The following is a 115,343-nucleotide window of genomic DNA, read 5'->3' as shown; positions in this document are numbered from 1 at the left end:
CGGCGGAATCCCGGTAGGCATCGACAAGAAGGGCCCGGGATCCTTCCTGATCCCCGAACTTGAGAAGGCCGGCGTCGTGCTGAGCTTCCTCGGCTTCGACGACTACGTGCAGGCATGCGCCGATCTCGTCGACCTGATCGAGCGGCGCGGTGCAACACACGGCGACTACGCCGACCTGAACGACGCCGTCGACTCGGCGACCTGGCGCAAGGTCGGCGACCGCCGCGTATTCGCCCGCAAGAACGGCGACATCTCATCGCTGGAGTCCGTGGCCGTCGCGCTGCGCGCAAGCGCTCTCGCCGAGGCCAAGCCGAAACCATTCGCATTCTGGGGGTGACCTGTTGAAGCTCGCACCCGCCCTTCTGGTGCTCGCGTTCCTGGCCGTGGTGACCGGAGTTCTGCTCCTGAGCATCCCGGCCGGGCTGATCGTGGCCGGCGTTCTGCTGGCTGGTGCCGGCGTTGCACAGCTCGAGCGGCCCACTCTGCCCGCGGCTGAGCCGCGGCCCGGTCGACGAGGAGGTACCCAGTGAAGCTGTGGGAGCAGCTCCTGGCGCGCCCATCCGCCGCCGACCAGGCCCGCGGTCTGAGCCTCGACGAGCTGATCGGGGCGTTCACCGACCCGCAGACTGGGCTGCTGAACACCAGCTGGGGCAACCTGTCCGACGAGGAGCTCGTCACCAGCGTCGAGCAGGCGTACCGCGAGAACGGGCCGGTGTTCGCGCTGATCGTGGCGCGGATGCAGATCTTCTCGCAGGCGCGTTTCCAGTGGACCCGCTCGACTGACGGCAGTCCCTCGGATCTGTTCGGTACGCCGGACCTGCAGGTGCTGGAGTTCCCCTGGCACGGCGCCCGTACGTCGGCACTGCTCAACCGGATGGAGCTTGACGCCTCCACGGCCGGCAACTTCTTCGGCCGCCGGCTGCGCCGCGGGAATCGCCAGCGCGGCACGTTCGAGGACCGCATGGTCCGGCTCCGCCCGCAGTGGACAACGATCCTCCTCGGCTCACTGGAGGATGCGGAGAACCCGTGGGAGGCCGCCGACGTCGAGGTCGCCGGCTACCTCTACAAGCCGAACGGCGACGCCGGTCAGACCGTCGTGCTCGGCCGCGACGAGGTCGCGCACTATGCGCCGCTGCCGGACCCGGTCGCGAACTTCCGTGGGATGTCGTGGATCACGCCGTCGATGACCACGGTGAAGGCCGACAGCGCGTCGGAGGTGCACCGGTTCAAGTTCTTCGAGAACGCCGCGACGCCGAACCTGGCGATCAAGTTCGACCCGTCGGTCACCGTCGACCAGGTCAAGCAGTTCAAGCAGATGCTTGAGGACGAGCACCGCGGCCGGTTCAACGCCTACAAGACGATGTTCCTCGGCGGCGGGGCCGACCCGATCGCTATCGGCAAGGACTTCCAGCAGATGGCGTTCGTGGACGTCCAGGCCAAGGGCGAGACCCGGCTGGCTGCGGATGCCGGCGTACCACCGTCATGGGTCGGCTTCTCCGAGGGATTGCAGGGCTCGGCGCTGAACGCGGGCAACTTCGCTGCGGCCCGCCGACGCTTCGGTGACGGCACGCTGCAGCACCTGTGGGAGTGCGCCGCGACCGCGCTCGAGGTCGTGCTGGAGCGACCGGCCTCCCAGGGCAACCAGGCGCCGGCCCGGCTGACGCACGACCCGCGGTCGATCCCGTTCCTGCGCGAGGACATGAAGGATCTCGCGGCGGCACGTCAGCAGGACGCCACGACCATGCAGAGCCTCATCCACGCCGGGTTCGAGCCCGACTCCGTCGTCGCCGCGATGACGACGAGCGACTGGTCGAAGCTCAAGCACTCCGGGCTGGTCAGCGTCCAACTGCAGAAGCCCGGCGAGAACCCCACCGGCCAGACCACCAACCAGCCCACCGAGCAAGGAGGCAGTGATGCCTGAGGCACTGACACTGGATGGCGAGGCAATCCCGCAGCGCCTCGACATCGACATCGTCCGCAGTCGCGACGTCCGCACCGAGCTGCGTGCCGCCGAGCCGGCCGAGGACGGCACCGACCCGCAGGACGCCGGCCCCGGCACACTGGTCGGCGAGTTCTCGCTGTTCAACGAGTGGTACGAGATCAACTCCTACTGGGAGGGCCACTTCATCGAGCGGCTGGCGCCCGGGGCGTTCAAGCGCACGATCACCAACCGCACCGATCAGTCGCCAGTGCGGGTGATCCTCGAACACGGCTTCGACCCCACCGTCGCCGACAAGCCGCTCGGTGTGCCCAGCGTGCTCGAGGAGCGGTCGAGCGGCGTGTACGCCGAAACCCCGCTGTTCGACACCTCCTACAACCGCGACCTGGCCCCGGCACTCGCGGGCGGCGCCTACGGGCAGTCGTTCCGCTTCCAGCCGCTGCGCGACGAGTTCATCGAGCCGGACTCCGACGGCTGGGAGGACACCGGCAACCCCGCGTGGGCCGCGTTGCCGCAGCGCACCATCACCGAGGTCCGACTGATCGAGTTCGGGCCCACCATCTGGCCGGCCTCCCCCGCCACGAACGGCGTCACAGGCCTGCGGTCCACCACGGACCAGTTCTACGAGCAGCTCGCTCGCCGCGACACCGTCGCCTACGAGGCTGCCATCCGAAGCGTCCGGGGTTCGCGCGCCCCGGCCCCGAGGGCTCCCGAGCCCGAGGGCACCAGCCAGCGCACCACCGAGGACCCGCACGCCGGGCACTCCAAGGCCACCCCTGCACCCGCCGAGCAGGCGGCCCGCAGCAAGGCCGCGGACCCGCCTCCGGTCAAGCACTCCACGGCAACCACACCCAACCCGTCCAGGAAGGACACCGTCATGGCGAACATGACCATCGAAGAGCGTGCGGCTCGGATGACCGACATCGACGCTCGACTCACCGAGATCAACACCGAGCACCGCGGCGGCGCGCTGCCCGACGACGTTCAGGCCGAGTGGGACACCCTCGCCACCGAGCGCGCCGGCCACGTCGAGGCCACCGAGGCGCAGACCAAGCGCGAGGAGTACCTGCGCTCGATCGCGGACAACCCCTCCGCAGGCGAGTCGCACGACGCGCCGGCCGCTCGCAGTGCCGCGTTCGGTGCTCCCAACGTGCGCAAGGTGGTCGACCCGTACGACCTCAACGCGATGCGGACCAAGGCCCGCAGCCTCGACGAGCTGCACGGCCTGATGCACGAGAACGCGATGCGGGCCGTGGAGTCGGCACGCTTCCCGGGCGTCGAGGACCGCTCGGCCGCGCAGGCGACAGTCGTCGACCTGCTCCAGCGGGTCGACGCCCCCGACGTGCTCGCCCAGCGGATCCTTTCGACCGGCTCGCCGGCCTACGAGCGGGCCTTCGGCAAGGCGATCAGCAAGAAGCCGCTCTCGGCCGAGGAGCAGCGTGCGCTCTCCCTCGGCTCGGACGAGGACGGCGGCTACGCAGTGCCCTTCCAGCTCGACCCGACAGTGATCCTCACCAACGACGGTGTGACCAACCCGCTTCGTGGGCTGGCGCGGGTCGTGCAGATCACCGGCAAGAAGTGGGAGGGCCTCACCTCGGCCGGCATCACCGTCACCCGCAAGGGAGAGACCGACGAGGCCAACGACGACAGCCCTTCGTTCGACCAGCCGGTCGTCGACACCTCCCGTGTCGACGGGTTCGTGCCGTTCTCGGTCGCTCTGGAGCAGTCCTGGGCGGCCCTGCGCGACGAGCTCACCATGATGCTCGCCGACGCCAAGGCCACCGAGGAGGCGACGTCGTTCGTCACCGGCGCCGGCACGGCCGTCACCGGTGGCGGCACCCTGCCCCAGGGCGTCCTGACCGGCGCCACCAACCTCGTGCAGACCGGCTCGGCCACCGCCCTGGCCCGCACGGACCTGTTCGCGGTGAAGAACGCCCTGCCGCACCGCTTCCGCAACAACGCGCAGTGGCTGGCCGAGGACTCGTTCTACGACGCGGTCCGCGGCCTCGACGAAGACGGCGACATCTGGGCGGCGCTGGCCGACGACAAGGGTCAGCGGCTGCTCGGTAAGCCGGTCAACGAGGCCAGCGCCATTCCGGCGTTCGCTCTCACCGCTGGGAAGAAGGTCGCCGTCTACGGCGACTTCCAGCGAGGGTTCATCATCGTGGACCGCATCGGCATGAGCGTCGAGCTCGTCCCGCAGGTCTTCGGCGCCAACGGTCGCCCGACCGGCCAGCGCGGCATCTTCGCCTGGTGGTTCAACGGGTCCAAGGTGCTCGTGCCCCAGGCGCTGCGGACCCTGCAGATCAAGGCCAGCTGACCCCGTCAGCACGCCCCTGACCGGGCGGCCCCGGGTGGACGTTGATTCCGCCCGGGGCCGACCGCTCCACCCACCCCGTCAAGCCGAAGGAGGCAGACATGGCTGAGGTATTCGTGGCCAACAAGACGGCGATCGTCGACTACGAGGGCGCGCCGACCCGCATCAGGAAGGGCGTCACCCGCGTCGAGGAGAGCCACGCTCTGCTCAAGGACCATCCGGACCTGTTCTCGCCGGCCGAGGCGAGCTCCCAGTTCCGTGTCCGTGACGCTCGCGACGAGCCGGGCGCCGCGTACGCCTCGCTCAACGCGAAGGATCTCAAGGCCGAGATCGCAAAGCGCAACGAGGATCGCGAGGACGACCGCAAGATCGTTCCTGCCGGTCGCAAGAACCACGACCTGGTCGCGGCGCTCGTGGCCGATGACGCGCAGGCGTCGCAGACGGGCGCCGCCGCCGACGCCGCCGACGGTGAGGGCGCTGGCGACACTCCAGACGCCGGTGAGCCGGCCGGCCCCGAGCCGGGCACCGACGCCGAGCCCGAGAGCTGACGATGGCTCTCGACGCTGCCCTCCTGCGCCGCAAGGTCGGCGCGGGAGGGACCGTCACAGACCAGGATCTGACCGATCTGATCACGCAGGCCGCAACCCTGGTGACGCACGAGGTCGGAGATGTCGAGGTGCCCGAAGAGATCCTCGATCGCGCCCACCTTCTGACGGCGGTCCAGCTGTACAACCAAGACGCCGCCCCGAACGGCATCGTCAACCAGCAGTTCGCCGCCGACGATGGCACTGCCGCGACGCCGATCCGGATCGCGCGCGATCCGCTCGCCGCAGCGCGACCCGTGCTTGCGCCGTGGATCTCAGCGAAGTTCTGGGTCGGCTGATGGGCACCAGCATCGATGGCGCCTTCACAGCGCTGGTCGACCTGCTCTCGGATGCCACCATCACGATGGCCGACCACGTGCTCCCGGTCGATAACGTCTCAGCCTTCGTACTCAATCCGGTCGCACCGCCGTTCATCGAAGTGCTGCCCTCGATCGCCAACGGTTATCTCAGCTTCGACGACGAGGGTTTGAACTTCGGCAACGCGGTCCTGCACATGACTGTGCTCGTCGCCGTGCCGAGTGCGGACAACGACGTCGTGGTCGGGCAGATCAACGACCTGATCCTGCAGATCGCCGCAGCGATCGCCCCGTCGGCTCTGTTCTGGGTGGTCAACGTGGCGAGCCCTCAGGGTGTCGAGGCTGGCAACCAGATCTATCCCGGCGTGGCGATCGAGGTCGCCGCCCAGATCCCTCTCATCTGATCCGGAAAGGAGCTCCCGTGAACGAGGAGCAGAACACCCCACCCATGGCAGCCGACGACAACCCTGGGGAGAAGGCCGCGGACTACTCGGACCAGGTCGTGAAGGCGGTTAAGGCCGCCCAGCTGCGCGTGTGCACCGAGGAGGTGCCCGAGGGTCTTGAAATCCGGCTCAAGGCGGCCGCCGAGGCGAAGGCCGCCGGTGTCCGGGAGTGGCACCTGTCGGGCAATCGCGAGGCCCGCGAGGTCGAGTCCCCGTTCTTGCGGCACGGCCAGCCGGCCGCGCCGGAGAAGCCGTCCCGCCGAGGCCGGCGCAAGTAGCACCCAGCACCACCCACAGCAGCACCAGCATCCAGCCCCGAGGCGGCCGCCCCGGGGCTTTCTTCATGCCCGGAAAGGGGTAGCAACATGGCCGGCACTCTGCCTCTCGGCACGCGCCTGATGACCATCGAGATCGACGGTGACGCGTTCACCGCAGAGATCTCCTCGGCGAAGCTGTCCGCAGCGGACAGCGACTCCGATTTCGTCACCTTTGCCGCCGCGGCGGCTGGTGGCTCGAAGGACTGGACCCTCCAGTTCACCGCGGGACAGGATCTCTCGTCCGAGTCGCTGCAGATGAAGATCATCTCGGCGGCCGGGACCACGGTGCCTGTCGTCCTCGCCCCGTACGGCGGCGCCACCGCGTCGCCGACCAACCCGCAGATCGAGTTCGACGCGGTGATCGCGGCTCCTGACGGCGACTTCATCGGCGGCGACGCGAACGCCTCCGCGAAGAGCCGCCAGACGTTCAGCGCCAGCTGGGAGATCCCCGACGGCATCGGCCCGTCGAACTTCAAGACGTCCAGCGGAAGCTGACGTCCCAGCCTGGAGGTCTGATCGTCATGGCGTACGCCGTCGTCCGCGTCGAAGGTCTAAGCGCCACGGTGCGTGCCCTGGAGGGCATGGGCATCGAGGTGATGGACCTGCGCAATGCGATGGCCAAGATCGCCACCCAGAGCGCACAGATCATCCAGGCCCACGCGCCCGTTGGGGAGACGGGTCGGCTACGGGCCGACGTGCGGGGCAACCGAGCCAAGGCCAAGGCCGTGGTCTCAGCTGGTCGCACGTCGGTCCCGTACGCCGGTCCGATCAACTACGGGTGGAAGGCCCACCACATCCGGGCCGCCATGTTCATGCAGTCCGCCGACGCGCGGATGCAGTTCCTCGCGCCTCTGATCCTCGAGGCCGAGATCAACCGTCTCCTCGTCGCGCGCGGGCTCGCCTGAGCTCGTCCGCGACATCCGTTTCCCCAACACCAGAAGGACAGTGCCATGACCAAGAGCAACACCCCGACCCCGAAGCCTGCCGCCCCGACCATGACTCTCGGCGAGGTCATGGACTCCGTCAACGGGCAGGAAGAGATCGACCGCTGGGAGGCCTTCCTGGGCAGCACACCGGCGACGGTCAACTGGTTCAAGCGGAACTCGATCTTCGTGCTGAAGCGTCGTGAGGGCCTCAGCGTCGCCGACGCGAAGAAGTTCGTGCTCGAGCTGCCCGTGGGAGAGCTCGACGACTACTTCGCGCCGGACGCCGAGGACGAGGACGATCCCGACGAGCCGCAGCCGCTGGGCAAGCCGGAGACCGAAGCGGGAAAAGGCGCCGAGCAGCCCGAGCAGTAGCCGAAGAGATGGCGGCCTGGTGTCTGACCACCGGCCAGCCGTCGAGTGAATGGAAGCGCCTGTCGCAAGTCGAGCGCGACGCCTTCCACACCGTGCGCGAACGCGCCGCCAGTCAGTGACCGGCGGCGCGTTCGCGCGTCCCGTCTGAGCACCGCGTCACACCGCCCTTTGGAGAGGAGCACCGCTGATGGCCAGTCGTCCCGTGCGGATCGCGATCACGGCGAACGGCGCTGCTGCGCGCTCCGAGTTCGGGAAGACCGCATCCGCCGCCGAGACCATGGGCGCTCGGTTCACAGATGTCTCCAAGACCGCGACCGGCATGGGCAAGACTTTCGAGCGGATCGCGAAGGTCGGAGCGGCGATGTTCGTCGCCGAGCGCGTCGGTGAGTACGCCGGCGAGTTCGTGAAGACCGCCGCCAACTTCCAGTCCGCGATGAACCTGCTCGTTACAGCGGGCGGTGAGGCTCAGTCCGCCATCAAGGGTGTCTCGGACGGCATCTTGAAGATCTCCGGCCAGACCGGCACCTCGGCAGACGATCTCGCTGAGGGCATGTACACGATCGAGAAGGCCGGCTACCGCGCGGCCGACGGTCTGAACGTGCTCAAGATCGCCTCGGAGGGTGCACGGGCAGAGAACGTGGACATGGCGACGATGACGAACGCGGTCACGTCGATCATGACGTCATACCACGCGAAGGCATCGGATGCCACGAACATCACGAACGAGCTCGTTGCGGCCTCGGGTGCGGCGAAGACGACGATGCAGCTCTACGCCGGCTCGCTGGCCTCGGTGCTGCCGTCTGCTTCAGCAGCTGGGATCTCGTTCGCAGAAGTCGGCGGCGCGATCGCGACGCTGACCCAGCACGGGACTTCTGCCGATGAGGCGACCCAGGAGTTGGCGAACACGATCCGCAACCTCGCGGCGCCGAACCAGGTCGCCTCGAAGGAGATGCAGCAGCTCGGGATCAACGTCACCGACCTGTCGAAGAACCTCGGCAAGCGTGGGCTGACGGGGACGCTGGATCTGGTCGTGAACGCGATCGGCAAGAACATGGGCAAGTCCGGCCTGGTGATGCTCGACGCGTTCCGCAAGAGCAAGTCGGCCTCACAGGACCTGCAGGCCATGTTGAAGTCGATGCCGCCGAGCCTGGCGAAGGTGTCTCAGGGGTTCCTTGACGGCTCCGTCGGGATGAAGGACTACAAGGACACTGTCAACGGGCTCGGCGGGTCCCAGGCCGCGATGGGCACGCAGTTCCTGTCGCTGGTGAAGTCGACCCAAGGGTTCAACCAGCTGCTCACCTCCGGGTCGCCGGCGGCTCAGACCTTCACCGACGCCCTGAAGCGGATGCTCGGCGGCGCCACCGGCATGAACACCGCGTTGCAGCTCTCTGGTGAGAACATGGCCGGCTTCAAGACGCGCGTCGGGGAGATCTCGGAGGCCGCCAAGCGTGGCGGATCTGACATCTCGACCTGGGCCAAGACCCAGAAGACCTTCTCTGTCGAACTCGATCGGACCAAGGATTCGCTCGAGGCGCTTGGGATCAAGGCGCTGCTGCCGCTGCTGCCGAAGATGGCCGACGGGTTCGCGAAGGTCGCGGACGAGCTGAACCAGAGCCACCCCACGTTGGAGGCAGCCGGTCATCTGATCGGCGATGTAGCTCACGCCGTGGATTCGCTCCCTGGTCCGCTGAAGTCGGCGGCTCTGCAGGCGGCTCTGTTCTACCCGATCATCGGCAAGCTGCAGATCAGCATGGTCGGGTTCGGAACGTCGATGCGAAACAGCCTCGGCCGTAACGGGCTGGTCGGTTGGACCTCGGCCCTGCGTGACACGGAAACTCGGTCGACTGCCGCCGGTCTCGCCGTTCTCAAGATGGGCGAAGTGGCGCGCGCAGCCGCGGGACCGCTCGGGATGGTGGCGCTGACTCAGGGCATCGGCAAGGCGGACACCGCGGTCGGGGGTCTGGAGACGACCCTCGGTGCAGCGGCCGTCGGGTTCTCCGTGGGTGGCCCGTGGGGGGCCGCTGTCGGTGGAGCGGGCGGGTTGATCTACTCGCTGGCGAAGCGCGTCGAGGGTGCCACGTCGGACATGTCGGCGCTGCAGGTGCAGACAGCCGAGGGCATCAAGGTCAAGGTCGACAAGTCTTCGGTCGACAGCCTCATCACGTCGCTTGAGAAGGCGCATGGTGACTACAAGCTGCTCGACCAGGACGCGAAGACGCAGGCACTGGGCGGAAAGGTCACTGCCGGACAGCAGGCCGCGGTCACGACACGGACGGGACTTTCGGCGAAGACGCAGGCCGACGCGTACGCCGGGGACCCTGGGGCGATCAAGGCAGCGCAGAAGGCCCTCGACGGGCTCACCGCTTCGCTGGACTCGTTCAAGGCCGCCCAGGACCAGGCTGCCTCCATCAGCTCCTGGAGCACGTGGAGCACCGACATGTCGACGGTCGGGGCGCAGGCGACCCAGGACTTCGCAGCGTGGGGCGATGCAGTACAGGCGGCGTTCACGGCCGGATCGATCAACGCGAAGACCTACGCCGCGGACATGAAGACGGTTTCGGCTGCCCAGGCCGACGGCACGGAGACCGCACAGGAGCGGAACCAGGCCATCGCTGCGGCGAACGACCTCTACGCCGCTGGCGGGAAGGCGTCGAAGTCATACTCGGACGCGGCGAAGGCCCTCAAGACCGAACTCGGCACCGGTGCGCAGGTTCAGGACGGCTACAACGCGAGCGTTCGCGATCTCGCGTCGTCGCTGGGCATCACGGTGGCCCAACTGCACAAGCTTCCGGCGAAGGTGCAGTCGAAGGTCGAGCTCGACGGGGCACCGCAGACCGCCAACCAGGCGAGGCAGCTGCTCGGTGACCTGGGCAAGTTCCTGGAGTTCAAGCAGCTGCGTTCGGTGGTCAGCCTCGACGGCGTGGCGCTCTCAAGCCGGCAGCTGGCGAGTTACCTCGCACAGGTCCGTGCGACGCCCCAGCAGGTGGTCACGGCCTACAAGGCGAACGGTGTCGCTCTCACCAGTTCCGAGGTCGCGGCCCTGCAGAAGCAGTTCGACCTGACTCCGAAGGAAGTCAGTGTGCTGCTGAGGGCGAAGGGTTTCGACGCCGCGAAGAGCAGCGTGCAGGGGCTGGTCGCCGCAGCGAGTAGAGCTGCAGGACAGTCCGCGGGGCTCGGTTCGTCGGCTGGCTCGTCGTTCGGTTCGGGGTACACCAGCGGGATCGCGAAGTGGACTGGCCCCGCGCAGTACGCCGCGGCAGCGATGGCCAATGCGGCGCACGCCGCCGCGATGCACGCTCAGGACTCGCACTCGCCGTCTCGCAAGGCCGCAAAGCTCGGTCGCTGGTTCAGCGAGGGATACGCGATCGGCATCGCCGACCCGTCGATCGTCGCGCAGGCAACGAAGGGTGGTGGCGACCTCGCGAAGGCTGCGGCCAAGGGCGCGGACAAGGAGGGGAAGAAGCACGCCCAGAGCAAGAACGGGGCGATCATCTCCGACCTGCTCAACTCGCTGCTGACCGGAGTCAAGGGCGGCTCGATCGACGGGGCGCTGAGCAAGATCTCGGGACTCGTTGATCGGAAGATCACGGGCAAGCACCAGACCAAGCGGCAGAACAAGATCCTCGATGCACTCAAGCCGCAGGAGAACACGGTCAAGGCGCTGGCCAAGCAGTACGACGCCATCTTGTCGGGCACGAACGCGACCGGCGACGGCCCGTCGGCTCTGGCTGGGTTCAGCAAGAAGCTGAAGGCTGAGATGCTCGCCGTCTCGAAGATCACCGGTGACCAGATCAACAACCTGAAGGACGCCCAGCAGGCGTTGCAGGACTACGAGAAGGCCGCCTCTGACTACGCAGCGTCGATCAAGGATGCGGTCGTCGCAACCGGCGACATCACCACGCTAGGCATCAACCAGCAGACCGGTGGCGTGTCGCTCTCGGTGCTGCTCTCGGACATGCAGTCCAAGGTTGCGGCAGCGGAGAAATTCAAGATCGACATGGAGAAGCTGACCAAGGCCGGGCTGAACCAAACCGACCTGCAGCAGCTCTACGCGGCGGGCCCGGACTCGTTGGCGACTGCCGACGCGATTCTGTCCGGTGGGGCAGCTGCGATCAAGCAGATCAACGGCCTCTCGGCGCAGTTGACCGCGACCGGCGCGGGCCTCGGTGCCGAGGCCAGCAAGACGTTCTACAGCGCTGGGATCAACGCAGCCCAGGGGCTGGTCGACGGCCTGAAGAGCAAGGAGGACGCCGTCGCGGCGCTGGGCAAGAAGATGGCCAAGAGCTTGGTCGACGAGGTGAAGAAGGAGCTGAAGATCAAGAGCCCATCGCGAGTGTTCAAGGAGATCGGAACCTTCTCGGTCCAGGGGCTCGACTCCGGGTTCAACACGACCGCGATCAAGCACATTGGCAGCAGTTCTGCGACGACGCTCATCAAGGGCTTTGGTCGGCCGGCGCTCTCGGCATACATGAGCACCTCGGCGACTTCTGCGGCGGCTGCTTCCCGACCACAGGCGATGCACCTGACCGCTGACCAGCTCAGCGACCTGCTGATGGGTCAGAAGGTACGGGCGTGGATGGCCGCGGCCGACGGCGTGGGAGTGAGGCAGAGCGCGTGAGGAATGCAGATCAGGGCACCCTGCGGCTCGAGGTCGAGGCTGACCCCACCGGTCTGGTCAACGGCATCAAAAACCCCTCGGGCGACCTCGGGGCGTGGGGGTGGCTCACGCCGGTGACGGCGACCGCCATGCGGGGCGGGGTCGGTTCGTTGGACCCGTGCCTGACGTTCGCCTCGACGGCGACGAGCGTCAGCGCGATGTGGTTCGCGTCCGAGGAGACGCCGGTGGCACCGGGCGAGTTCCTTGCTGCCTTCTGGCACGGGCTGGGGCAGCCTGATGGTGGCAGTGCGGACATCTTCTACCAGGCTCGGATCGAGTACCTCGACACGGCGCTCGCTGTCGTCTCGACGAGCGCACCGTACCCGGCTGCAGGTAGCTACCTCGGCACTACTGGTGAGGACGAGGATCGTGTCTTCGGGCCGTTGACGATTCCGGCCGGTGCCGCGTTCGCCCGCCTGCGGTTCGACTTCTCCGACAGCACAGGCAGTGTCCCGGCTGCGGCGTTCTCCTACGCCTTCCGCAAGGCCACCCTGGTAACCGCATCGACCTCAGGGGCACTGGGGCCGTCGAGGACGAACGCGCTCGCGAATCATGACTTCTCCGCGGCAACGAAGATCTGGGTTCCGGCGTCGGGTAGCGCAGCTGGCCGAGGCGCCGGCGTGCTGCAGGTCCAGCTTCAGCACGCGCCGTCACCTACGTACTTCCTTGGGTGCATGTTCCCGGGGACGAATGCTGCAGGCGTGCCGGTCACCCCCGGTGAGACGTGGACCTTCACCTTGAAGCCTGCGGCAATCACCTCGAGTGGGCAGACTCTGCCGACCAGTGACGGCCAGATCTACATCAGCTGGTTCGACGCATCCGGCAACGTCCTCGCCCAGACGGTTGCCGTGCTCGACAAGGACACCGGCAGCCCCGGAATGGAGCACGCGTCGATCACGGCTGTCGCACCGGCCGGTGCTGCTCGGGCGATCCCGGGCTTCCGCTTCCAGTCCGGAATCTCATGGAGCGGCGTAGCGCACTCGGCCTTCTGGTTGAGTGCGGTCCAGTTCGAGCGCGGTGACACCTTCACCGGGTTCATCGAAGGCACTGTCACCGACGAGATCGGCTACGTCACGCCGGACCTGTTTGTGAACATCCTCGGCGACGTCCGCTCGATCGGCATCTCGGGCCGCGGGGAACTGCAGGTCGGGACCCTCACGGCGACGGTGATCAACGCGGCGCTCGACCCGGCGGTCGCGGCCTTCATCAAGCCCGACAAGAGGGTCAGGGTGATGGCTCGGACCGGTGACACGGGCGCCGAGGTGTCGGATTGGCAGCCGATCTTCACCGGGCGGCTGATTCAAGCGCAGGTCGCTTACAACCTGCTCAATGCCAAGGAAGCGAGACGGGCAACGATCACGCTCACGGCGGTCGACAACGTCTCCAACGCTGCCCAGGTAGCCCGTTCAGAAGGTGTCGCGACGATCGCTCAGCTCCCCGCGCTACTCGAAGGTGCAGGCGTGCCGTGGAACGTCAACGGATCCGGTGACGAGATCCTCACGGTCCCCGCGGCGGTGTCCTACAACGATCAGGCCAGCCTGGTGGATCAGATCGCGCTGACCAGGGACTCGGTTCTCGGGTACGCCTGGGCAGACCGGTTCAACGTCATCCAGGTCTGGGACCGTGATCGCCTCTCCTCGACGGTCAAGGCCGTGCTCGACGAGTCGGCGTACAACCAGAACCCGAGCATCGACTACGACTCCGACCGGGTAGTCGACAGCGTCACGGTGACCCTGCTGACCTACGATGCCGGCCACGGCGTAGCGGATCAGCAGACGTTCGGTCCCTATGTGCTCCCGGGGACCAAGGGCACGCACTCGACGACTTTCACCGTCGCAGGCCTCACCGCGGCTGAGGTAGCGGCCTACGCCCAGCAGGTCCTCGATCTCAACGGCACCGCATCGAGGCGCGTCAACTCGGTCGTGATCCCGATCCAGGTCGATGAGGCGACCGGGCTCGTCAACGAGCTCGCCCTACTCGACGTCTACGACCTTGTGACCGTCATCAACGAGCGAGCGGCCATCAACGAGGGACACCGGATCATCGGCGTCAGCCACGACATCACCGCCCAGGACCGCGGAACCGGTGGCCCGGGTGCGAAGTGGTTGATGACCCTGAGCTTCGCGGGTGATGAGTCGGTGGCGATGCCACAGCTGCTGCCCAGCGCGCAGGTCGGTCCGGTCGGTCCGTCGGCCGGCCTCCAGAAGGGCAGCATCACGGCTTCTGGGTCCCACGCTGAGTGGACCGGTGCAGTGACCTTCCCGGAGGAGTACGCGACAACCCCGAACGTGCAACTCACAGGCGTCTACTCCACCAGCGGCGGCGGGGTCGGGATCTTGTGGCACGTCGTGACCAAGTCGACAACCGGCTTCACCTGGCGCTGCACATGGCTCGACGGCGGTACGCACAGCACAGGCGGATCAGCGGACTGGGTTGCCCAGTGACACGACAAGGGGGCACCCGATGGCCATTTTGACCTGCCACACGGACGGATGCCGCTCGGCGGCCGTCGCTATCGAGCTCGACCTGACATGGGTCGACCAGAACGACGTGACCCACACCGTCGAGAACGTCACATGCGGAAGCTGCGGGCAGGCGATCACCGACATCGCCGAAGATAGAGAGGGTTCCACCTGATGGCCGATGAACCGGGTGGCTGGGAGCTCAAGCGGACGCTGGAGGCACTTGAGCGCGGCATGCGGGAGGGGTTCGCCCAGACCAACGCCCGCTTAGACAAGCTCGTGACGCAAGACGCCTTCCAGGCCGAGCAGCGCCGCGTCGAGGACCGGCTCAAGGCGATCGAGCGCGAACAGGCCGAGGAGAAGGCCGACCGGATTGAGGCCGTCGCTACGGAGAAGCGCGAGCGTGAGGCCGGCGACAAGGGGCAGCAGAACCAGCTCGACAAGTTCTCGAGCAACTTCCGCTGGTTGTTCGCTTCTATGGTGATACCGATCGCCTGCGTGCTGCTCGCCTGGTTCCTTGCTCGTGGGGGTGCGCGATGATCAGCACCCGCCGGAGCCGCCCCTGGATCCTCCCGCTCGTCTCGATGCTGCTGGTCGGCCTCCTTCTAGGGTTCGTGCTCTACCAGCTCGACCACCTCTCCAGTCGCCTGGACCAGTCGCAGACCGACCGGCAGCAACTGCACGATCAGCTCGTCACCCAGCAGCATGCTGCTGAGCAGCTGGCCAAGCAGGTTCGGAGGATGGGTGGCACGCCTGTAGTGACGCCTTCGCCAGCCGTCAGCGGAGACGCCGCCGGCGCCGTCGGGCCAATCGGACCCTCGGGGCCGCCCGGCCCTCGCGGGATCGCAGGACGTCCGGGCAAGAACGGGACAACCGGAGCGAGCGGAGCAGCCGGCGCGCCGGGGCCAGCTGGGTCTTCGGGCGTGAGCGGGGCCAAGGGCGACACCGGAGCCACCGGCGCGAAGGGCGACACAGGTGCAGTCGGAGCGACGGGTCCGCAAGGCCCTGCGGGCGCGGATGGAGCACCCGGAACCAGCATCACGTCCGTCGACTGCACCAGCGGAGTCGGCACATTCGTCTTCACCTTCAGCGACGGCACCACACGCACTGTCACCTGCGACCCAGTCGCAACTGCCCAACCGACGCCGTGAAGCCCTGACCTTCATTTCCCCGAAGTGAAGCTGAACGCTTCACGACAACAACTCAACAGAGGAGACAGCCATGCCCCGCACGCCTGCACAGGTGCTCGCCACCATCCGAGATCTCGCTCGCCGCAAGGTCGACATCGGCACGAACGACTGCCAACTCAACGCCCACGACATCTACCTCATCGGGTCCGGCGCGGCGACCGCCGCTCAGGCCTACGAGCGCGCGCGGTACAAGCACCCGCTGCCGAACCGTCCGAGCGACGAGCAACTCGCCGCGATCCCGCTCGGCGCCTGGATCTTCTGGGGCGGCGGCCAGACCATCTCCAAGGCGACCGGGAAGCCGTCGGGGCACGTCGCGATCTGGGCCGGTCGGGTCGGCGGAGTCTGGTCGGTGTGGTCCCCCGGTGCGCCTGGCGCCGGCAACGGCAACCACTGGACGCTGGTGCCGCTCACCGCGATCGAGGCGGGCTGGCCTGCGCACTTCCTGCTCGGCTGGACCGAGGACAACAACGGTGTGCGGGTGCCCGAGCTTGCGCCCGCCGAGCCGAAGCCGAAGAAGCAGCGCCCCGCGCTCGTCCGCAAGGCCCTGGCCGGCGGCCGTGCCTACGGTGCGCTGCTCGCTGCCGCCGCGAAGGTAGCCGGCCCGACGCAGAAGAAGAAGCTACAGGCCGCGATGGCGAAGAACCGCGACTCGATGGCCAAGGCCAAGGCGGTGAAGAAGCGGTGACGCGCCGACTCGCGCCGCGCGCACACCCGGCTGCTGCGCCCGAGCGGATCCCGGACTGGACCAACCGGTTCTTCCACAACGACGACCCCAGCGGCGCCGGCTTCCACGGCCTCGCGCTCGGCCGAGACCACGGCTACACCAACGCCGACATCAACGTGAACGCCTGCAAGGCCGGCAAGGTCCTCCAGCTGCTCCTCGGCCTGGTCGGCGTGCTGATCAACACGCACTGGATCGACACCGGCCACGATCACTGGCGCTCCGCCGCGGTGAAGGGCAACGTGAAGCTCCGGACCCTGACCTGGCCCCAGGTCCGCAAGCTGCGCTCGCCCGGCGGGTTCCGGATCCGGCGCATCAACCAGATCATCCGGCGCGCCGCGAAGCTCGGCTACACCCACCTCGAACTGGAGCTCAAGGACGGCGTCGACTGGCTCCCGCACAAGGTGCTGGTCGCGCTGATCCGGTCCGCCGAACGCGTCGCCGCGGCGGTCGGCATCGAGATCTACTGGAAGACGCTCTCGGACATCGGCAACCCGCTCAAGCGGGTCAAGGCCGTGCACGCCGCCGGCGGTGTCGCCGTGCTGCTCCCGCGGGATCACCCGCACCTGTCGGCCGACGAGTGGTGGCCGCACCTCGACTACTTCCGCGGCGACCCCGACGACATCACGTGGACCCACGCCAAGAAGGCCGCGTGATCCACGGCGCTCTGGCCGAGGGCAACCGGGTGCTGTTCTGGTGCCCTGGCTGCGACGAGGCCCACACGATCGCCGAAGGCACCTGGACATGGAACGGCGACCTCGAGCGGCCGACATTCACACCGTCGGTCCTGGTCGGAGGCGTGCAGTGGGACAGCGCCTCCGGCTTCCACAAGCCGAACCACACCGCCGTCGCCGGCGAGTCCATCGTCTGTCACTCCTTCGTGACCGACGGCCAGATCCACTTCCTCACCGACTCCACCCACGGACTCGCCGGCCAGACCGTCGAGCTGCCCGAGTGGCCCATCACATCCTCCAAGGAGGCCTGAACATGAGCACCACCAAGCTGAGCAAGGCACTCGCCCGCGCCGGCGCGCACATCCGGGAGAACGCGAAGGCCTACGTCGCGCTGGCCGCGACGACCGCGACCGGGCTCGCCGAGATCACCACTGGCGGCGAGACCGGCATCGTCCTCGCCGCCGTCGGCGCTGTGCTGACCGCGTACCTGACCTGGCGCGCCCCGAACGCTGACCCGGCCCAGGTCGCCGCCGACACCGAGGCAGCGATCGCGGCTGTCGAGCAGATCTCACCCAAGGTCGGCGAGGCGCTCGACGACGCGGCCACCGGCGCGGCCAAGGTCGAAGCGATCGTCAACGCGCACCCCGAGATCGCGACCTACACCAAAGCCGTTGCCATCACCGAGCTCGCCAAGCTCGGCGTGACCAAGGGTCTGTCGAAGAAGCGCGTCGGAGAGCTGCGGAAGATTCTCCGCGACGAGCTCGGGAAGCAGAACAGCGAGGTGTCGGAGTGACCTGGCCTTCAGGGCTTCCCAGCCGCCTGTGTTCGATCGGGCCGGACTTCGGCCTCGTCTCCGGAGACGACTATGGGATGGACATCACAGTCACCTCGAGCCGGCCGTTCATGACCTGGGCAGCGACCGGAGCCGGTGCGCTCGGCGACTCTGAGGTCATCTCGATCGAACCTGGGGTGGAGCAGACGTTCACCCTGCCGGTGACGGACTCTTCCGGCTGGTTGATCGGCGGTCTGCCCGTCGATGTGACGGGCGGGAAGCAGTCGCACGTCTACAACCTCACCCTCAGGCCTTGGATGTATGGGGCTCTCGGGGTGAAGAAGTACGCGTCCGCCACGATCACGTTGACTGGGGTCGCGGTTCCGAGCGGCTCGGGGACTCTCGACCTCGACAAGGCGGTCGCGACGGCGGGATCGCAGGGCGGGACGGTCACCATCCCGGATCTTGTCGCGGATCTTCAGGCATCAGTGGCAACACCGGCCGCCCAAGCGGTCGCGGCTCGCGACGCAGCACAGACCTACGCGGCACAAGCTGAGACCATCTCGGGCATCGCGACCACCGATGACGCCGTCTCGGCGCTGATGGATCCGGAGCTGGGGCCCAAGACCACGGCTGGGCTTGATGCACGATATGGAAGACGGATCTCGGTCCAGACGTTCGGCGCAAAGGGCGACTACGACCCCATCGCCCGTACCGGCACCGACGACACGGCGGCCATCGACGCCGCGGCCGCAGCCTGCGCGCCCGGTGACACGCTCTACTTCCCGGCGGGCTACTACAAGCGCACCACCGCGCTCCAGGTCCCGGCCAACGTCGCCGTCGCGGGAGACGGCGTCGCGGGACTGTGGGGCTCGATCTCGTCCTTCAACTCGATCGACGTGCCCGTGGTGCCGCCGTACCTCGCCGGCTCGGTGATCGTGCAGTGCGGCTCGGGTGAGCACGGCTTGGTGATGGCTGGGGCCGGTTCAACGAATCACGTCACCGGCCTCGGCATCCTCTTCGACAGCCCGATCCGGTTCACCGACACCGGCAACGGCATCCACGCCGTGCCGCCGACCAAGGACGGTGCCTACGACAGCGGCGTCCAGGGGTCGCACTGGCGCAACGTCATGGTCTTCGGCCACGACGGCGACCACCACGCCTACCGCGTCATCAACGGCATCTACAACCAGATGGACCTGTGCCACGGCTACGGCGGCGGGCTGCTCTACCTCGAGGGCAACGGGACCACCGGCGCCTTCTACGGCAACTTCCTCGGCAACCAGGTCTACGGCCAGCTGTTCGTCGCCGGCACCGCTCACGGCGTACACCTCAAGGCCGTGAACGGGCTTGGGATGCTCCAGTTCAACCGGCTCCAGCTGTCGACCACCCACAAGGAGGACTTCGACCAGGCGGCCAGCTCCAGCCAGCACATGCTGTTCTCCGAGTGGGCAGACGGCACGACCGTCAACAACGTCTCCTTCATCGCCGCCGACCTGGAGACCAACGTCGGCGGCACGATGGTCTGGCCCAACGGCACCCTCTTCGTCGACCCGGCATCACTCATCGACGGAGACTTCCCGCGCTTCACCCCAACGAGGCAGGGAGCCCAGGCCTACGCCAACTCCCAGACCATCCCGCGCTCAGGTGGCTGGAAGAGCCTGAACTTCTCCGGCACCGAGTACGAGTCCAACCCGAGCTGCTGGTCCAGCGCATCACCGGCCTTCGTCAACGTGCCCGTGTCCGGGATGTACCACATCATCTGCCAGGCCTCGTTCCCCGGCGCTGCCGGCGATGTGTACGTCGGCTACGACCTCGGGGCGACGAACTCGGGCGTCCAGCACGGACACGGCCAGGGCGGCGGTACGAACCCCTCGATCGAGCACACCGACATCCGCTGGCTCGACAAGGGCACCAACGTCGTGCTGAACGTCGGCGCTGATGGGTCGGGCACGCAGACCGTCAGCGAGGCGCGCCTGACGATCTTCCGCGTCGGCATCTGACCGTCCTGCCTGATCAAGAAGCGAGCCCGCCGGCAGCTGGCACTGCACTGGCGGGCTCTCGCGGAGGCGCTGGACTCGTCAGAACAACATCAGCGCCATCACGCTGCCGTGGACTCTATCCGCAGCGGGCAGCCGCCGTCCCGCTTTCGGCGCTCGACTGCTCAGGACTCGGCAGCCTCGGCCGAACTACACCTGTGTCATTGTCAATCCGGGCAAACTGGTCAGCGTCGACTCGTTGAATGGCCAGCGAGAACCTGAGCGAAGGGGATCTATCAGATGACTATCACCATCACGTCCAACAGCGACTATGTCGTGCCCGCGGACGCGCGCACGGAGGCGCTCGGCTCAGCTCAGCAGTTCTACGTTGACCCGAAGCCGCTGGTAGTCAGCGTCCAGGGAGCCGGCGTCACCGCCGTCACCACCAGCCGCTGACGTCTTGAAGGGGATCCTGATCCTGTCTGACGCCGCACAGGCTACGGACGGGAAAGTCAGTGCTCTAGGAGTCGGCTGGCGCGACACCGTGAGCCCTACCCCTCCGATGGGTCTCGTCGTCTTGATTGACTGCCCCTGGGACCAGACGAACACCAAGCACAACGCCCACATCGAGTTGGTAGACACGGACGGGAAGCTCGTGTCGTTCCAGCAAGGTCCCATGGGCCAGCCGATCCCGGCGATCGCGATGGATGTCCAGATTGAGACTGGTAGGCCCCCTGGGTTGCCGCCCGGATCTCCGCAGCGCGTGTCGCTTGGCGTGAACATCGGGCCACTTCCCCTGCCGCCAGGCCAATACGAATTCCGGCTCTCGATTGACGACGAGGCTATGGACAGCTGGTTGAGCAGCTTCATCGTCCGGGCCAACCCGGGACCGCCGGCGTTCATTCCGAAGCGATAGGCCGAAGGATTCACGACACCGCCCCGCTCTCCATCACGGAGGGCGGGGCGGTGTCGTGCGTCCAGGGGGACACAAGGGTGACGCTCCACCACGCCGAGCCGTTACACCGGCCGCCGCCGGCCGAAACCGACCAGCGACCTACGGCTGCCCGATCCCGCCGCGCCGCCCGTCCCCCAGCGCCTTCAGCGTCTCGTCCGCATGGGGCTCCATACCTCCCGGGTCGGCGCCGGCCACGATCAGCAGCGGGATCGCCAGCGGCTCCACCCACCGCACGTCCGGAGCATGCCGGTGTGCACCGAGCATGCTTCCCGCCACGATGGTCAGTAGGTCGACCCGCAACCGCGGCGGACGGCCCTGGACCCGTTCCGTCGCGATCTCCACCAGCTCAGCCACCGCCACCTCCTGCTGTGACCGCTCGAACACATGCCGCCGAGCGGTGCCGTCCAGCCGGGCGATCGTGATCCGGTCCCGGTCCGCGCCGTGCGCGCTCATGCTGTCGGCCAGCGCGAGATCCCCAGCAGCTTCGTCTCTGTCGGCACCTGAGCGTCCAGTGCAGCGCGTGCCTCGTCGTAGGTCTCCCCCGACGCCTGCACCTCGACCGTCGCGGCGTCCGGCGCCGTCCGGATCGTGCCGTACAGCGTGATCACGGCCGTGCCGCCGTCCGCTGGGCCCGGCGCGCGGCACGCCGCCGCGGACGCGCCACCGAGAGGTTCATAGCGCGTCCCAGCCCGGCTGCGACTGATCCTCCTCGCCGGCGCGAGCCTGTGCGGCCAGCGACGGGTGCTCGGGTCGGGAACGGCTTGGACCGCAACGAACAGTCATGCCGTCCTCGCTCCACGTGCACTTCCATCCATGCTCTGCATCCATGCCGAGGGACGGTAGGCGTGACCACCGACAGTCTTCGGATCGCTTGTTGCAACGGCCAGGTCGTCGTTCGGAGGGCGTACCGGTCCGCGCATTGCGGGTTGACTCGAAGTGCCACGGAGAGTATCTGTTGATGCCCAAGTAAAACGGCCCGGACGGTGCGCCAACACCGCTACCCGGGCCTGACCCACCTCACTGCTGTAGACAGGAGGTGCGCTGTGGCGCACGCTACCCGCATTCACCCCGCTCCGTCCGCAACCGGCGCCGTTCTGGCCCCGATGCTGGGCATGCTCAACGACCAGCCGGACTACGTCCGGCACGGGGTCGCCTTCCTCGCCCGCTACACCGGCCAGACGTACCAGAACTACCGCTACCACCTCGACTGCTGGATCCAGTGGTGCCTGAGGGCCGGCCTGGACCCGCTGCACGACGTACAGCGCGTCCACGTCGAGCTCTACATCCGTGAGCTCATCGAAGCCGGCTACGCGACCGGCACTGTGCATTGCCGACTCGCACCGGTTCGAGGCTTCTACGACATGGCCGTCTACGACGACCTGATCTTCAAGGACCCAACCCGCGGGTCACGGCTCCCGAAGATCACCGCGAAGCGCAAGCAGCCCTTCGACCGCGACGACCTGCGCCAGCTGATGGCCGCCGCCCGTGAGATCAGCCCTCGGCATCACGCACTAGTGGTGATGCTGTCAATGCTGGGGATGCGGATCAGCGAGGCATGCTCGATCGACGTGCCCGACATCTACAACCAGGAGGGCGGCTACCGGGTGCTGCGGTTCGTCGGGAAGGGCAACAAGCCGGCGGCGATGGCGATCCCGTATCAGGCGATCCCTGTCCTCGAGGCCCAGGCCGGTGATCGCCGCGACGGGCCCCTGCTTACGACGCTCGACGGCCGCCGGTGCCACCGCCACACCGCAGCCTCGCTGGTGAAGGTCGCCGCCAAGCGCGCTGGGTTCGCGCCCGACCGTGTGCACCCGCACCTGCTCCGCGCCGCGGCCATCACCCTGCTCATGGACTCCGGCGTCGGCCTCCGCGAAGCGCAGGACTTCGCCCGCCACGAAGATCCCCGCACCACGAGGAAGCACTACGACCTCAACCGCAACGACTACGGAACCCAAGCCACTCACCTGCTCGGCGCGCGACTCGCTGTCTGAAGCGGCGGCAGATTCTCGTGACAGCACTGGCCTCATCATGGGACGCTCACACAATGGCGAGCTGCGCGGTTCCTGGTTGCAACGAAAGCCGTGTCGACGGGGAGTCTTTCTGTCCCGGACACGGACCGAAGCCCACGGCATCGCGACCGAAGCTCAAGCCGAAGGCACCGGTGTCGGCCCCTCACGCGACCAAGCTGGTCTGCCCACATTGCCAGGTCGAGGGCAAGGTGCGGACGCGGCAGGTCAAGCAGAAGCAGGGCATCAGCGGCGGGAAGGCAACCGGTGCGGTCCTCACCGCCGGGCTGTCGGTTCTTGCTACGGGCCTCTCCCGCAAGCAGCGGGTGACCGAAGCAAGCTGCGGAAACTGCGGGATCACCTGGCACATCGGCTAGGGAACCCGTAACTGTCAGACCGCCGACGTACGGTCCTGCGCTGTGACCGCTGAAGACACGTCCCAGCTGCCCGAGCGCGACCTCGAGATGTTGGCGTTCGAGCGTCTCTGGTGGAAGTACTCCGGTGCCAAGGAGGCCGCCGTCCGGGAGAAGTTCGACATGTCCTCGACGCGGTACTACCAGATCCTGAACGAGCTCATCGACCGCCCGGAGGCGCTGGCAGTGGACCCGCTCCTCGTGCGGCGCCTCCGTCGGCTGCGTGCCGCTCGGAAGCGTCAGCGCTCGGCTCGTCGCCTGGGCTTCGCAGACGAGCTGTGAGCGGCGCTCACCGTCCGGTTACTGTCCGGACGACGTCAACCGCAGTCCACCGGAAACCACCAACAAAGCGCACGATCAACGCTTGAGCCACCAGAAAACACTAGTCACCACCAAGACGGGGCCGCATCCCGGCTTATAGGCCAGCCCGTCCGCACCATCGGTGGCGAACCCACGACGGGACACCCCTTGACACCAGATGGAAGTGACTGTTCACTTACATCCATGGACACGACCACCGGCCGCAGCCGATCCACGGCCGACGCGCGCCGCGCGACGGTGCTCACCGAGGCTCTCCGCGTCTTCGCCAAGACCGGGTACCACGCCACCCCGGTCAGCGACGTCGCGGCGGCCGCCGACATCTCGCAGGGCTACGTGATCCGGCTGTTCCGCACCAAGCTCGACCTGTTCGTGGCGGTCATCGAGACCTGCTTCGAGCAGATCGTCGCGGCACTGGACGCCGGCTCGCAGCACGTGCGCGGCGGTGAGCCGCAGCAGGTCCTCGACGCCATGAGCGACGCCTACGTCGAGCTGATCGCCGACCGTGACCTCCTCATGCTCCAGGTCCACGCCCAGAGCGCCTCCGACATCCCCGAGGTACGGCTCGCCATGCAGCGGGGTCTCGCGCGCGTCACCGAGCTCGCCTCGGACCGATCGCACGCCACCCCCGAGCAGGTGCAGCGCTTCGTGGCCTACGGCCAGCTCTGTCATCTCATCGTCACCGCCGACCTCGACCACGTCGACGGCCCCTGGGCCCGCACCCTGACCCACGGCGTCCGTCACCTCGAGACGTTCGAGGGAGGTGGGAAGCCCTAGCGCAGCGCAGCACCCCGGAGGGCCGCTCTCGCGGCCCTCTCTTCGGCCCACTCATGTAACTGACCATTCACATACAAGGAGTTCCGACATGTCACTCACCACCGCCGTACCCGGGGCGACCCCCACCGACGCACCGCGTGCCGACCGGCGCGCCTGGACCGGCCTCGGCCTCCTCGCGGCAGCCCAGTTCATGGTCGTACTCGACGCCTCCATCGTGAACATCGCCCTGCCCGACATGGGCACCGACCTGTCGCTGCGCCCCGGCACCCTGGCCTGGGTCATCACCGCCTACGTCATCGCGTTCGGCGGCCTGCTACCGCTCGGAGGTCGCCTGGCCGACCTGCTCGGTCGACGTCGCCTGTTCGTCACCGGCGTCGGCGTCTTCAGCCTCGCCTCGCTGGCGGCCGGCCTCGCGCCCACCGGAGCGGTGCTCATCGGCACCCGCGCCGTGCAGGGACTCGGCGCGGCGCTGCTCGCACCCGCCGCGCTCTCGCTGGTCACCACGCTGTTCGCCGAGGGTGCCGAACGCACCAAGGCACTGGCCATCTGGGGCGCCGTCGCCGCGGGCGGCGGGGCGGCCGGCGTGCTCCTCGGTGGCCTGCTCACCGGCGGGTTCGGCTGGCGGTCGGTGTTCCTGGTCAACATCCCGGTCGGCGCAGCCGTCCTGGCCCTCATCCGTCGCTACGTCGACGAGCCGGCGCGCCCCACCGAGCGCCTCACGTTGGCCCGCTTCGACCTACCCGGCGCTCTCACCGTCACCGGCGGCCTCGTCGCGCTCGTCACCGCCCTCTCCCAGGGCGATGCCTGGGGCTGGGGCTCGACGTCCGTCCTCGGCCTCTTCGCCGCCAGCACTGTCCTGCTCGTGACCTTCGTCGCGATCGAGCGGCGCAGCCGTCACGCCCTCGTGCCGATGCGCCTGTTCACCGTCCGTACCGTCAGCGCCGGCAACGCCGTGATGCTCCTCGTCGGTGCCGCCATGCTCGGGCTGTTCTACTTCCTCTCGCTCTACGAGCAGATCGTGCTCGGCTACGGGGCCGTCACCGCCGGCCTCTCCCAGTTGCCGCTCGCCCTGGCCCTCATCGTCGCGGCCGGCGTGGCCGCACCGCTGATGATGAAGCTCTCCACGCCCACCGTCCTCACCGGAGCCCTCCTCACGTTCGCCGTCGGGCTCGGCTGGCTCTCGCTCGCCGACCAGCACGGCACCTTCCTGGTGGACATCCTCGGCCCCTCCCTGCTCATCGGCCTGGGCCTCGGCGCGGCCTTCGTGCCCGTGACCTCGCTCGCCGTGGCCGGTGTGCCGGCCACGGACAACGGCGTCGCCGGCGGTCTGGTGAACACCAGCCAGCAGGTCGGTGGAGCCATCGGCCTCGCCGCCCTCGCCGCACTGGCCAACGGCCGGACGAGCAGCGCCGTCGCCGCGGGCCACGACACCGTGGCCGCCCTCACCAGCGGGTACGCCGCGGCGTTCCTGGGCACCGCCGGCATCGCCCTGCTCGCCGCCGCCGTCACCCTCCTCGCTGTCCGACGAAGCGACCGGGTCGACGCTGTTGCCCCGACCCACTGAGCGAACCGCCCCGGCGCCAGGGGCAGGCAACCTGCACCCGGCGCCGGGGCGAGCCGACCCACCACCCCACGGAACGAACCCCCGACCATCCAGCAAGGAAGAACCGATGGACACCATCACCACCACCCCCACCCGCCCCGCCCGCCGCGCTCGACACCCCTTCCGCCGCAGCGTCATCGCCGGCGCCGCCGTACCCCTCCTCATCGCGGCGGAGTTCGCGATGATGGCGCTCATCCCGGTCGCCATCGCTGTCGTGGCCACCTGGCGCGATCCCGGCCTGCGCAAGCTCCGCCCCTGGGCGACGGCTCTCGGCGGTCTCTACGCGCTGGCCCTCGCGAGGTGGGCGATCGGTCCCGACCGCGCGCCCAGCCTGTCCAAGGACATCGACCCGACCCTCGCCGTCGCCATCTCCCTCGCCGGCCTCGCCTTCGCCGCACGCGCCTGCGTGCTGAGGCAGGCCGCGGCACACCCGTCGCCGTACGCCGCCCGCCTTGCCCCACGCCCGGCTCCGGACCCGAAGCACTGAGGCCGTTTCCGTACGGGCGCTGGGGGTACTCGGGCCGGATGAAGCCGATTCGGGTCGGCCTGGTGGCCGACCCGGCACAGCCCACCGAGGTCGCCCATCGGTTCCGCGACGTGGAGCCGACGGACGACGACGGACGGCCCTGGCACATCGAGGTCGTGAGCGAGCCGTTCACCACCGCGTGCGAGGACGTGGACACCGCGCTGTCGCGACTCACCGACCACGCGCGTGAGCATCGATGGGACGTGGTGGTCGGTCTCACCGAGCTTCCGCTCCGCGACGGAGACGGCCGCTACCTCCTGATCGAGACCGACCGGCAGCAACGAACGGCCGTGCTGTCCCTGCCCGCACTGGGCGGGCTCCGCGTCCACCGCCGCAGCAGGCACGCCCTGGGCGAGCTCATCAGCGGCATGGCCGACACCGCCTCGACCAGTGAGCGCCGGGTCGCGATGCCCCGTCGCCGTGGACACGGGCGGCTCCTGCTCGGCATGGTGCTCGCCAATCGCCCCTGGTTGCTCGTGCCGGGGCTCAAGTCGGCCCTCGTCGCAGCGCTCACGACGGGCGCCATCGCCACGATCAACTCGACGATGTGGCTGCTGGCCGGTTCGCTGTCCTGGTGGCGCCTGGCCATCGCGACCGTCACCTCCATCGCCCTCATCACCGGATGGCTCGTCATCGACGGAGAGCTCTGGGACCGGCCGGAGGACGACACTCCGCAAGCGCGGGACAGGTCGCGCCTCTACAACACCTCGACGCTGGTGACCCTGCTCGCCGGCGTGATCATCTGCTACCTCGCCCTCTACCTCCTCAACCTCGTGTGGGCGCTGTTCGTGCTCGACCCCGCGGTGATGGGCGGGTACCTGCACATGTCCGTCGACTACGGCGACCTGTTCATGCTGACCTGGTTCGTGGCGTCGGCGGCCACCGTCGGCGGCGCGTTGGGGAGCGGCCTGGAGTCGGACGAGGCGATCCGGGCGGCGGCGTACTCCAAGCGGGAGGAGGACCGCCGCGCCCGGATCGCCCGGGACCGGCCACGTCATTGACCCAGATTGGTCACCAGGTTGATGGCCACAGCGAGCACCCCGGTGCCGAACGCGTAGGACAGCAGGGCGTGGCCGAACGCCACCCGCCTGATCCGGGTGGAGGTGGGCTCGGTCTCCGAGACGGCGAACGACATGCCGACCGTGAAGGCCATGTACGCGAAGTCGCTGTACGTCGGGGGATGCTGCTGCTTGAAGTCGATCCCGCCCGTGTCGGGCTCGTCGAGGTAGTACAGGCGCGCGTACTTGAAGGCGTAAACGGTGTTCACCAGCGCCCAGGAGAGTGTGACGCTGAGGACGCTGAGCAGCACCGAGGCGACGGCGGTGCCGCTGCGCTGGCTGCTGGACTGCACGAGCGCCACCACGACCACGGCGAGGCTCGTGACAGCCGCGGCGAGCAGCCAGACGTCAGCGGATCTCGTCGTGCTCTCCTGCTCCGCGAGACGCTTCGTCCCGTCCGAGTCCTGCGCCCAGCTCATCCGCCAGACCCACGTGAGCAGGACGGCGACCGTGACGGTCCAGGTCACCAGGGGCAGCAGCCGTGGGGAGGCGACCACGGCGACCACGACGCCCGCCGCGAGACCGATGACCAGGCTGACCAGTGAGCGACGGGGAGACAGGATGCGTCTGGCGCTCGCGTCCGTACCGAGCTCTGCGGTCACTGGACCCCTCTCCCCTCCCTGCGTCCGGCTCGTGACGCCCGGATCATGCGAGCACGCCGTCCGATCGCGTCGCTACGAACGCCGACGCATACGTCGCACCAGGAGGTACGCCGCCGCGCCGCCGCCGATCCACGGGGCGCCGACGATGAGCGGGTCCATCCACTGGTGTTTGACGTCGGCGCGGCCATGCCCCAGGCGCGACCGCAGGCCGTGGCGGGTCACCTCGGCCACGATCCCGGTCTCGGTGATCGGGTTGTCCGGGCGCAGCGTCAGCAGGGAGACCAGGCCGCTCTCGAGCGCATCCACCCGGTCGCCGGCGATGAGCAGCAGCCAGTGCGCGGCCTGCCCCTCGCTGTACTTCGCGTAGGCGAACCTCCGGATGGCTCCCGACAGGCCCTTGGGCGGGCAGGACGTCCCGAACACCGGAGGGAGCTGGGTGTGTTCGACGGACCTCTCCCGCGGCCACTTCTCCGGCTGCTGCTCGGGGTACTCCCAGTGAGCACCGGAGAAGGTCGGGTCGAATCGCTCGCGCGGGACCGACGGGCGGTCGGCCGGGTCGAGGTCGGCACCCCAGCCGGGGATGCGTGCCCTCAACGCGTCACTGTTCTCCGCGATCGGCGGCTTCTGAGGCGTGTAGGTCATCGGGCTCTCCCCTGGGTCATGCCGCGGACGGGACGACGATGGGCTTGATGCAGTGGTCGAGCTTCGCCGAGAACATGTGGTAGCCCTCGGCGATGTGCTCGAGCGGGACGTGGTGGGTGACCACGTCGCTCGGCTTGAAGTAGCCGTTGCGCAGGTGCTCGAAGAGGCGTGGCCACTGCCGCTTGACCGGGCACTGGTTCATCCGGAGCGTGAGGCCCTTGTTCATCGCGTCGCCGAACTTCACGGCGCTGAACAGCGGACCGTACGCGCCGATGACCGAGACGGTGCCGCCCTTGCGGACGGTGTCGATCGCCCAGTTCAGCGCCACCGGCGAGCCGCCCTGGAGCTTCAGCTTCGCCGCGGTGACGTGCTGGAGGAGGTTCCCGTCGGCCTCGGCACCGACCGCGTCGATGACGACATCGGCCCCGAGGCCCTCGGTGAGGTACTTGAGGTGCCGGACCACGTCGCCGTGCTCGGTGAAGCTGATCGGCTCGGCGTGGGCGAAGTCGCGTGCCTTCTCGAGCCGGTAGTCGAGGTGGTCGACGACGATCACCCTTCCGGCGCCCATCAGCCAGGCCGACCGCGCGGCGAAGAGGCCCACCGGTCCGGCGCCGTACACCACGACGACGTCGCCCTCGACGATGCCGCCGAGCTGGGCGCCGAAGTACCCGGTGGGCAGCGCGTCGGTGCACAGCACCGCGTCGTCGTCGTCCAGCCAGTCCGGGATCAGCCCCGGCCCCACGTCGGCGAACGGCACCCGGACGTACTCCGCCTGACCCCCGTCGTAGCCGCCGCAGGTGTGGGAGTAGCCGTAGATGCCACCCACCGCCGTTGCGTTCGGGTTCACGTTGTGGCAGTTCGAGTACAGCCCCCGGGCGCAGAAGTAGCAGGTGCCGCAGAAGACGTTGAACGGCACCATGACCCGATCACCGCGCTGCAGGTTCTGCACCGACGAGCCGACCTCCTGGACCTCGCCGATGAACTCGTGACCGAACGTGTGTCCGACCCGCGTGTCCGGCATCATGCCGTGGTACAGGTGCAGGTCGGACCCGCAGATCGCCGCCCGGGTCACCCGCACGATGGCATCGTTGGGATGCTCGATCGTCGGGATGTCCTTCTCCTCGACGCGGACCCGGTAGGGACCGCGGTAGACCATCGCGCGCATGTTCACCTCTCGCAACCGATTCGTGTGCCGACCAAGACCCTTCCAGCGCTTTCGTGCTCACCCACCCGGGCGGAACACGGCGCGCACGCACCCGTCCTCCTCCGCCTTGAACATCCGGTAGCCCCGCGGGCCGTCGTCGAGAGGCATCACATGGGTGGCCAGATGCTCCGTCCTCACCTCGTCCCGGCTCATCCGGTCGAGGATCTCGGGGATGTAGCGGTGCCCGTGCTGCTGGGTGCGCTCACGCCGGCAGGGTGGGCGACAGCGGGATTGAGGGCCGACCGCACCTGCCGGGCAAGGGTTCCGGCGCCGCGGGCCGCCTGGGTGGCGACGCTCTGAACCGACGACGTCACGCCCGGCCTCCCGCTCCAGCGCCCTGCGGGGCCTTGGCGAACTCCTGCACGATCCGCTCGCAGAACGCGGGCAGGTCGTCGGGTGAGCGACTGGTGGTGATGTTGCCGTCGGTGACCACCTCCTCGTCGACCACCTCGGCACCGGCGTTGCGCAGGTCGGTGCGCACGCTGGGCCACGAGGTCAGCCGACGGCCCCGCGCGACGTCGGCCTCGACGAAGTTCCAGGGGCCGTGGCAGATCGACGCGACCGGCTTGCCCGACTGCACGAAGCGTCTGACGAACTCGACCGCGGCCGGCTCCATCCGCAGCTTGTCGGGGTTCACCGTCCCACCCGGCAGGAGCAGCGCGTGGTAGTCCTCGACCGAGGCCTCCCCGACGAGCCGGTCGACGGCGAAGGTGCCGGCGTCCTTCAGGTCGTGGTCACGGGCCTGGATCTTGCCGCTGCTGATCGAGAGCACCTCGGTGCTCGCTCCGGCGTCGTCCAGCGCCTGCCGGGGTTGCTCCAGCTCGACCCGCTCCACCCCGTCGGCCGCGAGGATGGCCACCCGCCGTCCATCCAGCGTCGTCGCCATGTCACGCGCCTGCCATCGCCGGGTGCAGCACGACCTTGGTCCAGCCGTCGTCGCGGCTGTCGAAGTGCTGGTAGGCCTCGGGCGCCCGGTCGAGCGGCAACTCGTGGCTCACGATGAACGACGGCTCGGCCTTGCCGGCAGCGATCAGGTCCCTCAGCTGCCGGTTGTACTTCTTGACCGGGGCCTGGCCACTGCCGATGTGCTGCCCCTTGAACCAGAACATGCCGTAGTCGAAGGCGAGCTTGCCCTGCTTGGCCAGCTCGTCCTTCGCCCCGGGGTCCTGCGGGACGAAGACACCGACGTTGCCGATCCTCCCGGTGAAGCGCACGGAGGCGACCAGCCGGTTCATCGTGAGGTTCGCGTGCTCCTCCCCGCTGGGCTCGTGCGCCTGGTAGCCGACGCACTCACAGCCGTTGTCAGCGCCCAGACCCATGGTCTGCTCCAGGACCGCCTCGACCGGATCCACCTGGGAGTCGTCGATGGCGATCGCCCCGATCGACTCGGCGAGGCGGAGCCTGTCGGGGTGCCTGTCGACGACCATCACCTTGCTGGCGCCGCGGATCGTCGCGGAGAGCGCCGCCATCAGCCCGACCGGGCCGGCGCCGTAGATGACCGTCTGGTCGCCGGGCTGCACCCCTGCCAGCTCGGTGGCGTGGTAGCCGGTCGGGAAGATGTCGGCCAGCATCACGTAGTCGGTCTGGCGCTGCTCGGCGTCCTCCCCGAGCCGCAGGCAGTTGAAGTCGCCCCACGGCACGCGCAGCAGCTCCGCCTGCCCTCCGCCGTACGGACCCATGTCGGCGAAGCCGTACGCCGCGCCGGCCATGCTCGGCTCCGGCTGGGCCGTCAGGCAGTAGTTGGTGAGCTGGCGTTCGCAGTTCTTGCAGTGACCACACGCGATGTTGAACGGCAGGACCACGTACTCGCCCACCTTGACCTTGTCGACCCCGTCCCCGACCTCGACCACCTGGCCGAGGTTCTCGTGCCCGAACCAGCGGCCGGGCTCGAAGTCGGTCCGCCCCTCGTACATGTGCAGGTCCGAGCCGCAGATGTTCGCCGATGTGATCCGAACCAGCACGTCGGTCGGACGCTCGATGCGCGCGTCCGGCACATCCTTCACGCTGACCTTCCTCGGCCCCTCGTACACCACTGCCTTCATCTCGGTCGTCTCCTTCCGCGTCTGTCTCCCACCGTGGGCTCACCTCGATTACACGGATCCGCGCGGCCGGTCCGATATCGGCAGAAATGCCCACGGTGCGGGCACTGAGACCGCTCGGCGTGTCGTGAGTGTCGGCCCGAACGAGCGGGTACCACGCCGCTGGTTGGCGTCGCTTGCCAGCCAGCAGTGGTCGAAGGCATAGGTGAGGGGACCGGCCGCTGCGCCCGTGGATCCCTGCTACTGGGAGGGAGCCGACGTGCCCCGTCCGCCCCTGGCATCGCTCACCGACGTCGCTTCGACCGGCGCGCCCCTGGCCGAGCGCGCGCAGCGGCTCGTGGACGGGCTGACCCGCTGGCTGCCGCCCGGGGCGACCTGGTTGGCCCTGGCCGATCCGGACGCCAAGGTGTACGCCACCGTGGCCAGCACCGGTCTCGAGCAGCCCGTCCTCGACTACCTCGCCCGGCCGGCGGTCGCCGAGAGCATCCGGGACGCCGGCCTCACCAGGAACCGGCCGCCGCTCAGCCTGGCGGATCTGGCCGTCCCCGTGGACGAGCTGCCCACCTGGACCGACTGCCTGATCCCGACCGGCTTCCGGGAGGGGCTGGGGGTGCCGCTGTTCGAACCGGGCGGCCCCTATCTCGGCATCCTCACGCTGCTGTTCTTCAGCGGCGATCCGCCCTCGCCGGCGGTACGGGCCACCATGGCGCGGCTCGCCCCACTGGTCGCCGGCGGGGTCTCCCCCATGCGTTCCGTCCTCGCCACCGCACGGCTCGTGCAGGGCGCCACCTCCGGCGCCGTGCTGTTCCGCGACGGGACGCTCCAGCCGCTTCCGGGCCTTGAGCGCCACGAGCTCCTGGACGCGCGGTGCCCGGTCGTCGAGGTCGCCCGGGACGCGCTCCTGGCCGGGCAGGTGTACCGATCGTTCATGTGGCCGGTGGACGACGGTGGTGCCGGCGGCCATGTCCGCATGACGGTCCTCGCCGCCGCCGACGTACCCGCCTTCGTGCTCGGAACGCTGCTCGTCAGTCCCGACGGCGACTGCCGGGGCTTGACCTCCCGCGAGCTCGAGGTGCTCGGGCACATCGTCGACGGACTGTCCAACCAGCAGGTGGCGCGCCGACTCGCCCTCGCCCCGCGGACCGTGGCCGCCCACGTCGAGCACATCCTGCACAAGCTCGACGCGCCGTCGCGGACGCTGGCGGCCGTCCAGGCCGAGCGGGACGGCTGCTACGTGCCCGCGCCCCGCTCCCCGATCCGGCACTGACGCTAGGGACGCCAGTCCTCGAGATAGTCCTCGTGGTCGCAGTAGGTCAGCCCGAGCAGTCGCAGGGTCGGGCACGGCTCGAGGTGTTCGGCGATGAGGCGCCGCTTGACCTCGCACTCGACCAGCACGCGCGCGGGGTGCCAGCGGGCGATATGGGTGGCCTGCGGCTCCCACGCGATCCCCTCGCTGTAGACGACCGCATCACCGGCCGCATCCGCGATGACCGCCGACCGGGTCGGATGATCGCCATCGAGCCAGGCCAGGCCGCCGGCAGCGCGCGCCGACGCCTCGTCCTCGGCGATGCGGGCGAGCAGGAACTCGGTCAACGTCGACCTCGCAGTGGGTAGAGACACCGTTCGCTCCCCTTCGGATGACCCCCGGCGCGACCTCCCGTCCGCGCCGTCTCGGCGGGTCGTGCGACCCCTCCTGCGTTATCCGGAGCCACCCCGGCGGTCGGATGGGTGCTCGGCACCGGTACCGGGGTGGCGACACGCCCAGCAGAGAGGGTCAGGTGCGGCGCCGGCCCACCGCGAGGCGCCCGCATTTCGGCGTCGTTACATCTGGGGAGACTTTGCAAAGTAGTCGGTGCACGGGTGCGCCGTACGTGCCATGGTGGAGCGAGAACCAGCTCAGGAAACCACGGCGCCGTAGTCACGACGCCGACCGTCGGAAGGCTGCAGCATGTCGATTGTCAGGGTTGCCATCTCGCAGACGACGTGGACCGGCGACAAGGAGTCGATGCTCGACAGGCACGAGCAGTTCGCCCGCGACGCCGCCGCGCAGGGAGCCCAGGCGATGTGCTTCCAGGAGCTCTTCTACGGGCCCTACTTCGGCATCACGCAGGACAAGAAGTACTACCGGTACGCCGAGGCGGCCGACGGGCCGATCGTGCAGCGCTTCGCCGCACTGGCCAAGGAGCTCGGCCAGGTGATGATCCTGCCGATCTACGAGGAGGCCGAGACCGGGGTCTACTACAACACCTCGGTGCTGGTCGACGCCGACGGCACCATCCTCGGCACCTACCGCAAGAACCATCTCCCGCACCTGGAGAAGTTCTGGGAGAAGTTCTACTTCCGCCCCGGCAACCTGGGCTATCCGGTCTTCGAGACGGCGATCGGCAAGGTCGGGATGTACATCTGCTACGACCGGCACTTCCCCGAGGGCTGGCGTGAGCTCGGGCTGAACGGCGCCCACCTGGTCTTCAACCCGAACGCCACCAAGCCGGGCCTGTCCAACCGGTTGTGGGAGGTCGAGGGTCCCTGCGCTGCCGTCGCCAACGGCTACTTCGTGCTCCAGCCCAACCGGGTCGGTCGGGAGGACAACGAGTACGGCGAGGAGGCCGTGGACTTCTACGGCACCAGCCAGGTGATCGACCCGCGGGGGAACTTCGTCGGCGAGCGCGGCTCGAGCGAGAAGGAGGAGCTGCTCGTGCGCGACCTCGACCTGGACATGGTGCAGCAGATGCGCGACGACTGGCAGTTCTACCGCGATCGCCGGCCCGACACCTACACCCGGATCCCGCAGGCATGAGCACCACCCTGATCACCGGCGGGACGGTCGTCAGCGCCACCGGGCGTACGCAGGCCGACGTCCTCGTCGACGGTGAGACGATCGTCGCGCTGATCCAGCCGGGCGCCATCCCCTTCGGCCCCATCGCGCCGGACCGCACCATCGACGCGACCGGGAAGTACGTCGTCCCGGGCGGGGTCGATGCCCACACCCACATGGAGATGCCGTTCGGCGGCACCTTCGCCAGCGACACCTTCGAGACCGGCACCCGCGCCGCGGCGTGGGGCGGCACGACGACGATCGTCGACTTCGTGGTGCAGTACCCGGAGCAGAACGTGCTCGACCAGTACCACCTGTGGCACGAGAAGGCCGCCGGCAACTGCGCCATCGACTACGGCTTCCACCAGATCCTCTCCGACGTCCAGGACAGCAGCCTGACCGCGATGGACGAGCTGATCTCCGAGGGGGTCACCAGCTTCAAGCTCTTCATGGCCTACAAGGGCGTCTTCCTCTCCGACGACGGCCAGATCCTGCGGGCCTTCCAGAAGGGCTCCGAGAACGGAGCGATGATGATGATGCACGCCGAGAACGGCGCCGTCATCGACGTCCTCGTCCAGCAGGCGATCGCCGCTGGCAAGACCACGCCGTACTGGCACGGCATCACCCGTCCGTGGCAGGCCGAGGAGGAGGCCACCCACCGCGCGATCATGCTCGCCGACCTCACCGGCGCACCGCTGTACGTCGTGCACGTCTCTGCCAAGCAGGCCGTCGAGCAGATCGCGACAGCGCGCGATCGCGGCCTCAACGTCTTCGGCGAGACCTGCCCCCAGTACCTCTACCTCTCATTGGAGGAGCAGCTCGCCGCTGTCAGCGAGCGGTGGGGCACCCTCGAGGGCGCCAAGTGGGTCTGCTCCACGCCGCTGCGCTCGCGCGCCGAGGGGCACCAGAACGCGATGTGGCAGAGCCTGCGCACCAACGACATCCAGATGGTCTCCACCGACCACTGCCCGTTCTGCATGAAGGACCAGAAGGAGCTCGGCCGCAACGACTTCTCCAAGATCCCCAACGGCATCGGCTCGGTCGAGAACCGGCTGGACCTGATGTACCAGGGCGTCGTCACCGGCGAGATCACCCTAGAGCGATGGGTCGAGATCACCTCGACCACGCCGGCCCGGATGTTCGGAATGTACGGCAAGAAGGGGGTCATCGCGCCCGGAGCCGACGCCGACATCGTGGTCTACGACCCGAGCGGGCACACCTCGATCGGGATGGGACCCGGCCGGACCGCCCACCACATGAACATGGACTACTCCGCGTGGGAGGGCTTCGAGATCGACGGCCACGTCGACCTGGTGATGTCGCGCGGTGCGGTGGTCGTCGACGACTCCGGCTACGTCGGGCGCAAAGGCCATGGGCAGTACGTCGCCCGCGGGCTGTCGCAGTATCTGAGCTGACCCCTCGACGCGGTCGGGGCACGCCCCCGACGCGCTCGAGCATCGAAAGGAGATCCATGGACTTCGGAGTCGTCCTGCAGACCGACCCACCGGCGTGGCGCACGGTGGCGTTGGCCAAGCGCGCCGAGGAGTACGGCTTCAGTCACGTATGGACCTTCGACTCGCATCTGCTGTGGATGGAGCCCTACGTCATCCACAGTCAGATCCTCGCCGAGACCCGGCGCATCACGGTCGGGCCGTTCGTCACCAACCCGGCCACCCGGGACTGGACGGTCACCGCGAGCGTGTTCGCCACCCTGAACGAGATGTACGGCAATCGCACCGTCTGCGGCATCGGCCGCGGCGACTCCGCCGTCCGGGTGCTCAACGGCAGGCCGACGACCGTCAAGGCGATGCGCGAGGCCACCCACGTGATCCGCGAGCTGGCGAGCTGCCGACCGGTCGAGGTCAACGGCTCGACCCTGCAGTTCCCGTGGGCGACCAGCTCGCGGCTCGAGGTGTGGATCGCCGCCTACGGACCGCTCGCGCTCAAGGCGGCGGGCGAGGTCGGCGACGGCTTCATCCTGCAGCTCGCCGACCTCGACATCGCCGCCTGGATGATCGCCACGGTGCGCAAGGCAGCGGCCGACGCCGGCCGCGATCCGGAGTCGCTCACGTTCTGCGTCGCCGCGCCGGCGTACGTGACCGACGGCTCCACCCAGGCGCGCGCACATGCGATCGACCAGTGCCGCTGGTTCGGCGGGATGGTCGGCAACCACGTCGCCGACATCGTGGCGAAGTACGGCACCGGGGGCGCCGTGCCGCAGGCGTTGACCGACTACATCGCCGGCCGCGCGGGCTACGACTACAACGAGCACGGTCGGGCCGGCAACACCCATGCCAGCTTCGTGCCCGACGAGATCGTCGAGCGGTTCTGCCTCATCGGCACCGTCGAGGAGCAGGTCGCCAAGCTGGAGGCGCTGCGCGGGCTGGGCGTGGACCAGTTCGCCGTCTATCTCCAGCACGACGCCAAGGAGGAGACGCTCGCGGCGTACGGCGAGCACGTCATCGGCCGGGTCAACCGACCTGCCGCGGCGAAGGTCGAGTCCTAGGGGCCCGTCCCCGACCCGCGTGCCGGCGGGTCGGGGCTTGCCCGGTGTCTGTCCGACTCAGCTGTCGGCGAGGGCGAAGTCGCTGAAGTCCCAGTGCCGGGCGACTCCGCCGGTGGAGACCGTCTCGACGCCGTAGGAGACCTGCCCGACCCGCGGATCGGCTGTCGTCAGCTTGCGTGCGGCGGCATCGGCGATGAACGACTTGAGGTCGAAGGTGCCCTGCCCGATGTCGTCGACGTCCGTCGGCACGTAGGCGACGTACGACGGCGCCGCGTCGTAGACGTCCCAGGTGTGACCGGCGAGCGCCACCCCGGAGGCGACCCTCGATCCGGCCGGCGCCTGCTTGACGTTGTGCGTCCAGATCATCAGCTCGGTATCGCCACTGCTGGAGATCCCGTTGAGCCAGATGTCGAAGGCGTCGTCGTAGATGCAGGCCGAACAGTCGGCCGGATCGGTCTGCGCGAAGCTCGCCTCGAGCCTCGGGAACGAGGACAGCTTCGGGTCCTGGGAGAAGTCGGTGCCCCGACCCCAGTCGTGATAGATCCGGCGCATCGAGGGGTAGGCCTGGACGGCTCCGCCGTGATCGGTCACGGCGGCGTCGACGGTCCAGTGGCTGGTCGAGTACACGCACATCGTCTGCCGGTACTCCGGGTAGACGCCCCACTCCTCGGCCGAGGCGTTGTAGCCGCCGCCGAGGTCGGCGGAGCCCTGCCCGGTCGGGTTGCCGGCGGTGGGGTAGAACGCCGCGACGGTGTCGGCCGGCGTGCAGGGCCCCCCGGGCGTCGTCGTTCCCGTCGGGGTGGACGACGACGATGCCGGTGGCGAGGAGGAGGCGGTGGACGGGGTGCTGGACGGGGTGGTAGAGGCGGTGTCGGACGGCTGCGAGGTGTCGCTCGGGGTGCCGGTCGGGTTCGCCGTGCCGGTGGCCGACGGCGTCACGGTGACCGTCTCGGTCGGGACCGAGGTCACCGTCACCGTCTGGTTCGGGACGCTGCACCGGATGGAGAACGTCGTGGTCGTCGCACCGACGTCCAAGGACGGCGAGGCGCTGCAGGTGGCGGTCGGCGTCGTGTCGTCGGCCTGGGCGATACCGTAGGCGGCGCTGCCGCCGGCGACGACCAGCGCGCTGGCGATCACCACTGCTTTCGAGATGCTGAGGTTCACCGTCAACTCACTCCTCGAGTCTCGTGGGTTCGTTCGGACGTCGGACCCCGCCCACGACGACGCCGTGCGCCGGTCCGTAGGACTGGTGCCCCCTCGTCGAGGGGGCATCCGGGCACTTCCCCCAGATCGGGTAGCCGGATCCTCGCCGCGCCCTCAGCCGACCGCGTCGCGCTCGATCGGGCAGCTCAGGCATCGCGCGCCACCGCGTCCGCGGCCGAGCTCGGCACCCTCGATCGGAACGACCTCGATGCCCTGGTCGGCGAGGTAGCGGTTGGTGGTGGTGTTGCGGTCGTACCCGACCACGACGCCCGGCGCGAGGGCCAGGAAGTTGTTGGCGTCGTTCCACTGCTCCCGCTCGGCGCCGGCCCGGTCGATCGGTGTGCGCAGGACCCGCAACCGGTCCAGGCCGAGCGCGTCGGCGACCACGCCGAACAGGTCGCTGTTCTCCTCGAGCTTGAAGCAGCCGTCCTCGCCGACCCGGTGCAGCGCGAAGGAGCGCAGGTCATCGGGCAGATAGGGGAAGACCGAGAACGCGTCGCGGTCCACCATCGTCATCGCCGTGTCGAGGTGCATGAAGGCACGCTGCCGCGGCAGTTCGACGGCGATGACGGTGTCGACCACACCGGCCCGGAACAGCGAGCGGGCGAGCACCTCGATCCCGGGTGCGGTGGTGCGCTCCCCCAGCCCGACCATCACCGCGCGCCTGCCGAGCACCAGGACGTCGCCACCCTCCAGGGTCGCCAGCGGTGAGGACCCGTCCTCGTCCCAGCGGCGAGCGACGCGGCCCCGGAACAGCGGATGGAAGTCGAAGACCAGCCGGGAGTTCAACGACTCCCGTCGCCGGGCCTGCTTGGCCATCGTGTTGACCGCCAGGCCGTCGTGGACGAACACGGCGTTGTCGCGCTGGAAGAGGTGGTTGGGCAGGGGCGGCAGGACGAAGTCGTCGTCGCCCAGGTGCTCCAGCAGGAGGCTCGGGCCCTGGAGCGCGGCGCCGACCTCGCGTTTCGTCACGCCGCCGATGAGGTAGCGCGCGAGCACCTCGGCACCGGTCGAGGCGACCAGCTCCTCGACCGGCGCCGCGAGGGTCGGCGCGAGCGCCAGCTCGTGGGTCAGCTGCGACGCGACGAGGTCACGGGCACCGGGCTCCTCCAGCGCGCCGGCGAGCAGGTCGGCGAAGTGGTGCACCACCACGCCCCGCTCATGCAGCGTCTGCGCGAAGGCGTCGTGCTCGTGCCGGGCCCGCTCTCCCCACAGCACGTCGTCGAAGAGCAGCTCGTCGTGGTTGCTCGGCGTCAATCGGTCGAGCTCCAGGCCGGGGCGGTGCACGATCACCTGGCGCAGCTGGCCGACCTCCGAGTCGACGTGGAAGGCGCCCTCGCTCGAACGCTCGCCGTCGACCACCACGCCGACAGGTCCCCCGCCGCGGCCCCGGGCATGCTCGGCCGGTCGGTGCTGGCCGCCGCTGGTCGCCGCTGGTCGCCGCTACCCTGTCCGCACCGGGCAGAGCACCACCGACGCCGAGGGGGCGATGTGACGACCGACGCCGACGGGTTCGAGCTGCGGACCCACCAGCGCCGGGCCCTGACCGGCCTCGACGCCGCCTGGCGCGCGGGTCGGCGGCGGTGCTGGGTCGTGCTGCCGCCGGGTGCGGGCAAGACCCTCGTCGGTCTGGAGAGCGCCCGCCTGCTGCTCGCGGGACGCCAGGTCGAACGGGTCGCCGTACTCAGCCCGAACACAGCCATCCAGGGGCAGTGGGTCCGGCAGGCCGAGACCATCGGCCTCGAGGCCGGTGACGACCGCTCGCTGTCGGCGGCGCTGACCTCGCTGACCTACCAGTCGCTGGCCGTCTTCGACCCCGATGCGGAGACGGACGAGGACGGGCATGGCACGCCGCTGATCTCGCGGCTGCACGAGAACGGCCGGCTCCTGATCAAGCAGCTGCAGGAGGCGGGCCCGGTCCTGCTGATCCTCGACGAGTGCCACCACCTGCTCGAGGTGTGGGGACGGCTGCTGGCCGAGCTGCTCGACCTGCTCCCGCAGGCCCGTGTCCTCGGGCTGACGGCCACGCCGCCTGCAGCGCTCACCCGCGGCGAGGCGGCGCTCGTCGCCGAGCTGTTCGGGCCGATCGTCTTCGAGACCTCGATCCCGGCGGTGGTCCGCGAGGGCGACCTGGCGCCTTTCGCCGAGCTGGTCTGGCTCACCGAGCCCACCCCGACCGAGCAGGACTGGCTGGCCGAGAGCGCGGAACGGTTCGCCGAGCTCGTTACCGGCCTCAGCGATCCGGCGTACGGGAGCGTGCCCTTCCTCACCTGGTTGGAGCGGCGCTTCGTGCAGCGTGCCGGCGATGCGCCCGGGTGGGAGGCGCTCGCGCGGAGCGAGCCCGCGCTGGCGCTGGCCGCGCTGCGCGTCCACCATGCTGGGCTGCTGGCGCTCCCGGACGGCGCGGTGATCGCGGAGGAGCACCGCCGCGATCCCACCGCCGACGACTGGGTGGTGCTGATCGACGACTGGGTCAAGGGCGCGCTCCTGGCGTCGCACGATCCGGCCGACGCACCGGTCCTCGCCGGGATCCGGCGGGCGCTCCCGTCCGTCGGGTACGTCCTGACGAAGCGAGGCGTACGCCGCGGGCGCTCCCCGGTGGACCGCGTCCTCGCGCGTTCGGAGTCGAAGGTGGTCGCGGCGGCACAGATCGTCTACCACGAGCGTCTCGCGCTCGGCGACGGCCTGCGGCTGCTCGTGCTGTGCGACCACGAGCGCGCCTCGGCGACCCTGCCCGCCGACCTGGACGGCGTCCTGTCCGAGCAGGCGGGCTCCGCGCACGCGGCGCTCTCGGCCCTGCTGGCCGACGTCGGCGGCAGCCCGGACGCGGTGCTCGTCACCGGCACCACCGTCGCCGGCGCACCCGCGACGCTGGCGGCACTGCGCGATCACATCGCCGCCACCGACGCCGCTCTGGCCGCCCGGCTCGCCGTCGAGGACGGTGCGGACTACGGGCGCCTGGTCGGCCCGTGGACCAGCCGCACCTGGGTCGGTCACGTGACCCGGTTCTTCGAGGCGGGCGGCTGCCACGTGCTGGTCGGCACCCGCGGCCTGCTCGGCGAGGGCTGGGACGCCCGCCGCATCACCGGGATCGTCGACCTGACGGCCGTCACGACCGCGACGGCTGTCGTGCAGACCCGCGGCCGGGCGCTGCGGATCGATCCGGCCAACCCGGCCAAGGTGGCGATCAACTGGTCGCTCGCCTGCGTCGCGGCCGGCCACCCGCGCGGCGACAACGACTGGCAGCGACTGGTCCGCAAGCACGACGGCTACTTCGGCGTCGACGACGACGGCACGGTCGTGGACGGCGTCGGGCATATCGACGCCGCGTTCTCGCCGTACCTGCCGCCGCCGGCTACCGAGTTCGAGGCGCTCAATGCGCGCATGCTGGTGCGCGCCGAGGACCGGGACGCGATCCGGGCTCGCTGGCGCATCGGCGAGCCGTACGACGACGCGCCGACCCGGACGGTGCGCATCCGCCCCGACCGCCCCGGGCGCCTCGGCACCGCGGGCGACCCGCGCCCCGTCGTGGTCAGGGAGGGTGCGCTCGAGGTCCGCAGCGGTGCGCCGCACCTGCGGCCCAGCCGGATCGCCGCCACCGCCGGGTGGACGCTGACCGGCACCGCCGCTGCCGGATGGGGGGTGGCGGCCGCTGCCGCCTCGCCCGGGCTGGCCGTGGCCAGCACCGCCCTCACCGGCCTGGCGCTCGTGACGGCCGTCCCGGCGACGGTCTGGCGCGGCCGGGCGCTGCGGGCGGAGGGCCGGCGTCGGGTCGCTGCCGCTGCCGAGCCGCCGTCGGTGACCCAGCTCGCCGGTGCCGTCGCGGACGGCCTGCACGCTGCCGGGCGCCTCCCGGTCGGTGCGGACCGGCTGCGGGTGGAGGTCGACCGGAGCGGTACGTACCGGGTCCGTCTCGCCGAGGTCGCGGAGCCCCACGCCGCGCTCTTCGCGTCCGCACTCGACGAGGTGCTCGCACCGCTGGCCTCACCCCGCTACATCATCTCGCGCTGGGTGGTGACCGACCGCGAGCGGACCGGCCACGAGCTGGCCCGGATCGGCGCCACCGGGCGGATCGCACCGGACGGCGAGGTGTGGCACGCCGTGCCGTCCGTGCTGGCCGGGAACGCCCAGGAGGCCGAGCAGTTCGGACGCGCCTGGGACCACTGGATCGGCGGCGGCGCCCCGCTCTACACCGGCTCGCCGCGAGGCTCCGGCGTGCTCGCCGCCCAGCGAGGCGCCGACCCGTTGGCGGTGACGACGATGATCAGGCGGCAGTGGTCGTGAGGCGACGGCCGGGGCCCGTCGGCCGTGGCTGGTCCGACCACGCCGGCGCCGGCCTCACCGCGACGCCAGCCAGCCCCGCCATCCGCCGTGCGCGGTGATCTCGCGCTCGGGATCGACACCGTCGGGACCGCAGATGAAGCCCGTCACCACCCGGCCGTCCGCGAGCTCGACCTGGCCGAGGCCGAGTGGCGCCGCGATGGTGGCCAGGAAGCCGCCGATGCGGGCGGTCGGCAGGGACCACAGCTCGACCTCGAGGCCGGTCCCGGCAGGAGTCCGGCCCGCCGAGCCGGGCGCGCGGATGAGGCCGGGGCGCGGCAGCGGCCCGTCGACCAGGTACATCCGGTAGTCCGGCGCCGTCTGCGTCCGCTCGACGAAGGTGCCGCCCCGGGCGACCAGATCGGCGTTGAGTGGCTGCCCCGCCAGGTGCGCGCCGGCGACGGCGACCACCATCCGCTCCTCGCCGACGGCTGCCTCGACGGCTGCCTCGACGGCTGCCTCGACGGCTGCGTCCTCGGGGACGGGTGACGGCTCCCCCAGCCACCCCGCCACCAGCGCGAGCAGCATCCGATCGCCGCCGGCCGGCGCGAGCAGCTGGACGCCGAAGGGCAGACCGTCACCCCGGGCCCGCCCGGGGAAGGCGATGGCGCACAGGTCCAGCAGATTGGTCATGTTCGTGAACCGGCCGAGCGCGCTGTTGGCCCCGACCGGGTCCGCGGCGACCTCGGCCAGCGTGGGATGCGTCGGCGTGACCGGCAGCAGCAACGCGTCGGCGAGGTCCCACACCGGCACCGTCGCGCGGTCGAGCTCGGCGAGCCGGTGCAGCCCACGGAACGCGTCGACGGCCGTCGCCGGCGGCGCGCCCGCCACGATCGCCCGCACCGTCGGATCGACTGCCGGGTCGTCGTCGAGCACGTCGCCGAAGGCCAGCTGCCGCTCGGCGACCCACGGGCCCTCGTAGAGCAGCCGTGCGGCCTCGAGGAAGGGCGCCACGTCGACCTCGACGAGCTCGAACCGGTCGGCGGCCTCCGCCACCGTGGCCTCCCACGCCGCTCGGTGCTCGACCGAGAGACCCAGGTCTCCGCGAGGCACGGCCACGACCGGCGTCGCCGGCACGCCACGCTGGACCACCACCCTGCTGAAGGGGTCCGCCGCGTCGTAGGCCGCCATCACGTCCAGCACCTGCGCGGCCAGCCGCACGGTACGGCTGAAGACCGTCACGCAGTCCAGCGAGCGGCACGCCGGCACCACGCCGGTGGTCGGGACCAGCCCGCGGGAGGGCTTGAGGCCCACGATGCCGTTGAACGCCGCCGGCACCCGCCCGCTGCCGGCCGTGTCGGTGCCGAGCGCGAAGTCGACCTCGCCCGAGGCCACCGCGACGGCGCTTCCCGAGCTCGACCCCCCGCTGACGTGCTCGGGTGAGTAGACCGAGTGGCACGCGCCGTACGGCGAGCGCGTGCCGACCAGGCCGGTCGCGTACTGGTCGAGGTTGGTCTTGCCCACCGGAGCAGCACCTGCCGCCAGCAACCGCTGGACCGCTGTCGCCGACGAGGCGGCCGGCGTCGTCCGGCGAGGGTCACCCGCCGTCGTCGGCACGCCGAGGAGGTCGATGTTGTCCTTGATCGCGAAGCTCAGCCCGTCGAGCGGCCCGCTGCCGGTCACGAAGCCGGATGCCTCCTCGAGGCTCCACCGCCTGATGTAGGTCGGCTGGTCGCTCACGAGACCCACCTCTCCCGCTCGGCGTCGAACGCCGCGCGTCGTCTGGTCCGGATCGCCCGGATCTGCTCGGCCGCCTCCTCCTCGATCGCGCGCACCTCGGCGATCGAGAAGGTCGCGGGGCGGGTGTGCAGGTCGGCACGGCCCGCCGTGATGTCGGCTCGTTGCCGGGCCAGCTCCTGCGCCGTGACCGGGCGGAACCGGATCCGGTCGAACTGGCGCAGCAGCCACGGCTGCGGGTCGCGGTCGGGCTGCTCCGCGATCAGCCGCCACACCGGGACGGTGCGCCCCACCAGCTGGTAGCCGCCGGGGCCCTCCATGCCGTAGACACACAGGTAGATCCCCCCGATGCCGACGGCGTTCTGCGGCGTCCAGGTGCGTGCCGGGTTGTACTTCGTGGTCACCAACCGGTCCCGCGGATCGATCGGAACCGCCACCGGAGCGCCGAGGTAGACGTCCCCCAGCCCGACGACCAGGTAGGTCGCCCGCTGCACCACGTCGAAGACCTCGTCGCGCTCGTCGAGGTCGTTGACCCTCCGGATGAACTCCACGTTGTCGGGGCACCACGGCGCGTCCGGCCGCACCGAGGTGGCGTAGCGCCGCATCGCCTCGTGCGCCTCCGGGTGGTCGAAGGCGATCGGGAGCGTGACCTCGCGCACCGGAAGCTCTACCGTCTCCGGGTCCGCGAGGCCGGCGGCCAAGCCGACCAGGCGCGCGGCGAGGTCCGGCAGCGCCAGCCGGTCGTCGTCCACCGCCACGAGCACCGAGCGGACCCCTTCGACGACCTCGGTCACGCCGGACGGCGCCTGGGTCCGCAGCGCCTCGGCGAGCAGGTGGATCCAGACCCTGACCGTCAGGTTGAGCTCGGCCGAGCCGGCCTCGACGAGCAGGTGCCGGTCGCCCGAGCGCCGGATCGTGTACGCCGGCGCGCTGCCCGCGGCGGGCTCGTCGGCGAGCGGTGCCGGGCGGTCCGGGGACGCCTCGCCGGTCTCGGCCGCCTCGGCGGTCCCGGTCGTCCCGGTCGTCCCGGCCGTCTCGTGGGACGCGGCCAGTGCGCGCGCCCTCGGCAGCGATGCCCCGGCGCACGGCCGCAGCGCCTCCAGCGCATCGCGGCGTACGGCGATCGCCTCCTCCGCGACCGCCGGGGTGACAGGGACCAGCCGGACGGTGTCGCCGGGCCGCAGCTGGCCGAGCATCCACAGGTCGGCGCCGATCACCACCGCCGGCACCACGAACCCACCCAGCGACGGCCCGTCCTTGCCGACGATGACGGGCGTGTCGCCCGACAGCATGATGCCGCCGACCGGGTAGGCGGAGTCGTGCAGGTTCGACGGGTGCAGTCCCGCCTCGCCGCCGTCGGTGCGCGACCATCGCGGCATCGGCCCGACGAGCCGGATGCCGGTCCGGTCCGCCCGGTGGTCGACCTGCCAGGACGTCGCGAAGAGCTCCTCCACACCGTCGGCGGTGAGGTACTCGGGCGCACCGTGCGGTCCGGCGATCACCCGCAGCGTCCACGCGTGCCCGAGCGGTGGGAGCAGCTCGGTGACGTCCACCGGTGCGAGCAGGTTGCCCTCGCCGCCGAGCGGCAGGACGTCGCCGACCACCAACGGGCGGCCCTCGAGCCCGCCGAAGCCACCGAGGATGAAGGTCGCCCGGCTGCCGAGCACCCGCGGCACCTCGACGCCGCCGCGGACGGCGAGGTAGCCGCGCATCCCGGCGCCGGCGATCGGGCCGACGTCGAGGACCTGGCCGGCGCGGACCCGGCGTACCTCGCCTGGCGGCAGGGGGCGGCCGTCGACGGTGGCCTCGTGGGCGCCCCCGCCCACGCACACCAGCCGGTCGTCGTCGAACTCCAGGACCGGCCCGCGGACGACGCACTCGAACCCGGCGGCCAGGTGGCCGTTGCCGACCGCTGTGTTGACCAGCGCGAACGAGAGCTGGTCGAAGGCGCCCGAGGGCGGTACACCGACCGACCAGTAGCCCGGCCGGCCCTCGGCGTCCTGCAGGGTGGTCTGCACGCCCGCGTCCAGCACGGTGAGCTTCGCCATCACGACCACCACCCGAGCAGCCGCACCGGCGTCGGGTCCCAGCCGTTGCAGGGGTTGTTGAGCTGCGGGCAGTTGGACACCAGCACGAGGATCTCCCGCGCGGCGGTGAGCTCGACGTGCTTGCCGGGCGCGGACAGGCCGTCGTCGAAGTGCAGGTCACCGTCGGGCGAGACCGGCACGTTCATGAAGAAGTTGATGTTGTGGCCCAGCTCCCGCGGACCGATGCCCGCAGCGGCCCCGTAGGCGAGGAAGGTCTGCCGACAGGCGTGCTGGTGCCGGGTGTGCTCGCCGTACCGGATGACGTTGGACTCCTGGGCGCAGGCCCCGCCGATGGTGTCGTGCCGCCCGACGGTGTCGTCGGTGATCACCGCCAGCTCGTCGAGCCGGGTGGAGAGCAGCCGCGAGCCGGTGGTCAGGAAGACCGCGCCCTGCTCGCGGATGGTGTCGAAGGCGGAGTACTTGTTGCGCACGTCCGCGGCGTCGAAGAGCAGCGTGTCGGCGGCCTGGTTCCCGTGCAGGTCGACGATCCGCAGCCGACCACCCGCCGGCACGCGGACCAGCGCGCCGTCCCCCGCCTGGACCGTCCGGTCGTACGTCGCTGTCTCGACGGCCGCGATCTCGGTGAGCGTCATGCGAGCACCCTCCTGCTCATCTCGAGCGCACGTGCGCTCTCCTCGCGCCAGCCCCACGACGCGTCCGCGGCTGGGACCACCGGCTCGGCCCGATCGACGCTCACCTCGACCGACGCCGGTGCGTACACCCCCGGATCCAGCGGGTGCGGCGCCGTGCAGAGCACCATCAGCACGTCGTGCTCGGTGCGCAGCGTGACGGTGTCCCCGGCGGCGGCGTGCCCGGCGACGAAGGCCATCGAGGCGCGGGCGTCGTCGGCGATGGCGACCTTGCTGAAGAAGTTGACCGGCGCGTGCAGGTCTCGCTCGTCGAGGCCGTGCTTGGTGAGCTCGCTGACCAGTCCGGTCCGCGCGCTGCGGCGCCAGTCGTTGCGATCGGCGCCGTACGACGAGGCGCCGAACCGGGCCAGGTGTCCTTCCGAGCCGAACCCGCCCAGGCAGTCGTGCCAGTCCAGGCTCGAGGCGACGACCGAGGCCAGCGCCAGCCCGCGGTCGGACATCAGCACCATCGGCGGCGTGATCCGCGCCGACATCTGGGCCTTGAGGGTGTCGGGGATGTTCAACCGGTCGACGCGGTCGGCGTTGAACAGCAGCATGCTGGCGTTGGCGCCGGCGGCGAGAGCGGTCAGCGTGACCAGGCGCCCTGCGCGCAGCGGGGCGGACCAGGCCGCACCACCCGGGATGACGTGGGAGTAGAGACTCATGCCGGCTCTCCCTCGGCCAGGGTCTTCTCGGTCAGGGTGATCCCGCACGCCCGGTGGTAGGACTCGCGCTTGCTGCGATAGGCGAGATAGCCGATGCCGTAGGTCAGCACCAGCACCACGATCGGCAGGTAGTGCACCACCCACCCCGAACCGGTCGGGTCGTAGACCTCGGCCCGCGGCAGTCCCAGGTTGATCGCCATCAGGAGCTGGAAGACGACCGCTACCGCGTTGATCGCCATCCCTGCCCGGCCGAGGCTGAAGAGCGGCCGGCCGTCCTCGTCGAGGCCGGGCGCCGGGAAGCGTCCACGCAGCCGTGCGTTGAGCAGCGGCACCGTCACCATCAGGTAGGCGATGTAGAGCAGCATGATGCAGACGCTGGTCAGGGCCAGGAAGAGGCTGGCGTTGCCGATGTTGACCACCAGGAACAGCGCCGCGCCGACGCCGGGGACCACCGTGGCCAGCAGCGGCGTACCGAAGCGTGGCGAGACCCGCCCGAGCCGCGTCGAGCCGGGCAGCACTTGGTCGCGCGCCATCGAGAAGATCATCCGCGCGGCGGCCGTCTGGATCGCCAGGGTGCACACGCTCACCGCGAAGGCGACGTCGATCAGCAGCAGCTTCCCCCAGAAGGTGCCCAGCTGGGTGGTGAGGACGTAGGGCAGGCCGAGCAGACCGAGGTTGCCGTCGGTGAGACTGGGCGCGGCCATCAGCGCCGCGACGATCACGAACGCCCCGGCGATCCCCGAGATCACCACGGCGCGCACGATCGTCCGTGGGGTGGTGGCCCGCGGCCGGTGGGTCTCCTCGGCGAGCTCGCCGGCGCTGTCGAAGCCGACCAGCACGTAGGCGGCCATCAGCGAGGAGACCAGGAGCGGGATCGCGTACCCGGTCGAGTGGTCCAGGCCGGTGTGGTGCAGCACCACCGACGGCCCGCGCTCGTGGTGCACGAGCAGCAGGACCACCAGGAGGACGATGCCGACGAGCTCGCAGGTCACGCCGACGCTGTTGACCACGGCGGTGATGCGGACCGAGAGCGCGTTGAGCAGGGTGGTGACGGTCAGCAGGACGACGCCGAGTACGACGGCGTTCGCGGCGCCGTCCTTGCTCGCCACCGCGGTGTCGCTGCCGACCAGCTGGAAGCCGCTCCACACGGTGGGCAGCACCACCTGGAGGGCGATCGCCGCGGCTGCGAGCGTGATGATCTGGGCGATCACCATCGTCCACCCGGCGAACCAGCCGAGCGTCGCGCCACCGAGGCGCCGCGACCACTGGAAGACCGCCCCGGAGAGCGGGTAGCGCGCCGCCAGCTCGGCGAAGCAGAGGGCCACCATGAGCTGCCCGGCGAAGACCACCGGCCAGGTCCAGAAGAACGCGGTGCCCCCGAAGGAGAAGCCCAGCCCGAAGAGCTGGAAGACGGTCGTCATGATCGAGACGAACGAGAAGCCGGCAGCGAACGACGCGTACGGACCGACGCGGCGGGTCAGCTGGGGGGTGTAGCCGAAGGTGGACAGGTCAGTGGCACTGGCGCTGTCGTGGTGTCCGGACATGGTGCCTCCGTCAGGAGTAGCCCGAACACACGGCGCGCCCGGGCCTGTCGGCCTCCCGGGCTTTTCTCCCGCCGTGGAGCGCTGCGTCGTCGTCGTCGCCGCGCCTGCCCCTCTCGGACCAGACCTGCCGGAGCAGCGGAACCCTAGGGGCGCCCCGCCACCTGGACGGGTCATCTCTATGACACCCAGGGCCGGTTTCGGATGGCGGCGCGGTACGTAACGAGTGTGTGAACGGTCTCGGCGGGTCAGACCGGTCATCGCCTGCTCGGGTGGCTACCGGGGTACCGATCGCCCACGAGCAGCACCGATCAGCAGGGAGCAATCATGAAGGTCACCGTCCTGGGAGCCGGGAACATGGGATCGGCGATGGCCTTGCGGCTGGCCGAGATGGAGCACGAGGTGACAGCGTGGAACCGCAGCCCCGAGCCGCTCGAGCCGCTCGCCGGCGAGGGCATCGCGGTGACCGAGGATCTCACCGACGCGGTGAGCGATGCGGCGGTCGTGATCACGATGCTGACCGACGGCGACGCGGTCCGCTCGGTGGCCGAGCAGATGCTCCCGGCACTCTCCGGCGACGCGGTGTGGGTGCAGGCCTCCACTGTCGGCGCAGCATGGGCCGACCGGCTGCGGGTGCTGGCCGATGAGCACGACCGGCTGATGCTGGACGCACCGGTCTCGGGCAGCACAGGACCGGCACGCAGCGGCTCGCTGACCTGGCTCGTCGCCGGCTCCGGCACCGCACTCGACCTGGCGCACCCGGTCCTCGACAGCCTGGGCGAGCGGGTCCTCCTGGTCGGCGAGAGCCAGGAGGCCAGCAGACTCAAGCTGGTCGTGAACGCCTGGATGAGCGCGGCCACTGTCGCGATGGCGGACGCGTTGCGCGCCACCGACGCGCTGGGGGTCGCCCGCCAGTCGCTGATCGAGGTGCTCACCGACGGTCCCCTGGGCATGCCCTACGCGCTGCAGAAGGCACAGCTGATGAACAAGCAGGAGTACCCCGCCGGCTTCCCGGTGGCGCTGGCGCTCAAGGACATCCGGCTCCTGCAGCAGGCCGATCGGACGACACCGCTGCTCGACGTGGTCGAGGATCGGTTGCGCGCTGCGAGCGAGGCCGGCCGCGACCGCGACGACCTGGCTGCCGTGGCGAGCGTCGACTGAGGCTTCGCCGGGCGCGTGACCCGGCGGGTGGGCCCTACCTCAGGCCTGCTCGCCCTCGGTGCCCTCGGCGGCCTCGGCGGCCGCGATCGCTGCGTCGACGTCGAACTCGACGACCGCGTCGATCACCTGCTTGAGGGCCTCGGCGGGCAGCGCGCCGGGCTGGGAGAAGACCAGCTTCCCCTTCTTGAACGCCATCAGCGTCGGGATCGAGGTGATCTGCGCCGCGGCGGCCAGGTCCTGCTCGGCCTCGGTGTCCACCTTGCCGAAGACGATCTCCGGGTGCTCCGTGGAGGCCTGCTCGAAGATGGGCGCGAACATCCGGCACGGGCCGCACCAGGACGCCCAGAAGTCGACCAGCACGATCTCGTTGTCCACGACCGTCTGCTCGAAGTTCTCCGACCCCAGGGTCGCTGTCGCCATCACCGTCTCCTCGCCCGTTCGACGCCGGCCGGTCGCCCGCGCTCATGGACACAACCGTGCGCGGGTGGACGTTGTTCCACCCCTCTCCTCGGCGGGTCGGCCCGAAGACAGAACTTTCACGTCATCGGGTCGTTACCTTGTGTACGGCGCCGGGTCTCACCGGCGCGAGGGGAGGGCACCGCGATGATGCCGGGAAGCGGGCCGACCCTGTGAGCAGTGATCCTGAGCCTGAAGCGTTCCCCTCCACCGGGAAGGCCGGTGCCTACCTGGCCTGCTGGCCGCCCGAGGACGACCTGATGGCGCTGTGCGAGCTGGCCGCGCACGGGTGCGAGGCCCCGATCGCCGCCATCGACCTCCTGCACGGGGGCCGGATCCACACGATCGTGCTCTACGGTGCCGTGCCGCTGGAGTCCGAGGCCGACCCGCCGCTGACGATGGCGGCCCTCGCCGCGGACCAGGACGTCTACCTCGAGAACGTCCGGGAGGACCCGCGCTACGCCGCGGCCTGTCACGACGTACGTCTCGGCGAGGGGCACATGTACGCCGCCTCCCTGCTGCGCGATCCGCAGGGCGTCACGATCGGCGTCCTCAGCGTCGTCGATCCCCGCGCCGACCGCCGTCCGGAGCGCCGGCGCAACACCGTCTTCCAGCGCCGGCGCATGCTGGCCACGCTCGGACGCCAGGTCGTCGACCTGTTCGAGCTGAGCGTCCGCACCGAGGACCTTGCCCGCACCAACGCCGAGCTCGAGCGCTCCCAGCGGCACCTCGCGGCCTTCACCGCGCAGATCAGCCACGATCTGAAGAGCCCCCTGACCGCCACCCTGGCATGGGCCGAGCTGATGGCGGGGTTGCCGGCGGTGGCCCAGGATCCCGACGCCTCGCACTACCTCCAGCGCTGCACCGCGTCGGGTCGACGGATGCTCGCCATGATCGACCAGATCCTGGAGTACGCCGGCATCGGCGGCGCGCTCGCCCGACGGCCGGTGCCGATCGAGGAGGTCATGTCCGCCGTCGTCGAGGATCTCGGCGAACTCGCGGACCGGGGCACCATCCGCTGGTCGGGCGTCGACGTCAACGCCGATCCGGTCCAGCTGCGGGCCGTCGTGCAGAACCTCGTCGTGAACGCGCTGACCTACACCCACGACGGCGTCCCGGCCGAGGTGGAGGTGACCACCCGCGACACTCCGGTGGGCACCCAGCTGGTGGTGGCCGACAACGGCACCGGCATCCCGCCGCGCTTCCGCGATCACGTGCTGCTGCCCATGACCCGGCACCGCACGGACGTCCCGGGCATCGGCATCGGGTTGTCGACCTGTCACCGCATCCTCGCCGATCACGGCGGCACCCTGGAGATCCGCGACCGGCGTGGCGGCGGGACGGCCGTGGTGGCCACCTTCCCGCACCCGCGAGGCGTCACTCCCTGACAGCCGAGGCGTCACCGTGTGACTGTTGAGGCGTCAGCGCGTGGCCGTCGGGACGGTCGAGGCGACTCGTCCTCGCGGGGCTCGGTGAGCTGGCCCACGGATCCCTCCCCCTGCGGACGCCGCCACCGTCGCAGCCCTCCGGACCCTCCGGGGCCACGACGGCAGCTACCGGTTCCGCGTCGGGAGGCCTTCCGGACGCACCCTAGGATCCCTCCATGCTCTCCCGCGCCTCGCTGGCCCTGACCGCGCTCGTACCCGTGCTGCTGCTCTCCGGATGCGGCAGTGCCGGCTCGAAGGCAGCCGATTCCTCGACCAGCTCGACCGCGACGACGACCACCGCCCCAGCCGGCACCGCCTCAGCCGGCACCGCCACCGGCGGGGCTCCCGCCGGCACGGCGTCGTGCTCCTACCCGACCTCGAGCGAGGGCTCGGCCGGGATCAAGGTCACCGCTCCCCCGACGACGCCGAGCACCTCCGGGACGGTCGCGGTGACGATGAAGACGTCGATCGGCGACATCGGGCTCTCGCTGGACGCTGACGGCGCGCCCTGCACCGTCAACTCGTTCGTCTCGCTGGCGAAGCAGGGCTACTTCGACAAGACCAGCTGCCACCGCCTCACCACCCAGGGCATCGCCGTGCTGCAGTGCGGCGACCCCAGCGGGACGGGCTCCGGCGGCCCGGGCTACTCCTTCGCCGACGAGCTGACCACCGCCAAGGCACTGAAGACCGACGCCGAGGCCACCAAGCAGTACCAGGCGGCCGGGCAGTCCGGTGACGTCAAGACCTATCCGGCCGGGACGATCGCGATGGCGAACGCCGGCCCGAACACCAACGGCTCGCAGTTCTTCCTCGTGTACGCCGACAGCCCGCTGCCGCCGGCGTACACGGTCTTCGGCACCATCGACGCGGCCGGGGTGAAGGCGATCAAGACCGACGCGGCGGCCGGCAGCGACGACGCCTATGGCACCGGCGACGGCCACCCGAAGAAGCCTGTCGACATCACGGCCGTGACGGTCGGGTGAGCCGGGCAACATCGTCGATCTCGCCGGTGTGAGACCCAGGGATCGGGGTACGGGCGAACACGTCATGCACCCAACCGGGAGGAGCCATCATGCTCACCCTGACCGAGAACGCCAGCACGATCGTCAAGAACATCACCCACCAGCCGGAGGCGCCTGACACCGCCGGTCTCCGGATCACCTCCGACGACGCCAGCCAGACCTTCGAGGTCACCGCGGCGCCCACGGCGCACCCGGGTGACCGGGTCGTCGAGCAGGACGGAGCGACGGTCTACCTCGACGAGCGAGCCGCCGAGCTCCTGGACGACAAGATCCTGGACGCGGCTGTGGACCCCGAGGGCCGGGTGGAGTTCGCGCTGGGCCCGCAGGCCTGATCCGCCGGCGTCGCGACGCGACGTCTCCACGTCACATCCCGAGGGCGCGCTCAGTCGAGCGCGCCCTCGACGTATGCCACCGGGGCGCCGAGCTGCACGGTCCGGCCCACCGTGCACAGCCGATCGCGGATCCGGTCCAACGTGGCGGGCACGACCGCGCGGGCCGCATCGCCGCCCTCGCCCGCGGGGAAGGTGACGTCGAAGGTCACCTGCAGGTTGACCACGTGGTTGCCGTTCTCGTCGCGCACCACGTCACCCGACGAGCGCGCGGCGAACGTCTCGAACGGCGCCCGCTTGCCGGTGATGAAGTCGAGATCGAGCGCGCCACAGGCCGCCAGACCGGCGAGCAGCAGCTCGACCGGCGAGAAGTCGACCCCGTCCGCCATGCCCACGCTGACCACACCGCCGCGTCCGTTGGTGGCCTGGAACAGGTGCTCGCCGACCTTCTGCAGATCGATGGATCGCCGGTCACCGCTCGTCGCATCACTCACGCGCACAGCGTGCCAGACCAGTTGCGAGGCCGCGTGCCCGACCGGCTGCCAGACCGGTTGCCAGACCGGCTGCCAGACCGGCTGACGGGCGCCTCACCGCAGCACCTAGGCTGCCCCGTGTGGCGAGTGTCCAGAATCCCTTCCGCAGTCTCCAACACACCGAGGCGCAGGCCCGCAAGGCGCAGCTCCAGGTCCTCGGGTACGACGTCAGCCTCGATCTGGCCGGCAGCGAGACGGAGTTCTCCTCGCGGACGGTGATCCGCTTCGACTCCACCGGCGGGGCCACCTTCGTCGACCTCAAGCCGGTGCGGCTGCACGCGATCCGGCTCAACGGCCAGCCGCTGGACACCGCCCTGCTCGACCGCGGTCGCTTCCCGCTGCGCACCCAGAGCGGCACCAACGAGCTCGTCGTCGAGGCCACGATGCGCTTCCGCAACGACGGCGAGGGCCTGCACCGCTCCGTCGACCCGGCCGACGGCAAGCACTACGTCTACGGGATGTCGTTCATGGATGCGGCGCCGAGCGTGTTCGCCTGCTTCGACCAGCCCGACCTGAAGGCGCCGTACACGCTGCACGTCCGCGCGCCGCACGACTGGGTCGTGCTCGGCAACGCGCCCGGGGAGCAGGTCGGCCCCGGCGAGTGGGAGTTCGAGCAGAGCCAGCCCCTGTCCACCTACTTCGTGACCGTCGTCGCCGGGCCCTATCACGTGATCAGGGACGAGCACCGGGACGACGACGGCGTCATCCCGCTCGGGCTCTCCGCCCGGGCCAGCCTCGCTCCGCATCTGGAGCGCGACGCCGACGAGCTCTTCACCCTGACCCGGCAGTGCTTCGAGGAGTTCCACCGCCTGTTCGGCATTCGCTACCCGTTCGCCAAGTACGACCAGGCGTTCGTCCCCGAGTTCAACGCCGGCGCGATGGAGAATCCCGGCTGCGTCACCTTCCGCGACCCGCTGATCTTCACCTCCCGCGTGACGCGCGGCGTCCGTATCCAGCGCGCCACCACCGTCGCGCACGAGATGGCGCACCAGTGGTTCGGCAACCTCGTCACGCCGGCCTGGTGGGACGACCTGTGGCTCAACGAGTCCTTCGCCGAGTACATGGGCAACCGGGTCACCGCCGACGTCACCGAGTACGCCGATGCCTGGGCCGACCTGTCCTACGCCCGCCGACAGTGGGGCCTGGTGGCAGACCAGCGGCCTTCGACCCACCCTGTCGCCGGCAACGGCGCCGTCGACGCGGTGGCAGCGCTGCAGGACTTCGACGGCATCTCCTATGCCAAGGGCTCCGCGATCCTGCGCCAGCTCGCGGCCCGGCTCGGCGACGACGTCTTCTTCGGCGGTGTCGTCGACCACTTCACGCGGCACCGTTTCGGGAACGCGACCATGCACGACCTGCTGGCTTCCTGGCAGCGTGCCGGCGCTCCCGACCTCGGCGACTTCGCCACGCAGTGGCTGCGCACGGCCGGCCCCGACACCATCACCTACGACCGCGCCTCCGCGACGCTGACCCGCACTCCCCCGGCAGCCCACCCGGCGGAGCGCTCGCACGCCTTCCAGGTCGCGGTCGGCAGCGACGCGGGCTGGCGCACCGAGCCCGTCGCCGTCACCGCCGCATCCACGCCGCAGTCACTCACCACCGAGAGCAACAGCGACGCGATCGTCCTCGACCCCTACGACGACACCTGGGCCGTGCTCATCCCCGACCAGATCACGGTGGACGCGCTCAAGCGCCTGCTGCCCACCATCACCGACGAACGGCTCCGGGCAGGCGTCTGGAACAACCTGCGCAACGGCTTCCACAACGCCGCCATCGCACCCGCCGACCTGATCGACATCGCCGTGGCGAGCTTTCCGGTCCAGGACACCGAGGACACCGCTCGGCGCACGATCGCCTGGTTGTTCCGCGACGTCGTCCCGGTGGCGCCGCAGGGTTCGCTGTCCCGGCTGCACGATGCGGCGGTCGCCACCATCTCCTCGACCCGCGAGGGTTCCGAACAGCAGCTCGCCGGCTTCCGAGCCGCGATCCGCTCCGCCGAGGACGCCGAGGTCCTGCGGGGCTGGCTGACAGCCACACCGGCGGGGATCGACCTCGACCTGGACCTGCGCTGGCGCCTGCTGGGCCGGCTCGCCGCCCTCGGCGCGATCAGTCGCGAGGAGCTGCAGGCGGCGTACGACGCCGAGCCCGCCCATGACGCGCGGGTCGCCCTCACGGGTGCACTGTGCTCACTGCCCGACGCGCAGGCCAAGGCCTACGCGTGGTCGGTGTTCACCGGCGAGACCGACCTGCCCAACTACGACGTCGCGGCTGCCGGCCAGGGGCTGTGGCGGGGCCCCGAGGAGCTGACGTCGCCCTACGTCGAGCGGTACTTCGACGAGCTCCCCGCGACGGTCAAGGTGCGCTCGGGCTGGGTGCTGGCGACAGCGGCCGAGGCGTTCTTCCCCTCCGGATCCCTCCATGCCTCCACGCTGGCGCGCGCGCAGGCCGCCATCGAGCGACCCGACCTCGACCCGCCGCTGCGCCGCGTCCTCGTCGACTGCGCCGACCAGCTGGCGCGCCAGCTCGCGGTGCACGAAGCGTACGAATCCTGAAACTCATCCACCCGTAACTCACATGACTGCGTTCCGTTCTGCTCACTGGGAGGTCATGGCGGTCCGATCGCCCGGTCCGCTCATGACACGAAGTGAAGGAACACAGTCACATGGGGACCACCCTTGCGGGAGCAGCTCACGCTCCACAGGGCCTGGTCGCACCCGATGCCGATGGGCGGGTGCACCGGGCCGTTACCAGCCTCGCCCTCACGGATCGACGCACGCGACCGGGACTGGACCGGGTCACCCGGCTGGCCCGGATGATGTTCGACGTCCAGGTCTCGAGCGTGACGATCCTGGACGGGAAGAGCGCCTTCTTTCCCAGCGCGCAGGGGATGGAGGTCGTCCAGCTCCCTCGCGAGCAGACGCTGTGCGACACGGTCACCCGGATGCAGGAGACGCTGGTGGTGCACGACGCCTCCGCCGATCAGCGCTTCGCCGGGATCGACGCGGTCCGGACCGGGCAGATCCGCTTCTACGCCGGGCGGCCGCTTCGCGACCCTGACGGCAACGTCCTCGGGTCGTTCTGCATCATCGACGACCAGCCCCGCGCCCTCGCGCCGTCCGAGGCCGAGCTGCTCGAGGAGCTCGCCCAGCTGGCCGAGCAGGAGCTGCTCGCGAGCAACGAGTCGGACGCTGTGAGCGCGATCCACACCGTCATGCAGCCCACGCGGATCGTCCGCGAAGGGGCGTGGAGCATCGCCGCCACCTGCATTCCCGCCTTGACGGTGGGCGGGGACTTCTACGACTTCCTCTTCGGACCTCAGGGGCTGATGCTCGGCCTCGGCGACGTCATGGGCAAGGGGACCACGGCGGCACTGCTCGGCGCGAGCGTGCGCGGGACCCTGCGCGGCAGCCTCACCGGCTTCATCGCCTCAGGCGGTGCCCTCGCCCCCTCGTTCACCTCGGCGGCGCGGGCGCTGTGGGGCGATCTACAGCGGGCGGAGGCGTTCGTGACGGTGTTCGGTGGCGTGATCGACCTCGGCACCGGCGACCTGCGCTATCTCGACGCCGGCTCGGGCCTGTGCCTGGTGCACCGCGCCGACGGCCGCATCGAGCAGCTCACCGGCCCCGGGCACCCGATCGGCGTGCTGCTCGACGACGCGTGGAGCGAGCAGACCAGCACGCTCGGCCCCGGCGATCGGATGCTGCTGTTCAGCGACGGTCTGCTCGACCTGGTCGAGGATCAGACGGCCTGGCACGGGCCGGTGGGCGAGCTGCTGGCGAGCCACGCCGATCCCGCGGGCCTCGTGGAGGACGTACGGCGGCTGACCGCGGAGCGGACCGGCATCGACGACGTGACAGTGATCGCCGTCTACCGCGACCCCGCATGAGCCGCCGACTCCTCCTCATCCGCGTGATCGTGGTGCTGACCGCGGTCCTCGGCGTGAACTATGTGGTCTGGCGCTGGCTGTTCTCGGTGCACTGGGCGGCGTGGTGGATCGCCGTGCCGCTGGTGCTGGCCGAGACCTACAGCCTGATCGACTCGCTGCTCTTCGGGTTGACGATGTGGCGGCTCAAGGAGCGGCCCGAGCCGCCGCCGGCTCCGGCCGGCCTGACCGTCGACATCTTCATCACCACCTACAACGAGCCGATCGACCTCGTCATGCGCACCGCCCGGGCGGCGCAGCAGGTGCGCTATCCGCACCAGACCTGGATCCTCGACGACGGCAACCGGCCCGAGCTACAGGCGGTCGCCGAGGCCGAAGGGCTGGGTTGGATCACCCGCTCGGCGGACTGGGCGGGCATGCCGCGGCACGCCAAGGCCGGCAACCTCAACAACGCGCTGCTGGCGACCGAGGGCGAGTTCCTGCTGATCCTCGACGCGGACCAGGTGCCGACCCCTGACATCCTGGACCGGACGCTGGGCTACTTCACCGACGACCGGATGGCGCTGGTGCAGACGCCCCAGTGGTTCGTCAACGTCCCGGACAGCGACCCGCTCGGCAGCCAGGCGCCGCTGTTCTACGGTCCGATCCAGCAGGGTAAGGACGGCTGGAACGCCGCCTTCTTCTGCGGCTCCAACGCCGTCATCCGCCGCGAGGCCCTGATGCAGCTCGGCGTCTCGCGCTACGCCGACGAGGTCACGGTCGGGGTCCACCGCGCCCTGCGGACGGCGCGGGCCGTCATCGACCAGGCCCGCAAGGATCTGGCCCCCGAGGAGCGCGGCGTGCGGCGCGCCCTGGACCAGGTGCTCTACGACATCGGCCGCGCTCGCCGCGAGCTGGCCCGCGGTCACGCGATCTTCGACGTCACCTTCCGCTTCCAGCGGCGCATCGACAGCATCCACCGCGAGCTGGTCGAGGCGGACCTGCGCACCGTGCACGAGGACCTCGCCGTCATCGCGCAGCTCGACACCATCGCCGGCGAGCAGTCGACCAACCTGGCGACGGTCGACGAGACGACGCTCTCCCGGCTCTCCCACCGCGAGTGGTCGCCGCTCGGCGCCGTCGACACGGTCCGCTCGCTCATCGCGGCGGTCGACGTGGACAGGGCCGGCGAGGCGCAGCCCGTGATGCCGATGGCCACGATCTCGGTCACCGAGGACATGGCCACCTGCATGCGGCTGCACGGCCTGGGCTGGCGGACGGCGTACCACGACGAGGTCCTCGCCCACGGCCTGGCGCCCGAGGACCTCGAGTCCATGCTCACCCAACGGCTGCGGTGGGCGCAGGGCACGATGCAGGTGATGTTCCGGGAGAACCCGCTGGCCCAGCGGCGGCTCGCCTGGACCCAGCGCCTCATGTACTTCGCCACGATGTGGAGCTATCTCTCGGGCTTCGCCGCCCTCGTGTACGTCGCTGCGCCCGTCATCTACCTCGTGCTGGGCATCTTGCCGGTCCAGGCCCTCAGCGTCTCCTTCTTCGTGCGGTTGGTGCCGTTCCTCATCGTGAACCAGCTGCTGTTCTTCGTGGTGGCGGCCGGTCGTCCCACCTGGCGCGGGCAGCAGTACTCGCTGGCGCTGTTCCCGGTGTGGATCAAGTCCGTGACCTCCGCCTTCGGCAACGTCTACCTGCATCGCGACCTGGACTTCGCTGTGACGCCCAAGGAGCGGCGCGCCTCGACCGGTCCGCGCTGGGATCTGATCCGGCCCCAGCTCACCGTGATCGGCCTCCTGCTGCTGGCGATCGCGATCGGCTTCGTCCGGATCGCCGTTGGCCAGGCCCACCCGCTGGGCACTTTGTTCAACATGGCCTGGGTCTGCTTCGACCTGGCCGTCTTCTCCATCATCGTCCGCGCGGCCCGGTACCGCGGCTACGAACCAGAAGGAGTCCGATGATCGAGTTCGAGGTCACCCACCCTGAGGACGGCGTCGGCGTGGTGGTGCCGCGCGGCCGGCTCAACATGGTCTCCGCCCGACGGCTCAAGGAGCTGCTCAGCGAGCTCGTGGCGGCCGGCTCCACCCGGATCGTCGTCGACATGGGCGAGACCACCTTCTTGGACTCCTCGGGGCTCGGCGCGCTGATCGCAGGCCTGAAGACCGCCCGGCAGGCCGGTGGCGACCTGCGGGTGGCGCGTCCCACCGAGGCCGTCCGGCTCGTCTTCCAGCTGACCAACATGGACAAGGTCCTGCGCCCGCGGGACAGCGTGGAAGGCGCGTTCGATGTCTGAGGCCACCCCGGACCACTTCCGGCTCTCGGTGCCGGCCCGGCCGCAGTCGCTCGACCTGGTCCACCCGGCGATCGAGCAGCTGTGGAGTGCCCACCCCGAGGTCGGCGAGCTGGAGCGGCTCCGCTTCGAGACGGCAGTGATCGAGATCTTCGCCAACGTCGTCGAGCACGCCTTCCGCAACGACCCCGAGGACCCCGACGGTGACGGGCGGCGGCTCGACCTGGTGCTCGCTGTGACAGGAGCGCAGGTCGAGGCCACCTTCACCGACAACGGCCAGCCGGCCGAGCTCGACCTGAGTGTGGTGACCCTCCCCGACGCCGACTCCGAGTCCGGGCGCGGCCTGGCGATGGCGATCGCCGCGCTCGACGACCTCTCCTACGAGCACGAGGGCGGGCGCAACCGCTGGCGGCTCCTGGTCCGGCTCGCCGCGGCATGAGCCGTCGGCAAGGCCGCGCTCCGATCGGACGCCGCGGGTCCCACCTGCTGGCGACCGTGCTGGCCGCGATGGTGCTTCTTCCGCTGTTGATCCTCGCCGGGCCGGCCGCACCGGCGCTCGCGCGCACCGATGTCGTCCCGGTGCCGACCCCCGGTCACCCCTGGTTCGGGCCGAGCCTGGACTGGACCAAGGAGACAGCGCGGAAGTACGCCGACGACCTCGGCACCTCCCCGTCGCTCTACACCCAGCGGGTGCACTACCCGCTCACCGACGACGACGCGACGTACCTGCGCGAGTTCGCCCAGCAGGCCGCCCAGCAGGGCTCGGTCGCAGTGGTCTCCGTCGAGCCCCAGGTTGCGCTGGACAAGCTCACCGTGGCCGACGCCCGCCGGTTCGCCGGCGAGCTGGCGACGCTGCACGAGCAGCTCGACACCTTCTTCCTGGTGCGCTTCGCACCCGAGATGAACGGCTCGTGGGTGATCTGGGGTCAGCAGCCCAACGCCTACAAGGCGGCGTTCCGCCGGGTCGCTGCGGCGGTGCACAGCGCCACCGACCAGGCGGCGATGGTCTGGGCTCCGGCGTACGGCGCCGGCTATCCGTTCGGCAAGTCCTTCGGGTCGCTCGACCTCACCCACGGCGATCTCAAGGGCCTCGACACCGACGGCGACGGCAAGGTGACCGAGGCCGACGATCCCTACGGGCCCTACTACCCCGGCAACGGGGCGGTGGACTGGGTCGGGCTCTCGCTCTACCACTTCGGGGAGAGCCGCAACGCCGATCCGACCGAGCAGTACTTCGCCCCCAACCGGGTCCCGCCGACAGGGTCGTTCCAGGCCCGTCTGGACGAGACCTGGGGCTATGGCACCGCCGGTGGGCGCACGCCGTTCTACCAGCGCTTCGCCGTCGGCCGGGACAAGCCGATGCTGGTCGAGACCGGCGCCGGCTACGAGCCTGGCGCCGGTGGTGCGGCCGAGCAGCAGATCAAGCAGAGCTGGTGGAGGCAGGTACTCGCCAGTGAGTCCTCGCACCCGATGATCGGCGCGATCAGCTGGCTCGAGCTGACCCGCAAGGAGGCCGAGGCCGAGGATCACCTGGTCGAGTGGGGCGCCACCCGGACGCCCGCCCTCGCCGGCGCCCTGCACACCGACCTCGCCGCATCGCCCACGCGCCTGGGTCCGGTGACCCGCAAGCTCGACCTGCAGACGTCGAACGCCGCGACCGTGCAGGGCAACCTGCCGGCCAAGGATCACGTCAGCGCCGAGATGGGCTGGATCTGCCTGTGCGCGGTGATCCTGGGTGTGGCGTTCCTGGTCGCGGGCCTGGTCGGGCGCTTCGTGCCCTCCTGGCGCTACCCGAACGAGCACGACCCGCGCGACCGCCGCCTGGACCTGTTCCGTGGCTGGATCATCCTCGCCGTGGTGATCACCCACATCGAGGTCAACGGGCTCTACTCCTACATCACGCTCAACGCCATCGGCGCGATCACCGGCGCGGAGATGTTCGTGCTGCTCTCCGGCGTCGTGCTCGGCATGGTCTACCCCGTCGGCGTGCGACGCTTCGGGGAGTGGGCCGCAGCCGTCGGGGCGCTGCGACGGGCGCGCAAGCTCTACCTGGTCGCACTCGTCGTGGTCCTGCTGGTCTACGTGCTGGGCAAGATCCCGGGCATCGACGCAAGCGTGATCACCACCTTCACCGACCGCGGCACCGGCCAGAACGGGCAGAACGCGCAGGGCCTGGTCTACGACCTGTATCCCAACGCCGCACGGCTGTTCGACTACCCGCCGCCGTGGTACGCGGTCAAGGAGCTCCTGCTCCTGGAGATCGGGCCGTGGGTGTTCAACATCATGGGCCTGTTCGTCGTCCTGAGCCTGGCGCTGCCGGCCGTGATGTGGCTGATCCTGCGGCGCCTGTGGTGGGTGGTGCTGGCGATCTCGTGGGCGCTTTTCATCTGGGCGGCGAACGCCGACGTGCACTGGTTGCCCTCGCAGTTCGAGGACGTCTTCCCGCTGTTCACCTGGCAGATCGCCTTCACCCACGGCCTCGTCCTGGGCTACTACCGCAACGGGATCACCCGGGCGCTGACCACCACCGTCGGCAAGCTGTGCTGCGGCGTGTTCGTCGTCGGGTACGCCGCGGCGCTCGGCTGGCTCTGGCTGGGGCACCGGGCGATCGTGTGGTCGCCGTACCCGGACGCCTTCTACGGCTGGGCCTACAACCACCTCTACACCCGGGTCTTCCTGCAGCCGGGGCGGCTGGTGGACCTGGTCTTGATGACGGTGGTGGCGTTCGCCTTCCTCACCACGGTGTGGAAGCCGGTCAACGCCGTCATCGGGTGGTTGTGGATCCCGCTCGGCCAGGCCAGCCTCTACGTCTTCACGGTGCACGTCTTCCTCGTGCTCGCCGTCGCCAACATCCCGCATCTGGACCGGATGAGCTGGTGGCAGGGCACGCTGGTGCACACCGTCGCGATCCTCATCGTGTGGGCGATGGTGCGCAAGAGGTTCCTGTTCAAGCTCATCCCGAGCTGAGTGATCCGGCTCCCATGGCGGCTGCGTCCGGCGTGGGTCACCAAGACTGTCGGTGGCACCTTCTAGGTTCTTTGCCATGCGGATGCTGCACACCTCCGACTGGCACCTGGGGAGGTCCTTCCACCGGGAGGGCATGCTCACCCACCAGGGCGTCTTCGTCGACCACCTCCTGGAGGTGGTGGAGCGTGAGCGGGTGGATCTGGTCGTCGTCGCCGGCGACATCTACGACCGGGCGCTACCGCAGGTCGATGCGGTCCGGCTGGCCTCGGAGGCGCTGGCGCGGCTCGCCGCGTCGCGCGCCAGGGTGGTCCTGACCAGCGGCAACCACGACTCGGCCCACCGGCTGGGCTTCGGCTCGGAGCTGATCGACGCCGCCGGCGTCTTCATCCGCACCGACGCCTCCCGGGCGGCCACGCCGATCCTGCTCGAGGACGAGCACGGGCCGGTGGCCGTCTACGGCATCCCCTACCTCGATCCCGACACCGTCCGCGAGCCCTGGCAGCTCCCGGCGCGCTCGCATGCCGCTGCGCTCGGCGAGGCGATGAGGCGGGTCCGCGACGACCTGGCCCGACGCCGCGGCGCGCGCTCGGTGGTGCTGGCGCACGCCTTCGTGGCCGGTCGTGCCGAGGACGAGGTCCGGTCGAGCGACTCCGAGCGCGACATCTCGGTCGGCGGGGTCTCGATCGTCCCGACGTCGGTCTTCGACGGGGTCTCCTATGCGGCCCTCGGACACCTGCACGGCCGACACACGCTCGCCGAGACGATCCGCTACAGCGGCTCGCCGCTCGCCTACTCCTTCTCCGAGGCGAGCCAGCGCAAGGGCTCCTGGCTGGTCGACCTCGGTCCCGAGGGCGTGACGCGCGCAGAGTTCCTCGACGCTCCGGTCCCCCGGCCGCTGGCGACGCTGCGCGGTGACCTGGAGACGCTGCTCGGCGACCCGGCACTGTCCTGCCACGAGGGCTCGTGGGTGCAGGTCACGCTGACCGACGCGGTGCGACCGCACCAGGCCATGGACCGGTTGCGCCGGCGCTTCCCGCACACCCTGCTGCTCGGCTTCGAGTCGACCGTGCCGGTCCTCGGGGCGCTGCCTCAGGCCCACGGTCCGTCCCGGCGCGACCGCGACCTCGTCGCCGACTTCGTCGCCGAGCTACGCGGTGCCCCGGCATCTCCCGACGAGCTCGCCCTGCTCGGGCGGGCCGTCGACGCCTGCTGCGAGGACACCGATGTCGACATGCTCGTCGGTGCCGGCGCCCCCGTCGACGAGGAGTGGTCGGAGGTGCTGTTCTGATGCGGCTGCACCAGCTGGAGATCACCGCCTTCGGGCCCTTCGCCGACACCGTCACCATCGACCTCGACCGGTTGTCGGCGGCCGGGCTCTTCCTGCTCTCGGGGCCGACAGGTGCGGGCAAGACCAGCGTGCTCGATGCGATCTGCTTCGCGCTGTACGGCGATGTTCCCGGTGACCGTGCGACGGCGAAGCGGCTGCGCTGCGACCAGGCCGCGCCCGGCGTGGCACCGCGCGTGGTGCTGGAGGCGACCCTGGCGGGGCGGCGCTTCCGGATCGGCCGCTCCCCCGCCTGGGACCGGCCCAAGAAGCGCGGCACCGGCTCGACCACCGAGCAGGCGTCGGTCGTGGTGCAGGAGCAGCGCGCCGGTGCATGGACCACCCAGACCACCCGGCTCGACGAGGCCGGCCACCTGATCACCGACCTGCTGGGCATGACGCTCACCCAGTTCACCCAGGTCGCCCTGCTCCCGCAGGGCCGGTTCCAGTCCTTCCTGCGTGCCCGTTCCGAGGAGCGCAAGGAGCTGCTCCAGCGGCTCTTCCGCACCGAGCGGTTCCACGACGTCGAGCGCTGGCTGCGCGAGCACCGGCTCGACCTGCGACGACGCAGCGAGGGGCTCAACCAGCGGGTGGCCGACGCCGTGAGCCGGATCAGCGAGGCGACCGAATCGGCGCTGCCCGACGACTGGGAGCTCGCCGACCTCACGCTGCCGGCCGGCGACGGCGCCCTGGTCGGCTGGGTCGACAACCTGGAGATGCGACTGCACCAGGATCACCTCGAAGCGTGCACCGCCGCAGCCGATGCTGTCGGCGCCGAGGCGATCGCGCGCGAGCAGGTGGAGGAGGCACGCTCCTTCGTCGAGCGCCGCCGACGACACGACGCCGCTGCCCGCGAGCACGCCGAGCTCGTCGCCGAGGCGGACGAGATCGAGACGGCGGCCCGGCGGCTCGAGGTCGCCCGGCGCGCTGCGACCGTGACGCCGGTGCGCCGGCTCGCCGAGCGAGCGCGTGCCCAGCACGAGACGGCCCTGGCCGCTGCGCGCTCCGATGCTGTGCTCGCGGAGGTGCAGGCCGCCCAGCGGGAGCGGATCCGCCAGGTCGACGCGGCCCACGCACTGCTGCCCCAGGAGGCGCGACGCGATGCGGTCGCCGGCGAGCTGGCCGCGCTCACCTCCGACCGCACCCGGTGGGATGCGGAGCTGGCCACCCTCACCGCCCGGACGCAGGCGGCGCCGGCCCGCCTCGACGCCCTGCGCACCGCCCTGGAGGCAGCCCGCGCTGCAGCGATGGTCGTCGAGGCGCTCTCCGGGCGGGCCCGGGCCTATGCCGAGGTGGACCGGCTCGCTGTCGCGCTCGCGCAGGCGAAGGAGGCGCATGCCGTCGCACGCGAGCAGGCGCAGGTGCTGCGCGGGCGCGCCCTCGACGTACGCGCCGCCCGGTTGGACAGCATGGCCGCCGAGCTCGCCGGGGCACTCGCGGTCGGTGCCTGCTGCCCAGTGTGCGGTTCGGCGGAGCATCCCGAGAAGGCAGCACCGTCCGCCGACGCCCCCGATGCCGAGGCCGAGAAGGCGGCCCATCGGGCCGCTGACGACGCGAGCGCCGTCGAGCACCTGCGCGATGTGGAGGCACGCGACCTCGAGACCCGGCTCAGCCTCGCCCGGGACCAGGCAGGCCCAGCGGCGGAGCGCGACGGCGTCGCCGCCGAGCTCGCAGAGGCGCAGGCGCTGGCCGCGACAGCGACGGCGCTGGAGCGCGAGCTCGCCGACGCCGATCGTGCCGCGACGGCCGACGCGGCCAGGCTGACCGAGGCCGGCGCGCAGGCGGCCGCCGCCGAGGCCGCGCAGGCAGCGCTCGCCCGCGAGCACGCCCTCCTGCAGGAGACCCTGGCAGCGGCCCTCGCCGAGACAGCTGTCGCCGACCACCACGAGCACAGCCAGCCGGTCGCATCGGTCGCCGAGCTCGTCGCCCGCCGGGAGCAGGCCGCCCGTGCCGGTGCGGAGCTGGTCCGGGCGCTGGAGGCACGCGACCGCGCCGCCGACGCGCGCCGCGAGGCCGAGGAGGCACTCGCGCACGCGGTGGACGAGGCGGGCTTCGACGACGTGGCAGCGGTGCTCGCCGCCGAGCTGGCGGTCCAGGAGGTCGAGCATCTGACCGCCCGGCTCAAGCACCACGAGCGGCGCCTGGCCGTCGTGACGGCGGTCCTGGCCGAGCCGGGTGCCGACGACCTCGCCCAGCGCCCGACGCCCGACCTGACAGCGCTGGCCAGCGCGCACGAGACAGCTCTGGCCACGCTGGGCAGCGCCCAGGCCGCGGTGGCCCACGGCACCGCCACCCTGGGCCGGCTCGCAGAGCTGCGCGACGAGCTCGACGCCGGCCTCGCGGCCTGGGCGCCGCTGCGCGGCGCGCTCGAGACCGCCACCCGGTTGGCGTCCTTCGCCGAGGGCAAGAGTGCCGACAACCGTCTCCAGATGTCGCTGTCCGCCTACGTCGTCGCCTACCGGCTCACCCAGGTCGTGGCCGCCGCCAACGAGCGGCTCTCCTCGATGAGCGACCAGCGCTACCAGCTGGAGCACACCGCCGCCCGGGGCGCCGGCGATCGCCGCGGCGGCCTGGCCCTCCTGGTGCGCGACGACTGGTCGGGCGAGACCCGCGACCCGGCGACGCTGTCGGGCGGGGAGACGTTCGTCGTCTCGCTGGCCCTCGCGCTGGGTCTGGCCGACGTGATCGCGCAGGAGGCGGGTGGCGCCATGCTCGACACGCTGTTCGTCGACGAGGGCTTCGGCTCCCTGGACGCCGACACCCTCGACGACGTCATGGCCGTCCTCGACGGCCTGCGCGACGGCGGCCGCGTGGTCGGGGTGGTCAGCCATGTCGCCGAGCTGCGCGACCGGATCCCGACCCAGCTCCGGGTGACCAAGTCCCGCACCGGCTCCACGCTCACCCACTGAGCCGACCCGTCACTTTCGGCGGGTCGAGAGGTCACCTTCGGCGGGCCGAGTGTCCACCGCGCGCCGCCGTCACGGCCCCGGTGCCGAGATCGGGCCCGGTGGCGTCAATGACAGCCACCGGGCCCGCTCGGCACGGGCACCTCGCCCGAGGCCAGTACGCACAGCGCGAGCTCCCGGACGCTGCAGCCCGCTGCGCCGCCCAGGACCGTGTGCCTGGGTCGGCGTGCCCGGGTCGGCGAGGACGCACAGCGCCAGACCCACGTCACCCGGCGACCTCTCGAGTGTCATCAAGTGACGGGTCGACTACTCGGCGAACGCCTCCAGCGGCGGGCAGGCGCACACCAGGTTGCGGTCGCCGTACGCGTTGTCGATCCGCGCCACCGGCGGCCAGTACTTATCGGCCGCGCCGTTGGGGCCGGCGATGCCCTGCGGGAAGACAGCCTCCTCACGGGTGTAGGCCCGGTCCCAGTCCCCGACCAGCGCCCGCGAGGTGTGCGGAGCACCGCGCAGCACGCTGTTCTCGGCCGTCCACTCCCCCGAGGCCACCCGGTCGATCTCGCCGCGGATCGCGATCATCGCCTCGACGAACCGGTCGAGCTCGGCCAGGTCCTCGGACTCGGTCGGCTCGACCATCAGGGTGCCGGCCACCGGGAACGACATCGTCGGGGCGTGGAAGCCGTAGTCGATGAGCCGCTTGGCGACGTCCTCGACACTCACGCCGGTGGACTTGGTGAGCTCGCGCAGGTCGAGGATGCACTCGTGCGCGACCAGACCGGACTCGCCCCGGTAGAGCACCGGGTAGTGCTCCCCGAGCCGCGCCGCGACGTAGTTGGCCGAGAGCACCGCCATGGCGGTCGCCCGGGTCAGCCCGGCACCGCCCATCAGCCGGATGTAGGCCCACGAGATCGGCAGGATCCCCGCCGAACCGTACGGCGCCGCGGAGATCGGGCCGATGCCGGAGCGCTTGGCCTCCTCGGGGTGCAGGCCGTGCGAGGGCAGGTACGGCGCCAGGTGGGCACGGACCGCCACCGGCCCCACCCCCGGGCCGCCGCCGCCGTGCGGGATGCAGAAGGTCTTGTGCAGGTTGAGGTGCGATACGTCGCCGCCGAACTCGCCGGGCTTGGCATAGCCCAGCAGCGCGTTGAAGTTAGCGCCGTCGATGTAGACCTGCCCGCCGTGGCTGTGCACGATGTCGCACAGCTCGGTGATGCCCTCCTCGTAGACGCCGTGCGTCGAGGGGTAGGTGACCATGATCGCGGCGAGATCCTCGGAGTGCGCCTCGCACTGAGCACGCAGGTCATCGAGGTCCACCGTGCCGTCCTCGGCCGACTTGACCACCACCACGCGCATGCCCGCCATCACCGCGGAGGCGGCGTTGGTGCCGTGTGCGGAGCCGGGCAGCAGGCAGACGTCGCGCTGCTCCTGGCCGTGGGCGCGGTGGTAGCCGCGGATCGCCAGGAGGCCGGCGAGCTCGCCCTGGGAGCCGGCGTTGGGCTGGATCGAGACCCGGTCGTAGCCGGTCACCTCCTCGAGCCATCCCTCCAGCTCGGCGACCAGGCGCGCGTACCCGGCGGCGTCCTCGGCCGGCACGAACGGGTGCAGATCGGCGAAGCCGGGCAGCGAGATCGGCTCCATCTCGGTGGTGGCGTTCAGCTTCATCGTGCACGAGCCGAGCGGGATCATCCCGCGGTCGAGCGCGTAGTCACGAGCCGACAGCTTGGCGAGGTAGCGCAGCATCTGGGTCTCGCTGTGGTGCGCCGAGAACACCTCATGGGTCAGGTACGGCGTGGTCCGCTCCAGACCGGCGGGCAGAGCGTCGGCCGTGGTGCGGTCCAGCTCGTCGATGTCGGCGCTGACGCCGAAGGCGCTGAACACGCTGCTCAGCGTCGAGCGGGTAGTGGTCTCCGAGGTGGAGAGCCCGACGGTGTCGGCATCGACGTGGCGCAGGTGGATGCCCAGGTCCCGCGCCTTGGCGACGATCGCCGCCGCGGCGCCCGGCGCCTTCACCGTCAGGGTGTCGAAGAACGACTCGCTGCTCAGCTCGTAGCCGGCGGTCCGAAGCCCTGCGGCCAGGACCGCGGCGTAGCGGTGGGTGCGGGTGGCGATCTGGGCCAGCCCCTGCGGCCCGTGGTAGACCGCGTACATCGAGGCGGTGACCGCGAGCAGGACCTGCGCCGTGCAGATGTTGGAGGTGGCCTTGTCACGCCGGATGTGCTGCTCGCGGGTCTGCAGCGCCAGCCGGTAGGCGGGCCGCCCCTCCGCGTCGATCGAGACACCGACGAGCCGGCCCGGCATGTGCCGCTCGAGGCCGGCCGAGACGGCCATGTAGCCCGCATGCGGCCCGCCGTAGAACAGCGGTACGCCGAAGCGCTGGGAGGAGCCGATCACCACGTCCGCGCCGAGCACGCCGGGCGCCTCTAGCAGCGTGAGCGCCAGCAGGTCCGCCGCCACCACTGCCAGGGCGTTGCGCTCGTGTGCCGTCGCGATGAGGGCGCGGGGGTCGATCACGGCCCCGGACGCGCCGGGGTACTGGATCAGCACGCCCGAGAGCTCGCCGTCGGGCAGGCCGGCGCTCAGGTCGGCCACGACCACCTCGATGCCCATCGCCTCGGCGCGGGTGCGGACCACCTCGATGGTCTGCGGCAGCGCGTCGGCGTCGACGACGAACGGCCCGGACGCCTTGCGCTGGGCGCGACGTACCAGCGTCATCGCCTCCGCGGCCGCGGTGCCCTCGTCGAGCAGCGAGGCGTTCGCGGTGGGCAGCCCGGTCAGATCGCCGACCAGGGTCTGGAAGTTGATGAGCGCCTCGAGCCTGCCCTGGGAGATCTCCGGCTGGTAGGGCGTGTACGCGGTGTACCAGCTCGGGTCCTCGAGCACGTTGCGGCGGATCACCGCGGGCGTGATCGTGCCGTGGTAGCCGAGACCGATCATCGTCTCGCCGGGCCGGTTGCTCGCCGCGAGCTCACGCGCGAGCGCCGCCACCTGGGGCTCGCTCAGGGCCGTCGGCAGGTCGAGGGTGTCGGTGTTGCGGATGCCGCCGGGAACCGCTGCGTCCATGAGTGCGTCGAGCGAGCCGAAGCCGAGCCGGTCGAGCATCGCCGCCGCATCGTCGTCGGAGAGCCCGATGTGGCGCTGCACGAAGGGGGCGCTGGAGTCGAGCTCGGAAAGGGTGGGGCGGTCGGACACGAGGGCTCCTCGGGGACGCACGGGTCAGGTCGTCCTCCCCCTCTGTCACAGCACGTCGCCCGCGTCGCTGCGGTCGGGTGACACTTCAGAGTCGCCAGCCCCCGTGGTCCTGGTGCCTGAGAGGTTCCGGGGAGGAATTGCCCCTTCGGCGCTCGCGATCGAGCTCTCCCACGCGGGTGTCGGCCCTCCCAGGATAGACGTACTCCGGCCCCGGTCCGTCAATCGACGTCCCGGGGCCGGAGTACGAGATCAGACAGCCGAACGGGCGGCGCGGCGCGCGGCGAGCTCGTCGCCCGCGACCGGCGCGGCCTCCTCGGCGCCGGCACGCTCGCTCGGCAGCTCGGAGAGACTGCCCTCGATCTCGCGCCACACGCCGCCGATCGCGATGCCGAAGACGCCCTGACCGCCCTGGAGCAGGTCGATGACCTCGTCGTTGCTGGTGCACTCGTAGACCGAGGCGCCGTCGCTCATCAGCGTCACGCGGGTGAGGTCGTCGGTGCCGCGCTCGCGCAGGTGCGTCACGGCGGTGCGGATCTGCTGCAGCGAGATGCCCGCGTCGAGCAGTCGCTTGATGACCTTGAGGATCAAGATGTCGCGGAAGGAGTAGAGCCGCTGCGAGCCGGACCCGCTGGCGCCGCGGATGCTCGGCTCGATGAGGCCGGTGCGGGCCCAGTAGTCGAGCTGTCGGTAGGTGATGCCGGCGGCATTGCACGCGGTCGGACCGCGGTAGCCCTGATCGCTCGGCAGTGGCGAGACGTCGTCGCTGAAGAGCAGCCCCTGCTCCTCGGCCTGCTCGGCCGCGAGGGATACCTCGGCGCCGAGGCCGGGCTCCCGTTCGTGCTCGTTCACGCGATCCTCCGTGGTCTACTCCGGTTCAGCGTAACCCGATCGGGGAAGCCGCGGCGATCTGTGGACCACAGCGGTGGAGTTACACCGGAGACAGTTCAAGGTAGGACCGCGACGGGCCGGGGTCAAAGATGCTTTCGGCGTGTCGCAACCCTCAACCTCAAGTTGAGGTTCAGAGTTACCGCCCACCCCGCGCCGAGGCTCACAGCGATTCGAAGTCCTCCGGCGTGACCTGGTCGAGGAACTCACGGAACCGCTCGACCTCGTCCTCCTGCTCAGCAGGTACGGCGACACCGGCCTCGGCGAGCACCTCGTCCGCGCAGACGACCCGAGCACCGGTCCGCAGCGCGATCGCGATCGAGTCCGACGGCCGGGCCGACACCTCCACCCCGGAGGCGAAGACCAGGTTGGCGAAGAACACGCCGTCCTTCACATCGACGATCTGCACCTCCGCGAGCTCGTTCCCGGTCGCCTCGAGGATGTCCTTGAGCAGATCGTGGGTCAGCGGCCGTGGCGGCACCACGCCCTGTTGCGCGAAGGCGATCGCCGTCGCCTCCACCGCACCGATCCAGATCGGCAGGTAGCGCTCGCCGGTCACTTCCCGCAGGAGGACCAGCGGCTGGTTGGAGGGCATCTCGACTCGGACACCCAGGACGTCTACCTCGCGCACGCCCTCCACCCTACTCCGAGCGCCACGGCGGGCCAGGGCACCGCTAGGGCTGCTTGAGACCGGCCTTGACCAGCGTGGCGTGCAACCGCACCGACAGCGCCGCGACCTCCGCCGCCGTCTCCGCGGCGCGGGCTCGAGCGGCAGGGTCGTTGGTCCGCAGCTGGGGTGCGACGATCTGCTGGACCAGGCCGACCTCGCGGTCCGCCGCGGCCTTCATCCCGCGCAGGTGGCGCGGCTCGATGCCGAACGCGGCCAGCTCCTTGGCGGTCTGCGCGATCACCAGCGCGTCCGTGTCGTAGTAGCCCCGTACGGCGGCGATCAGCCGGGCGTCCTCGAGCTCACGCAGCAGCTCATCGCTGACCTCGGCGATCTTGACCAGCTCCTTGCGCGAGAGTCGGAGGTTGTCCGTACGGCGGAACGAGTCCGGGCTGGGGATGCCGTCCGAGGAGAGGGCGACGGTGGGCACCGTCGGCACGACCGGACCCGGCTCCGGCGGCTCGAGACCGCGATCGATCGCATCCAGATGCTCCGCGATGACCTTCTTGGGCAGGTAGTGGTCGCGCTGCATCCGCAGCACGTAGCGGATCCGCTCCACGTCGCGGTGGGAGAACTTCCGGTAGCCGCTGGCGGTGCGGTGCGGCGCGATCAGCCCGTCCTGCTCCAGGAGCCGGATCTTGGGGATGCTGATCAGCCCCGGGAAGTCCTCCCGGAGCAGGTCGAGCACCTGCCCGATGTTGAGCAGCTCGCCCCTCTCACCGGACTCCGGGGCGACCTGGTGTTCTGCTGCCACGGACCTCAGGCCTCGGCGTGCCCGGCGTAGTAGACCAGCCGGTACTTGCCGATCTGGACCTCGTCGCCGTCGTTGAGCACGACCTTGTCGATCCGGTCGCGGTTCACGTAGGTGCCGTTGAGACTGCCCACGTCCGCGACGGTGAAGCTCTCACCCGAGCGGTCGAACTCGGCGTGCCGGCGCGAGACGGTGACGTCGTCGAGGAAGATGTCGCTGTCCGGGTGCCGGCCGGCGTAGACGGTGTCCTTGTCCAGCAGGAACCGGCTGCCCGACCCGGGGCCCCGCTGGACGACCAGCAGGGCGCTGCCCGGAGGCAGGCCGTCCACGGCGGCGGCGTCGACCGGGTTGAGGACCCGCTCCGAGGTGTCGGAGCGGGCATCGCCGATCTGGATGGTCGCGGTGCTGTCCGACGGGGCCGCGGGCGCGGCCAGCGCCGTACCGCACTGGGAGCAGAACCGCGCGTCGGCGGGGTTCTGGTTCCCGCAGGCGGGGCAGGTCATCGGGCATTCCTCCTCGTCTGACCCTCAACCGGACGGTGAGGGTGGGACGTACTCGAACCTATCAGGTAGGCCGGTGCCCGTCAGGCCTGCAGCGTCGCCTCGTAGCCGGCGGCATCCAGCAGGCCCTCGACCTCGTCGGGGGTCGCGGGCACGACCTCGAAGAGCCAGCCGCCGCCGTAGGGATCGTCGTTGACGAGCTCGGGGGTGGCGTCCAGGCCCGCGTTGACCGCGACGACCTCGCCGGAGATGGGCGCGTAGACGTCGCTGACCGACTTGGTGGACTCCAGCTCGCCGCAGGTGGCGCCGGCGCTGACGGTGGCGCCGACCTCCGGAAGGGAGACGTAGACGATGTCGCCGAGGGCGTCCTGGGCGAAGTCGGTGATGCCGATGCGCACCGATCCGTCGTGCTCGCCCGGCGTGCGGACCCACTCGTGCTCACTGGTGTACTTCAGGTCCTGCGGGTACAGCGCCACGGCGTGCTCTCCTGAGGTCGGTGTCGGGCATCGGTGCTGTCCGGAACCCTACTGCGTCTTGCGGACCGCCGTGATGTCCAGGGTGGTCTGCTGGCTCACCTTCACGGTGGCCCCGTCCTCGGCGAACTCGTCCTCCGGCCCCCGGGCGAAGGTCACCGCCCCGGCGAGCGTCGCGGGCTCGCCGATGGCGTCGATCGTGTACGGCGGGGTCAGCAGCTGGTGGTCGACGTACAGGCCGTCCGCACCCTGCTCGAAGGAGGAGGACGCGATCAGCCGGACCTTGCCGTTGACCTGCAGCGCCTCGGCCCCCGCCGATCGGAGCTCCTCGACGAGGTCGAGGAAGTCGTCCACGTTGACGTGGTCGGTGGTCTCCTCGATGGTGACCTGGATGCCCGGACCGGTCACCGGCACCTGGCCGGCCAGGATCTTGAGCGTGTCGACCTGGCTCTGCGCCTGGTCGAGCGCGGCCTGGCGCTTCTCCGTGGCGGAGCTGAGCTTGGCGCGGGTCTGCTGCAGCCGGCTCAGCTCGGACTGGGCTCGCTGGCTCGTGCCGGCCAGGCCGTTGAGCACGTCGATCAGGTCCTGCTCGCGGTAGCCCGCGTAGGTCGAGTCGTGGTCGTTGCTGTTCACCTGGGTCACCGCACCGAAGCCGACCACGGCGAGCAGCACCGCCACCACGACCTGGCCTCGACGGGCGTGGGTGAGCGCGTCGAGCAGTCGCTGCCGGCCGCTCGTCCCGGTGTCGTGCCCGGTGTCGTGCCCGGTGTCGTGCCCGGTGCTGTCCTGCGGCGCTGTCGGCTCAGGCATGGAACAGGTGCCTGCGGATGGCTGCCACGTTGGAGAAGATCCGGATGCCGAGCACGACGATCACACCGGTGGAGAGCTGGCCGCCGACGCCCAGCTTGTCGCCCATCCACACGATCCCGGCAGCGATCACGACGTTGCTCACGAACGAGACCACGAACACCTTGTCGTCGAAGATGCCGTCCAGGTAGGCGCGCAGCGCACCGAAGACGGCGTCCAGCGCCGCGACCACGGCGATCGGCAGGTACGGCTCGAGCCCGACCGGTACGTCGGGCCGGAAGATCAGTCCGAGCACGACCCCGACGACCAGTCCAAGCGCTGCGATCACGGCTTCTCCTTGTCTTCCACCGGACCATGATCGGTGCGCGCGTGCCGCAGGACCAACATGGAGAGCGGCGCGGCGGGCAGGACCAGGTTCGACTCGTTGTGCATGCTGAACGGCATGCCGTACTGGCGGGTGAGGTTGCGCAGCCGGATCCCCGAGGTGGTCTCGGCGAACCTCGCCGCCAGCTTCTTGGTGTCTCCCAGCGCCAGGACCGTGTACGGCGGGGACAGCGAGGTGTCGTTGATGCGCACGACCGTCGCGGTGTTGCGCAGGGCGCTCAGCGCCGTCACGCGCTGGCCGTTGACCGAGACGGCTGTCGCGCCGGCCTGCCACAGGCCGTTGACCAGGCCGGCCAGGTCGGAGTCGCGCACCTGCCCCGCCGTACCCCCCGAGGGTGCGTCGTCGACCGTCACCCGCACCCCCTCGCCGCGGACGCTCCCCCAGCCGGTCGCGGCCAGCAGCGCCTGCTGGGTGCTGGTCGTCGCATCGAGGTCGCGGCCGAGATCACCGTAGCTGCCCTCCTGGCGGGTGTTGGTCGCGCGGAGGGCGGCGATCTGCTTCTGTTGCGAGGACACCGCCGCGCGCCGGGTGTTGATCCGCGCTATCAGCTGGTCCTTGCTGGCGTTGTCCACCGACGCGTTGCGCGAGGTCTGCACCGCCGCCACCGCCACCAGCAGCCCGAAGACCAGCACCGCGGCGATGGTCAGGCCGCTGCGACTGCGAGCCGCGCTCGCGGTGCCGGACGTGGTGCCGGACGTGGTGCCGGACGTGGTGCCGGTCTCGCGCCGATGCCGTTCGGCGACGTGCTGGTAGTCCTCGTCCAACGACTGGCGGGTGATCAGGTCCAGCAGCGGCACGGCGACCCTCGCGGCACCGGGCGAGGGCGAGTAGGAGGCGTGCACCGGCCCGTGCGCCGGCGTCCGCATCGGGCCGTGGGCGGTGCTGTCCCAGGTCCGGCGCTCCTCGGGGCGTCCCTGTTCCGGCTGGCTCATCGTCCGACGGCTCCGACCGGCGGCATGCTGCGCAGCAGCTGCCGGGTCTGCAGGGCGTAGAGGATGCCCGCCCACCAGTACAGCGCGATCCCCCACAGGGTGAACGCCCAGCCGAGGACGCGGCACAGCATCGCCAGCGTGCTGTCGCCGTCGGTGAGGACCAGCAGCGGGAAGGCGTAGAGCAGGTTGAACGTCGCGGCCTTGCCGAGGAAGTGCACCGGCAACGCCCGGACACCACGGGTGCGCAGCAGCGGCACCAGCCCCCAGATCAACAGGTCCCGCAGCGGGAGGAGCACCGCCACCCACCACGGCATCAGGTCGCGCAACGCGAGCCCCACCACGACCACGAGGATGTAGAGCCGGTCGGCGAGGGGATCGAGCAGCTCCCCGATCCGGGAGTACTGACCCAGCCGTCGCGCGAGGTAGCCGTCGAGGTAGTCGGTGACGCCGGCGGCGACCAGGACGGCGAACGCCGCCCCGTCCTGGTGCGGGCCCAGCAACAGCCAGGCGAAGACGCCGATCCCGATCAGTCGCAGGACGCTGAGCGCGTTGGGAATCGTCCAGACGCGATCGGTCCTGGTCTCGCGGGTCGCGCTGTCGTGCACGCGGCCCACCCTAGTTGCGCCGGAGCCGTCCGGCTCACTCTTGGAGACTCGGCACCTCGTCGGCGTGTGCGGCGTCGCGGATCTCTCCGACCAGCTCCTCGATCACGTCCTCGAGTGTCGCCAGTCCGATCGTGACGCCGTCGAGGTCGACCACTCGGGCCAGGTGCGAGCCGCGCCGCTGCAGGGTCTCCAGGGCCTCGTGCAGCGGATCGGTCGGCGTGACGGTGGCGAACGGTCGGATCCACTTGTCCTCGACCGGACGCTGGCGTCGCACCTCGTCGGGCTCCAGCACGTCCTTGATGTGCAGGTAGCCGAGCAGCTCCGGGCCGGCACCGTTCGCGACGCGGTCGTCCTCCACCGGGAAGCGGCTGAAGCCGGTCGCGGCGCACAGCGCCTCGATGTCGGCGCCGGAGGCGCCGCGCCGTACGGTCGTGAGGCTCCCGACCGGCAGCAGGACGTCGGCGACCGTCTTCTCGGTGAACCCGAGAGCACCGGCGAGCCGGTCGTACTCGTTCTGCTGCAGCAGCCCCTCCCCGCGCGACTCCTCGACCATGGCCGCCACCTCCTCGCGGGTGAAGGCGGAGACCACCTCGTGCTTGGGTTCGACCCGCACGAGGCGCAGGGCCGCCCGGGCGGTCGCGTCGAGGACGACGATGAGCGGGCGCAGGAGGCGCACCAGGGCGTACATGATCGGCGCGAGCACGAGCACCGCCCGCTCCGGGAGCGCGAGCGTGATGTTCTTGGGAACCATCTCCCCGAGCACGACGTGCAGGAACGCCACCAGTGCCAGCGCCACGACGAAGGCGATCGGGTGCACGGCGCCCTCCGGCACGTGCACCGCGTGCAGGAGCGGCGCGATCACGTGGCTCACGGCCGGCTCGGCGACGGCTCCCAGGATCACCGAGCACACGGTCACGCCGAGCTGGATGCCGGCGATCATCGAGGCCACGTCCTCCATCGCCTCCAGCGTGCGGCGGGCGAGCCGGGAGCCTTCGATGGCCTGCGGCTCGATCTGGCTGCGGCGGGCGGAGACCAGCGCGAACTCGGTCGCGACGAAGAAGGCGTTCAGCAGCAGCAGGACCAGCGCCAGCAGCAGCGCGAGGGGGGTGCTCACGGGACCACCCGCAGCGAGAGCCGGTCGATCCGCAGCCCGTCCATGTGCTCCACCGTCAGCACGGCTGTCCGCTGCCCGGGTCGGTCCGGGTCGCTCGGGTCGGGCACCGGCACCTCGGCGCTGTCACCGCGCAGCGGGATCCGGCCGAGCAGCCGCAGCACCAGACCGGCCACGGTGTCGTACTCCTCGCCCTCCGGCAGCGCCACCCCGGTCAGGTCCTCCACCTCATCGGGCCGCAGCAGACCGGAGAGCGACCACGTCCCGTCACGCCGCAGGCGGGCGCGGGCACCGAGCGTGTCGTGCTCGTCGGCGATGTCGCCGACGATCTCCTCGATCACGTCCTCCAGGGTCACGATGCCGGCCTGGTCGCCGTACTCGTCGAGCACGATCGCCAGCTGGAAGCTCTCCTTGCGCAGCAGCGCCAGGAGCGGGTCGAGGCGCAGCGAGTCCGGCACCACGATCGGCTTGGCCATCAGGTGCTTGACCCTGGTCGTCGCACGCTCGTGCACGGGCAGCGCGACAGCGTTCTTGACGTGGATGGTGCCGACCACCGACTCGTGCTCGTCGAGCACCGGGAAGCGGGAGTGGCCGGTGCGCCTGGCCAGCTCGATCACTGCCTGCGCACGGTCACCGTCCTCGAGGCTGTGCTGGCGTACCCGGGGCGTCATGATCTCGCCGGCGGTGCGGGTGCCGAACTCGACCGAGCGCTCCATCAGCTCGGCGGTGTCGGCGTCCAGCGTGCCCTCGTCGGCCGAACGCTGGATCAGCGAGGTCAGCTCGCTGGAGCTGCGCGCCGAGCGCAGCTCCTCCTGGGGCTCGACACCGAAGCGGCGCACCAGGGTGTTGGCGGTGCCGTTGAGCAGCCGGATCGGACCGGCGTTGAGCTTCGCGAACGCCCGCAGCGGCGCCTGCGTCGCCTTCGCGGTGCGCATCGGAAGGGCCAGCGCGATGTTCTTGGGCACCAGCTCGCCGAACACCATCGTGACGATGCTCGAGAGCACCAGCCCGACCACGACCGAGATCGGCGCGATCGCCGACTCGCCCACCCCGATCGAGCGCAGCGGCGGGCCGATCAGGCCCGAGACCGCCGGCTCGGCGATCCAGCCGATGGCCAGGTTCGTCAGGGTGATGCCGAGCTGGGCTCCCGAGAGGTTGCTGGAGAGCGTGCGCAGGGCCTGCTGGACCCCGGAGGCGGTGCCGTCACCGGCCGCCACCTCCTGGTCCACGGTCGTACGATCGACCGTCACGAGGGCGAACTCGGCGGCCACGAAGAAGCCGCAGGCGGCAACCAGCAGCAGCACGAGGACGAGCAGCAGCGCGGAGGTCAGCACGGGTGCGACCTCCGCCGGAGATGGTGGCTGTCCATGGTGGCGCTCAGTCTATCGGCCGCTGACCGGAGCCGGGCCGGACTCGGCGTCCGCGTCGACGAAGGGCACCCCGCCACCGAGGGTGTCGCTGACCGCACGCCCGTCCAGCACCCGGTACGGCGCGCCCGCGCGCGCCGCCGCGGCCTCGAGGGCGACGGCGATCTCGGCGCCGCCCAGGTGCCCGGCGACGACGACCAGGTTGCCCTGCCGTCGACCGCGCAGCGTCGCCGCCTCGGCGGTGACGACCAGCTCGGGCAACGACTGTCGGATGCCGGCGATCACGCGGCGAGCGTGCGGGAACGGTGCCGCGTCGCCGAGGTTGGCCACCAGTCGGCCGTCCTGCGCGAGCACCCGTCGGACCTCGGCGAAGAAGGTGGCGGTGGTCAGGTCCGCCGGCATCCTGCCCTCGGCGAAGGCGTCCACCACCACCAGGTCCTGCGATCCGTCGCGAACAGCTGCCAGACCGCTGCGGCCGTCGACGATCCGCACCTTGATCCCGCTGCGCACAGGCAGCGGCAGCTCCGCACGGACCCGATCGACCAGGTCGGCGTCCGGCTCCAGCACCACCTGCGCCGACCGGGGGCGGGTGGCGGCGACGTAGCGCGGCAGGGTGAGTCCCGCGCCGCCGACGTGCAGGACGCGCAGGGGGTCGCCGCTCAGGCTGTGGGCGTCGATGACGTCACCGATGCGGCGGACGTAGTCGAAGACGAGCCGACTCGGATCCGCGAGGTCCACGTAGGACTGGTCCATGCCGTCCATCCGCAGCAGGAAGGCGTCGGAGCGGTCCGCCGGCACGATCTCCATCGACGCGTTCACGAGGCGATCCTGTCAGATCGCCCGCAGCCGTCCGTCCCCGAGACACGGACGGCCACGGGGCCCGTCGGGTCAGCGTGCGTCGGCACACTGCCCCCTTGATACCCCGCGGCCGAGCCGCCAAACCTCGGCCGGGCTCGCCGCTCACTCGCCGCTCACTCGCCACCTCACTCCTCGGCTCACTCGTCGGGGAGCAGCGCCTCGGCCAGGTCGACGAGTCCGTTGTAGTCGGCCACGTGCTCGGGCTTCGGCAGCGGCGTGTCCACTCCGTGCACCGGGTCCGGAACGGCGCTCTTCTCCTGCTCCTCGAGCATCACCTCGAGCGCCTCCACCTCGGCCCGCATCCGGACGATCCGCTCGTAGGCCGGGTGCGCCCGGACGCGGGTGCCACCGTCCGCGCTGTAGGCCGCCAGCGCGTCCACCAGCTGCTCGGCGGCAGGCAGGAGCCCCGCGATCCGGCGCAGCACCTCGATCGGCGCGTCGTTGTTCACCAGCCGGCGCGGCGCGTCGCGAACCATCTCGTAGGCGTCGGCGATGTCGTGGCGCACGACCCGACCGCGGGGGCGCAGCCGCTCGTAGTGCACCTCGGCGCGCAACAGGGTGGCGAAGGCAGCGGCCAGCAGACAGACGGTGACGGTGACGACGACCAGCTGGTTGCCGGTCGGATCGGTGGGATCGCTGCGCAGCCTGGTCGCCAGCACCACGGCGGCGATCGCGCTGACGACGGTGGCGACGAAGGTCATGGTGGGCACCCAGACCGCCGCGCGACGCTCCACCAGGCTCGCCATCGCCGACTCGGCGGGGGTGAAGACCGGGCGGGTCAGGTGGTGGGCGTAGCGAGCACGACGTTCGCGCTCCTCGACCAGCTCCTCGAAACGGCGCCGGAGCGCACCGGCGCCGCCGTCCTCCGCTGACTCGTCAGCGTCGTCGGGGTCGTCGGGGTCGTCGGCTCTCTCGGGGTCATCCTCACCGTCCTCACCATCCTCGGTGCTCTCCGGCTTCTCGGCCTCCTGCGTCGCCCCGTCGTCCGCAGACCCGACCTCCGTGAACTCCGCATCGCGCTGGTCGGCCAGCGGGTCGAGCGTCTGCTCCAGTACGGCGTCGGAGACGGGGTCGGGCCCGTCCAGCACCGGCGGGCTGGGCCTCGGCACCGCGAACGTCGGCAGACCGGTGGGAGCGCCCCCGTACGGCGCGGCGCCCTCCTCATCCTCGGACCCGGCAGCTCCCGGCACGACCGGATCGGCCCAGAAAGGTCTGGGCACGAACCCGGGCGCCGGGAGCTGATGCTCCGGCGTCGAAGACTCGGTCACGGTACCTCCGGCTCGTGGATGTTCCCCCGTTCATCGGCAGGGATATGACTCATATCAGGCGAAGGGCGACATTTCCCGGGAACGGCCCGATTGCTCGCTCCGAAGGTCAACTCCCGCGACCGGGGGCCGATGAGGGGAAGGTCACCCCAACCGTCCCCTCCCCCGAGACGAACCACTTCCATCATGAAGAGATGCTCCCTGCCCGTCCTGGCGCTCCTCTCCGTGCTCCTCGTCGCCGGCGTCCTCGTCGCGGTCCCCCCGGCCGCCGACGCCGCTACCTGGAGCCCGCCGGCCGAGCCGACCCTCGTGCCGGTGGCCGCCACCGGATGCCGCCCCACCCCCCAGACCGGCCAGGCGACCTGCCTGTCGGAGACCCTGCACGTCAGCGATGCCGCCGCCGAGACCGCCGGCGCCGAGGCCCACGGCTTCACCCAGGTCCGACCTCAGGCGACCGTCCCGACCGGCGGCTACTCCCCGGCCGACCTCGCCAGCATCTACAAGATCCCCGCCGGGCTCGCGCCCACGGCGACCGTCGGGATCGTCGATGTCGGCAGCGACCCGAACACCCAGGCCCAGATGTCGTACTTCCGCAGCACCTTCCGGCTGCCGGCGTGCACCAAGGCAGGCGGCTGCTTCCGCGAGGTCGCCCAGGACGGGAGCGCCAAGCTCCCCGCCACCGACAGCGACTGGGTCGTCGAGACGGCGCTGGACGTGCAGGCCGTCTCGGCGATCTGCCCCACCTGCCACATCCTGCTGGTGGACGCCGCCTCCGCGAGCATCACCGACCTGGCCAAGGCCGCGTTGACGGCCACCCGGCTGGGAGCGGCGTACGTCTCGCTCTCCTTCGGCTCCGCGGAGTCCACCGCCACCACCTCGCTGCGCAACACCTACTACAACGAACCGGACGTCACCTACGTCGCGGCGGCCGGCGACGGCGGGTACGACGGTGGCGCGCTCTTCCCGGCCAGCGCGCCGAACATCGTCGCCGCCGGCGGCACCAGCATCAAGCTCGTCAACGGCGCCTGGCAGCAGAGCGCCTGGTCCGGCTCGGGGTCGGGATGCTCGACCCAGCACGCGATGACGGCGGCGCAGGCCCTGGCCTCGCTGAGCTCGGTGTGCCGCGGCAAGCGGGTGGTCTCGGACGTCTCCGCCCTGGCCGATCCCGCCACCGGGATGCTCTTCTACCGCGGAGGTGGGTGGTACGACGCCGGCGGGACCTCCCTGGCCGCACCGATCCTGACCGCCCTCTACGCGCTGGCCGGCAACCACACCTCGCCCTTCTCCTTCTACGCCGACGCCTCGACACTGGTCGACGTGACCAGCGGTTCCACCGGCACGTGCAGCCCCGCCAAGCTGTGCAGCGCGGGGCCCGGTTGGGACGGCCCCACCGGCCTGGGCACCCCGGCCAGCCTGGACGCGCTGGCCGCGGGGGCGAAGCTGCCCGTCTACGTCACCTCGACCTCGGGAGGCCTCAGCTACACCGGCGGCTACCCCGCCCGGCTGGGCTTCCACCTTGCCGACGGTGACACCGGCGCGGCGGTGCGGACCGCGAGCGTCCAGCTCCAGCGCAGCGTGGCCGGCGGACCGTTCCGGACGGTGCACAGCGGCGCCACGAACAGCGCCGGCAACGTCTCGTTCCTGGACACCCCGACCAAGCCCGCGGCGTACCGGGTGGTCTTCGCCGGCGACGCCGGTCACGACGGGTCGACGTCCAACACGGTGTCGCTGCGCAGGTTCCTGCCCGTCGTGCGGCTGCATCAGCGGGCGGGACACCTGCGCGCCAAGATCCGCGCGCCCTGGGGCCCCGCGCTCAAGTCCGCCACGGTGCGGCTGCAACGCCGCAACGGGCGCTACTGGATCTCGATCCGCCGGCTCCGCACCGACACCCACGGCGTGGTCGTCGCCGACCTCCAGCGCGGCAAGACCTACCGGCTGCGGTACGGCGGCGCCGGCTGGCAGGTCGGTCACACCGCCCCGGTCACGGCGCGCTGAGGACCCCGGGCAAGCAGCGAGGCTGCCCACCGGTGGTGGGCAGCCTCGCTGTCGGTCATGTCGTGCCGAGCAGGCACCTCGGAGCCCCTCGTCCGGTCAGGTGAGGACCGCGACGCTCAGAACGTGTCGATCTCGACGGACTTCTTCATGCCGCCGCTCTTGACGTAGACGGTCTTGAAGGCCTTGACCTTGGGGCCCTTGTACTTCGTCTTGGTCTTCACCTTGGTGTGCTTGATCTTGTAGCAGTACTGGCTCTTCTTGTTGGTGCGGATCGCGCCGTCGTAGTGCCACTTCTTCGACTTGCCGAGCCGGACGTAGTACTTGATCGGCTTGTTCTTGTAGGCCGCCGGGCCCACCTGGTAGCAGACCTGCTTCTTGGTCTCCTTGACCAGGGCGGTGCCCCGGTCGAGCGAGGAGATCGCGACAGTGCTGGAGGTGGTGGTCGGGTAGGTGACCGGGGTCGGGTCGCCGCTCGGCGGGTAGTAGGTGCCCGAGCCGTTGCTGAACACGGCGCGGAACTGCGTCGCTGCCTTGATGCTCTCGCTGTAGTAGGCGTAGCTCGAGTTGGAGGCGACGGTCTTCCAGGCGCTCGAGCCGGCCGGAGCCGCCTGGATCTGCACCGTCCCGGCCTCGACGTAGTAGTCAGCGCTGGGACCGTCGACCTCGGCGGTGACGCTGACGTAGTCGCCGTAGCGCGGGTGGGTCGGGTTGCTGTAGTCCTGCACCTTGAAGGTGATCTTCGCCTGGGCGGTGGTAGCGGCGTGGGCCGGACCGGTCGCCACGGCGAGACCGGCGCCGAGCGCCAGCACCCCTACTCCGGCGGCGAGGCGTCGTACGAGCTTCATCCCACTCTCCTGTCACGTTGGAAGTCTTGAGCGGGTTCTTGCCCGGGACCGTCCCCTGCCAAACCCTCAGCGGCGACTCAGCATCCGCTCAGCTGCGAGTCCGCCCACCTTTCCGGGGCCCTGCCTGGTCAGTCGTGATGCGGCAGGAACTCCTGGGCCTTGGTCTTGATCCCCTCCTTGATCACGCCCCAGCGCGAGGGATCGCCCTTGATCAGTGCCGCGGCCATGCTCTTCATCTGGGCCAGGTCCGCGTGCGGCGGGATCGGCGGCACATCGGGATCGCAGTGCACGTCGAGCACGTAGGGCCGCTCGGCAGCGAGCGCCTCGGCCCATGCGGCCGGCAGGTCGGCGGGGTCGGTGACGGTGATGGCGCCCAGTCCGATCGAGGCGGCGAAGTCGGCGTACGACACCTCCGGCAGCGCCTGGGACTGGATGAAGTCGGGCGTGCCGCCCATGGCCCGCAGCTCCCAGGTCACCTGGTTGAGGTCGTTGTTGTGCAGCACCGCCACCACCAGCCGGGGATCGCTCCACTCGCGCCAGTAGCGGGCGATGGTGAGCAGTTCGGCGAGGCCGTTCATCTGCATCGCGCCGTCGCCCTCGAAGGCGATCGCCGGCCGGTGTGGGTGAGCGAACTTCGCGCCGATCGCGTACGGCACCGCAGGACCCATGCTGGCCAACGTCCCCGAGAGGGTGCCGCGCATGTCGGCCCGCATCCGGATCTGGCGCGCGTACCAGTCGGCCGCCGAACCGCTGTCGGCGGCGATCATCGCATCCGCCGGCGCGACCTGGGAGAACGCGTGGAAGATCCGCATCGGGTTGATCGGGTCGGCCTCGACCTCGGCCTCGGCGTCCATCACCTCCCACCACCGGGTCACGTTCTTCTCGATCGTCTCCCGCCAGCCCCGCTCCTCCTTGCGCCGCAGCAGCGGGATGAGCGCCTGCAGCGTCCGGGCGGCGTCGCCGACCAGGTTCAGCTCGTAGGGGTAGCGCATGCCGATCATGGCGCCGTCGATGTCGATCTGCACGGCCCTGGCCTGGCCCGACTCCGGAAGGAACTGGGTGTAGGGGAAGCTCGAGCCGACCGTGAGGAGGGTGTCGCAGTCGCGCATCATCTCGTAGCTGGGCCGGGTGCCCAGCAGGCCGATCGAACCGGTGACGAACGCCAGCTCGTCGGAGAGCACGTCCTTGCCCAGCAGCGCCTTGGCCACCCCGGCACCGAGCAGGTCGGCAACCTGGGTGATCTCCTCCGCCGCCCCCCGGGCGCCCTGGCCGACGAGGATCGCCACCTTGGCACCCTCGTTGAGCAGGTCGGCCGCGGCACGGAGGGCATCGTCGTCCGGGTCGACCGTCGGCCAGGTGATGCCCAGGCTCGAGGGCACCATCTTGAAGTCGTGCGTGGGCGCCGTGTACTCAAGCTCCTGCACGTCGTTGGGGATGATGATCGCCGTGGGTGCTCGCCGCGTCATCGCGATCCGCAGGGCGCGGTCGAGCACGTTCGGCAGCTGCTCGGGGACCGTCACCATCTGCACGTAGTCGCTCGCGACGTCCTTGAACAGGCTCAGCAGGTCGACCTCCTGCTGGTAGCTCCCGCCGAGCGCCGAGCGGTTCGTCTGGCCCACGATCGCCACCACCGGGACGTGGTCGAGCTTGGCGTCGTAGAGGCCGTTGAGCAGGTGGATCGCGCCCGGGCCCGAGGTGGCCATGCAGACCGCCGGCCGACCGCTGAACTTGGCGTAGCCCACCGCCTCGAACGCCGACATCTCCTCGTGCCGTGCCTGGATGAAGCGCGGCTGGTCGCCGGCGCGGGAGAAGGCACCCACGATGCCGTTGATGCCGTCCCCGGGGTAGCCGAAGACCTGTTCGATGCCCCAGGCACGCAGCCGGGCGAGCAGCTGGTCGGCGACGGTGGTGCTCATCGGGTGACTCCTTCAGGTTGTCCTGTGCGTGGAGTACCCAGAAGGGGCAGCTCGGCACCCGCGGCGGAGTGGGGGATGCCGTCGGGCGCCGAGCCGGTCAGGTGTCGGTCAGCCCGGTGGGCCCAGGAGGGCTGCCTCCTCGTCGGTCAGCAGGCGCGATCGCAGCAGGAACCTGTAGCCGGTCGGCGCTTCCAGCGAGAAGCCGGCGCCCCGGCCCGGGACCAGGTCGATCGTCAGGTGGGTGTGCGACCAGTAGGCGAACTGCTCGCGCGACATCCACACCTGCACCGGCGCCGGCGAGTCCCCCTCCGCATCCGGAGCGGCGACGTCGAGGTCTCCCACGTGTACGTCGGCATCACCCACCAGGAACTCCCCCTCCGGGAAGCACATCGGTGCCGAGCCGTCGCAGCAGCCACCGGACTGGTGGAACATCACGGGTCCATGCTGCTGCTCCAGCGCGCGGATCATTCCCGCGGCCGCCGCCGTGACCGCCACCCGGCTCACCGGGGTGGCGGTCACGGCGCGCTGCTCGTGGTCGGCCATCGGCTCAGAAGAACCCGAGCGCGTCCGGCGAGTAGGAGACCAGCAGGTTCTTGGTCTGCTGGTAGTGGTCCAGCATCATCCGGTGGTTCTCCCGGCCGATGCCGGACGACTTGTAGCCGCCGAACGCCGCGTGCGCCGGATACTGGTGGTAGCAGTTGGTCCAGACCCGTCCCGCCTGGATCTCCCGCCCAGCCCGGTAGGCGGTGTTCGTGTCGCGGGACCAGACCCCTGCACCGAGCCCGTAGAGCGTGTCGTTGGCGATCTCCATCGCGTCGTCGTACCCGTCGAAACCGGTCACCGACACCACCGGCCCGAAGATCTCCTCCTGGAAGATCCGCATCTTGTTGGTGCCCTCGAAGATCGTCGGCGCGACGTAGTAGCCCCCGGAGAGGTCGCCGCCGAGGTCGACCCGCTCGCCGCCGGTGATGATGCGGGCGCCCTCCTCGGTGCCGATCTTGATGTAGGACAGGATCTTCTCGAGCTGGTCGTTGCTCGCCTGCGCGCCGACCATCGTGGCGTCGTCGAGCGGGTTGCCCTGCACGATCTTCTTCACCCGGTCCGTCGCGGCGGAGAGGAACGGGTCGTAGATCGAGTTCTGGATGAGCGCGCGGCTGGGACAGGTGCAGACCTCGCCCTGGTTGAGCGCGAACATCGCGAAGCCCTCCAGTGCCTTGTCCTGGAACGCGTCGTCGGCGGCGAGGACGTCCTCGAAGAAGATGTTCGGGCTCTTGCCGCCCAGCTCGAGGGTGACCGGGATCAGGTTCTGGCTGGCGTACTGCATGATCAGCCGCCCGGTCGTCGTCTCGCCGGTGAAGGCGATCTTCCGGATCCGGCTGGAGGAGGCCAGGGGCTTGCCGGTCTCGACGCCGAAGCCGTTGACCACGTTCAGCACGCCCGGCGGCAGCAGGTCGGCGATCAGCTCGACGAGCAGCATGATCGAAGCGGGGGTCTGCTCGGCGGGCTTGAGGACGACAGCGTTGCCGGCGGCGAGCGCCGGAGCCAGCTTCCAGGTCGCCATCAGCAGCGGGAAGTTCCACGGAATGATCTGGCCGACCACGCCGAGCGGCTCGTGGAAGTGGTAGGCGACGGTGTCGTCGTCGATCTGGCTCAGCGCACCCTCCTGCGCGCGGATGGCACCGGCGAAGTAGCGGAAATGGTCGACGGCGAGCGGCAGGTCGGCCGCCTTGGTCTCGCGCACCGGCTTGCCGTTGTCCCACGTCTCCCCCACGGCGAGCATCTCCAGGTTCTGCTCGATCCGGTCGGCGATCCGATGCAGGGTCACGGCACGCTCCGCCACCGACGTCTTGCCCCACGCCGGAGCGGCCCGGTGTGCGGCGTCCAGCGCGAGCTCGACGTCCTCGGCGGTCGAGCGGGCGACCTCGCAGAACGTCCGGCCGGTCACCGGCGACGGATTCTCGAAGTACTGACCCTTCACCGGCGGCACCCACTCGCCGCCGATCCAGTTGTCGTAACGGGTCTTGTAGCTGACGAGACTGCCCTCGGTTCCGGGCTGCGCGTAAACGGTCACGGTGACCTCCGTTGCTCAGGTGACGACCGCCGGGCTCCGTGTCCGGCAAGGTGACGCTAGTCACACGCACGTTGCAGGAACGTTGCATCGGCCGGGCCCGCCGCTCAGGGTGCGCCCAGCTCCCGATCGAGGAAGGCGAGGTGCTGGGCGACCTGGGCCCGGCGTGGCGACGCCGGGCCGAGAAGGCGCTCGAGGTGCTGCCAGATCGGCAGGTCGAGCAGGCCGTGCTCGCTGCTGGCGAACCGCAGTGTCGCCTCCGCGTCGACGCCGGCCAGGAGCGCGGAGCGGACGTCGTCGTGGAGGTCCTGGCGCAGCCGCGCGATGCCGGGTGCGGCCGACTGGGGCAGCAGCGGCCCCGGGTAGGACCGGACGGCCTCGGAGAGCCGCCCTGCGGCGAGGTGGCGTCGGACCAGCGCAGCATCGGTGTCGACCGGGTCAGAGAGCCGGTAGGGCCGCGATTCCAGTCCCAGAGGCGCCAGCACCGGCCGGAGCCGGGACAGCTCGGCGCGCAGGGAGACCATCGCGTTGTCGTGCTCGTAAAGCGCCAGTGCCAGCCGCTCGCCGGAGATGCCCTCGGCGTGCAGGGCCAGCAGCAGGACGAGCTCGCTGTGGCGAAGGCTGAGCCGGGCCGAGCGACCGGACCGCCGCAGTGTCGCGCCGGTGCGACCAAGTGCTCGCAGCGACCAGCCCTCCGCCCGCGCAGCGATGGACCGATCCGGGCCGTCGACGCCGGTGAGGCGGCGGCGCTGCAGCTCGCCCTCCACCGCAGCGACGGCGGACCGGACGAGTGCCAGGGCGTGCGGCGCGGCCACCTCGTCGCCGCCGGTCACGTCCAGGCAGCCCAGGATCGCGCCGGTGTCCGGGTCGTGGATGGGCGCCGCCGTGCAGCTCCACGGGGTGACCGCCCGAGCGAGATGCTCCCAGGCGAAGATCTGCACCGGCTGGTCCAGGGCGAGGGCGGTACCGGGCGCGTTGGTCCCGGCGCGGCTCTCCGACCACCAGGCGCCGGCGGTGAAGTGGATCGACTCGGCCCGGGACCGGAGCGGCGACGCCCCCTCCACCCACAGCAATCGTCCCACCTCGTCCGAGACGGCGACCAACATCCCCGCCTCGGCCGCGTCCTCGACCAGCAGCCGCCTGATCATGGACATCACCGGCGCGAGCGGGTGGCCCGCGCGCCACGCCTCCAGATCGCTGTCGAGGAGGTCGAGGGGTGGCAGGCCGGTCTCGGGGTCCATTCCCCCTGTCACCGACCTGAGCCAGGACTTCGCCACCAGGGGACGCACCCGGCCGGGGACGGCACCCGTGAGGAGGAAATCGTCATGGGCGGCGTGCAGCGTGCGGGCCAGGGCGCGGGGGTCGTCGCCGAGCGTCCACGCCCGTCCGCTGTCGCCCATGGATGACCCCTCCGGCATCGTGATCCACGCCACACCCTGCTTCAGGATAGTCCCGCCCCCGCGCCCCGGCTCCGGCCGAGCGCCGGGACGCGATGCGGGGCGGTGGCCGGTCTCGGCGGCGACCGCCCCGCATGACGCCGGCTCAGCCGATCGGCGCCGTGCCGAGCGTGACGGTGGCACTGTGCGCGGCGCCGGCCGAGTCGGTCCAGCCGACCTTCACCCGGTCGCCGGGCTGGTGGCCTGACAGCGCCTGCGTCAGCGCGTCGTAGCTGGAGACCGACGTGCCACCGACCGAGGTGATGGTGTCGCCCGAGGCGATGCCCGCCCGGGCGGCCGCGCCGCCGGAGACGACGCCCGCGACGTACGGCGCGGTGCTCGTGCTGTCCAGTTGCACGCCGAGCGCTGCCTTGTTGCCGATCGTGATCGTCGAGCTCGCCGTGCCCGCCTCGATCTTCCCGGCGATCCGCAGCACCCGGACGATCGGAATGGCGTACCCCGTCACCTGGGCGGTGCCGCTCGAGGCCGCCACGTTCATGCCGACCACCTCGTCATCGGCATCGAGCAAGGCACCGCCGGAGTCCCCGGAGACGACGTCGGAGGAGTTCTCGATCAGACCCGTGAGGTGCTCGGTGGTGCCGTCGTCGCCACTCACGTCGATCGTCGTACGCCGGGTCAGCACCGTGCCGGGGGCGGCGGTCAGCGTGCCCGCCCCCTCCGCGTTGCCGACGGCGGTGACGGCCTCGCCGGCGCTCAGGCTCGTGTCGGTGCTGATCGTGCTCAGCCCGCTGGCGCCCTGCAGCTTGAGGACGGCCACGTCCCGCGAGGTGTCGTAGCCGACGACGGTGGCGGCGTACTTCTTGCCGGTGCTCGGCACGGTGACGGTGATGGAGGTGGCGCCCGCGACCACGTGGTGGTTGGTCACGACCGTGCCGTCGGAGGTGAGCACCATCCCGGTGCCTGCCGCCTCGCCCTCGTCGTAGTCGAGGACCGTGTCGATCAGCACCACGCCGGTGGACTGCGTGCTGGTCGCGGCGGTGGCGTCCTGGGCGGTGGTCTGGGTGCCCTGCGTGGGGCTCGTGGAGCCGCCCTGGTCGCCGTACGTGCCGCCGTACGTGCTGCCGTAGGAGCCACCGAACGCCCCGCCGTAGCTCTCGCCGTACCCGCCGTCACCGCCGAAGTCCAGACCGCCGTAGCCGCCCCACCCACGGGTGTCCACGGTGCTGGCGACCGCGACGGCGGGCGCCGCGACGGGCACGGCGAGCAGCGGCAGCGTGACGACGGCCGCCGCGAGGGTGCGGCGGGAGCGGGTACGGCGGGCGGTGCGGTGCTGAGGCGACATCGGGATCTCCTGGTGGTGAGGTGACACCACTACCGTGCGCGCCGGTGCTGAGGCGCAGCGAAGAGATCCCCCGGGGATCCGCTGAGAAGCGTGGGGCGGCTCTCTCAGGCTTCCCGCTCCAGCACCCGAACGGCGTGCTCGGCGGCCACGAGCTCCTCGCGTGCGGCCACCACCAGCACCGGTACGCCGCCGGGTGCGGCGATGTCGCGATCCTCGCCCGGCTGCGCGGCGTTGCGCTCCGGATCGACCGCGATGCCGAGCCAGCCCAGCCGCTCCCCCACACCTGCGCGCACCTCGGCCTGGTGCTCGCCCACCCCACCGGTGAGGACCAGGGCGTCCAGCCCGCCCGCACTGGCGACCATGCCCCCGATCTCGCGAGCGAGACGGTGCACGTAGACGTCGAAGGCGAGCCGGGAGTCGGCCTCGCCGCGGGCGGCGCCGGCGACGACCTCGCGCAGGTCGCCGGAGGTCCCGCTCAGGCCCGCCATCCCCGAGTGCCGCTCGAGGGTCTCGCCCAGCTCCTCGACGCCGATCCCGCCGACCTGCTGCAGCCACAGCAGGAGGCCCGGGTCGACCGAGCCGCTGCGCACCTGCATCGCCAGCCCCTCCAGCGGCGTGTAGCCCATCGTGGTGTCCACCGACCGACCGCCCGCGACAGCGCACAGCGAAGCGCCGCCACCGAGGTGGCAGATCACCAGCCGCAGGTCGGCCGCCGGCCGCCCCAACAGCTCGGCCGCGCGTCCGGCGGCGTACTCATGGGAGAGCCCGTGGAACCCGTAGCGCCGCAACCGCCAACGCCTGTTCCACTCCCGCGGGAGGGCGTAGGTCGCTGCCGCCGCGGGCAGGTCGGCATGGAAGGTCGTGTCGAAGCAGGCCACCAGCGGAAGGTCGGGATGGGCGTCGAGCAGGGCCCGCGCGGCTGCCAGCGCGGTCGGGTTGTGCAGCGGTGCCAGCGGTGTCACCTCCACCAGCTCGGCCAGCACCCGCTCGTCGAGCGGGACCGGCTGCAGGTGGTCCGGTCCGCCGTGGACGAAGCGCACGGCGGCGGCGTCCAGCGGCATCCAGCCGGCCGCGACCCGCGCCACCTCCTCGAGCGCCTCGCCCGCCCCGACCGACGCCGTACGGACCGTCTCACCGTCCTCGACCAGCGCCGCCTTGAGGCTCGTCGAGCCGGGGTTGAGGACCAACACCCTCACCGGGCGCTCCTCACCCGGCCGTCCACTGCCACTCCCGCACCTCGGGCAGGTCCTGGCCGTGCTGACGGATGTAGCGGGTGTGCTCCACCAGCTTGGCCTTGAGCGCGTCGTGCAGCTCACCGGCCCGGTCCAGCAGCCCCGGGACCCGCTCGAGCACGTCGATCGCCAGGTTGAACCGGTCGATCTGGTTGAGCACCGTCATGTCGAAGGGCGTCGTGGTGGTGCCCTCCTCCTTGTAGCCGCGCACGTGGATGTTGGCGTGGTTGCGGCGCCGGTAGGTCAGCCGGTGGATCAGCGAGGCGTAGCCGTGGTAGGCGAAGATCACCGGCCGGCTGGTGGTGAAGAGCGCGTCGAAGTCCGCGTCGGAGAGTCCGTGCGGGTGCTCCACGTCGGGCTCGAGCCGCATCAGGTCGACGACGTTGACGACCCGCACCCGCAGTTCGGGCAGGTGCTCGCGCAGGAGCGCCACCGCCGCGAGCGTCTCCTGGGTCGGCACGTCGCCGGCGCAGGCCATCACCACGTCGGGTTCGACCAGGCCGTCGGTGCCACTGTCGTTGGATGCCCAGGGCCAGATCCCGATGCCACGGGTGCAGTGCACGATCGCCTCCTCCATGGTGAGGTACTGCAGCGCCGGCTGCTTGCCCGCCACGATCACGTTGACGTAGTCGCGCGAACGCAGGCAGTGGTCGGCGACCGAGAGCAGGCAGTTGGCATCCGGCGGCAGGTAGACCCTCACCACCTCGGCCTTCTTGTTGACCACATGGTCGACGAAGCCGGGGTCCTGGTGGGAGAAGCCGTTGTGGTCCTGGCGCCAGACGTGGCTGGTCAACAGGTAGTTCAGCGACGCGATCGGGCGCCGCCACGGGATGGCACGGTTGGACTTGAGCCACTTGGCGTGCTGGTTGAACATCGAGTCGACGATGTGCACGAACGCCTCGTAGCAGGAGAACAGTCCGTGCCGGCCCGTCAGCAGATAGCCCTCGAGCCAGCCCTGGCAGGTGTGCTCGGAGAGGATCTCCATGATCCGGCCATCGGGGGCGAGGTGGTCGTCGGCCCACAGGCCCTCGGTGACGATCTCCGCGTTCCACGTCCGGTTCGTCACCTCCATCACCGCCTGCAGCCGGTTGGAGGAGTTCTCGTCGGGCGAGAACATCCGGAAGCTGTCCAGATTGGCCTCCATCACCTCGCGCAGCCACCGCCCGAGGACGGCGGTGCCCTCCACCGCACCGGTGCCCGGGGCCGGTACGTCGACGGCGTGGCCGGTGAAGTCCGGCAGCTCCAGCGGCTTGAGCAGCAGGCCGCCGTTCGCATGCGGGGTCGCGCTCATCCGCAGGTCGCCCTCCGGATGGAGCCGGGCGATGTCGGGCATCGGTGCTCCGGCCTCGTCGAAGAGCTCCTCGGGCCTGTAGGAGCGCAGCCACTGCTCGAGCACTCTGAGGTGAGCCTCGTCGGTGTGGGCGTCGGCGAAGGGCACCTGGTGCGAGCGCCAGTACCCCTCGATCGGCTTGCCGTCGATCTCCCGAGGCCCCGTCCACCCCTTCGGCGAGCGCAGGATGATCATCGGCCACGCAGCCCGTTGCGGGGTCGTCCCGCCCGAGCGGGCGGCGTCCTGGATCTCCCGGATCCGGTCCAGGCACGCATCGAGCGTCGCGGCGAAGGCCTGGTGCATCTCGGCCGGGTCGGAGCCCGCCACCACGTGCGGCTCGTAGCCGTAGCCGCGGAACAGCGAGAGCAGCTCGTCCTGCGGGATCCGCGCCAGCACGGTCGGGTTGGCGATCTTGTACCCGTTGAGGTGCAGGATCGGCAGCACCGCCCCGTCCCTGGCCGGGTCCAGCCACTTGTTGGAGTGCCAGCTCGTCGCCAGCGGGCCGGTCTCCGCCTCGCCGTCGCCGACGACGCAGGCGACGACGAGGTCGGGGTTGTCGAAGGCAGCGCCGTACGCGTGCGAGATCGAGTAGCCCAGCTCGCCGCCCTCGTGGATCGAGCCCGGCGTCTCCGGCGCGACGTGGCTGGGGATGCCACCCGGGAAGGAGAACTGGGTGAAGAGCCGCTTCAGCCCGGCCTCGTCCCGCCCGATGTGCGGGTAGATCTCCGAGTAGGTGCCCTCGAGGTAGGTGGCCGCCACCACGCCGGGGCCGCCGTGACCAGGCCCGGCGACGAACAGCGCGCGTAGGTCACGCGTCATGATCGCCCGGTTGAGGTGCGCGTAGAGGAACGTCAGCCCCGGGGTGGTCCCCCAGTGCCCGAGCAGGCGTGGCTTGACGTGCTCGAACCGCAAGGGCTCCCGCAGCAGCGGGTTGTCCATCAAGAAGATCTGGCCGACCGAGAGGTAGTTGGCGGCCCGCCACCACCTGTCCAGCGCATCCAGCTCGTCGACGGAGAGGGGATCTGAGGTGCGCCTGCGGATCGCCATGTCTCCATGGGACAGGGCGCGGCGCCGTCGCCGCAAGGGTCTGGTGGCTGGTCGTCGGGCGAACAGAGCGTGACCGGTGGCGGTCGCACGGTCCTCGCCCGGGCGGTCTCAGCCCGTCCTGGCGATCGCGAGCAGGTCGCGCACCGGGCCGGCCGGAGGCCGCGCCCGCCCCACCCAGCCCGCGCGGAACTCGCGGGTCAGGTCCAGCCCCACGGTCGGTACGGCGACGAGCACGCCACGGGACAGCTCCGCCGCGGCAGCGCGCCGTGAGACGAAGGCCGGTGACCCGCCGGCCCGCACCGCCGCCAGGATGGCGGCGTTGGTGGCCAGCTCGATCTCCGGCTGGGCCAGGAGCTGCCCGGCCGACCGCAGCGCGCTGGAGACGACAGCACGCGTCCCCGAGCCGCGTTCCCGGCAGGTCAGCGCGCGGCCGGCGAGCTCGGCGGCATCCAGCGGCGCGCGACGGCGGGCCCAGACGTCGGCGGGCGAGGCCACCAGGACGAGCTCGTCGGTGCCGACCACCGCGGTGGAGAGTCCGTCGAGGTCGACGGGACCCTCGACGAACCCGAGGTCGGCGTCGCCCCGACGTACCGCTGCGACCACCTCCTCGGAGTTGGCGGCACGCAGGCTGACCGAGACCTGCCGGACCTGGCGCAGGCGGATCAGCCAACCGGGCAGCAGGTACTCCGCGGTGGTCATCGAGGCGTGCACGCGCAACTCGTGGGACCGGGTGTGCCGCAGCGTCTCGAGGGCGTTCTCGATCTCGTCGGCGCGGATGAGCAGGTCGCTGCTCCACTCCACCAGCAACCTGCCGGCATCGGTCAGCTCCGAGCCTCGCTGGGCCCGCTGCACCAGGACCAGCCCGGTCTCGGTCTCCATCGCACGCAACCGCTCGGAGGCCGACTGCTGGGAGATGCCCGAGGCACGCCCTGCCGCACCGATGCTGCCCAGCCGGGCGATGTCGGCGAGCAGGCGCAGGGCGGCGAGATCGGGCAGCACGCCCACAGGCTAACCCTGTGGCGCCACAGGCACGCGACCGCTACCGGCCCTCTCCGCGGTCCGTCAGGCTCGCGTCCATGAGGATGACGCTGCCCTTCGGACCGCACTGGTACGCCGCCGTGATGGGCACCGGCATCGTCGCCCTCGCGCTCGAGGGCCTGCCGTTCTCCGCACCGGGAGCACACGCACTCGCCGTGGCGTTCTGGCTGGCCGCCGCCGTGCTGTTGGTGGCGGTGTCGGCAGTGCTGGTGGCCGAGCTGCGGCACGACCTCTCGCTGCTGGGCCGGTACTACGACGATCCGGCGGCGGCGCCGTCCTTCGGCGCCGTCGCGATGGCACTGCTCACCGTCGGGGCCGGCGCGCTCGGCACCGGCAGCGGAGTGCTCGGGGACTCCGTCGCCCTGTGGACCGACGGTGTCCTGTGGCTGACGGGCACGCTGCTCGGTCTGCTCACTGCTGTGGCCGTGCCGTACGCGGCGATCACCCGGCACCGCGTCGACGACGACAGCGCCACCGGCAGCTGGCTGATGCCCGTCGTGCCGCCCCTGGTCTCCGCCAGCGCGGGGGCCGCCCTCGTCCCCCACCTGCCGCGGGGGCAGGCGCAGGAGACGCTGCTGCTCGCCTGCTACGCCTTCTTCGGACTCAGCGTGGTGGCCGGGTTCCTCGTCCTCAACCAGCTCTGGCAGCGCCTGATCCGGCACGGCTCCCCGCCGGCCGCCACGCTCCCGTCGGTCTGGATCGCGCTGGGCTTCCTCGGGCAGTCGACCGTCGCCGTCCACCACCTCGGCGCGCTCGCGCCCGCGCTCGTCCCCGGGTACGGCGACGCGCTCGGAGAGCTCGCGCTCGTCTACGGCGTTCCGGTGTGGGGCTTCACCCTGCTCTGGGTCGCCCTGGCGGCGGCGCTGACCATCCGCCAGGTCCGGGCGGGCCTGCCCTTCGCGCCATCATGGTGGTCCTTCACCTTCCCGGTCGGGAACGTCGCGCTGGCGACCAGCGCCTTGGCCGGCGCGACCGGCCTGGCGGTCTTCGAGGTCGTCGCGGGGCTCTTCCTCCTCGGCCTGCTCGGCGGGTGGACGGTGGCCTCGATCGGCACCGCTCGCGCCCTCATCGGCCGGCGGGAGGCCGCAGGGGTCACAGGCGCGACGCAGCCGGTGCCGGTCTCGCTCAGCCTGCCAGCAGGAGCCTCGAGGCGGGGCTGACCCGGCGCAGCAGCGCCGAGGCGGCGGCCACGACCAGCTCCCGGTCGTAGGTGACGACGTAGTCGAATCGACGCTCCGCGTCCTCCCCGGGATCGCCGAGATCACGGGCGAGCAGGGCGCCGGCGAAGTGCGGCCCCACGACGACCAGGCTCCACTCGTCCACGATCGGGTCCGCGGGGTCGAACGCCGCACCGCACACGCCGGGCGCCGGCGCGTCGGGCATGCCGAGCCCCAGCGCAACCACCAGCTCGGCCGACTCGGCCAGCCGGGCGTAGCGCCGCGCCGTCGCGGGCGTGAACTGATGGGCGTGCTGGAACGTCGCCGCCACCACTGCCGGACCGCCCAGCACCATCGCCTGGCGCTCCAGATGCTTGCTCATCGCCACCAGCAGCGGCTTGGTCGACTGCTGCACCGCCCGCGACCGGGCGACCAGCTCGTACGGCGTGAGCACGTCGTGCCGGACCGCTGAGGGCAGTGCCGACACGGTGGCGATCGCCGGCTCCGCCGAGGTGAGGTCGATCCGCTCCCGCTCGGGACGCGCGGGCTCCTCGCGACCCGCGTGCTGGTCGGGCCGCGCGGGCAGCGCGGGCAAAGGTCCCGGGCGGCCGAACAACCAGCCCTGCCCCAGCCGTGCTCCCATCTCGGTGGCGAGCCGGGCGTGTGCCGGCGTCTCGATGCCCTCGGCGAGCACCACCGCACCTGTCCGCTCGGCCTGCGCGTTGACGGCGCTGACCACCTCCGCCACCTCGATGGTGGTGTGCTGCTGCACCAACCGCAGGTCCAGCTTGAGCACGTCGGGCGCGATGAACGGCATCAGCGCCAGCGAACCGCGCTCCGCGCCGATGTCGTCGATGGCCACCCGCCACCCCGCTGCGCGGACCGTGTCCGCCGCCGCGAGCAGCCGGGCGGGGTCAGCCGTCAAGGCGCGCTCGGTGAACTCGACGACCACCGGCAGGCGACCGGCGAGGCGCTCGGCGAGCGCGACGAAGGCCGTCGGCGGCGTACTTCCGAGCGCGGCGGGCTCGACGTTGACGAACAGCGCGTAGGGACTGGCCAGGCCGGCGGTGTCGGCGCCGGAGAGCGCCGCTGTGCGACAGGCCCAGTCCAGGTCGGCCAGCCGATCGGCGGTGGCCGCCGCGGCGAACATCCGGTCCGGCCGCTCGAGTCGGCCACCCACCGGACCGCGGGCCAGGGCCTCGTAGCCCACGACGGCACCGGTGGCGAGCTCGACGATCGGCTGATACGCCGAACGCAGGGAGTCGGGGCGGCCGAGCAGCAGCCGGAGCTCCTGGACGTCAGCAGCGATCGCCGCGGCCTCCTCGCTGGTCGCGCCGGCGGTCTGGTCCTGCCTCATCTGTGCGTCCTCCATATGCGACCCCGAAGGAAAATCGGCTGGAGGCCGATCCGGTTGAGGACAACACCGGAGTCTGGCACGAGCGCGGCGGTCCGATCATCGAAACACCGCCGAAACCAGCGCCTTCTAGCGTCTCCCGTCACCGGGGTCCACACGACGGCGTGGCTCCGCGAGCAGGAGCACAGCCACCTCCGCCGTCGAGCCCGACCGCGTCCGAGGAGGACCACCGTGAGCGCGTTCCACGTTCCCGTCGTCGACGTCTCGCCCTATGTCAGCGGCGGTGGCGAGCAGGAGCGGGCCGCCGTCGCCGCCGCTGTCGACGCGGCCTGCCGCGACGTCGGGTTCATCCAGATCCTCGGCCACGGCGTCCCGGACGAGGCGGTCGAGGCCCTCGCGGACGCCGTCGACGCCCTGTTCGGGCTGCCGCTGTCGACCAAGAGCCAATGGATCCGCCCGGCGCACGAGAACCGCGGCTACACCCCGCCGAAGTCGGAGAGCCTGGCCCTGAGCGCCGGCGTCCAGTCCGAGGCCCGGATGAAGGACTTCTTCGAGGCGTTCAACGTCGGCACGAGCACTGCCGACCACCCCGATGCCGACCTGCTCGCCGAGCACTACGCAGCCAACACCTGGCCCAGCGTCCCGGGCTTCCAGGAGGCCGTCGATGCGTGGCGTGCGCACGCCGGGCGGGTGGCCCGGACGATGATCGAGATCTTCGAGGACGCCCTCGGTCTGGGGCGCGGCAGCATCGGTCGGCTCGCGACCCATCCCATCGAGGTGCTGCGGCTGAACAACTACGCGTTGCCCGCCGGGACCGACCTGCTGGTGGAGGACGACCTGATCGGGATGGGCGCACACACCGACTACGGGATCGTCACGATCCTGTGGGCCGACCAGGTCAAGGGACTCCAGGTGCTGGCCGACGGCCGGTGGCACGACGTCAGCCCCGCCGACGGTGCCCTGCTGATCAACCTGGGCGACCTGACCACACGGCTCACCAACGAGCAGTGGCTCTCCACGCTGCATCGCGTGAAGCCGCCGATCGTGGACGGCACCATCCTGCGGCGGCGCTCGGCGGCGTACTTCTTCGACGGCGATGCCGAGGCGGTGGTCGGGCCGCTGCCTGGATTCCTCGGCGAGGCGTCGCCGGCTCGCTACAGCGCCGTCACCGTCGACGAGCACATCCGCGCCAAGCTCTCCGGCTCACGGGCCGGCGTCCTCAACAGCTCCGCGGCCCGCGAGGCCGAGCGGGTCCACGCGGCACGCGGCTGATCCTCCGGCCGAGCGGCGCCTGCAGGCCCCGGCTGAGCCTCACCCTGCTTGAATACCGACGTGCCCGACTCGTCGCAGACGCCGTTCCTCACCCGTCGGGCCCTGGCGACCGGCACGTTCGCCGCAGCGCTCGGCGCTCTCGCCGGCTGCACCACCGACCACGGTGCACGTTCCGGCGCCAGCGCGAGCGCCGGCTCGTCGGTGCCCACCGGCCCACAGTCGGGCGCATCACCCACCGGTGCCGGCTGGGAGCAGCTCCGCCGCAACGTCTCGGGCAGCCTGGCCCTGTCCGGAACCTCGGCGTACGGGCAGGCCAGGCTGGTGGAGAACCCCGCGTACGACGCGGCCCGACCGCTGGCAGTCCTGCGGGTGGCGGGGGCCGACGACGTGGCCACGGCGCTGCGCTTCGCCGCCGACCACGCAGTTCCGCTGGCGATCCGATCGGGCGGCCACAGCTATCCGGGCTGGTCGGCGGGCGGCGGGGCCGTGACCGGAACGCCTCGTGCCCTGGTGCTCGACTGCCGGTCGCTCGACCAGGTGGCCGTCGACGGCGCCACCGCGACGGTGGGAGCGGGCGCGGCCCTCGCCGTCGTCTACGACACTCTCGGCGCGCGCGGACGCGCCGTCCCGGCTGGGTCCTGCGCCACCGTCGGCGTCGCCGGACTGACCCAGGGCGGTGGCGTCGGTGTCCTGACCCGGGCCCTCGGCCTGACCTGCGACGCCGTGCGGGCCATGGAGGTCGTGACCCCGGAGGGCCGGGTCCGCACCGTGGACGCCGATCACGATCCCGACCTGTTCTGGGCGCTTCGCGGTGGTGGCGGTGGCCAGGTCGGCGTGGTCACGCGCTTCACGTTCGCCACCCAGCCCGCCCCACGGCTGGCCACCTTCTACCTGACCTGGTCGCTGCACGACGCAGCCGCTGTGGTGGACGCGTGGCAGCGCTGGGCTCCCGGCGCCGACAGCCGCCTCTGGTCGACGCTGAAGTCGCTCGCTGGGAGCGCTCACCCCGACGGCCCGGTGCTCTCGCTCTCCGGGACGTGGACGGGGCCGCCCGCCTCGCTCCCCGCTCAGCTCGCCGGCCTCCTGCGCGACACCCCGCCGCCGTCGAGCAGGTCGACGGCGCTGCGCGAGTACCGCGCCGCCATGGCGGGCTACGCCGGCTGCGCCCAGATCCCCGTCGCACGGTGCCACACCGGCCCGGGCGGAGCGCTGACCCGCGAGGCGTTCGCCGCCACGTCGCACGTGGCCTACCGGACGCTGCCCAGCGCCGGCATCACCGCCCTCCTCGACCGGGTTCAGGACGCCCAGGACAGCGGGTTGCACGAAGCGGGAGCATCCCTGGACGCACTCGGCGGGAGAGTGCGCGACCTCGACCCGGCCGACACCGCCTTCGTCCACCGGCAAGCCCTGATGACCGTCCAGTACACCGCCACCTACCACGACCCCGATCGCGCCGACGCTGCCCGCGCCTACGTACGGGGCCTGCGCACCGCCCTCACCCCGTGGTGGGGCCAGGGCGCCTACGTGAACTATGCCGACACCGCCGTCCAGGACTACCGGCGCGCCTACTTCGGCGCGAACGCCGAGCGACTGGCCACCGTGAAGTCCACCTACGACCCGCACCGTATGTTCACCCAGCCACAGAGCTGGTGAGGATCACCGCCGCCGAGCGGCGCGCGCCTCCCTCAGCGCGTCCTCGACCGTGACGAAGACGCGCAGCACATGTCGCATCCCGGTCAGCGTGAGCAGGCGATCGACGGGCCCCTCTTCCACGACCAGCGCTATCCCGCCGCGCAGCACCTTGGCCTTCTTGTGCACGGCGACCAGCGCGCCGAGGCCCGAGGAGTCGATGAACGCGAGACCGCGCAGGTCGATGACGAGCTGAGCGGAGCCCTCGACGAGGAGGGCCTCCAGGCGGTGGCGCAGGGTGGCCACGTGCAGCAGGTCGAGCTCACCGCTGAGCGTGACGAGGTGGTCGCCGGCGTCCTCCGCCACGGCGATGGTGAGCGCGCCCCGCTCCGACTCCGATGCCACCATGACTCGATGGTCTCATCCCGGGCAGCACATTCGCTGGACCGCGGACCGGTGCATCGACGCTGTGCCAGAATTCGACGAGGAATCGCTCATGGACCACGGCCGCTGGTGCACCCGGGCGAGCGGTGGCACGAGAAGGGTTCCGGTCATGCCAGAGGATCGCGCCGCGGGTCACGGGACCGGCGACGGCAGGGCCGAGGCCGAACGGCAGTGGCACTCCTACCAGGCGGGCGAACCCCGCACGGGTAGGCGGGACCGGACGGCCGCACTGGATCGGTTGACCAAGCTCGCGACCCATGCCCTCCATGTCGCAGCGGCACAGGTCTCGCTGATCGGCGAGCAGCAGCGGGTGGTCGGCGCTGCCGGCACCGCTGCCACCCGGCGCTCCCCCACCCCGGCGACGGAGGCGTTGTGCGCCCTGGTCGCCCACGACGCAGCACCGCTGCGGGTCGACGATGCGCTGACCGATGCGCGCGTGACCCACCTACCCTCCGTCGCCGACGGCACCGTCGGCGCCTACCTGGGCGTCCCGCTGCGGGTCGCCGGGTTCGTCGTAGGAGCTGTGTGCGTCTTCGAACCCCATCCTCGGCAGTGGTCCGAGACGGATGTCGACTTCCTGAGCTCGCTCGCACAGACCGTTGCAGCGGAGCTCGAGCTGGCGGACCTGGAGGCGAGCGTCGAGGACGAGCGGGTGCTGTGGCAGCTGGCCATCGATGCCAGCGAGGTCGGTGCCTTCGACTGGGACCTGGTCACCGGCGAGCTGAACTGGGATGGGCGATCGCTCGAGCTCTTCGGGCTCGACCGTGACACGTTCGGGGGAACGATCGAGGCCTTCAACGCCGTCGTCCACCCCGACGATCGGGACCGGGTGACCCAGGCGCTCGCCGACGCCGTCGAGACCGTCGGCACCTACACGGCCGAGTACCGCGTGCTGCTGCCTTCGGGGGATCTGCGCTGGATCTCCGCGCGTGGCCGAGCGATGCCGGGTCCGGACGGACGCGCGATCCGGCTCCTGGGCGCAGCTTCGGACACCACCGCCGAGCAGGCGGACGAGGCGCGGGTCGCACGGGTGCTGGAATCCATGCCTACCGCCTTCTTCAGCCTCGACCGGTCCTGGCGGGTCACCTATGCCAACAGTGAGGCGAAGCGACTGTTGGGCGGGATCGGCGTCGAGTGGGTCGGCGGGGTGCTCTGGGAGCTGTTCCCCGCCGCTGTCGGTAGCGAGTTCGAGCGGCAGTACCGCCACGCCATGGCCTCCGGCGAGCCGGTGACGTTCGAGGCGTACTACCCCCCTCCGCTCGATGCCCACTACGAGGTGCGTGGCTGGCCAACGCCCGAGGGACTGTCGGTGTACTTCATCGACATCACCGCACGCCATCACGCGCAGGAGGAGCTCGACCGGGCCAGTCGCCGTTCCACGCTCCTGGCAGAGGCAGGTGCCGAGATGGCCGACACCTGGGACGGGGACACGGCCGTGGGCCGGTTGGCACGGCTGGTGGTTCCCGAGCTCGGGGAGTGGTGCCTGGTCACCCTCACCGACCACGGCAGGATCTCCTCCTCCGACTGGCGACGTGGCCTGCGCGACGTGGGCGGCTGGCACGTCGACGAGGCCCGACGATCGCTGGTGAGCCGGTACGCCGCGACGCGGGTGCCCGCCCTGACCGACGCTTCCTTCTTCGCCCGAGCGCTGCGCTCGGCCGCACCGATCGTGGTGCCGACCGACGCGACCGACGCTGTCGCCTCGGTCCTGTCCGCCGGTGAGGCCCGCGACGCGCTCATCCAGCTCGCCCCCACCGCCGCGGCGGTCGTGCCCATGCGCGCTCGGGGCCGCACGCTGGGCCTGCTGTCGATCTTCCGCGGTGCGGGACATCCCGGCTTCGACGCGGCGGACCTCGTCCTGCTCAAGGAGCTCGGCGACCGCGCCGGCCTGGCCCTCGACAACGCCCGGCTCTACGCCGAGCAGCGGGACCTGGCCGGTGAGCTGCAGCGCAGCATGATGACGCCGCCGCCCGAGCCGGACCATCTCCACGTCGCGGTGCGCTACCAGCCGGCGGCCGAGGTCGCCCAGGTCGGCGGCGACTGGTACGACTCGTTCCTGCAGCCCCAGGGTGCCACCGTCGTCGTCATCGGCGACGTGCTCGGCCACGACTCCGCCGCCGCTGCGGCGATGGGCCAGCTCCGCAACATCCTGCGCGGCGTCGCAGCCGTCACCGAGGCCTCGCCCGCGCAGCTGCTCAGCCAGGTCGACCAGGCGATGTCACGGCTGCTGATCAGGATCACCGCCACGGTCGTGGTCGCTCGTCTCGAGCAGACGCCCGAGGAGCGTCGGCAGGGCGTCACCCGGCTGCGCTGGTCCAACGCCGGCCACCCACCGCCGGTCGTCGTGACCCACCCCCGGGGCGTGCCGCAGGGCACGGAGGTGCTGTGGGGCGAGAGGTCCGACGTCCTGCTCGGCCTGGAGCCGACGTCGGTGCGCGCGGAGAACGTGGTGACGCTGCCGCGCGGCAGCACGCTGCTGTTCTACACCGACGGACTGGTCGAACGACGCGGCGAGGTCATCGACGAGGGCATCGACCGCCTCGCCGCCACCTTCACCGAGCTGATCCACGACGGGTACGGGCTCGAGGAGCTGTGCGACGAGCTGCTGCGCAGGCTCCTGCCGGATGACCCCGAGGACGACGTCGCCCTGGTCGCCGTGCGGCTGCTGCCGGAGGATTGACCCACCCGGCGACGACCCGGGTCGGGCTCAGCCCTTCGTCGCGCCGGCGGTCAGCCCGCTGACGACGTACCGCTGCGCGAGCAGGAAGATGACGAGCACGGGCGCCGCCGAGACCAGGGTCGCCAGCACGAGCTCCGGCGGTGACACCTCGGCACTGGCGCCCACCACCGGGTTGAAGTTGGGCGTGGAGGTGAGCATCTGCGTCAACCCGACCTGCATGGGGTAGGCGTCGCTGCGCGGCAGCATCACGTAGGGCAGGAAGAAGTTGTTCCAGTTCTGCACGAAGCTGAAGAAGCCCACCAGCGCCACCACCGGCATCCCGAGCGGCAGCGCGATGGCGGTGAAGGTGCGCACCTCGCTGCAGCCGTCGATCTTCGCCGCCTCGAGGAGCTCGCTGGGAACCGCGTCGGCGAAGTAGATGTAGGCGAGGTAGACGCCGAAGGGGAAGAACGAGAAGGGCAGGATCACCGACAGCGGGGTGTTGACGAGGTGCACGTAGTTGACCTCGAGGAAGATCGGCAGGACCAGCGCCGAGGTCGGCATCAGCATCACCACGAGCGTCACGATCAGCAGCGGGCGACGGCCCTTGAAGTCCAGCTTCGCCAACGCGTATCCGGCCGGGATGCTGACGACCAGCGTGATCACCAGCGCCAGCCCGGCATAGAGCACCGAGTTCTTCATCCACGTCTTGAACGACCCGCTCTGGAAGGACATCAGGGCGTCCCAGTTGTGCCGTAGAGCGGACAGACTGCCGAAGGAGAACGGGTTGCCGTCGACCAGCTGGTGGTTCGTCTTGGTCCCGGCCAGCAGGAGCCAGATCACCGGGACCAGGAAGAAGAGCCCGAACACGATCAGCACCACGGCGACCAGCGAGCGGCCCGCCCAGCGCTGGGCGGTGTAGGAGGCAGGGGAGGACATCGGTTCTCCTAGTCGGTCTCGAAGAGTCGCCCGCGCGCCACGAACAGGCCGGTGCTGATCAGCGCGATGACCAGCAGGTCCAGCGCGATGGCGGCCGAGCCGTTGAAGTCGTTCTGGGTGAATGCGTACTGGTAGGCGAGCTGGTTGACGCTGTAGTCGTTGGGCACGATCCCGAAGCTGGCCTGGGAGATCAGCTGCGGTTCCACGAAGAGCTGGGTGCCCGCGGCGAAGGCGAGGATCAGCATGTAGGTGATCGACTTGCGGATCATCGGCAGCTGGATCCGCAGGGCCGTCCGGACCCGTCCGGCCCCGTCGACCTTGGCGGCTTCGAGGACGTCGGACGGGATCGTGTTCAGGGCGCCGTAGAGCACCAGGACCCAGCCACCCGCACCGGTCCAGAAGGCGATCACGGCGAAGATGACCGGTAGATGGCCCGGCGCCACGACATCGGTGAAGTGATCGCTGCCCAGCGCCTTGAGGATCGGCGCGACCGGGCTGACCGTCGGGTCGAGCACGAAGAGCCACAGCAGCACGCTGGAAGCTCCTGCCAGGGCACCCGGGATGTAGTAGGCGAGCCTGATCACCGTCTTGGTGCGGCGTGACACCAGCTGGTGGACGAGCAGCGTGAGCAGCACCACGAGGACGCTCAGCATCACCAGCCAGATCAGGAGGTAGACGGCGACGTGACCGAGCGCCGGCAGGAAGCGGTAGTCCTGAGCGGTGCGGCTGAAGTTGGAGAAGCCGACGAAGCCACCGCCCACGTCGGTGAACGCGAGGTAGATGGAGTAGCAGACCGGGATGATGCCGAACAGCGCCAGGAGCGCCACGTACGGCGCGACGAACGCGTGACCGGCCCGAGGCCGCCAGGAACCGGTACGGATCCGGTTGCTGGCGGCCTCGGGTGCGACGGTCGCGACCCTCTCGGAGGAGGTTGCGGTCACTTCGTGACCTCGTACCCGAAGGTCTTGGCCTGGTTCTCGATCTCGGTCTGCCATGCCGGCAGCAGCGACTCGACGGTCTTGCCCTGGCTCATGCCCGCCTGGACCACCTTGGCCCAGATCGCCTCCTGGCTGAACTGCGCCGAGCCCCAGCCCGACCAGACCTGCCCGGCCGCCTGGCTCATCGGCGTGACGATGTCGTCGGCGTAGTAGCCGCTCTTCTGGGTCTCGGCCGCCCAGGTCTGCGCCGCCGGCGTGTAGGCCGGGTACGTCGGCGCGAGCGCGTCGCCGTACTTGGCCTGGCTGGTCACCCAGGTGGCGAAGTCGGCGGCCGCCGCGAGGTTCTTGCTGTGCGAGGAGATCCACCACGCGCCGCCGCCCACGTCACCGGTCACGGTGTCGGAGGCGTCCGCCCACTTCAGGGCCGGTGCGGCGGCGACCTGGCCCGCAGGCGTCTTCAAGGTGCCCTGGAAGACCGAGCCGCCGTACCACGACGGGCCGGGCAGCATGAGGACCTTGTCGGCGTCGTTCTTGGCGAAGTCGGGACCGAACAGGGACAGCGTGGACATCGTCTTGTTGGCGACCAGGTCGTCGATCAGTTTGGCGCCCTTGACGCAGTTGGGGTCGGAGGTGTCGACCTTGACCGTCTTGGGGCCGGTGACGTCGTTGGCGGGGCACTGGGCGGCCCACATGTAGATCTCCGGCGTCCAGGCGTCGCCGGCCGTGCCCACGATGTAACCCGGGTGCTCGGTGGCGACCTTGTCGGCGAGCTTCTCGTAGTCCTCCCACGTGGTGGGGACCTGGTAGCCGAACTTGTCCATGAGCGTCTTGTTGTACCAGAGCACGTTCTGCGCGAGGTCGTTGCGCAGGCAGTAGGAGGTGCCGTCGACGGTGCAGACGTCGAGCGAGCCCTTCGCGAAGTTGTTCAGGGTGGTGTCCGGCACCAGGCCCTTGTTCACCGCGGCGAGGTCGCCGGTGCCGCTGAAGGAGCCCCAGGCGGCGGAGTTGTTGTCCGTGGTGAAGGTGACGTCCGGCCAGCCGGAGCCGGCGCGATCGAACAGCTGCGTCTTGGTCTTGAAGGAGTTGGACCCGTTCGCGTTGCCGTCGTAGGTGACGATCTTGACCTGGGCGTCGGGGTGGGCGGCGTTGTAGGCCTTCGCGATCGGCTCGCGGGTCGAGTCGACCCACACCGTGATCTGCGCCTTCGAGTCCTGCGAGGCCGTCTTGAAGCCGTACTTGCTGTTGCTGTCGGCGATCTTGCTGGTGCTGCCGCCGACGCTCTGCCCACCGCAGGCGGCCAGGCTCAGCGCACCGACGACAGCACCGGCGACGAGTGCCGCGGCCCGAACCCGGCTGACTCGACGCGAACGCCGTACGCGGGCGGCGTTCCGGGGAACCATCTCCATTGCTGCTTCCTTCTCTCGTGGTCCGGCGTGTGCGGGCCGTAGACCTGTGACAGGGATAACATCATACATGTGACGTATGCGCAAGGGATGCGCGCGGGACCGTGCCGACGCCGGCGGCTAGACGGGCCTAGTCGGTCTGCTGGACCGGCCGCGGCCGCAGATGGGTGATGCCGCCGTCGACGTCCAGAGCGGTCCCGGTGGTCGATCCGGAACGCGGACTGGCCAGGTAGGCGACGGCATCGGCCACCTCCTCGGGGGTCACCATCCGGCCCGTCGCCTGACGGGCGTCGAGGGCCGCCTTCTCCCTCTCCGGGTCGGGGAACCTGGCGAGCATCCGGTCGACGAAGCCGGTGTGCACCGTGCCCGGCGAGACGCAGTTGACCCGGATGCCCTCCCCGACGTAATCGGTCGCCATCGCGTAGGTCAGCGCCAGGACGGCGCCCTTGGAGGCGTTGTAGGCCACCCGCTGCGGCAGGCCGTTGAGCGCGCCGATCGAGCACATGTTGACGATCGCCGGATGGCGCGAGGCACGCAGGTGCGGCAGGGCGGCCGCTGAGGAACGCGCCATCCCGACGACGTTGACGTCGAGGACCCGGTGCCAGTCCTCGTCGCCGAGCTCCTCGACCGTGCCGACAGCACTGACACCGGCGTTGTTGACCAGGACGTCGATGCCGCCGAGCCGGTCCACGACCTGCGCGACGGCTGCCTGCACCGAGGCCCGGTCGGTCACGTCACAGCGGAAGCCCGTGATCTCCTCCGGCAGATCGTCGACGGCCAGGTCGAGGGAGGCGACCCTGGCGCCACGGGCCGCGAGCTCGAGGCCGACCGCCAGGCCGATGCCGTCGCTGCCGCCGGTCACGACGGCGACCAGGCCGTCGTACTCCTGACCACGGATCGTGCTCATCACGCCTGTCCCACCGTCTGCCGCGCCGACCCCAGACCGGAGATCTCCAGCTCGACCACGTCACCGGCGCGCAGATAGGGCTGGTCGGCCATCCCCATCGCGACGCCGGCGGGCGTCCCGGTGTTGATCAGGTCGCCGGGCTCGAGCACCATGAACTGGCTGAGGTACCAGACCACGTGCGCGACCGAGAACACCATGTCGGCGGTGGTGCCGTCCTGCCGCCGGACGCCGTTGACCGAGAGGGCCAGACGGAGATCCTGCGGATCGGCGATCTCCTCGGCGGTGACGAACCGGCCTCCGAGCGGGTTGAAGGTCTCGCAGCTCTTGCCCTTGTCCCACTGGCCGCCGCGCTCGAGCTGGAACTCCCGTTCCGAGACGTCGTGGGAGAGCACATAGCCCGCCACGTGGTCGAGGGCACTCGCGGGCGAATCCAGGTAGCGGGCGGTGGTGCCGACGACCACGCCGAGCTCGACCTCCCAGTCCGTCTTGGTGGAGCCGCGCGGGATCAGCACCTCGTCGAACGGTCCGACCACCGTCGCAGGATCCTTCATGAAGACGACCGGCTCGGGCGGGATGGCGGCCCCGGTCTCGGCGGCATGGTCGCGGTAGTTCAGACCGATGCACACGATCTTGCCGGGCCGGGCGAGCGCCGCACCGACGCGCAGCTCGGAGGCGTTCGCGAGCGGCTCGAGGCTGCCGGCGGCGACGGCTTCGCGCACCGTCTGCAGGCCGCCCCCGGCCAGGAACGTCGGGCCGATGTCGGCGGTGATCGGGCGCAGGTCGAGGTGGGTCCCGTCGACGACGACGGTCGGGATCTCCGATCCCCTCGGTCCCAGTCGAGCCAGATGCATTGCTACTCCTTGTGTCGGTTCTTCTGCGTACGGGTCAGCGGTCCTGACGACGAGGACCGCGGCAGGGCCGAGGCGTTCCTCACCGGCCGAGCCAGCCACCGTCGACGGGCAGGACAACGCCGTCGACATAGTCCGAGGCCGCGCTCGCCAGGAACACCGTCGCGCCGGCCAGGTCCGAGGCTCTCCCCCAGCGACCGGCCGGGATGCGTTCCAGGATCGAGCGGGATCGGTCCGGGTCGTCCTGGAGGGCCTGGGTGTTGTCGGTGGCGATGTAGCCGGGCGCTATCGCGTTGACGTTGACGCCGTGCGGCGCCCACTCGTTTGCCAGCGCCTTGGTCAGGCCGGCGATGCCCGACTTGGAGGCGGCGTAGCCGGGCACGTTGATGCCGCCCTGGAAGCTGAGCAGCGAGGCGGTGAAGACGACTTTGCCCGACCCACGCTCGAGCATGGGGCGCGCCAGCGCCTGGGTCAGCGCGAACGGCGCCGAGAGGTTGACGCCGATGACCTCGTCCCACAGCTCGAGGGCGTGGTCGGCGGCCGGCTGGCGGCGGATGGTGCCGGCGTTGTTGATCACGATGTCGGGCTCCCGCTCGGCGAGGTCGGCGCCGAGGGCGAGGACGGCATCACGGTCCGTGAAGTCGCACCGGCGCCCTTCGAAGGAGCGGCCCGTGGCCGTGACCAGGCGGCCGACCTGCGGATCGTCCTCGAGCTGGGCGCTCACCCCGATCACGTCGGCGCCGGCCTCGGCGAGGGCGACGGCCATGGCCAGGCCGATGCCGCGACGAGCGCCGGTGACGACGGCCAGGCGGCCGGTGAGGTCGAAGAGGCTCATCGGCCGTCCCCGCCCTGCCCGGCCTGGCAGTCGACCAGGATCTTCATCGCACGGCCTGACTCCAGCGCCCCGAAGGCGTCGGCGACCTGGGCCAGCGGCACCACCTGGGTGATGAGCGCGTCGGCGGGGACGACACCCCCGGCCAGCAGCTCGACGGCACGCTCGAAGTCAGTGCGCTGGTAGACCCGCGCGCCCAGGAGCGTCAGCTCGCGCCAGAACACCCGCTGCAGGTCGACCGGCTTCGGCTGGGGATGGATCGCGACCACCACCACGGTGCCGCGGACCTTCGCCACCGCCGTGGCCGTCAGCACGGCCGGTGCCGCCCCCGAGACCTCGAACACCACGTCGGCACCGGTGCCGTCGGTCCACTCCTCGACGAGCGTCACCGGGTCGGCGGTCGCGGGGTCGACGACCCTGAACCCCAGCTCTTCGACGGCGGTACGACGACCCGCGTCCGGCTCGACCAGCAGCACCTCGGCCCCCGCATCACGGGCCACCACGGCGATGAGCACGCCGATGGGCCCACCGCCGAGAACGACAGCGCGATCTCCGGCGGCCAGCCGGGAGCGGCGTACGTCGTGAACCGCGACAGCGACCGGCTCGACCAGGGCGGCATGCTGCAAGGACAGTCCGTCGGGGAGGCCGACGAGTAGGTCGGCCGGGACGTTCCAGCGGCCCTGGAGGGCGCCGGGGCTGTCGATGCCGACGAAGACGAGGTGCTGGCAGATGTGTTCGTTCCCGGCCCGGCAGGCCGGGCAGGTGCCGTCCCACCGCAGCGGCATCACCGTGACGGGATCCCCCACCGCCCAGCCGGTCACGCCCTCGCCGAGGGCGGCGACGGTGCCGGACATCTCGTGCCCGATCACCGCCGGCGTGCTGACGCGGGCGTCCATGTCGCCGTGGAAGATGTGCAGGTCGGTGCCGCAGATCCCCGCGTAGGCGACAGCGATCTGCACCTCGCCGCGACCGGGCGGCACCGATCGCGTCTGGGTGACGTCGAACGTTCGGGCGCCGGTGTAGGCAGCGCTGAGCATGTCGGTCCTCTCGATGGGTCGGGTCAGCGGCCGAGCTCGGCCCAGGCCTGGTCGGGAACGTGCGCGTGGCGGCGCTCGACGAGCTCGGCGACCTGCCGGGCATCGCGCAGGCCGGCGACGACGCAGACCACCGCCGGATGCTGCAGCGGGAACTGCACCGCCGCGTCGGGAAGGGTCACGCCCCAGCGCTCGCACACGTCGGCGAGGGCGTTCACCCGGGCCAGCAGGTCGGCCGGGGCGGGCTGGTAGTCGTAGGTCGCGTCGGCCGCCGGCCGCGGGCGGGCGAGCAGGCCCGAGTTGAACGGCGCGGCCGCGACCACCGAGACATCGCGTTCGGCACAGGCGTCGGCCAGCTCCAGCCCGCTGCGGTCGAGCAGGGTGAGGCGGTTGGCGAGCATCACGACGTCCAGGTCGGTCTCGCGCACCGCCCGCAGCGGCACCCCGATCTGGTTCATCCCGAGCCCGACGGCACCGATGACACCCTGGTCGCGCAGCTCGATCAGCGCGGGGATCGCCTCGGCGACGGCCTGGTCGGCATGGTCGTCGGGGTCGTGCACATAGACGATGTCGATCCGGTCCAGCCCGAGCCGGTCCAGGCTCTGCTCGATGCTGCGACGCACCCCGTCGCCGGAGAAGTCCCAGCGCCGCACCAGGTCGTCGGGGACGTCGAACCCGCCCGAGGCGAGGTCCGAGCCGGTCGGCGCGGGATTCGGGTCGAGCGCACGGCCGACCTTGGTGGAGAGGGTGAACGAGTCGCGCGGATACGCGGCCAGCGCGCTCCCCAGGCGGCGCTCGGACAGGCCGAGGCCGTAGTGCGGCGCGGTGTCGAAGTAGGTGATGCCCGCCTCGTACGCCGCCGCGACGGCCGCCGCACCCTCGGCGTCCTCGGTGACCCGGTAGAGGTTGCCGAGCGAGGCACCACCGAACCCCAGGTCGCTGACCTGGACGCGGGTGCCGCCGATGGTGCGTCGGCTCGTGGTCGGCTGCTGCATCATTCCTCCAGTCCGTAGACGCGGACAGCTGTGTCGCCCCAGACCTGCGCGCGCTCGGCGGCGGTCAACGAGGCGACGAGGTCGTCGAACGTGGCCACGACGCTGTCGTAGTCCGCCCCCGCGAGCAGGCAGACCGGCCAGTCGGACCCGAACATCGTCCGGTCGGGGCCGAACAGCTCCAGCACGTGATCGGCGGCCGGGCGCAGATCCTCGACCTGCCATCGGTCCCACGACGCCTCCGTGACCAGGCCGGAGAGCTTGACCGCGAGGTTGGGCAGCGTCGCGAGCGCGGCCAGGTCCGCGCGCCACGCGGCCAGGTCACCGCCCGCGAGGGGCGGCTTCCCGGCGTGGTCGAGCACGAAGGAGACCTGCGGCAGCGCGGCCACCGCCCGGCGGACGTCACCGAGCTGCTCGGGTGAGACCACCAGGTCCCAGACCAGGCCGTGCTCACCGAGAGTCTCCAGACCGCGGCGCACCGCGGGCCGGTCCAACCACTGCCGGTCCGGCTCCACCTGGAGCTGGTGGCGGGCGCCGACGAGGTGCCGGCCGCCCGGGAGCAGCCGGGTGGAGGCCAGGGTCTCGTCGAGATCGGGCGCCTCGACGTCGAGCCAGCCGACGACGCCCGCCACCAGCGGATCGGCCGCGGCCAGGGCCAGCAGCTCACCGGTCTCCTCGGGGCTGGCCACGGTGTGGACGACGACGGTCCCCTCGACCCGGTGCGCCAGCAGTTGCGGGGTCAGCTCGTCGAACCCGAACGACCGGCGCAGGACCGGCAGGTCCTCGGTCCACGGTTGGGGGCGCCGGTCCAGGTCCCAGACGTGGTGGTGGGCGTCGATCCGCATGTCAGGCGGACGGCGGGGCGAGCGAGGTCAGCGCGGGCGCGAACTCGTGCGTCACCGGTGCGAGCAGACGACGCCCCGCGCTGATCGGGCGCACGTGCGGTCCCTTGTCCTCACCCCAGTCGGCCGACTCGGCGAGCGCGGCGATCGCCGCCTCGTCGACACCCAGGCCGAGGCCGGGTTGGTCGCCGAGGATGATCGCCCCGTCGGCGTACTCCTGATCCACCGCTATCCCCACCGGGAAGCCGAGGTCCTGCACCTCGGTCGCCACGTGGTTCGGTACGGCGGCAGCCGCGTGCGCGAGCGGATTGGCGTTGTAGCCGACCGGGCTGACGAGCAGGTCGAAGGTCTGGGCCAGCGCGGCGACGCGGAGGAAGTGGGTGACGCCCCAGACGCTGCCGGTCTGCACGACGTCCACTGCGTTCGCCTGGATGAGCGGCCGGAACTGCTCGAGGCCGGTGAGGTTCTCCCCCGTGGCGACGGCGGCCCGCACGGCACGGCTGATCATCGCGTGTCCGTCGGCGTCCCAGCGGCGTACAGGCTCCTCGATCCAGGCGAGGTCGACCTGCTCCTCGAGGCGCTGCAGGTAGGAGATGGCCTCCTTGCGCGACCAGGACTCGTTGGCGTCGAGCATCACGCGGGGGGTCGCGCCGGCGTCGGCGTAGAGGTCGCGGACCAGTCGGATGCGGCGCAGGTCCCCCTCCAGGTCCAGGCCACCCTTGAGCTTGACCGCCCCGAAGCCGCGCTCGGCGAAGGATGCCTGCAGCCGGAGCAGCTCGTCGTCGTCGAGCGGGCCGTCGAGACCCGAGGCGTACGCCGGGACGACGCGGTCACGGGCGCCGAGCATCCGCCACAGCGGCTGCTCGGCGGCCTTCGCCTTCAGGTCCCACAGCGCCATGTCGAACGCACCGATCGCGCCGAAGACCGAGCCCGCGTGGCCGGCCTTGAAGACAGCGGCGAGCATCCGGTCGTAGAGCGCTGTCACAGCGCGGGGATCCTCGCCGAGCAGTGCCGGGAAGACCGTGTCCAGGCCGTCCCGGGCGCCGAGTCCGACCCCGGTGAGGCCGGCGTCGGTCTCGACGAGCACGATCGGCACGGCCGTGACACCGGCGGCGACGTGTCCGTTGACGTCCCCGATCGGACGGCCCCATCGATGCAGGGTGGTCAGCGTGCGGTAGCCCGTGATGCGCATCCCTGCACCTCCTTTCGACTGCTGCGAGGCAGGTCCTTGAGCATCGTTCCTCCTGGTGGAGGACCTTATCATGAAACATATGATGTCTGACGTCAATGGCATGGCGCCGCGCTCCCCGGCCGCGCGCCGGGTCCCGTTGCGACGTCGCCACACGTCTGACGTCCTACACTTCGGTTCCATGCCAGCAGAATCCGATCGCCGCCTCGTGGTCACCGAGCGACGCAGTCCCACCCCGATGCTGGGTGTCGCGGTGGTGGAGGACCTCGTCGACGCCATCGTGTCGGGTCGTCTGGAGCCGGGCACCCTGCTGCCCCCCGAGGGCCCGCTCAGCGAGCAGTTCGGCGTGAGCCGCACCGTGATCCGCGAGTCCGTCAAGCGGGTCGAGGAGAAGGGGCTGGTCACCATCGCCCGCGGTCGCGGCACCCAGGTCCGCCCGACCTCGTCGTGGAACATGCTGGACCGAACCGTCCTGACCTCGCTGATCAAGCACGACGACTCCCTCGGCGTCCTCGACGAGCTGAGCGTGATCCGCGCCCAGCTGGAGTCCGTGATGGCCGCCGAGGCGGCCCGCGTCCGCGACGCCGATCAGCTCGCCCGGCTGGACGCGGCGCTGCGGCGGATGCGCGAGACCGTCGACGACCAGACCGCCTTCCGGCACGCCGACATCGAGTTCCACGAGGTCGTGATGGCTACCTCGGGCAACCGCCTGGCCGAGAGCATCGCGCGGATCCTGATGGAGCGTGCGCTGGAGAGCTGGCGCTACCACGGTGTCGACACCGCCGACGCGTTCGCCCTGACCCTCAGCGAGCACGCGGCCATCCACGCCGCCATCACCGAGCAGGACGCCGTGCGTGCCCAAGACGCGATGAACGGGCACATCGTCGAGTCGTGGCGGCGTCGCCGACTTCCCGACCACGCCGGGAAGCCGACGGCCTAGTGCCGCGGCTCGGACGCGCTCACCGGGTCCGGCCGAACCGGAAGACGGTCTCGTAGCGGCGCTGCTCGCCGTGCTCGAGCCAGATCATCGAGCCGTCCTCGCGCGCCGCCGCATCGCCGGCGACGTGATGCGTCGACGGCTCGAGCCCGACGGCCCAGCCACCCTCGCGCAGGTTGAGCCACTCGAAGAAACACGGGAACGCCTCGGCGTCCACGTCCACCTCGAAGGACCTGCCGAGGGCGTCGTTGACCAGCCCGACCCGATGGCGGCCGGCCTCATCCGCGGTGAGCCGGTGCTCGTAGACCTGCTCGACGAAGCCCGGCAGCGGCTGGTCGAAGACGAGGTGGTCGACACCCTGCTCGGCCACGCTGTCGCTGCGCCACAGCGTCTCCTCGATGTCGGCGACGAACCGGGTCC

The 115,343-nt window shown here is 70.7% G+C and carries 106 protein-coding genes and 2 riboswitches (2 of these 108 cut by a window edge); of the genes, 52 read left to right on the top strand and 54 right to left on the bottom strand.

Annotation, left to right across the window (positions count from 1 at the left end; genetic code table 11):
* From P5P86_RS11805 to P5P86_RS20100, 22 genes are all read left to right on the top strand, one after another.
* Window positions 1-337, top strand: partial view of a terminase large subunit domain-containing protein gene (locus tag P5P86_RS11805; protein ID WP_280607632.1) — the 3' end only. The gene continues 1,166 nt to the left of window position 1, outside the view; the window shows 337 of its 1,503 coding nt (coding positions 1,167-1,503); its start codon lies off the left edge, out of view; it ends in the stop codon at window positions 335-337.
* A 4-nt stretch (window positions 338-341) separates the two neighbouring features.
* Window positions 342-530, top strand: a complete 189-nt coding sequence (locus P5P86_RS11800; RefSeq protein WP_280607631.1) for a hypothetical protein — start codon at window positions 342-344, stop codon at window positions 528-530.
* The gene (locus P5P86_RS11795; RefSeq protein WP_280607630.1) at window positions 527-1,921 is read left to right on the top strand and encodes a phage portal protein; all 1,395 of its coding nucleotides are present in this window, start codon (window positions 527-529) and stop codon (window positions 1,919-1,921) included. The genes P5P86_RS11800 and P5P86_RS11795 overlap by 4 nt, the downstream gene beginning before the upstream one ends.
* On the top strand, window positions 1,914-4,259 hold the full coding sequence (locus P5P86_RS11790) for a phage major capsid protein (RefSeq protein ID WP_280607629.1): 2,346 nt from the start codon (window positions 1,914-1,916) through the stop codon (window positions 4,257-4,259). Before P5P86_RS11795 ends, P5P86_RS11790 begins: the two co-directional genes overlap by 8 nt.
* Before the next feature lie 98 nt (window positions 4,260-4,357).
* Entirely contained in the window at window positions 4,358-4,804 is a 447-nt protein-coding gene (locus P5P86_RS11785) for a hypothetical protein (protein ID WP_280607628.1), read from the top strand.
* Between the two features lie 2 nt (window positions 4,805-4,806).
* The gene (locus tag P5P86_RS11780) at window positions 4,807-5,139 is read left to right on the top strand and encodes a hypothetical protein (RefSeq protein WP_280607627.1); all 333 of its coding nucleotides are present in this window, start codon (window positions 4,807-4,809) and stop codon (window positions 5,137-5,139) included.
* On the top strand, window positions 5,139-5,561 hold the full coding sequence (locus P5P86_RS11775; RefSeq protein WP_280607626.1) for a hypothetical protein: 423 nt from the start codon (window positions 5,139-5,141) through the stop codon (window positions 5,559-5,561). The genes P5P86_RS11780 and P5P86_RS11775 overlap by 1 nt, the downstream gene beginning before the upstream one ends.
* 17 nt (window positions 5,562-5,578) lie before the next feature.
* Window positions 5,579-5,878 (top strand): hypothetical protein, encoded by a 300-nt coding sequence (locus tag P5P86_RS11770; RefSeq protein ID WP_280607625.1) that lies wholly within the window; start codon window positions 5,579-5,581, stop codon window positions 5,876-5,878.
* Between the two features lie 87 nt (window positions 5,879-5,965).
* Window positions 5,966-6,412, top strand: a complete 447-nt coding sequence (locus tag P5P86_RS11765) for a hypothetical protein (protein WP_280607624.1) — start codon at window positions 5,966-5,968, stop codon at window positions 6,410-6,412.
* A 26-nt stretch (window positions 6,413-6,438) separates the two neighbouring features.
* The gene (locus tag P5P86_RS11760) at window positions 6,439-6,822 is read left to right on the top strand and encodes a hypothetical protein (protein WP_280607623.1); all 384 of its coding nucleotides are present in this window, start codon (window positions 6,439-6,441) and stop codon (window positions 6,820-6,822) included.
* A gap of 45 nt (window positions 6,823-6,867) precedes the next feature.
* Window positions 6,868-7,215, top strand: a complete 348-nt coding sequence (locus tag P5P86_RS11755) for a hypothetical protein (RefSeq protein WP_280607622.1) — start codon at window positions 6,868-6,870, stop codon at window positions 7,213-7,215.
* 202 nt (window positions 7,216-7,417) lie between these two features.
* The gene (locus P5P86_RS11750; protein WP_280607621.1) at window positions 7,418-11,833 is read left to right on the top strand and encodes a phage tail tape measure protein; all 4,416 of its coding nucleotides are present in this window, start codon (window positions 7,418-7,420) and stop codon (window positions 11,831-11,833) included.
* Complete coding sequence (locus P5P86_RS11745) at window positions 11,830-14,316, top strand: H-type lectin domain-containing protein (RefSeq protein WP_280607620.1); 2,487 nt, start codon at window positions 11,830-11,832, stop codon at window positions 14,314-14,316. The genes P5P86_RS11750 and P5P86_RS11745 overlap by 4 nt, the downstream gene beginning before the upstream one ends.
* A gap of 19 nt (window positions 14,317-14,335) precedes the next feature.
* On the top strand, window positions 14,336-14,509 hold the full coding sequence (locus P5P86_RS11740) for a hypothetical protein (RefSeq protein WP_280607619.1): 174 nt from the start codon (window positions 14,336-14,338) through the stop codon (window positions 14,507-14,509).
* Window positions 14,509-14,874 carry a hypothetical protein gene (locus P5P86_RS11735; protein ID WP_280607618.1) on the top strand — a complete coding sequence of 122 codons (366 nt, stop codon included), beginning with the start codon at window positions 14,509-14,511 and terminating at the stop codon, window positions 14,872-14,874. Before P5P86_RS11740 ends, P5P86_RS11735 begins: the two co-directional genes overlap by 1 nt.
* Before the next feature lie 681 nt (window positions 14,875-15,555).
* Window positions 15,556-16,209 carry a hypothetical protein gene (locus tag P5P86_RS11730; protein ID WP_280607617.1) on the top strand — a complete coding sequence of 218 codons (654 nt, stop codon included), beginning with the start codon at window positions 15,556-15,558 and terminating at the stop codon, window positions 16,207-16,209.
* A complete protein-coding gene (locus P5P86_RS11725) occupies window positions 16,206-16,901 on the top strand; it encodes a hypothetical protein (RefSeq protein WP_280607616.1) in 696 nt (231 codons plus the stop codon). Before P5P86_RS11730 ends, P5P86_RS11725 begins: the two co-directional genes overlap by 4 nt.
* Window positions 16,898-17,230 carry a ubiquitination-like system serine protease family protein gene (locus P5P86_RS11720; protein ID WP_280607615.1) on the top strand — a complete coding sequence of 111 codons (333 nt, stop codon included), beginning with the start codon at window positions 16,898-16,900 and terminating at the stop codon, window positions 17,228-17,230. The genes P5P86_RS11725 and P5P86_RS11720 overlap by 4 nt, the downstream gene beginning before the upstream one ends.
* A gap of 2 nt (window positions 17,231-17,232) precedes the next feature.
* A complete protein-coding gene (locus P5P86_RS11715) occupies window positions 17,233-17,712 on the top strand; it encodes a hypothetical protein (protein ID WP_280607614.1) in 480 nt (159 codons plus the stop codon).
* A gap of 77 nt (window positions 17,713-17,789) precedes the next feature.
* Window positions 17,790-19,694 (top strand): glycosyl hydrolase family 28-related protein, encoded by a 1,905-nt coding sequence (locus P5P86_RS11710; protein ID WP_280607613.1) that lies wholly within the window; start codon window positions 17,790-17,792, stop codon window positions 19,692-19,694.
* Between the two features lie 276 nt (window positions 19,695-19,970).
* Window positions 19,971-20,126 carry a hypothetical protein gene (locus P5P86_RS11705; protein ID WP_280607612.1) on the top strand — a complete coding sequence of 52 codons (156 nt, stop codon included), beginning with the start codon at window positions 19,971-19,973 and terminating at the stop codon, window positions 20,124-20,126.
* 4 nt (window positions 20,127-20,130) lie between these two features.
* On the top strand, window positions 20,131-20,586 hold the full coding sequence (locus tag P5P86_RS20100) for a DUF6941 family protein (protein ID WP_446724906.1): 456 nt from the start codon (window positions 20,131-20,133) through the stop codon (window positions 20,584-20,586).
* Window positions 20,587-20,724: 138 nt separating this feature from the next.
* On the opposite strand, the gene P5P86_RS11700 is transcribed toward P5P86_RS20100, so the two are convergent.
* Together P5P86_RS11700 and P5P86_RS11695 are read right to left on the bottom strand one after the other, a co-directional pair.
* Complete coding sequence (locus P5P86_RS11700) at window positions 20,725-21,078, bottom strand: hypothetical protein (RefSeq protein ID WP_280607611.1); 354 nt, start codon at window positions 21,076-21,078, stop codon at window positions 20,725-20,727.
* Complete coding sequence (locus P5P86_RS11695) at window positions 21,075-21,233, bottom strand: hypothetical protein (RefSeq protein ID WP_280607610.1); 159 nt, start codon at window positions 21,231-21,233, stop codon at window positions 21,075-21,077. The genes P5P86_RS11700 and P5P86_RS11695 overlap by 4 nt, the downstream gene beginning before the upstream one ends.
* Before the next feature lie 504 nt (window positions 21,234-21,737).
* Between P5P86_RS11695 and P5P86_RS11690 the strand changes: the two genes are divergently transcribed.
* The 7 genes from P5P86_RS11690 (at window position 21,738) to P5P86_RS11660 (ending at window position 27,269) form a co-directional block, all read left to right on the top strand.
* Window positions 21,738-22,616, top strand: coding sequence for a tyrosine-type recombinase/integrase (locus tag P5P86_RS11690; protein WP_280607609.1), 879 nt, complete (start codon window positions 21,738-21,740; stop codon window positions 22,614-22,616).
* A 170-nt stretch (window positions 22,617-22,786) separates the two neighbouring features.
* Window positions 22,787-23,008 carry a hypothetical protein gene (locus tag P5P86_RS11685; RefSeq protein ID WP_280607608.1) on the top strand — a complete coding sequence of 74 codons (222 nt, stop codon included), beginning with the start codon at window positions 22,787-22,789 and terminating at the stop codon, window positions 23,006-23,008.
* A gap of 42 nt (window positions 23,009-23,050) precedes the next feature.
* Entirely contained in the window at window positions 23,051-23,326 is a 276-nt protein-coding gene (locus P5P86_RS11680; RefSeq protein WP_280607607.1) for a DUF3263 domain-containing protein, read from the top strand.
* Window positions 23,327-23,548: 222 nt separating this feature from the next.
* A complete protein-coding gene (locus P5P86_RS11675; protein ID WP_280607606.1) occupies window positions 23,549-24,139 on the top strand; it encodes a TetR/AcrR family transcriptional regulator in 591 nt (196 codons plus the stop codon).
* A gap of 88 nt (window positions 24,140-24,227) precedes the next feature.
* Window positions 24,228-25,703 (top strand): DHA2 family efflux MFS transporter permease subunit, encoded by a 1,476-nt coding sequence (locus tag P5P86_RS11670; RefSeq protein ID WP_280607605.1) that lies wholly within the window; start codon window positions 24,228-24,230, stop codon window positions 25,701-25,703.
* Window positions 25,704-25,809: 106 nt separating this feature from the next.
* A complete protein-coding gene (locus tag P5P86_RS11665; RefSeq protein ID WP_280607604.1) occupies window positions 25,810-26,229 on the top strand; it encodes a hypothetical protein in 420 nt (139 codons plus the stop codon).
* A 38-nt stretch (window positions 26,230-26,267) separates the two neighbouring features.
* Window positions 26,268-27,269: a hypothetical protein gene (locus P5P86_RS11660; protein WP_280607603.1), complete on the top strand. Its 1,002-nt coding sequence runs from the start codon at window positions 26,268-26,270 to the stop codon at window positions 27,267-27,269.
* Here the strand turns inward: P5P86_RS11660 and P5P86_RS11655 are convergent.
* The 6 genes from P5P86_RS11655 to P5P86_RS11630 all read right to left on the bottom strand — a co-directional run bounded on the left by P5P86_RS11655 (window position 27,263) and on the right by P5P86_RS11630 (window position 31,777).
* Window positions 27,263-27,928 (bottom strand): DUF1345 domain-containing protein, encoded by a 666-nt coding sequence (locus P5P86_RS11655; protein WP_280607602.1) that lies wholly within the window; start codon window positions 27,926-27,928, stop codon window positions 27,263-27,265. The genes P5P86_RS11660 and P5P86_RS11655 overlap by 7 nt on opposite strands.
* Before the next feature lie 72 nt (window positions 27,929-28,000).
* Window positions 28,001-28,570, bottom strand: coding sequence for a hypothetical protein (locus P5P86_RS11650; RefSeq protein ID WP_280607601.1), 570 nt, complete (start codon window positions 28,568-28,570; stop codon window positions 28,001-28,003).
* 16 nt (window positions 28,571-28,586) lie between these two features.
* A complete protein-coding gene (locus P5P86_RS11645; RefSeq protein ID WP_280607600.1) occupies window positions 28,587-29,735 on the bottom strand; it encodes a zinc-dependent alcohol dehydrogenase in 1,149 nt (382 codons plus the stop codon).
* Window positions 29,736-29,792: 57 nt separating this feature from the next.
* Entirely contained in the window at window positions 29,793-29,927 is a 135-nt protein-coding gene (locus P5P86_RS11640; RefSeq protein WP_280607599.1) for a hypothetical protein, read from the bottom strand.
* Between the two features lie 157 nt (window positions 29,928-30,084).
* On the bottom strand, window positions 30,085-30,660 hold the full coding sequence (locus tag P5P86_RS11635; protein WP_280607598.1) for a type 1 glutamine amidotransferase domain-containing protein: 576 nt from the start codon (window positions 30,658-30,660) through the stop codon (window positions 30,085-30,087).
* Between the two features lies 1 nt (window position 30,661).
* Complete coding sequence (locus P5P86_RS11630) at window positions 30,662-31,777, bottom strand: glutathione-independent formaldehyde dehydrogenase (protein WP_348537899.1); 1,116 nt, start codon at window positions 31,775-31,777, stop codon at window positions 30,662-30,664.
* A 295-nt stretch (window positions 31,778-32,072) separates the two neighbouring features.
* Here P5P86_RS11630 and P5P86_RS11625 point away from each other — a divergent pair, with 295 nt between their 5' ends.
* Window positions 32,073-33,080: a helix-turn-helix transcriptional regulator gene (locus P5P86_RS11625; protein ID WP_280607596.1), complete on the top strand. Its 1,008-nt coding sequence runs from the start codon at window positions 32,073-32,075 to the stop codon at window positions 33,078-33,080.
* Between the two features lie 2 nt (window positions 33,081-33,082).
* Here P5P86_RS11625 and P5P86_RS11620 read toward each other — a convergent pair whose 3' ends face one another.
* On the bottom strand, window positions 33,083-33,433 hold the full coding sequence (locus P5P86_RS11620; protein ID WP_280607595.1) for a DUF6221 family protein: 351 nt from the start codon (window positions 33,431-33,433) through the stop codon (window positions 33,083-33,085).
* Window positions 33,434-33,761: 328 nt separating this feature from the next.
* On the opposite strand from P5P86_RS11620, the gene P5P86_RS11615 reads away from it, so the two are divergent.
* Genes P5P86_RS11615 through P5P86_RS11605 form a run of 3 tightly spaced genes read left to right on the top strand, consistent with a single transcriptional unit; the run spans window position 33,762 to window position 37,134 of the window.
* Window positions 33,762-34,610 carry a nitrilase-related carbon-nitrogen hydrolase gene (locus P5P86_RS11615; protein ID WP_280607594.1) on the top strand — a complete coding sequence of 283 codons (849 nt, stop codon included), beginning with the start codon at window positions 33,762-33,764 and terminating at the stop codon, window positions 34,608-34,610.
* Window positions 34,607-36,043, top strand: coding sequence for a dihydropyrimidinase (gene hydA / locus P5P86_RS11610; protein WP_280607593.1), 1,437 nt, complete (start codon window positions 34,607-34,609; stop codon window positions 36,041-36,043). Before P5P86_RS11615 ends, hydA begins: the two co-directional genes overlap by 4 nt.
* Window positions 36,044-36,099: 56 nt before the next feature.
* The gene (locus P5P86_RS11605) at window positions 36,100-37,134 is read left to right on the top strand and encodes a TIGR03842 family LLM class F420-dependent oxidoreductase (protein ID WP_280607592.1); all 1,035 of its coding nucleotides are present in this window, start codon (window positions 36,100-36,102) and stop codon (window positions 37,132-37,134) included.
* A 57-nt stretch (window positions 37,135-37,191) separates the two neighbouring features.
* Here the strand turns inward: P5P86_RS11605 and P5P86_RS11600 are convergent, their stop codons facing one another.
* Together P5P86_RS11600 and P5P86_RS11595 are read right to left on the bottom strand one after the other, a co-directional pair.
* Window positions 37,192-38,298, bottom strand: coding sequence for a GH12 family glycosyl hydrolase domain-containing protein (locus P5P86_RS11600; RefSeq protein WP_280607591.1), 1,107 nt, complete (start codon window positions 38,296-38,298; stop codon window positions 37,192-37,194).
* 153 nt (window positions 38,299-38,451) lie between these two features.
* Entirely contained in the window at window positions 38,452-39,702 is a 1,251-nt protein-coding gene (locus tag P5P86_RS11595) for an arginine deiminase (RefSeq protein ID WP_280607590.1), read from the bottom strand.
* Between the two features lie 126 nt (window positions 39,703-39,828).
* On the opposite strand from P5P86_RS11595, the gene P5P86_RS11590 reads away from it, so the two are divergent.
* Window positions 39,829-42,621 (top strand): DEAD/DEAH box helicase family protein, encoded by a 2,793-nt coding sequence (locus P5P86_RS11590; RefSeq protein WP_280607589.1) that lies wholly within the window; start codon window positions 39,829-39,831, stop codon window positions 42,619-42,621.
* A 54-nt stretch (window positions 42,622-42,675) separates the two neighbouring features.
* Here P5P86_RS11590 and atzF read toward each other — a convergent pair whose 3' ends face one another.
* From atzF to P5P86_RS11565, 5 genes are read right to left on the bottom strand one after another with little or no spacing between them, the layout of a single operon-like run.
* A complete protein-coding gene (gene atzF / locus P5P86_RS11585; protein ID WP_280607588.1) occupies window positions 42,676-44,337 on the bottom strand; it encodes an allophanate hydrolase in 1,662 nt (553 codons plus the stop codon).
* Entirely contained in the window at window positions 44,334-46,382 is a 2,049-nt protein-coding gene (locus P5P86_RS11580) for a 5-oxoprolinase/urea amidolyase family protein (RefSeq protein ID WP_280607587.1), read from the bottom strand. The genes atzF and P5P86_RS11580 overlap by 4 nt, the downstream gene beginning before the upstream one ends.
* Complete coding sequence (locus P5P86_RS11575; RefSeq protein WP_280607586.1) at window positions 46,382-47,014, bottom strand: DUF1989 domain-containing protein; 633 nt, start codon at window positions 47,012-47,014, stop codon at window positions 46,382-46,384. The genes P5P86_RS11580 and P5P86_RS11575 overlap by 1 nt, the downstream gene beginning before the upstream one ends.
* Entirely contained in the window at window positions 47,011-47,715 is a 705-nt protein-coding gene (locus P5P86_RS11570) for an urea amidolyase associated protein UAAP1 (protein ID WP_280607585.1), read from the bottom strand. Before P5P86_RS11570 ends, P5P86_RS11575 begins: the two co-directional genes overlap by 4 nt.
* Window positions 47,712-49,259, bottom strand: a complete 1,548-nt coding sequence (locus tag P5P86_RS11565) for an APC family permease (RefSeq protein WP_280607584.1) — start codon at window positions 49,257-49,259, stop codon at window positions 47,712-47,714. Before P5P86_RS11565 ends, P5P86_RS11570 begins: the two co-directional genes overlap by 4 nt.
* A 50-nt stretch (window positions 49,260-49,309) precedes the next feature.
* A riboswitch (guanidine-I (ykkC/yxkD leader) is annotated at window positions 49,310-49,417 on the bottom strand.
* A 166-nt stretch (window positions 49,418-49,583) separates the two neighbouring features.
* Between P5P86_RS11565 and P5P86_RS11560 the strand changes: the two genes are divergently transcribed.
* Entirely contained in the window at window positions 49,584-50,417 is an 834-nt protein-coding gene (locus tag P5P86_RS11560; protein ID WP_280607583.1) for an NAD(P)-dependent oxidoreductase, read from the top strand.
* A gap of 39 nt (window positions 50,418-50,456) precedes the next feature.
* Here the strand turns inward: P5P86_RS11560 and trxA are convergent, their stop codons facing one another.
* Window positions 50,457-50,837 carry a thioredoxin gene (trxA, locus tag P5P86_RS11555; protein WP_280607582.1) on the bottom strand — a complete coding sequence of 127 codons (381 nt, stop codon included), beginning with the start codon at window positions 50,835-50,837 and terminating at the stop codon, window positions 50,457-50,459.
* A 209-nt stretch (window positions 50,838-51,046) separates the two neighbouring features.
* Here trxA and P5P86_RS11550 point away from each other — a divergent pair, with 209 nt between their 5' ends.
* From P5P86_RS11550 to P5P86_RS11540, 3 genes are all read left to right on the top strand, one after another.
* Entirely contained in the window at window positions 51,047-52,261 is a 1,215-nt protein-coding gene (locus tag P5P86_RS11550) for a sensor histidine kinase (RefSeq protein ID WP_280607581.1), read from the top strand.
* A gap of 215 nt (window positions 52,262-52,476) precedes the next feature.
* The gene (locus P5P86_RS11545) at window positions 52,477-53,283 is read left to right on the top strand and encodes a peptidylprolyl isomerase (RefSeq protein WP_280607580.1); all 807 of its coding nucleotides are present in this window, start codon (window positions 52,477-52,479) and stop codon (window positions 53,281-53,283) included.
* 89 nt (window positions 53,284-53,372) lie between these two features.
* Window positions 53,373-53,654, top strand: a complete 282-nt coding sequence (locus P5P86_RS11540; RefSeq protein WP_280607579.1) for a Fe-S cluster assembly protein HesB — start codon at window positions 53,373-53,375, stop codon at window positions 53,652-53,654.
* 50 nt (window positions 53,655-53,704) lie between these two features.
* Here the strand turns inward: P5P86_RS11540 and P5P86_RS11535 are convergent, their stop codons facing one another.
* Window positions 53,705-54,145 (bottom strand): OsmC family protein, encoded by a 441-nt coding sequence (locus tag P5P86_RS11535; protein ID WP_280607578.1) that lies wholly within the window; start codon window positions 54,143-54,145, stop codon window positions 53,705-53,707.
* 119 nt (window positions 54,146-54,264) lie between these two features.
* Between P5P86_RS11535 and pepN the strand changes: the two genes are divergently transcribed.
* From pepN to P5P86_RS11495, 8 genes are all read left to right on the top strand, one after another.
* Window positions 54,265-56,736 carry an aminopeptidase N gene (gene pepN / locus P5P86_RS11530; protein WP_280607577.1) on the top strand — a complete coding sequence of 824 codons (2,472 nt, stop codon included), beginning with the start codon at window positions 54,265-54,267 and terminating at the stop codon, window positions 56,734-56,736.
* A gap of 179 nt (window positions 56,737-56,915) precedes the next feature.
* Window positions 56,916-58,070, top strand: a complete 1,155-nt coding sequence (locus tag P5P86_RS11525; RefSeq protein ID WP_280607576.1) for a PP2C family protein-serine/threonine phosphatase — start codon at window positions 56,916-56,918, stop codon at window positions 58,068-58,070.
* Window positions 58,067-60,016 carry a glycosyltransferase family 2 protein gene (locus P5P86_RS11520; protein WP_280607575.1) on the top strand — a complete coding sequence of 650 codons (1,950 nt, stop codon included), beginning with the start codon at window positions 58,067-58,069 and terminating at the stop codon, window positions 60,014-60,016. Before P5P86_RS11525 ends, P5P86_RS11520 begins: the two co-directional genes overlap by 4 nt.
* Window positions 60,013-60,348 carry an STAS domain-containing protein gene (locus P5P86_RS11515; RefSeq protein ID WP_280607574.1) on the top strand — a complete coding sequence of 112 codons (336 nt, stop codon included), beginning with the start codon at window positions 60,013-60,015 and terminating at the stop codon, window positions 60,346-60,348. Before P5P86_RS11520 ends, P5P86_RS11515 begins: the two co-directional genes overlap by 4 nt.
* Window positions 60,341-60,784, top strand: coding sequence for an ATP-binding protein (locus P5P86_RS11510; protein ID WP_280607573.1), 444 nt, complete (start codon window positions 60,341-60,343; stop codon window positions 60,782-60,784). Before P5P86_RS11515 ends, P5P86_RS11510 begins: the two co-directional genes overlap by 8 nt.
* Window positions 60,781-63,312, top strand: coding sequence for an OpgC domain-containing protein (opgC, locus tag P5P86_RS11505; protein ID WP_280607572.1), 2,532 nt, complete (start codon window positions 60,781-60,783; stop codon window positions 63,310-63,312). The genes P5P86_RS11510 and opgC overlap by 4 nt, the downstream gene beginning before the upstream one ends.
* A 76-nt stretch (window positions 63,313-63,388) precedes the next feature.
* Entirely contained in the window at window positions 63,389-64,600 is a 1,212-nt protein-coding gene (locus P5P86_RS11500) for an exonuclease SbcCD subunit D (protein WP_280607571.1), read from the top strand.
* Window positions 64,600-67,545, top strand: coding sequence for an AAA family ATPase (locus P5P86_RS11495; protein WP_280607570.1), 2,946 nt, complete (start codon window positions 64,600-64,602; stop codon window positions 67,543-67,545). The genes P5P86_RS11500 and P5P86_RS11495 overlap by 1 nt, the downstream gene beginning before the upstream one ends.
* 303 nt (window positions 67,546-67,848) lie before the next feature.
* Here P5P86_RS11495 and gcvP read toward each other — a convergent pair whose 3' ends face one another.
* From gcvP to P5P86_RS11425, 14 genes are all read right to left on the bottom strand, one after another.
* Window positions 67,849-70,731 carry an aminomethyl-transferring glycine dehydrogenase gene (gene gcvP, locus P5P86_RS11490; RefSeq protein WP_280607569.1) on the bottom strand — a complete coding sequence of 961 codons (2,883 nt, stop codon included), beginning with the start codon at window positions 70,729-70,731 and terminating at the stop codon, window positions 67,849-67,851.
* A 94-nt stretch (window positions 70,732-70,825) separates the two neighbouring features.
* A riboswitch (glycine riboswitch) is annotated at window positions 70,826-70,912 on the bottom strand.
* Between the two features lie 68 nt (window positions 70,913-70,980).
* On the bottom strand, window positions 70,981-71,580 hold the full coding sequence (locus P5P86_RS11485; RefSeq protein WP_280607568.1) for a MerR family transcriptional regulator: 600 nt from the start codon (window positions 71,578-71,580) through the stop codon (window positions 70,981-70,983).
* A gap of 199 nt (window positions 71,581-71,779) precedes the next feature.
* The gene (locus P5P86_RS11480; protein ID WP_280607567.1) at window positions 71,780-72,247 is read right to left on the bottom strand and encodes a bifunctional nuclease family protein; all 468 of its coding nucleotides are present in this window, start codon (window positions 72,245-72,247) and stop codon (window positions 71,780-71,782) included.
* Between the two features lie 43 nt (window positions 72,248-72,290).
* Window positions 72,291-73,037, bottom strand: coding sequence for a transcriptional regulator FtsR (ftsR, locus tag P5P86_RS11475; RefSeq protein WP_280607566.1), 747 nt, complete (start codon window positions 73,035-73,037; stop codon window positions 72,291-72,293).
* A 5-nt stretch (window positions 73,038-73,042) separates the two neighbouring features.
* Window positions 73,043-73,537: a double zinc ribbon and FHA domain-containing protein gene (locus tag P5P86_RS11470; protein WP_280607565.1), complete on the bottom strand. Its 495-nt coding sequence runs from the start codon at window positions 73,535-73,537 to the stop codon at window positions 73,043-73,045.
* Window positions 73,538-73,617: 80 nt separating this feature from the next.
* On the bottom strand, window positions 73,618-74,004 hold the full coding sequence (gene gcvH / locus P5P86_RS11465) for a glycine cleavage system protein GcvH (protein WP_348537919.1): 387 nt from the start codon (window positions 74,002-74,004) through the stop codon (window positions 73,618-73,620).
* 54 nt (window positions 74,005-74,058) lie between these two features.
* Entirely contained in the window at window positions 74,059-74,817 is a 759-nt protein-coding gene (locus tag P5P86_RS11460; protein ID WP_280607563.1) for a DUF881 domain-containing protein, read from the bottom strand.
* Window positions 74,810-75,142 (bottom strand): small basic family protein, encoded by a 333-nt coding sequence (locus P5P86_RS11455; RefSeq protein ID WP_280607562.1) that lies wholly within the window; start codon window positions 75,140-75,142, stop codon window positions 74,810-74,812. Before P5P86_RS11455 ends, P5P86_RS11460 begins: the two co-directional genes overlap by 8 nt.
* The gene (locus P5P86_RS11450) at window positions 75,139-76,131 is read right to left on the bottom strand and encodes a DUF881 domain-containing protein (protein WP_280607561.1); all 993 of its coding nucleotides are present in this window, start codon (window positions 76,129-76,131) and stop codon (window positions 75,139-75,141) included. The genes P5P86_RS11455 and P5P86_RS11450 overlap by 4 nt, the downstream gene beginning before the upstream one ends.
* Complete coding sequence (clsA, locus tag P5P86_RS11445; protein ID WP_280607560.1) at window positions 76,128-76,736, bottom strand: cardiolipin synthase ClsA; 609 nt, start codon at window positions 76,734-76,736, stop codon at window positions 76,128-76,130. Before clsA ends, P5P86_RS11450 begins: the two co-directional genes overlap by 4 nt.
* A gap of 34 nt (window positions 76,737-76,770) precedes the next feature.
* Window positions 76,771-77,850, bottom strand: coding sequence for a hemolysin family protein (locus P5P86_RS11440; protein ID WP_280607559.1), 1,080 nt, complete (start codon window positions 77,848-77,850; stop codon window positions 76,771-76,773).
* Window positions 77,847-79,181 (bottom strand): hemolysin family protein, encoded by a 1,335-nt coding sequence (locus tag P5P86_RS11435; protein WP_280607558.1) that lies wholly within the window; start codon window positions 79,179-79,181, stop codon window positions 77,847-77,849. The genes P5P86_RS11440 and P5P86_RS11435 overlap by 4 nt, the downstream gene beginning before the upstream one ends.
* A 48-nt stretch (window positions 79,182-79,229) precedes the next feature.
* On the bottom strand, window positions 79,230-80,033 hold the full coding sequence (locus P5P86_RS11430; RefSeq protein WP_280607557.1) for a spermidine synthase: 804 nt from the start codon (window positions 80,031-80,033) through the stop codon (window positions 79,230-79,232).
* A gap of 176 nt (window positions 80,034-80,209) precedes the next feature.
* Window positions 80,210-81,340, bottom strand: a complete 1,131-nt coding sequence (locus tag P5P86_RS11425; protein WP_280607556.1) for a hypothetical protein — start codon at window positions 81,338-81,340, stop codon at window positions 80,210-80,212.
* A 183-nt stretch (window positions 81,341-81,523) separates the two neighbouring features.
* Between P5P86_RS11425 and P5P86_RS11420 the strand changes: the two genes are divergently transcribed.
* On the top strand, window positions 81,524-83,332 hold the full coding sequence (locus P5P86_RS11420) for a S53 family peptidase (RefSeq protein ID WP_280607555.1): 1,809 nt from the start codon (window positions 81,524-81,526) through the stop codon (window positions 83,330-83,332).
* A 116-nt stretch (window positions 83,333-83,448) separates the two neighbouring features.
* On the opposite strand, the gene P5P86_RS11415 is transcribed toward P5P86_RS11420, so the two are convergent.
* From P5P86_RS11415 to P5P86_RS11375, 9 genes are all read right to left on the bottom strand, one after another.
* Complete coding sequence (locus tag P5P86_RS11415) at window positions 83,449-84,177, bottom strand: hypothetical protein (RefSeq protein WP_280607554.1); 729 nt, start codon at window positions 84,175-84,177, stop codon at window positions 83,449-83,451.
* A gap of 128 nt (window positions 84,178-84,305) precedes the next feature.
* A complete protein-coding gene (locus P5P86_RS11410; RefSeq protein ID WP_280607553.1) occupies window positions 84,306-86,093 on the bottom strand; it encodes a thiamine pyrophosphate-requiring protein in 1,788 nt (595 codons plus the stop codon).
* A 108-nt stretch (window positions 86,094-86,201) separates the two neighbouring features.
* On the bottom strand, window positions 86,202-86,636 hold the full coding sequence (locus P5P86_RS11405; protein ID WP_280607552.1) for a DUF779 domain-containing protein: 435 nt from the start codon (window positions 86,634-86,636) through the stop codon (window positions 86,202-86,204).
* Window positions 86,637-86,640: 4 nt separating this feature from the next.
* Window positions 86,641-88,164: an aldehyde dehydrogenase gene (gene adh / locus P5P86_RS11400; protein ID WP_280607551.1), complete on the bottom strand. Its 1,524-nt coding sequence runs from the start codon at window positions 88,162-88,164 to the stop codon at window positions 86,641-86,643.
* Window positions 88,165-88,268: 104 nt separating this feature from the next.
* Window positions 88,269-89,561, bottom strand: a complete 1,293-nt coding sequence (locus P5P86_RS11395) for a GAF domain-containing protein (protein WP_280607550.1) — start codon at window positions 89,559-89,561, stop codon at window positions 88,269-88,271.
* A gap of 142 nt (window positions 89,562-89,703) precedes the next feature.
* Window positions 89,704-90,900, bottom strand: a complete 1,197-nt coding sequence (locus P5P86_RS11390; protein WP_280607549.1) for a S1C family serine protease — start codon at window positions 90,898-90,900, stop codon at window positions 89,704-89,706.
* 104 nt (window positions 90,901-91,004) lie between these two features.
* On the bottom strand, window positions 91,005-92,096 hold the full coding sequence (locus P5P86_RS11385; protein WP_280607548.1) for an acetate/propionate family kinase: 1,092 nt from the start codon (window positions 92,094-92,096) through the stop codon (window positions 91,005-91,007).
* 10 nt (window positions 92,097-92,106) lie between these two features.
* Entirely contained in the window at window positions 92,107-94,509 is a 2,403-nt protein-coding gene (locus P5P86_RS11380) for a phosphoketolase family protein (protein ID WP_280607547.1), read from the bottom strand.
* A 108-nt stretch (window positions 94,510-94,617) separates the two neighbouring features.
* Entirely contained in the window at window positions 94,618-95,508 is an 891-nt protein-coding gene (locus tag P5P86_RS11375; RefSeq protein WP_280607546.1) for a LysR family transcriptional regulator, read from the bottom strand.
* A gap of 77 nt (window positions 95,509-95,585) precedes the next feature.
* Here P5P86_RS11375 and P5P86_RS11370 point away from each other — a divergent pair, with 77 nt between their 5' ends.
* Window positions 95,586-96,707, top strand: coding sequence for an SLAC1 family transporter (locus tag P5P86_RS11370; protein ID WP_280607545.1), 1,122 nt, complete (start codon window positions 95,586-95,588; stop codon window positions 96,705-96,707).
* Here the strand turns inward: P5P86_RS11370 and P5P86_RS11365 are convergent.
* Window positions 96,673-98,061, bottom strand: coding sequence for a sensor domain-containing phosphodiesterase (locus P5P86_RS11365; RefSeq protein WP_280607544.1), 1,389 nt, complete (start codon window positions 98,059-98,061; stop codon window positions 96,673-96,675). The genes P5P86_RS11370 and P5P86_RS11365 overlap by 35 nt on opposite strands.
* Before the next feature lie 228 nt (window positions 98,062-98,289).
* Here P5P86_RS11365 and P5P86_RS11360 point away from each other — a divergent pair, with 228 nt between their 5' ends.
* Together P5P86_RS11360 and P5P86_RS11355 are read left to right on the top strand one after the other, a co-directional pair.
* Window positions 98,290-99,330 carry an isopenicillin N synthase family dioxygenase gene (locus P5P86_RS11360; RefSeq protein WP_280607543.1) on the top strand — a complete coding sequence of 347 codons (1,041 nt, stop codon included), beginning with the start codon at window positions 98,290-98,292 and terminating at the stop codon, window positions 99,328-99,330.
* 60 nt (window positions 99,331-99,390) lie between these two features.
* Entirely contained in the window at window positions 99,391-100,983 is a 1,593-nt protein-coding gene (locus P5P86_RS11355; RefSeq protein ID WP_280607542.1) for an FAD-binding oxidoreductase, read from the top strand.
* Window positions 100,984-100,986: 3 nt separating this feature from the next.
* On the opposite strand, the gene P5P86_RS11350 is transcribed toward P5P86_RS11355, so the two are convergent.
* Complete coding sequence (locus tag P5P86_RS11350) at window positions 100,987-101,367, bottom strand: STAS domain-containing protein (protein ID WP_280607541.1); 381 nt, start codon at window positions 101,365-101,367, stop codon at window positions 100,987-100,989.
* Window positions 101,368-101,512: 145 nt separating this feature from the next.
* On the opposite strand from P5P86_RS11350, the gene P5P86_RS11345 reads away from it, so the two are divergent.
* Window positions 101,513-104,083: a SpoIIE family protein phosphatase gene (locus P5P86_RS11345; RefSeq protein ID WP_280607540.1), complete on the top strand. Its 2,571-nt coding sequence runs from the start codon at window positions 101,513-101,515 to the stop codon at window positions 104,081-104,083.
* Window positions 104,084-104,110: 27 nt separating this feature from the next.
* Here P5P86_RS11345 and P5P86_RS11340 read toward each other — a convergent pair whose 3' ends face one another.
* The 10 genes from P5P86_RS11340 to P5P86_RS11295 form a co-directional block, all read right to left on the bottom strand.
* Window positions 104,111-105,001: a carbohydrate ABC transporter permease gene (locus P5P86_RS11340; protein ID WP_280607539.1), complete on the bottom strand. Its 891-nt coding sequence runs from the start codon at window positions 104,999-105,001 to the stop codon at window positions 104,111-104,113.
* An 8-nt stretch (window positions 105,002-105,009) separates the two neighbouring features.
* The gene (locus tag P5P86_RS11335) at window positions 105,010-105,942 is read right to left on the bottom strand and encodes a carbohydrate ABC transporter permease (protein WP_280607538.1); all 933 of its coding nucleotides are present in this window, start codon (window positions 105,940-105,942) and stop codon (window positions 105,010-105,012) included.
* Window positions 105,939-107,345 (bottom strand): ABC transporter substrate-binding protein, encoded by a 1,407-nt coding sequence (locus P5P86_RS11330; RefSeq protein WP_280607537.1) that lies wholly within the window; start codon window positions 107,343-107,345, stop codon window positions 105,939-105,941. Before P5P86_RS11330 ends, P5P86_RS11335 begins: the two co-directional genes overlap by 4 nt.
* 127 nt (window positions 107,346-107,472) lie before the next feature.
* Window positions 107,473-108,249 carry an SDR family NAD(P)-dependent oxidoreductase gene (locus tag P5P86_RS11325; protein WP_280607536.1) on the bottom strand — a complete coding sequence of 259 codons (777 nt, stop codon included), beginning with the start codon at window positions 108,247-108,249 and terminating at the stop codon, window positions 107,473-107,475.
* A complete protein-coding gene (locus P5P86_RS11320; RefSeq protein ID WP_280607535.1) occupies window positions 108,249-109,100 on the bottom strand; it encodes a fumarylacetoacetate hydrolase family protein in 852 nt (283 codons plus the stop codon). The genes P5P86_RS11325 and P5P86_RS11320 overlap by 1 nt, the downstream gene beginning before the upstream one ends.
* 79 nt (window positions 109,101-109,179) lie before the next feature.
* A complete protein-coding gene (locus P5P86_RS11315) occupies window positions 109,180-109,932 on the bottom strand; it encodes an SDR family oxidoreductase (RefSeq protein ID WP_280607534.1) in 753 nt (250 codons plus the stop codon).
* A complete protein-coding gene (locus tag P5P86_RS11310; RefSeq protein ID WP_280607533.1) occupies window positions 109,929-110,966 on the bottom strand; it encodes a zinc-dependent alcohol dehydrogenase in 1,038 nt (345 codons plus the stop codon). The genes P5P86_RS11315 and P5P86_RS11310 overlap by 4 nt, the downstream gene beginning before the upstream one ends.
* 23 nt (window positions 110,967-110,989) lie before the next feature.
* Window positions 110,990-111,958 carry an aldo/keto reductase gene (locus P5P86_RS11305; protein WP_280607532.1) on the bottom strand — a complete coding sequence of 323 codons (969 nt, stop codon included), beginning with the start codon at window positions 111,956-111,958 and terminating at the stop codon, window positions 110,990-110,992.
* On the bottom strand, window positions 111,958-112,800 hold the full coding sequence (locus P5P86_RS11300; RefSeq protein ID WP_280607531.1) for an amidohydrolase family protein: 843 nt from the start codon (window positions 112,798-112,800) through the stop codon (window positions 111,958-111,960). Before P5P86_RS11300 ends, P5P86_RS11305 begins: the two co-directional genes overlap by 1 nt.
* Before the next feature lies 1 nt (window position 112,801).
* Window positions 112,802-113,989 (bottom strand): mandelate racemase/muconate lactonizing enzyme family protein, encoded by a 1,188-nt coding sequence (locus tag P5P86_RS11295; protein WP_280607530.1) that lies wholly within the window; start codon window positions 113,987-113,989, stop codon window positions 112,802-112,804.
* Window positions 113,990-114,167: 178 nt separating this feature from the next.
* Between P5P86_RS11295 and P5P86_RS11290 the strand changes: the two genes are divergently transcribed.
* A complete protein-coding gene (locus P5P86_RS11290) occupies window positions 114,168-114,926 on the top strand; it encodes a FadR/GntR family transcriptional regulator (protein ID WP_280607529.1) in 759 nt (252 codons plus the stop codon).
* A gap of 19 nt (window positions 114,927-114,945) precedes the next feature.
* Here P5P86_RS11290 and P5P86_RS11285 read toward each other — a convergent pair whose 3' ends face one another.
* Window positions 114,946-115,343 carry the 3' end of an aldose 1-epimerase family protein gene (locus P5P86_RS11285; protein ID WP_280607528.1) on the bottom strand. It continues 667 nt past the right edge of the window, so 398 of the gene's 1,065 nt are visible here — the last part of the coding sequence; the start codon falls outside the window, past its right edge; its stop codon occupies window positions 114,946-114,948.

The sequence above is a fragment of the Nocardioides sp. BP30 genome (assembly GCF_029873215.1).
GTDB lineage: Bacteria > Actinomycetota > Actinomycetes > Propionibacteriales > Nocardioidaceae > Nocardioides.
This window is presented reverse-complemented; position numbering and strand designations above follow the sequence as displayed.

Bases quoted from the DNA above. Each gene is read 5' to 3' on its own strand.
- P5P86_RS11660 (WP_280607603.1), top strand. From the start codon at position 26,268: ATGAAGCCGATTCGGGTCGGCCTGGTGGCCGACCCGGCACAGCCCACC.
- P5P86_RS11775 (WP_280607626.1), top strand. From the start codon at position 5,139: ATGGGCACCAGCATCGATGGCGCCTTCACAGCGCTGGTCGACCTGCTC.
- P5P86_RS11690 (WP_280607609.1), top strand. From the start codon at position 21,738: ATGCTCAACGACCAGCCGGACTACGTCCGGCACGGGGTCGCCTTCCTC.
- P5P86_RS11670 (WP_280607605.1), top strand. From the start codon at position 24,228: ATGTCACTCACCACCGCCGTACCCGGGGCGACCCCCACCGACGCACCG.
- P5P86_RS11570 (WP_280607585.1), bottom strand. From the start codon at position 47,715: ATGAGTCTCTACTCCCACGTCATCCCGGGTGGTGCGGCCTGGTCCGCC.
- P5P86_RS11315 (WP_280607534.1), bottom strand. From the start codon at position 109,932: ATGAGCCTCTTCGACCTCACCGGCCGCCTGGCCGTCGTCACCGGCGCT.
- P5P86_RS11450 (WP_280607561.1), bottom strand. From the start codon at position 76,131: ATGAGCCAGCCGGAACAGGGACGCCCCGAGGAGCGCCGGACCTGGGAC.
- P5P86_RS11460 (WP_280607563.1), bottom strand. From the start codon at position 74,817: ATGCCTGAGCCGACAGCGCCGCAGGACAGCACCGGGCACGACACCGGG.
- P5P86_RS11380 (WP_280607547.1), bottom strand. From the start codon at position 94,509: ATGGCGATCCGCAGGCGCACCTCAGATCCCCTCTCCGTCGACGAGCTG.
- P5P86_RS11300 (WP_280607531.1), bottom strand. From the start codon at position 112,800: ATGCGGATCGACGCCCACCACCACGTCTGGGACCTGGACCGGCGCCCC.
- P5P86_RS11765 (WP_280607624.1), top strand. From the start codon at position 5,966: ATGGCCGGCACTCTGCCTCTCGGCACGCGCCTGATGACCATCGAGATC.
- P5P86_RS11500 (WP_280607571.1), top strand. From the start codon at position 63,389: ATGCGGATGCTGCACACCTCCGACTGGCACCTGGGGAGGTCCTTCCAC.
- P5P86_RS11735 (WP_280607618.1), top strand. From the start codon at position 14,509: ATGGCCGATGAACCGGGTGGCTGGGAGCTCAAGCGGACGCTGGAGGCA.
- P5P86_RS11730 (WP_280607617.1), top strand. From the start codon at position 15,556: ATGCCCCGCACGCCTGCACAGGTGCTCGCCACCATCCGAGATCTCGCT.
- P5P86_RS11540 (WP_280607579.1), top strand. From the start codon at position 53,373: ATGCTCACCCTGACCGAGAACGCCAGCACGATCGTCAAGAACATCACC.
- P5P86_RS11520 (WP_280607575.1), top strand. From the start codon at position 58,067: ATGAGCCGCCGACTCCTCCTCATCCGCGTGATCGTGGTGCTGACCGCG.
- P5P86_RS11580 (WP_280607587.1), bottom strand. From the start codon at position 46,382: ATGGCGAAGCTCACCGTGCTGGACGCGGGCGTGCAGACCACCCTGCAG.
- P5P86_RS11305 (WP_280607532.1), bottom strand. From the start codon at position 111,958: ATGCAGCAGCCGACCACGAGCCGACGCACCATCGGCGGCACCCGCGTC.
- P5P86_RS11565 (WP_280607584.1), bottom strand. From the start codon at position 49,259: ATGTCCGGACACCACGACAGCGCCAGTGCCACTGACCTGTCCACCTTC.
- P5P86_RS11705 (WP_280607612.1), top strand. From the start codon at position 19,971: ATGACTATCACCATCACGTCCAACAGCGACTATGTCGTGCCCGCGGAC.
- P5P86_RS11560 (WP_280607583.1), top strand. From the start codon at position 49,584: ATGAAGGTCACCGTCCTGGGAGCCGGGAACATGGGATCGGCGATGGCC.
- P5P86_RS11615 (WP_280607594.1), top strand. From the start codon at position 33,762: ATGTCGATTGTCAGGGTTGCCATCTCGCAGACGACGTGGACCGGCGAC.
- opgC (WP_280607572.1), top strand. From the start codon at position 60,781: ATGAGCCGTCGGCAAGGCCGCGCTCCGATCGGACGCCGCGGGTCCCAC.
- P5P86_RS11510 (WP_280607573.1), top strand. From the start codon at position 60,341: ATGTCTGAGGCCACCCCGGACCACTTCCGGCTCTCGGTGCCGGCCCGG.
- P5P86_RS11415 (WP_280607554.1), bottom strand. From the start codon at position 84,177: ATGAAGCTCGTACGACGCCTCGCCGCCGGAGTAGGGGTGCTGGCGCTC.
- P5P86_RS11740 (WP_280607619.1), top strand. From the start codon at position 14,336: ATGGCCATTTTGACCTGCCACACGGACGGATGCCGCTCGGCGGCCGTC.
- P5P86_RS11495 (WP_280607570.1), top strand. From the start codon at position 64,600: ATGCGGCTGCACCAGCTGGAGATCACCGCCTTCGGGCCCTTCGCCGAC.
- P5P86_RS11340 (WP_280607539.1), bottom strand. From the start codon at position 105,001: ATGTCCTCCCCTGCCTCCTACACCGCCCAGCGCTGGGCGGGCCGCTCG.
- P5P86_RS11665 (WP_280607604.1), top strand. From the start codon at position 25,810: ATGGACACCATCACCACCACCCCCACCCGCCCCGCCCGCCGCGCTCGA.
- P5P86_RS11650 (WP_280607601.1), bottom strand. From the start codon at position 28,570: ATGACCTACACGCCTCAGAAGCCGCCGATCGCGGAGAACAGTGACGCG.
- P5P86_RS11310 (WP_280607533.1), bottom strand. From the start codon at position 110,966: ATGCTCAGCGCTGCCTACACCGGCGCCCGAACGTTCGACGTCACCCAG.
- P5P86_RS11515 (WP_280607574.1), top strand. From the start codon at position 60,013: ATGATCGAGTTCGAGGTCACCCACCCTGAGGACGGCGTCGGCGTGGTG.
- P5P86_RS11330 (WP_280607537.1), bottom strand. From the start codon at position 107,345: ATGGAGATGGTTCCCCGGAACGCCGCCCGCGTACGGCGTTCGCGTCGA.
- hydA (WP_280607593.1), top strand. From the start codon at position 34,607: ATGAGCACCACCCTGATCACCGGCGGGACGGTCGTCAGCGCCACCGGG.
- P5P86_RS11785 (WP_280607628.1), top strand. From the start codon at position 4,358: ATGGCTGAGGTATTCGTGGCCAACAAGACGGCGATCGTCGACTACGAG.
- P5P86_RS11760 (WP_280607623.1), top strand. From the start codon at position 6,439: ATGGCGTACGCCGTCGTCCGCGTCGAAGGTCTAAGCGCCACGGTGCGT.
- P5P86_RS11790 (WP_280607629.1), top strand. From the start codon at position 1,914: ATGCCTGAGGCACTGACACTGGATGGCGAGGCAATCCCGCAGCGCCTC.
- P5P86_RS11710 (WP_280607613.1), top strand. From the start codon at position 17,790: ATGGACATCACAGTCACCTCGAGCCGGCCGTTCATGACCTGGGCAGCG.
- P5P86_RS11715 (WP_280607614.1), top strand. From the start codon at position 17,233: ATGAGCACCACCAAGCTGAGCAAGGCACTCGCCCGCGCCGGCGCGCAC.
- P5P86_RS11700 (WP_280607611.1), bottom strand. From the start codon at position 21,078: ATGAGCGCGCACGGCGCGGACCGGGACCGGATCACGATCGCCCGGCTG.
- P5P86_RS11675 (WP_280607606.1), top strand. From the start codon at position 23,549: ATGGACACGACCACCGGCCGCAGCCGATCCACGGCCGACGCGCGCCGC.
- P5P86_RS11605 (WP_280607592.1), top strand. From the start codon at position 36,100: ATGGACTTCGGAGTCGTCCTGCAGACCGACCCACCGGCGTGGCGCACG.
- P5P86_RS11645 (WP_280607600.1), bottom strand. From the start codon at position 29,735: ATGCGCGCGATGGTCTACCGCGGTCCCTACCGGGTCCGCGTCGAGGAG.
- P5P86_RS11290 (WP_280607529.1), top strand. From the start codon at position 114,168: ATGCCAGCAGAATCCGATCGCCGCCTCGTGGTCACCGAGCGACGCAGT.
- P5P86_RS11390 (WP_280607549.1), bottom strand. From the start codon at position 90,900: ATGTCGCCTCAGCACCGCACCGCCCGCCGTACCCGCTCCCGCCGCACC.
- P5P86_RS11350 (WP_280607541.1), bottom strand. From the start codon at position 101,367: ATGGTGGCATCGGAGTCGGAGCGGGGCGCGCTCACCATCGCCGTGGCG.
- P5P86_RS11320 (WP_280607535.1), bottom strand. From the start codon at position 109,100: ATGCATCTGGCTCGACTGGGACCGAGGGGATCGGAGATCCCGACCGTC.
- P5P86_RS11575 (WP_280607586.1), bottom strand. From the start codon at position 47,014: ATGACGCTCACCGAGATCGCGGCCGTCGAGACAGCGACGTACGACCGG.
- P5P86_RS11470 (WP_280607565.1), bottom strand. From the start codon at position 73,537: ATGACCTGCCCCGCCTGCGGGAACCAGAACCCCGCCGACGCGCGGTTC.
- P5P86_RS11345 (WP_280607540.1), top strand. From the start codon at position 101,513: ATGCCAGAGGATCGCGCCGCGGGTCACGGGACCGGCGACGGCAGGGCC.
- P5P86_RS11295 (WP_280607530.1), bottom strand. From the start codon at position 113,989: ATGCGCATCACGGGCTACCGCACGCTGACCACCCTGCATCGATGGGGC.
- P5P86_RS11325 (WP_280607536.1), bottom strand. From the start codon at position 108,249: ATGAGCACGATCCGTGGTCAGGAGTACGACGGCCTGGTCGCCGTCGTG.
- P5P86_RS11420 (WP_280607555.1), top strand. From the start codon at position 81,524: ATGAAGAGATGCTCCCTGCCCGTCCTGGCGCTCCTCTCCGTGCTCCTC.
- P5P86_RS11755 (WP_280607622.1), top strand. From the start codon at position 6,868: ATGACCAAGAGCAACACCCCGACCCCGAAGCCTGCCGCCCCGACCATG.
- P5P86_RS11545 (WP_280607580.1), top strand. From the start codon at position 52,477: ATGCTCTCCCGCGCCTCGCTGGCCCTGACCGCGCTCGTACCCGTGCTG.
- P5P86_RS11640 (WP_280607599.1), bottom strand. From the start codon at position 29,927: ATGAGCCGGGACGAGGTGAGGACGGAGCATCTGGCCACCCATGTGATG.
- P5P86_RS11410 (WP_280607553.1), bottom strand. From the start codon at position 86,093: ATGAGCACCACCGTCGCCGACCAGCTGCTCGCCCGGCTGCGTGCCTGG.
- P5P86_RS11780 (WP_280607627.1), top strand. From the start codon at position 4,807: ATGGCTCTCGACGCTGCCCTCCTGCGCCGCAAGGTCGGCGCGGGAGGG.
- P5P86_RS11365 (WP_280607544.1), bottom strand. From the start codon at position 98,061: ATGAGGCAGGACCAGACCGCCGGCGCGACCAGCGAGGAGGCCGCGGCG.
- P5P86_RS11395 (WP_280607550.1), bottom strand. From the start codon at position 89,561: ATGGGCGACAGCGGACGGGCGTGGACGCTCGGCGACGACCCCCGCGCC.
- trxA (WP_280607582.1), bottom strand. From the start codon at position 50,837: ATGGCGACAGCGACCCTGGGGTCGGAGAACTTCGAGCAGACGGTCGTG.
- P5P86_RS11370 (WP_280607545.1), top strand. From the start codon at position 95,586: ATGAGGATGACGCTGCCCTTCGGACCGCACTGGTACGCCGCCGTGATG.
- P5P86_RS11405 (WP_280607552.1), bottom strand. From the start codon at position 86,636: ATGGCCGACCACGAGCAGCGCGCCGTGACCGCCACCCCGGTGAGCCGG.
- P5P86_RS11635 (WP_280607598.1), bottom strand. From the start codon at position 30,660: ATGGCGACGACGCTGGATGGACGGCGGGTGGCCATCCTCGCGGCCGAC.